This is a genomic window from Pseudoalteromonas sp. CuT4-3 (genome assembly GCF_035666335.1).
Taxonomy (GTDB): domain Bacteria; phylum Pseudomonadota; class Gammaproteobacteria; order Enterobacterales; family Alteromonadaceae; genus Pseudoalteromonas; species Pseudoalteromonas atlantica.
In genome coordinates, this window is the sequence record NZ_CP142030.1 from 1,844,045 (window position 1) to 1,959,387 (window position 115,343).

Below are 115,343 nucleotides of genomic sequence, written 5' to 3' on the forward strand. Positions count from 1 at the left end.
TTGTTATCGGCTAAGCAATGCTCTATTTTTATCTTCTCATAAAGTACTTGGTCTAGGTACTGATATTGAGTAACTAAATCTTTACAAAATATTTCATCCGGTACACTTACAAATAACGCTTTACCCGTTAAACCAATATAGGGTTTTGTGAGCATTTCATAATTAGCGTGGCCAAACATAAAAGGTTGTATTGTTTTGCCCCACTCTTCTCGGTGAGTTATAAATGCAGTTTTCCATTGGTGGTCTGTTAAAAGCGTTTGCCACTTAGTATCACTAATAGCAAGCACCACGCCGCACTCGTCAAATAATGTGAGTGCATTACGATGTTTAGTACGTTGCTTTAAGCCATGTTGCGCTATTTCTTGTACGTGGCGCTGATTAATAAGCGCCTTGGTTTTTGGAAACAAACACCAAATAAAGCCACCAAATAAGTCGTGCCAATTTTTACTACGTGTAGGCACTACGCCAGTTTCAAAAATGACTTGCTCATAATAGCGCTCACCAAAATCAACGTTTGCATCGTCTTCAAACGTTATTGGCAGGTTATTAGCATTAATGGCATTCAAATACACAGTGAACCAATCGGGGCTTGGCCAATCAGTTTGTTTATCAATATTAAACAGTGTTCGTAAGTGCTCAAACGCACCGCTTTTCAAACTACTAACTTGCCATTGCTCGGGCGGAGTAAAGCGCTTCATTTATACCTTTAACAATTTATGCTGTTAATTTGCGGGCAGTTTACCGCAAAAACTGGTTCTAATTAATAGAAGTTAATATACTAATCACATCTTAGAACAAGAATAGAGCTACTATGAAACGATATTTCTCTCTCACACTGATTGCTGGCGCTGTGTTAGCTGGCTGTGCAACAACAAGTATTACACCTACCGATGTAACAAATGGTTACAACAGTATTAAAGCAGATGAACTTGCAGCGCACATTAAAGTGCTTGCCTCTGATGAATTTGGCGGTAGAGCGCCTTCATCTGAAGGTGAAAAACTAACCCTAGATTACTTAACTACACAATTTAAAGCATTAGGGTTTCAACCCGGTAATGGTGATAGCTTTTTACAAGAAGTGCCGCTTGTTTCATTAGAAGCTGATTCAAATATGGTATTAAGTATTGGTGGTAAAGATTATCAATACAAAAAAGATATGGTTATGGGCAGTAGCCGCATTAGCGCACAAGAAGGGATTGAAAATTCAGAGCTTGTCTTCGTAGGTTACGGTGTAAATGCCCCAGAATATAACTGGAACGATTACGAAGGCCTAGACGTAAAAGGCAAAACTGTTGTAATGCTTGTTAACGATCCGGGTTTTGCTACAAAAGATCCTGCGTTATTTACCGGCGATGCAATGACCTACTATGGCCGCTGGACTTATAAATATGAAGAAGCGAGTCGTCAAGGTGCAGCCGGTGCTATTATCATTCACGAAACAGCCCCTGCATCATACCCTTGGTCAGTGGTTGAAAACTCATGGAGCGGTGAGCAGTTTGGTTTTCAAAAAGAGAACAACAATATGGACCGCGTTGCGGTTGAAGGCTGGGTAACCACTGATGTAGCTAAAGAGTTATTTGCTAAAGCGGGTCTTGATTTTGAGACTGCAAAAGCCAATGCAGCTAAAGGTGCGTATAACGTTGACATGGGCGATTTAACTGCATCGGTTAATGTTAAAAATACAATTAAAAAATCGGTGTCGTATAACTTTATTGCCACGTTGCCGGGTAGCGAAAAAGCGGATGAACATGTTATTTATTCAGCGCATTGGGATCACCTAGGTACAGATACAACCCGTAAGGGCGACCAAATTTATAATGGGGCACACGATAACGCCACAGGCACTGCGGGGCTAATTGAGGTTGCAGAGGCATTTACTAAGCTGCCAAAGCACCCTACTCGCTCAATGACATTTTTAGCTGTTACGGCTGAAGAGCAAGGCTTACTTGGGTCTAAATACTACGCTGCTAACCCAGTTATTGCTGCCGATAAAACAGTCGCCAATATAAACATGGATAGCCTAAACTTATTAGGTAAAGTAAAAGACATGAACGTAGTAGGTTTAGGAAAGTCGCAAATGGACGACCTACTAGCCAAAGCAGCAAAAGAGCAAGGTAGAACAATAGCGGGCGACCCTAAACCATCATCAGGTGGTTATTACCGCTCTGATCATTTTGCATTTGCAAACATGGGCATTCCGGCTATGTATGCAGGCGGCGGAACAGTTGCCGCTGATGAGGATACAGCAAATTACCGTAAACGTATGAGCTTAGTGCTACGTGGTTGTTACCATCAACCCTGTGACAGATACCGCGATGAGTGGGATTTATCGGGTGCGGTGCAAGACTTACAATTGTTTTATAAAGTAGGCTTTGATATTTCTGAGCAAGCACAATGGCCAGCATGGTACGAAAACTCAGAGTTTCAACGCAAATAATGTATTTAGCCTGAGCGTAGGTTATTTACCATCGAAAAACTCAAACTGAGCTATCGATTTAAACAGATACAAATGATATTGATTATCATTTGCAAAATGTATACAGTGTGTCCTAGTTAAACTAAAACTGGGGCACACTTATGATTTTACTCTCTCAAATAGGATTTATTACGCCAGCTTCCAAACGGTTTGTTAGCCAAAATAAACGCTTACTCCTACCACTATTTTTATTGGTATGTTTAGCTGTTCCTAATCTTCGCGAAATAACCATTACTGCTCTCAGTGATGCGTTTTTTCAGGTTAGTGTATTTGTAGCGGCTACGTTACTTATTTACTACTACGCAATAGAACATATCCCTCAATTAGAAATGAGCTACTTAAGCGCTAAATCTAAGTCACTTGAAGTGCTGTTTGCATCCGTTCTTGGCGCTTTACCCGGCTGTGGTGGTGCAATTATTGTGGTTACTCAATACACTAAAGGCCAAGCAAGCTTTGGGGCTATTGTTGCTGTACTTACCGCCACAATGGGCGATGCTGCTTTTTTACTGCTTGCTACGCGCCCTACTGAAGGCTTAACAATAATGGCTATAGGTTTAGTGGTAGGCACGCTGTGTGGATTAATAGTTAATGCAATTCACAAACCTGATTTTTTACGTCCCAGCGCACAAGAGCAAAAACACCAAGTTAAAGTTTTGCCCACTAAAATAATAAAAATTAGCAAACCTGTGTGGATGTTTGCCATTATTCCAAGTTTAATCATTGCGTTTTTAATTGCATTTAATGTGGACTTTAATCAATTTGGTCAATATACCAGCACCGGTATTAGCTTATTTGGTGCAGCAATGGCACTGTTTACGGTTGTTATTTGGGCCTACTCTTCTAAAGGTGAAACCTATAAAGAGATTACTTCAGAAGAGGAAGAATGTAATCCGCCTTCTAAGCTTATAAAAGTATTACAAGATACCCATTTTGTAACTGCATGGGTGGTGGCTTCGTTCATGCTGTTTGAAATATTAGTCAGTGTGGTAGGGCTTGATTTAAAAACCTGGTTTATGCACTACGCCTATTTAGCACCGTTAATTGCAGTCGTCATTGGTTTTTTACCTGGCTGTGGGCCACAAATAATTGTAACCACGCTTTATATACAGAGCATTATTCCTTTTAGTGCATTAGCTGCTAATGCGATTTCAAATGATGGCGATGCGTTGTTTCCTGCCATTGCAATGGCGCCAAAAGCGGCTGTAATTGCTACCTTGTATACCTCTATACCTGCTTTAGTTGTTGGTTACGGGCTTTACTTTTTAAGTTAACAGTTTAAAAAATCATAAGTACAAAAAAGCTCAGCAATTGCTGAGCTTTTTTAATGTTAGCGTATTTTATTTATACGGCTGCTGGCTCTGCAGCTAGTTCTTTTGGATTTGGGCCAAAATCGTTTTCGCCTTCATGTGAGTCTTGCGCAAGGAACACAATTAAAACAATCCAGCCAATAATTGGCACTAACCAAAGTAACTGCCACCAGCCAGAGCGGCCTGTATCGTGTAAACGGCGCGCACCAGCGCTCAAACCTGGTATTAATAGCGCTAAACTATAAATAGAGCCAATAAACATAGTACCTAGTGCGCTATCAATCACATTACAGATAATTGAAAAGATAGTATTAAACAATACAAACATCCAATAAGCTTTGCGGCGATTACGTCCTGAAAAATCTGCGTAGCTACGCAGCGCGTTCATATAATGTTCCATTACAATTCCTTAGTGTTAGTTTTTATATTCCCTAGCGGGTTTGATTTATTACCTTTTAGTAACATTTGTATCTTAATTAAAAACACTGCGCTTTAAAACAAAAAACCAGCAAATTGCTGGTTTTTTTATAAATTTAATTATTAACTCATAGCCATCATCATTGCCGATGGACTTTCTAAATACGATTTCCACAAGTTATTAAAGCGCGCAATTGTACCGCCATCAATAACGCGGTGATCGCCTGACCAACTCACTTGCATAATAGCTTTGCTAACAACTTGGCCGCTTTCATCAAAGCGCGGTAAGTGTTGTAACTTCCCTAATGCTACAATAGCAACTTCTGGCTTATTAATAATCGGGGTCGCAATAGTGCCGCCAATTGCCCCAATATTTGAAATGCTAATGGTGCCCCCTTTTAAGTCATCTGGTGCTACGCGCCCCTCGCGTGCTGCATCAGTTAAGCTTGTTAAACTGTTTGCAACTTCAACAATACTCTTAGATTGGCACGATTTAATGTTAGGTACTAGCAAACCCACTTTTGAATCCACTGCTACCCCAATATTATGATCGTCAAAGTAGGTAAGCTCAGTGCAATCATCATTTACTTTAGAATTAAGCACTGGGTACTCTTTCATCGCAAGCGATAACGCTTTGATAAAAAATGGCATCATAGTGAGCTTTACACCTTGCGCTTTATACTGCTCTTTTAAACTCGCTCGCAGGGCAATTAATTGCGTTAAGTCTATCTCGTCACTAAAGGTAAAGTGAGGGATTGTAGAGACCGAGGCCATCATTTGCTTTGCCATAGCCGCTTTAATGCCTTTAATTGGCTCTGCTCGCATACCACCGTTTTGTGTTTGTGGCGATTGTGGCTCTTTATTTTGAGTAACGCTGTTTTTAGTAGTAGCACTACTAAGTGGTGATGTATCTATTGTATTAGGTACCTCACCTTTAATAAATTCTTCTATGTCTTGTTTATAAATGCGGCCATTTTTACCGCTGCCCGGTACGCATGTTAAATCAACATCAAGCTCTCGCGCTTTGCGCCTTACAGCTGGTGAGGCAACCGCTTTTTTATTAACAACTTTATTTGCTGTTGTTTGCTGCGTTGCTATAGATTTATCTGCCGCTTTACTTTGTGCTTTTACAACGGCGTCGTTTACATCTACATTTGGTTTTGCTGTACTGCCGGCTATGCTCATTTGAAATAACGGGCTATGTACCTGAGCAATTTCACCTTTTTGATAGTAAAGCTTTTGCACTGTCCCTGTGTATTTAGCCGGAATTTGTACAAGAGCTTTGTCGGTCATTACATCACAGACAGCCTGATCTTCTTGTATTTCATCGCCTTCGGCCACTAGCCAATCAACAATTTCACACTCAACAATCCCCTCACCAATATCTGGAAGAATAAAATCTTCTAAATGCTCTGACGATGCGTTGTCGCTTTGTGTATTTTGCACTTGCTCTGTGTGTGTTTCATCGCTTTGGCTTTGCTCATCGGCTACATTCATAGCAAACAAGGGTGCATGAACCTGCGCTATCTCCCCTTTTTGATAATATAATTTAGTGATTACGCCATCGTGAACAGCCGGTATTTGCACTAGGGCTTTATCGGTCATCACGTCACAAATGGGTTGATCTTCTTTTACTGTGTCACCCTCTTGTATTAGCCATTCAACCACTTCGCACTCAACAATGCCTTCACCAATATCGGGTAATATAAAATCTTTAGCCATGGTATCCCCTAAAAATCCATTGATTGTTTAATTGCGGCCATTACTTTTAGCGCATCAGGCACATATTCTTTTTCAAGTGCTAATGGGTAAGGTGTATCTAACCCACATACTCGCATAATAGGTGACTCAAGGTGTAAAAAGCACTCTTGCTGAATAGTCGCCGCAATTTCGGCACCAAAGCCATTGGTAATAGGCGCTTCGTGGCTTATCACTAAACGTCCTGTTTTAGTGACCGACTTAGCAATTGTCTCAACATCCCAAGGTAATATGCTTCTAAGGTCAATCACCTCACAACTAATGCCTTGTTCATTGGCTTGTTTTGCTGCGTTTTCAACAATTTCCATTTGCGCGCCCCACGCAAGTACAGTGATATCTTTACCTTCTTGTACTACTTCGGCTTTACCCAGCTCAATGCTGTAATCATTCTCTGGTACTTCGCCGGTAGAAGCGCGGTATAAACGTTTAGGCTCGAAGAAAATAACGGGGTTATCGTCTTTAATACTTGCTCGTAGTAACCCTTTTGCTTGGTACGGGTTACGTGGTACAACTATTTTTAGCCCTGGCGTATGGGCAAAATATGCCTCTGGCGATTGTGAGTGATATAAGCCCCCCGCAATACCGCCACCATACGGTGTTCGTATCGTTAAATTGCCCACGTTAAATTCATTACCACTGCGGTATCTAAACTTGGCAGACTCATTAACTATTTGGTCAAATGCCGGAAAAATATAATCAGCAAATTGTATTTCAGCAAGTGCAGGCGCTCCAAACGCGGCTAAGCCATTGGCAAAACCTAAAATACCTTGCTCTGTAAGCGGTGTGTTAAATACGCGGTGTTCACCGTACTTTTCTTGCAAACCTGAGGTCGCCCTAAAAACACCACCAAAATAGCCAACATCTTCACCAAAAATACACGCCTGAGGGTGCTCATTCATGGTGATATCGAGCGCAGAATTAATTGCGTGTAGCATGTTCATTTTAGCCATTACTTAATTCTCCCTGCTGTGATTGGGTACGCATCTGGGTGCTGCTTTATATGTGCTTTTAAATCGTTATATTGGCGCTCAAGTGAAGGAATTGGCGTATCGTAAACATCTGATATTAGCTCTTCAAGCGCTGGCTTTTGCACTTTTTCAGCACGTTTAAGGGCGGCTAAAATATCTTCACGAATAGTGTCTTTCGCTTTAGCATCGTCCTCTTCGTTTAACCACTCTTGTTTGATCAACCATTTTTTAAATTTATCAATTGGGCAAACTTTATGCGTGGCCTCTTCATCTTTTGAGCGGTAACCACTTGGGTCATCGGAGGTTGAGTGAGCGCCTAATCTGTACGCTATTGACTCAATTAATACCGGCTCGCCCTGCGTTGCTGCAATTTCGCGGGCCTTTTGTGTTGCAGCAAACACGGCTAATGCATCTGAGCCATCAACTCGTATGGTTTTAATGCCATACCCTACGCCTCGCGATGCTATACCATCGCCTTTAAATTGCTCATCTGCAGGTGTTGATATTGCATACCCGTTATTACGTGCAAAAAATATAACAGGGGCTTTGTGTACCGCAGCCATATTTAAACCCGCATGAAAGTCACCTTCAGATGCTGCGCCCTCACCAAAGTAACAAATAGTCACATTATCTATGGTGCTTGCAAGTTCGCCGGTTTTTGCGTCAATGTGTTTTACTTTTTGCCCGTAGGCATACCCTGTAGCTTGAGGAATTTGCGTACCGAGGGGCGATGATATGGTCATATAATTTAATTCTTTTGAACCATAATGAATCGGCATTTGGCGCCCTTTTCCTAAATCTAACTCATTAGAAAACATTTGATTCATAAATTGATCAAGCGTAAATCCGCGGTAATGCAAAGCGGCTTGCTCGCGGTATTGCGCCATAATCATGTCATCTTGATCAAGTGCAGCAGCAGAGGCAGTAACAGCGGCTTCTTCACCTAAACATTGCATATAAAAGCTTACGCGGCCTTGGCGCTGCGCCCCTTGCATCCGCTCATCAAGTAGGCGAATAAAACGCATTGTTTCGTATAGTTTAATCGCTGTGTGTTTAGAAATAGTCGGTGCGGTAGCACTAGGATGAATGTCGCCGTCCTCAGTTAAAATACTAAGGGTTGGAATAGTTAGCGCATGACCGTCTATAAACTCGAGGTCGTGGTTAATATTCAGCGATACGTTATTTGGATTACTCATAACCTACCTTCTCTTGTTGTCTGTGATACAGCGCCCCTTTTAAGTTTTTATTATGGGTGAGGCTTGCGAATAAACTTTGCAGCATCTGTGCTGTATTTAATTAAAGCTGCCACCACCTTACGTTAACGTAAGATGTTATTCAACAAGTGTAAGACGAAACAAAAGTAAAATACGATTAAAAATATGGAAAGTTAACTGTACGCATTTATTAAACTAATAAAAACATACAGTTAAATATTTAAGGCGAGTGGTCTGATGAGTTTTATTAGACGAAATTACTATCTACTTGCATAGGAATAACGGTAAGCAATGCCCTTTGCCCAAGCGCAACGTGCGCATTTGGAAAAATAATAGCTTCCCCTTCCACATCGGCATAATAAGGGGTATCGCCGTCTGTTGCTAGCAACTCACCTTTAGCAAACCCTGTGAAATTTTCTGCATCATCAGAAAACGGAAAGCTAAAGTCCTGCTGCGTTCTATTAATTGTGCGATGTACGGCAAACAGCTCAAAGTCACTTGCATTAAATTGAGGGTATTGGACTTCTTTTTGGCTAATTAATGCAGTTAGCGTTTGCTTGGTTTTTGCAAAGCTAGCCATGTCGTTTTCACCAAACGGTTTAACTTGACCCAGTTCAACGGTAAATGAATCAGCGCCATGAACAAACGAAGAATAGTAACTGAATGTGGTTGCCGGTGATTTCATCATTAATACGGTATTTACACCGCAGCTAAGTAAAAATTGTAACTGTGATTTCTTCCATGGTTTACCATGAAGATAAGGATACACAGCGAATTTTTCATTTTTTGAGCCACGTATAGCAGTATGTAAATCATAATGATAACGTGCACTGCCTTGCTCGCCCCGTGCAAAAAAGTCAGTTACATACTCTTCTAGTTTTGCTGCGCGTTTACGCTCATCATTCATTGGCACACCTTCAACAGTGTGGTGGCCATTAAACAAACGGTTTAGATTTTCTTCTACAAAGCGCAGGCCAATATTTATTGATTTTGGATTACCAAATATAAAGAGCACACGCTGATTTAATGCAAGCTCACCTTTTATTATAGTTTTTATTAGCTCGTCACATATTTCTATAGGTGCGGTTTCGTTACCGTGTACAGCGCTTGAAAGCACAACATCTTTTGTTGTTGTACCCTGAGGTTGAAATTCAATAACACCTGTATCGTGAACGCTTACGCGCGTGCCATTTTCTAAAGCAAATTCACTTGCCTCTAAATGCCATTCATTGTCGCGACTGAGTGTTAAAAAATCGCCGCTATTTATTAGTTCATTTAAATAATCTGGTTTGGCTAACATGATAAGCCCTTTTATAGTGTGAGAGATACAAACAAAAACGGCTGAATAAATCAGCCGTTTTTAAATAGTGTAAGCCGTGTTAGCTGATCACAGAATCAACTAATTGCTTCGCTTCTTTTTCTAGTAGTGCTAAATGCTCTTCACCTTTGAAAGACTCAAGATAAATTTTATAAATATCTTCAGTACCAGAAGGACGTGCTGCAAACCAGCCGTTTTCAGTCACTACTTTTAAGCCGCCAATGGCCGCATCATTGCCAGGTGCATGAGTCAGTTTTTGTAAAATTGGTTCGCCAGCTAATGTATCGGCTTTAACATCGCTTGCACTAAGTGCTTTTAAACGTGATTTTTGCGCACTGCTAGCAGGGGCATCTAAACGCTTGTATAGTGGAGAGCCAAATTCTTGCTCTAGCTCTTTATAAAGCGCTGATGGTGTTTTACCTGTTACTGCGAGTATTTCAGCTGCAAGTAACCCCATAATAAAGCCGTCTTTGTCGGTACACCATACGCTGCCATCAAATCGTAAAAACGCAGCGCCAGCACTTTCTTCGCCACCAAAGGCAAGCTTACCTTTATTTAAGCCATCGACAAACCACTTAAAGCCAACCGGCACTTCTTTAACTTTACGCTCATTACGAGCTACTACGCGGTCAATCATTGAGCTAGAAACCAGCGTTTTGCCAATTTCTACACTGCTGTCCCAGTCGCGGTGTTTTAATAAATAATCAATTGCTACCGCTAAAAAGTGATTAGGATTCATTAACCCATCTGGGGTAACAATGCCATGGCGGTCGTAATCTGGGTCGTTGCCAATAGCAATATCAAAGTCGTCTTTTAATTTAATTAAATTAGCCATTGAGTAAGGTGATGAACAATCCATACGAATTTTGCCATCTTTATCAAGTGGCATAAATGCAAAACGCGGGTCAACACTGTCGTTTACTACGGTTAAATCTAAATTATATTTTTGCGCTATTAATGGCCAAAAGTTAATACCAGAGCCACCTAGCGGGTCAATACCTACTTTAATACCCGCATCGCTAACGGCTTTTAAATTAACGATATTTTCTAAGTCGTTAATGTATGGCGTCATTAGGTCTTCGTATTTAATAAACCCTGAACGCGATGCTTTAGCAAATGGAAACAGCTCAACTTCTACTAAATCTTCTAATAGTAATTGATTTGCTCTGTCTTCAATCCATTTAGTTACGTCGGTATCTGCTGGGCCGCCGTTAGGTGGATTGTATTTAAAGCCACCGTCTTCTGGCGGGTTATGTGAAGGCGTTACCACAATACCGTCGGCTAATTCGTTAGGATTTAATTTGTTATGGCAAACAATAGCATGGCTAATGACAGGGGTTGGCGTGTAATCGTGATTTTGCTGGGTAATTACTTGCACCTCATTAGCCACTAATACTTCTATGGCAGAGTTAAAAGCAGCTTCACTTAATGCATGCGTATCTTTACCTAAAAAAAGCGGACCAAAAATGTCGTTTTGCTTTCTGTAGTCACAAATAGCTTGTGTAATGGCTAAAATATGAGATTCGTTAAACTTAACATCGTAAGAGCAACCACGGTGACCCGACGTACCAAAAGCAACACAATGCTCTGGGTTTTGCTCTAAGTCTGGCTCATTTAAGTAATAAGCCGATACCAGTTTTGGTACGTTAACTAAAGTTGAATGTGGCGCAGTTTTCCCAGCACCTGAATGAATAGCCATGTTTATTTCCTTACAAGTAATCGCGAATTTCTTCTGCTTGCTCTGCTGAATAACCTAAGCACAGCGCAACCTCGTGTAGCATCATTTTTTTACGTGTCGTGTTTGAATTTGTCATTACCCAGTACTCACTGTCGGTAATGTTTTTAGGGTTCATACTACTGCCGCTATTAACTAAGTCTTCTTTGCTGGTTGCAAAGTAAACGCGGTCGCGCCCTTTTATATCAAGCACAGCACTAAACTCTTTTTTATGCGTTCTATAAAAAGCACTTAAAATAAATAAAAACCTGCCTACCACCCCTTTTTGCATTGCTAGTTCTTCTTTATTTAGAATATTAAATACATTAGCGTTTGTTTGCTTCACGGGTGTGACAACCTCTTGCTCTTGGCTGTCGTTAGTAGCTGGCGTGTCGTCAATTGGGGCTTGAGTAGCTGTTTGATTGTTTTGATTGTTCTTAGCAACGGGAGTGTTGTCATCACCGTTTAGATTTAATAAACGACGTAAAATAGTGGATGCGCTTTCGCCAATACTTTGTGTATTGCTAGCAATATACTGATATAACTCGTCGTCTATGTCGATTTGTTTCATGTTGTTCCTGTCATTACGGGCCACATTTTTTCTTTCCCCGTGATTATACCCAAACCAAATATAAATGCGAGTTACAACAAGCACTCGCACAAACATATCCTATAAACACGCTAATAAAGGTGTCTTGATTATTTGCTTATAAACCCAATGTAGTAATTAACAGCTTTTAAAAGTACTACCCATATTTTTATCTCCATTAGGCTGGTAACACCAAATAGCCCACAACTGGCGTAAAAATAAACGGTGTTACCCCATAAAAGGCGCGTGCAGAGCAGTTAACCGTTATATCTTTTGCTTTTTAGGGCAATGCTCGGCAAACTAAGCCAAAATTTTAGGAGGCGGTCATGCTATTAAACTATAAACAATACGGTGAAGGTCCGGATGTTGTGATCATTCATGGTTTATTTGGCTCTTTAGAAAACCTAAATGTTATTGCAAAACCATTGAGCGAGCACTTTAGGGTAACGAATGTAGATTTGCGTAACCATGGCGCTTCACCGCACAGTAATGAAATGAACTACCCTGCAATGGCCGCAGATATTGTTGAGCTAATCAACGCGTTAAATATTAACAATGCGCACCTGATTGGCCATTCAATGGGCGGTAAAGTGGCGATGGAAGTGGCGCTAATGCATAGCCAAAAAGTAAATAAGCTGGTGGTACTTGATATTGCCCCTGTGAGTTACCCTGCCCGCCACACACAAATTATTAATGCACTAAAAAAAGTGGCAACTAGCCAGGTTACTGATAGAAAACAAGCCGATGCTATTATGAGCGAGTACATTAATGAGCTAGGTGTTAGGCAGTTTTTACTAAAAAGCTTAGCTAAAAACGACGATGGACAGTACAAATGGCGATTTAATTTAGATGTACTTGATGAAAAATATTCGACAATCACCGCCAATGTTAATGAAAACAATTCTTGTTTGTGCGATACTTTGTTTATCAAAGGCAACGATTCTGATTACATACTGCCAGAATACCGCGATGAAATAACAAAGCGCTTTAAAAATACACGAGCAAAAATTATACACGGTGCAGGACATTGGCTTCATGCACAAAAACCCGCTGCAGTTAATAAAGCAATAAATGACTTTTTAACAGGGCTTTAATGCAATTTTAATCATGTGTTTTTGGTTATCCGTACTAAATTAATGCATATTTATATGCTATAGTACGCGCCGTTTAATTTAAAGGTTATACGTTGATGGTCAGTCAGTTTATTAACGAATTTGATACCCTAGGGTTGTACTTTGGCTTAGCCGGTATTTTTGTATTCATCGGCCTGGCAATTAAAGACGTACTTAATAGTGGTAACGTACCTAAGTTTGGTCGCTACATTGTGTGGGGCGTCCTCTTTTTAGGGTGTTCTGGCTTTATTGCGAAAGGACTTATACAAGTTTTTTGGCAAGGTGCAGGTGTAGGTTAGGCATGGCGAAGTCAGAAACAGATAGAACAACTCCCGATTTATTTGAATACGAAAAGCGCCCAGGCAGGCCTAAAACGAACCCTTTACCAAGGGATATGCAGTTAAAGGTTAATAAACGTAATCAAATAAAACGAGATAAAGCACGCGGTTTAAAGCGTGTAGAATTTAAAGTTTCATCACAGTTATATCAGGCACTGAGTGATATGGCAGATGCACAAAATATTAGCCGTAGTGCGCTGATTGAAACAATTTTACAAGAAAGATTGGCTATTGATAGATAAAAGGTTTGAAGTCCATGGCAAGTGTAGGCATTTTTTTCGGAAGTGACACAGGTAATACAGAACACGTAGCAAAAATGATCCAAAAAGAATTGGGTAAAAAGCTTGTGGCTGTACACGACATTGCAAAAAGCTCTAAAGAAGAGATTGCAGAGTTCGATTTAATCTTATTCGGTATTCCTACTTGGTACTACGGTGAAGCACAATGTGATTGGGATGACTTTTTCCCTGAGCTTGAAGAAGTAGACTTTGAAGGTAAGCTAGTGGCTATTTTTGGTTGTGGCGACCAAGAAGACTACGCAGAATACTTTTTAGACGCTATGGGTATGATCAACGATATCGTTACCGAGCGCGGTGCTATTGTGGTTGGTCATTGGTCTAGTGAAGGCTACGACTTTGAAGCATCTAAAGGTATGGCTGATGACACGCACTTTGTAGGCTTAGGTATTGATGAAGACCGCCAACCTGAATTAACAGAACAACGTGTTAAAGCATGGTGCGCACAAGTATATGATGAAATGTGCTTAAGCGAACTAGCAGACTAACCTCCCCCCCCTTTTATCGCTAACTGTTTAAATAATTATCAAACAGTTAGCGACTTTAGAATTAATAGCAAAATTGATCAATTGTTCTTTGCACTCAGTGCTTAGGCGCGTTATCCTTGTTATTGCTAATGTGTCGTGTGCATCTGTAAGAGATGTCTAGTATAACCAAACAAATTTGAGACAGATTTAATGACTGATCATAACTTGGAACTTAAAAAAGCCGGTTTAAAAGTAACTTTACCGCGTATTAAAATCTTAGAAATTCTACAATCTCCAGATAACCAACACATCAGCGCTGAAGATGTATACAAAATTCTTTTAGATTTAGGTGAAGAAATTGGTCTTGCGACTGTTTACCGTGTATTAAACCAATTTGATGACGCAGGTATTGTAAGCCGTCACCATTTTGAAGGCGGAAAGTCAGTATTTGAACTTTCTGGCAGCACTCACCACGACCACCTAGTGTGTTTAAAATGTGGTAAAGTTGTTGAATTTGAAGATGACTTAATTGAACGTCGCCAGTTAGAAATAGCCGAAGAAAACGGTATTACACTAACAAATCACTCTTTATACCTATACGGTGAGTGTCAAGACAAAGCAGCGTGTAAAGCATTTAGCGATTCCAATAGCTAATAACGCGCTATAGTAATAAAAAAACCTGCTATTGCAGGTTTTTTTGTGCTTAAAATTAAACATTTAAACTGTGTTTAATACCAATTTGCAATAATGAGATATTATGCAAATTGGTATTATAAAAGCGTTACTGCTTCTCGATTTTAGCCCATGAATCTCTAAGACCAACCGTTTGGTTGAATACTAAATTTTCTGACTTTGTATCACGTGAGAAATAGCCAGTACGCTCAAACTGAAAGCCTTGAGCCGGTTCGGCTTTAGCAAGCGATGCTTCAAGTTTTGCATTTTCTAATACAACTAACGAATCTGGGTTAAGTGTCGATTCGAACTCTTCAGCTGCACCTGGGTTTGGTACATTAAATAAACGGTCATACAATCTAACTTCTGCATTAACCGACTCAGGCGCAGAAACCCAATGAATAACCCCTTTTACTTTACGACCGTCACTTGGGTTTTTACCTAGTGTTTCGTTGTCGTAAGTACAGTAAATAGTGGTAATTTCACCATTTTCATCTTTTTCTACACGCTGGGCTTTAATTACATAAGCACCACGTAAGCGTACTTCTTTATCAAGTACTAAGCGTTTAAATTTATTATTCGCTTCTTCGCGGAAATCTTCACGCTCAATGAAAAGCTCACGAGTAAACGGTACTTCACGACGCCCCATTTCTTCTTTATTAGGGTGGTTAGCTACCGACAATGTTTCTACTTTATCTGTATCAAAGTTTTCTATTACCACTTTAACTGGATCGAGTACTGCCATTGCACGTGGTGCGTTTTCATTTAAGTCTTCACGGATACACGCTTCAAGCATGCCCATTTCAACCATGTTTTCTTGCTTAGTCACACCGATACGTAAACAGAACTCACGTATTGAAGCCGGTGTATAACCACGACGACGTAAACCAGCAATAGTTGGCATACGTGGGTCATCCCACCCTTCTACATAGTTATTTACAACTAAGTCGTTTAGCTTACGCTTAGACATAATTGTGTATTCAAGATTTAAGCGCGAAAACTCAATTTGCTGTGGGTGGCATTCAAGGCTGATGTTATCAAGTACCCAGTCGTATAAACGACGGTTATCTTGAAACTCAAGTGTACACAATGAATGGGTTATGCCCTCAAGCGCATCAGAAATACAATGTGTGAAGTCATACATTGGGTAAATGCACCACTTGTCACCTGTTTGATGGTGATGAGCAAAACGAACGCGATAAATAATTGGATCGCGAAGCACCATAAATGAGCTTGCCATATCAATTTTAGCGCGTAGAACACACTCACCTTCTTTGAATTCACCCGCGCGCATTTTTTCAAACAATGCGAGGTTTTCTTCTACTGAGGTGTCTCTGTATGGGCTGTTTTTACCCGGCTCTTTTAACGTACCGCGATACTCGCGTGCTTGATCGGCCGTTAAAAAACAAACGTACGCTAAGCCTTTTTCAATAAGCTCTACTGCATAGCCGTATAGGGTATCAAAATAGTTTGACGAATATTTTATCTCACCACTCCAGTTGAAGCCTAACCACTGCACGTCTTCTTTGATTGAATTAACGTAGTTAATATCTTCTTTTTCTGGGTTTGTATCATCAAAACGTAGGTTACATAAACCATCGTAATCTTTTGCAATGCCAAAATTCAAACAAATTGATTTTGCATGGCCAATATGTAAAAAGCCATTTGGTTCAGGTGGAAAACGTGTATGCGTAGTTGCATGTTTGCCACTTGCTAAATCTTCATCAATTCGAGTTCTTATAAAGTTACTTGGGCGATTCTCAATTTCCGCCATAGGAGTGCGATCCTCTGAATATTCGTGATAACAAAACTAATGCATTATTACAAAAACAAACACTAACATACAGCACTAGATGCGGGTTTATTCTAGTTATTATGGCAATGGTGCATTAGTTTATTACTTAAATTTGTTTTAGCGCAATATTTGAGTCATGAAAGGCATTTATAGTACCTAAACTTAAGCTCCTTAAAAGGATTCAAAGATGGCCAGTTCTACACAACACAGAGTTTATATACCAACAAATGCGCGAGCTAATCACTATTTACTCGCTGAAATTACACCCACTGATGACTTTTACACTAGTTTTAGCGATATCGATAGTTGCTATACCCGCATTGCCAAGCAACTATTTGCAAGCTGTGATGAATACGAGCTACATAATGTACACCTACTCGCTAACGACAAATTACCCGTTGTCAGATTTCATGATGAGTCGTATCAATTAGAAACAGCTAAGCAAATGTTGTTTTTTTACAACCCGCGTTACCACGAGGCGCACAAACTACACTACACCCCTGCTTTTAAAAGTAAAAAAATTCGCTTGTTATTTTTAGCCACCGGTGATGATTTACGAGCAAGCTCGGCACAATTTCACAGCAGGGTGCAAAAAGTGTTAGATAATTTACAAACACAATTATTTATTGAACAACCCCAGTTTAAGCTTCGCGATCATCAGCATTTAACCTATGACTTATTTGCCAAGAGCAAAGGCTGTAACCAAAGTTACGGCTACAAACTTAGAAGCCTATACCCTCGTTATTTAGCTCGCCAATGTAAAATACCCGCCGAGCATGCAGAAATGACCTATGCAACGTTTTCTATACCGGTTTCGCGCGGCATTAAAACGCAATTTCAAAGCTTAATAAATAAAAATAATTACACTGAGTTTTATAACTACTTCGCCCAATCATTTAAAGGGTGCTGCGAGCGATACGAATTATCTCACGGCGCTATGGTTGCTAATGGTGCAAGGCCCATAGTGCGTAATAGCCAAATAGATAAAAATGATGGGAATGCAGAATTACAAAAAATAAGTTTTGATGTGAATGGCACAGCCACGCAAATACAGATTTTTTTCAATGCTGAAAAATTAGTTGAGTCACTACATTTTGTAATTGTTGCCACCCATAAAGATAAACATGAAATGGGCTACGGCCGCTTTATGAATCAAGTAGAAAAAACAATACACGCTATGTGCTCAGAGCTGGCAGTAAATAAAGAACGACAAGATTTATCAGTACGGTTTTTTCAACACATTAGTTACCCATACTAATATTTAAGCCAAAAACAAAAAGGCTCGCAAATGCGAGCCTTTTTTAAAGATTAAGCAAACTGATTACCAGCCTGTTTTCTCTTTAAGTGCTTTACCGATATCAGCAAGTGAACGTACAGTTTGTACGCCAGCAGCTTCTAGTGCAGCAAATTTCTCATCAGCAGTACCTTTACCGCCTGCGATGATTGCGCCAGCGTGACCCATACGCTTACCTTCTGGTGCAGTTACACCAGCAATGTAAGAAACAACAGGCTTAGTTACGTTAGCTTTAATGTACTCTGCAGCTTCTTCTTCTGCAGTACCACCAATTTCACCAATCATTACGATTGCTTCAGTTTGTGGATCTTTTTCGAACATTTCTAGCACGTCGATAAAGTTAGTACCTGGGATTGGGTCGCCACCAATACCAACACACGTAGACTGACCAAAACCAGCGTCTGTAGTTTGTTTAACCGCTTCGTACGTTAAAGTACCAGAGCGAGAAACAATACCTACTTTACCAGGCTTGTGGATGTGACCAGGCATGATACCAATCTTAGTCTCACCAGGAGTGATAACACCTGGACAGTTAGGACCGATCATACGAACACCAGAGTTATCAAGCTTAACTTTAACGTCAACCATGTCTAGTGTTGGGATACCTTCAGTGATACAAACAATTAGCTCGATGCCCGCATCGATAGCTTCTAAGATTGCATCTTTACAGAAAGGTGCTGGTACGTAGATAACCGACGCTGTTGCGCCAGTTTCTTTAACTGCATCGCGTACTGTGTTGAATACTGGAAGACCAAGGTGCGTTTGACCGCCTTTACCTGGGCTTACACCACCAACCATTTGTGTACCGTACTCAAGCGCTTGCTCAGAGTGGAAAGTACCTTGGCCACCAGTGAAACCTTGACAGATAACTTTTGTATCTTTATTGATTAATACAGACATTATTTGCCCTCCGCAGCAGCTACAACTTTCTCAGCAGCGTCTGTTAGTGATTCAGCAGCGATGATATCTAGGCCAGAGTTCTTAAGAACGTCACGACCTAATTCAGCGTTAGTACCTTCTAAACGTACAACTACAGGCACGTTTACGCCTACTTCTTTAACTGCGCCAATGATACCTTCAGCAATCATGTCACAACGTACGATACCACCAAAGATGTTAACTAAAACAGCTTTTACGTTATCGTCAGAAAGGATGATTTTGAATGCTTCAGAAACACGCTCTTTAGTCGCGCCGCCACCAACATCTAAGAAGTTAGCTGGCTTGCCGCCGTGTAGGTTTACGATGTCCATAGTACCCATCGCTAGGCCTGCACCGTTAACCATACAACCTACGTTACCATCTAGTGCTACGTAGTTAAGCTCGAAGCTTGCTGCGTGAGCTTCACGTGCATCTTCTTGAGATGGATCATGCATTTCACGGATTTTTGGTTGACGGTAAAGTGCATTACCATCGATACCGATTTTGCCGTCAAGACAGTGAAGGTTACCTTCGTCTGTGATTACTAACGGGTTGATTTCAAGAAGAGCGAAATCAAAATCGTTGAACATGTTGCCAAGACCCATAAAGATCTTAACGAACTGCTTCATTTGTGTAGGGTTAAGACCCAATTTAAAACCTAACTCACGTGCTTGGTAAGCTTGAGGACCCACTAATGGATCGATCTCTGCTTTGTGGATAAGCTCTGGAGTTTCTTCAGCAACAGTTTCAATTTCAACACCGCCTTCAGTAGACGCCATGAAAACAACTTTGCGAGAAGCACGGTCAACAACTGCACCTAAGTACAATTCGTTAGCGATATCTGTACAGCTTTCTACTAAAATTTTAGCAACAGGCTGACCATTTTCGTCTGTTTGGTAAGTAACTAAGTTTTTACCTAACCAGTTAGCAGCGAATTCTTTTACTTCTTCGATTGTTTTAACTAGCTTAACACCGCCAGCTTTACCACGGCCACCTGCGTGAACCTGAGTTTTAACAACCCACATATCACCGCCAATTTTTTCGGCAGCTGCTGCAGCTTCTTCAGGTGTATCGCAAGCGAAACCTTGAGAAACTGGTAAACCATATTCGGCAAAAAGTTGTTTTGCCTGATACTCATGCAAATTCATGATGCTTTATCCAATTTTTTATACTAAAAGAGCTGAATATTTATGCAAATAAACAGCTATCCCAAATTGCGCACCTAGTATAGATCCCAAGGCTTAACATGAAAACCCCAGTAACACCAAAGGCGCAAAAAAAAAGCTGTGAATTGTCATTCACAGCTTATATTTCATACTACTCGATTAAACATCCAGTAATAAGCGAGTTGGATCTTCAAGTAACTCTTTAATAGTTACTAAGAAACCAACAGATTCTTTACCATCAATTTGGCGGTGATCGTAAGATAGTGCCAAATACATCATAGGAAGAATTTCAACTTTACCATTTACAGCCATAGGACGCTCTTGGATTTTGTGCATACCCAAGATTGATGACTGTGGTAAGTTAATAATAGGCGTAGAAAGTAACGAACCAAATACACCACCGTTAGTAATGGTAAAGTTACCACCTGTCATATCGTCAAGTGTTAGTTTACCGTCACGGCCTTTAAGGGCTAATTCACGAATACCTTTCTCGATTTCAGCAACAGATAGTTTGTCGCAATCTTTAAGTACTGGTGTAACTAAACCACGTGGTGTAGATACAGCGATGCTGATATCAAAGTAATTGTGGTAAACAATATCGTCACCATCAATTGATGCATTTACGTCAGGGAAACGCTTAAGTGCTTCAGTTACTGCTTTCACGTAGAAAGACATAAAGCCTAAACGAATACCGTGACGCTTCTCGAATACTTCTTGGTATTGCTTACGAAGGTCCATGATAGGTTTCATGTTTACTTCGTTAAACGTAGTTAACATTGCTGTTGAGTTTTTCGCTTCTAATAAACGATTAGCAATGGTTTTACGTAAGCGCGTCATTGGTACACGTTTTTGTGTACGGTCACCCATAGGTGCAGCAGGTGCTGAAGCGGCTTCTTTTTTAGCAGCTGGAGCAGGTGCTTTTAAGAAAGTATCAACGTCTTCTTTAGTTACACGGCCGTTTTTACCTGTGCCTTTAATTTTAGACGCATCAAGCCCTTTTTCAGCGATTAAACGACGTACAGACGGCGTTAACACATCTGAGCTATCGTTAGACTCACTTGCAGCAGGCGCTTCCTCTGCTTTAGCTGCAGGTGCCGCTGGAGAGCCGCCCGCTTTAACGTTACCAATAACTTGTTCGCCAAGTACAGTATCGCCTTCTGCGTTTAGTTGCTCGCCCATGATACCGTCTTCTTGAGCTACTACTTCAAGAACAACTTTATCAGTTTCAATATCTACCAAGTTTTGGTCGCGAGTTACCGCTTCACCTGGTTGTACATGCCATGTAGCAATTGTTGCGTCTGCAACTGATTCTGGAAGTACAGGTACTTTAATGTCCACTTCTTTACCTTCTGATGCTGGAGCTGATTGCGCCGCAGGCGCGTCTTCTGATTTTTCAGGTGCGGCTTCTTCTTTAGCCGGAGCACTGTCACTTGCTGGTGCTGCATCAGCATCACCAAGTAAACCGATAACTTGGTCGCCAAGTACCGTTGCACCTTCTTCTTGTGATATTTCAGTAATTACACCGTCATTTTGTGCAAACACTTCTAAAACCACTTTATCTGTTTCAATGTCTACTAAGTTTTGGTCACGGCTTACTTTGTCGCCTACACTTACATGCCATGTAGCAACGGTAGCATCTGCAACCGACTCAGGAAGAACAGGAACTTTAATTTCTGTGCTCATTGCTTATCCTTTCTTTTGTATAGTAAGCGCGTCTGCAACGAGCGCTTGTTGTTCTTTAGTATGTACTGACATGTAACCACACGCTGGAGATGCCGACGCCTTACGCCCTGCGTAAGTCAATTTAGCACCCTGTGGGATTGCATCAATAAAGTGATGTTGCGAACAGTACCAAGCACCTTGGTTTTGTGGCTCTTCTTGACACCAAACAAAATCAGTAACGTGTTGGTAACGTTCCATAATCGTGTCCATTTCTGCATGCGGGAACGGGTATAACTGCTCCACACGTACAATAGCAATGTTGTCTTGCTCAAGCTTACGACGCTCTTGTAATAGTTCGTAGTAAACTTTACCACTACAAAATACTACGCGTTCTACTTTCTCAGGGTTAATATCATCGATTTCGTCGATCATATTATGGAATACACCTTGTGAAAGTTCTTCAAGTGAAGATACCGCAAGTGGGTGACGAAGTAGTGATTTTGGTGTCATTACAATCAATGGACGACGAAGTGGTCTAACTGATTGACGACGTAGCATAGCGTAAACTTGTGCAGGTGTTGAAGGAACACACACTTGCATGTTGTGATCAGCACAAAGCTGTAAAAAACGCTCTAAACGTGCAGAACTATGCTCTGGACCTTGACCTTCATAACCATGCGGAAGCAAACATGTTAAGCCACATAAACGGCCCCACTTTTGCTCACCAGAGCTTAAGAACTGGTCAAATACGACTTGTGCACCATTTGCGAAGTCACCAAACTGGGCTTCCCAAAGGACTAATGATGTAGGTTCAGCTGTTGCATAACCATATTCAAAAGCAAGTACCGCTTCTTCTGATAAAACAGAGTCAAATACTTCAAAGGTACCTTGGTCTTCACTTAAATTTTGTAGAGGGAGGTAAGTTGAACCATCCGACTGGCTATGTACTACAGCATGGCGGTGGAAGAAAGTACCACGCCCTGAGTCTTGGCCAGTTAAACGTATATCTGTGCCTTCAGAGGCAATTGTTGCATAAGCAAGTGTTTCTGCCATACCCCAATCTAGTGGTTTTTCGCCACTTGCCATAAGCTTACGGTCATCGTAAATCTTTTTAACACGAGACTGTGCTTTATATTGCTCAGGGAACTGCGCAACTTGTTCGCCAAGTGCTTTTAGCTTATCTACCGGTACGCTTGCGTCGTACTCAACATTCCACTCATGGCCAACATATTTTGCCCAATCAGATGAGTGCGAAGTTTCTGGCTGAATTTCTTCAACAACACAGTTACCTTCATCTAAGCCGTTACGGTATTCATCAGCTAATGCTTTAATTTCACTTTCAGTGAATGAGCCTTCAGACATAAGTTGATCAGCGTAAATTAAACGCGGAACCGCATGTTTTTTAATTTTTTGGTACATAAGAGGCTGTGTTGCATTAGGCTCATCAGCTTCGTTATGACCATGGCGGCGATAACATACTAAATCGATTACTACGTCACGTTTAAACTGGTTTCTAAAATCAAGTGCAAGTTGTGTAACAAATGCAACGGCTTCAGGGTCATCAGAGTTAACATGGAAGATTGGTGACTGAACCATTTTAGCAATGTCAGTACAGTAATCTGTAGAACGTACGTCGTCTTGTTTTGAAGTTGTAAAACCAACTTGGTTATTTACAACAATACGGATACTACCACCACATGAGAAGGCGTTTGTTTGCGACAAGTTAAATGTTTCTTGTACAACACCTTGGCCTGTAATCGCTGAGTCACCGTGGATAGTAATAGGTAATGCTTTGCTACCTGAACTGTCACCTAAACGGTCTAAACGCGCTCTTACTGAGCCCATAACCACAGGGTTAACAATTTCTAGGTGAGAAGGGTTAAACGCAAGTGCCATATGAACATTGCCACCTTTGGTCGCAAAGTCAGATGAATAACCCATATGGTATTTTACGTCACCAGAGCTTAACGTGTCTTTGTGTTTACCAGCAAACTCATCGAATAACTCAGATGGGTTTTTACCTAACACATTAACTAGGACGTTTAAGCGACCACGGTGGGCCATACCAATAACTGCTTCTTTTTGCCCGCTTTCGCCAGCACGGTGAATAAGTTCTTTAAGCATAGGAACTAACGCATCACCACCTTCAAGTGAGAAACGCTTAGCACCAGGGAACTTTGCACCTAAATATTTTTCAAGACCATCTGCTGCAGTTAATCCTTTAAGGATACGCAGTTTTTCTTCTTTAGAAAAAGTAGGTCGTGATTGAACAGATTCTAAACGCTGTTGTAACCAACGCTTTTCTTCTGTTGATGTGATGTGCATATACTCAGCACCAATAGAACCACAATAGGTGGTTTTAAGTGCCTGGTATAGTTCACCTAAAGGCATAGTATCGCGGCCTACGGCAAACGATCCTACGTTAAATTCGCGGTCAAAATCAGCTTTAGATAAGTCGTGGTATTCTAGCTCTAAATCTCGAACACGCTCTCGTTGCCAAATGCCTAATGGATCTAGGTTAGCATTTTGGTGTCCTCGAAAGCGGAAAGCATTAATAAGTTGTAGTACTTTAACCTGTTTAAGGTCACCGCCACTACCCTCTGCTACCACTACCTCTCTATGCTTGTTTTTAGCAAGCGCCGCAAACTGTGAACGAACTTCTGAATGCTTTACTTCAACATCCACACCATCTACTTTAGGTAATTGTTCGAACACTTCTCGCCATTCTTCTGGCACAGAAGTCGCATCATCTAAATACGCTTCATAAAGCTCTTCTACATAAGCAACGTTGCCGCCGTTTAAATGTGAAGATTCTAGCCATGCCTTCATCACACCTTCGTGCATTTATAAGCCCTTTTCTTTAGCGCAGAAATTAATAGTTGTCATAACAAGATGGCTAATAAAAATATTAGCCATCTTACGTTACTAAGTGATTAAACCGCGCGGTTTAATAACATAGATTTAATTTGTCCAATTGCTTTGGTCGGGTTAAGACCTTTAGGACAAACGCTAACACAGTTCATGATACTGTGGCAACGGAACACACTGAACGCATCGTCTAAGTCTGCTAAACGTTCTTCAGTTGCCGTATCGCGGCTATCAGCCAAGAAACGGTAAGCATGAAGAAGGCCTGCTGGACCAATGAACTTGTCTGGATTCCACCAGAACGAAGGACACGATGTAGAACAACATGCACATAAAATACACTCGTAAAGTCCATCTAATTTATCACGTTCTTCAATAGATTGAAGACGCTCACCAGCCGCTGGCTGATCGTTAATTAGGTATGGTTTAACTTTTTCGTACTGAGTGTAGAACTGACTCATGTCAATAACAAGGTCACGTACCACAGGTAAGCCAGGTAAAGGACGAATTACAATAGTACCTTTGCCGCCTTTTTGCAGCGTAGATAATGGTGTAATACATGCTAAACCATTTTTACCATTCATGTTAACGCCATCAGAGCCACACACGCCTTCACGACATGAGCGACGGAATGATAATGTTGGATCTTGCTCTTTTAATAATAAAAGTGCATCCAATACCATCATGTCCTGACCTTCCTCTGTTTGCAAAGTATATTCTTGCATACGAGGTGCGTTATCAACATCAGGATTGTAACGATAAACTGAAAATTGTACTTGTGCCATCGTCTCGCTCCTAGTAGGTACGTGCTTTAGGTGGGAACGCTTCACGCGTCTTAGGCGCGTAGTTTACGTCACGCTTGCTCATTTCATCCGTTACCGGATTGAATACTGAGTGACATAACCAGTTTTCGTCATCACGATCTGGGTAGTCAAAGCGAGAGTGTGCACCACGGCTTTCAGTACGGAAGTTTGCAGCTACTGCAGTTGAGTAAGCTGTTTCCATTAAGTTGTCTAGTTCAAGACATTCGATACGCTGCGTGTTGAAGTCTGATGATTTATCATCAAGACGTGCATGCTGCAGACGTTCACGAATTTCTTTAAGCTCTTTTAGACCTGTCGCCATAGACTCACCTTCACGGAATACCGAGAAGTTAAGCTGCATACATTGTTGTAGGTCTTTTTTGATTTGAACTGGGTCTTCACCTTGGCCAGCCGTTGAATTTTCCCAACGGTTAAAGCGTGCAAGAGACGCGTCAATATCAGATGCTGTCGGTGCTTTAGTAATTTCAACTTCGTTTAGGTATTTACCTAGGAAGTTACCCGCAGCACGGCCAAATACAACTAAATCAAGTAATGAGTTACCACCTAGGCGGTTTGCACCATGTACAGATACACAGGCAATTTCACCTACGGCAAATAAGCCTTCTACTACTTTTTCGTTGCCGTTAGCATCGATTTGTAGCGCTTGACCATTTACGTTAGTTGGAACACCACCCATCATGTAGTGACAAGTTGGTATTACTGGAATTGGCTCTTTAGCAGGGTCAACGTGTGCGAAAGTTTTAGCAAGGTCACATACGCCTGGTAGGCGTAAGTTAAGCGTTTCTTCACCTAAGTGGTCAAGTTTCAGCTTAAGGTGTGGACCCCAAGGACCATCACAGCCACGGCCTTCACGGATTTCAGTCATCATTGAACGTGCTACAACGTCACGAGACGCTAAGTCTTTAGCGTTTGGTGCATAACGTTCCATGAAGCGTTCGCCATCTTTATTTAAAAGATAACCACCTTCACCACGACAACCTTCCGTTACAAGTGTACCAGCGCCTGCAATACCGGTTGGGTGGAATTGCCACATTTCCATATCCTGCATAGCAACGCCTGCACGGGCTGCCATACCAACACCATCACCCGTATTAATGTGAGCATTGGTTGTTGATGCGAAAATACGACCAGCACCGCCGGTTGCAAGTACAACAGCTTTTGATTTGAAGAAAGTGATTTCACCTGTTTCAATCTCAATTGCTGTACAGCCTACTACATCGCCATTGTCGTTTTTAACTAAATCTAGTGCATACCACTCAGAGAATACATTAGTTTGGTTTTTAACGTTTTGTTGGTATAGAAGGTGTAATAAAGCATGACCAGTACGGTCAGCAGCTGCTGCGGTACGTGCAGCTTGTTCACCACCAAAGTTTTTCGATTGACCACCGAAAGGACGTTGGTAAACACGGCCATTTTCAAAACGAGAAAATGGTAAACCCATGTTTTCTAATTCAGTAATAGCTTCTGGGCCTGTTTGACACATGTATTCGATAGCGTCTTGGTCACCGATAAAATCGGAACCTTTAACGGTATCGTACATATGCCATTCCCAGTTGTCTTCGTGTGAATTACCTAGCGCTACTGTAATACCACCCTGTGCAGATACAGTGTGTGAGCGTGTTGGGAATACTTTAGATATTAATGCACACGTTTTGCCAGATTCGGTAATGGCAAGAGCGGCGCGCATACCAGCACCACCTGCACCAATTACTACGGCGTCAAATTCACGAACAGAATATTTCACTTAAACACCCCATAAAACGATTAGACCAATAGCTACGTAAGCAACGGCCATCAGGTTTAATACAAAGCCTAAAACAGCGCGTAGTTTAGCGTTTTTAACGTAATCCGTTAAAACTTGCCAAAGGCCAATGCGGGTATGAACCATCATGCATACAAGAGTAATAAGTGTAAAACCCTTCATTGCTAGATTAGAGAATAGGCCTGTCCAGGCTTCGAAAGTGACTTCTGGCGTTGCTAAAAAATAGCCGATAATAAAAATCGCGTATGCGGTGATTACTAGTGCCGTGGTACGTAAAGATACGAAATCTTGTACACCATCACGTTTAAGAGTTGCTTGATTTAAGACCATATCCACACCCCTGCCAGTACGGCAAATACAACGCCAAGTGCCATTGCAATTTTAGCGCTAAGGTTACCTGATCCAAGTTCTTCCCAGTGGCCCATATCCATAATGATGTGACGGATACCACCAATAAGGTGATAACCCAATACAGAAAGTGTGCCCCAAGCTATGAATTTGGCAATGAATCCGCTAAACAGACCCTTGACGAATTCAAAACCTTCAGCTGAAGAAAGAGACTCAGACCAAGCCCAAATGACAAACGTTAAAGCAAAAAATAATGCAACACCGGTGACGCGGTGAAAGATTGATGCTTTAGCCGTTGCCGGCATAGATATAGTTGTTAGATCTAGATTTACAGGTCTTTGCTTTTTCACAGTTACTTGCCCATCTTGCTCACATTGGAGCTCATCTACTTGTTTTTCTAAAACCCACCAAAATTTCTGGTGGAACTATCAAAGTAAACGTGTCAATACAGCAAAAGTTCACAAATCTGCAAAAATTACGCTGTAAAAATATGTTTACCTAAATACAAAGCGGTTTAAAACCTCCGATAGTATATATACCCAAAGGTTGTTTTACAATTCTTGTTTAGTTAGAGACGTTTGCGAATTAGCCGATAGTATAATATTTAATTAATACCGAATATTTATTATACATATATGCATAATGTTTATAAAAATTGACTTTAACCCCCTCTTTCACGTTAAAATGCGAAGATGTGCTTAAAACAAGATTTCAGAACTTTAAAAATCTAAAAATCAGAATAGATATCTTAATAGGAGATACATAGATGGCAGATAAAAAAGCCACAGTCCATATTGATGGACTAGATCCAATCGAACTTCCAATTTATCAAGGCACTGCTGGCCAAGATGTGATCGACGTACGTACGTTAGGTTCACACGGTCACTTTACTTATGACCCAGGTTTCATGTCGACTGGCTCTTGTGAATCTGCAATCACCTACATTGATGGTGGTAAAGGTGTATTACTTCACCGTGGTTACCCAATTGAGCAATTAGCTGAAGACTCTAACTACATCGAGCTTTGTTACTTACTATTAAACGGTGAGTTACCAACTAAAGAGCAATACGATGCATTTGCAAAAGAAATCACGCACAACACAATGCTTGATGAGAAAATTGCTAACTTTTTCCAAGGTTTCCGCTTCGATGCTCACCCAATGGCAATGCTATGTGGTGTAGTAGGCGCATTATCTTCTTTTTACCACGAAGATCTTGATATTACTGATGCAAGCCAACGTAAAACAAGCGCGATTAAACTTGTCGCTAAATTACCGACTATTGCAGCTATGGCGTACAAAACAAACATTGGTCAACCGTTTGTTTACCCACGTAATGATTTAAGCTACGCAGAAAACTTCTTACACATGATGTTCTCTGTACCGGCTGAAGAATACAAAGTTAACCCTGTGACAGCTAAAGCAATGGATAAAATCTTCATGCTTCATGCTGATCATGAGCAAAACGCTTCAACGTCAACAGTACGTTTAGCAGGTTCTTCAGGCGCTAACCCATATGCATGTATTGCAGCGGGTATCGCATCTCTTTGGGGCCCTGCTCACGGCGGTGCTAACGAAGCATGTTTAAACATGTTAGAAGAGATTGGTTCTGTTGATCGTATTGATGAATACGTAGCAAAAGCAAAAGATAAGTCTGATCCGTTCCGTCTCATGGGCTTTGGTCACCGTGTTTACAAAAACTTCGACCCACGCGCTACAGTAATGCGTCAAACGTGTCACGAAGTATTAGAAGAGCTTAACATTCAAGATCCGCTTCTTGATATTGCAATGAAGCTTGAACAAATTGCCCTTGAAGACCCATACTTTGTAGAGAAGAAACTTTACCCTAACGTTGATTTCTACTCAGGTATTATCTTAAAAGCGATTGGTATTCCAACAAGCATGTTCACTGTAATTTTTGCAATGGCACGTACTGTTGGTTGGATCACTCACTGGGATGAGATGCTATCTCAACCTGGTCATAAGATCAGCCGCCCTCGTCAAATGTATACTGGTTACACGCAACGTGACTTCGTATCAACTGACAAGCGCTAAGCTTAGTTAGTTAAAAAAGGCCGCTTTTGCGGCCTTTTTTGTGCGCTTTACTTGTCAATTTTATGAAACCGATTACAATTCCTGCCTAAATTTATAGATGTTGAATAGCCATGCCTTCTCAAGAGTTTGATATAACAAAAATTCGCAACGACTTCCCTACGATAAACCAAACCCTTAGTGGCAACCCTTTAGTTTATTTAGACTCTGGCGCAACCTCACAAAAACCACAAAGCGTTATTGATGCAACCACTCGTTTTTATAATTTAGGCAACGCAAACGTTCACAGAGGACGCCACACCTTAAGCGAGCGCGCTACAGAGCAATATGAGGAAGCAAGATTAAAAACAGCTGATTACTTTAACGTAAATGCTAAAGAGATCGTCTGGACAAAAGGCGCAACAGAGGCACTAAATTTACTTGCTCATGGCCTACAAAGGCAAATTACTCATGAAGATACGGTATTAATTACCCCCCTTGAGCACCACGCTAATATTGTTCCTTGGCAGGTATTAACACAAAATACAGGGGCTACGCTATCTGCACTTCCCCTTGAGCAAAACGCGACATTTAATATAGCGCGCTGTATAGACATGATCACACATACTAAAGCAAAGGTGATGTGTATCAGCCAAGCGTCTAATGCATTAGGTAATATTACCAATTTAGCGCCATTAATAGCTGCAGCGACAGCAGTCGGCACGTTAGTTGTTGTTGATGGCGCACAAGGAGCCATGCATTTACGCCCTAATTTAAAGCAGCTTGGATGCGATTTTTATGTATTCTCAGCGCATAAAATGCTTGGCCCTACGGGTGTAGGAGGCTTATATGGTCGCTATGAATTACTTAATGCGCTTACCCCGTATCAAACGGGTGGTGAGATGATAGATACTGTAACGCTTGAAAAAAGCACCTACAGAGACGCTCCTGCTAAATTTGAGACCGGCACCCCAAATATAGCCGGCGTCATTGGCTTTAGTGCAGCAATTGATTATTTATCAGCCCTAAACATAGAACAGTTACAGTGCCATGAGCAGGCTATTTTTAACTATGCAGCCACACAGTTGAGTGAAATTGACGGAATTACTATTTATAGCGACCTGAACAATAATATTGGCACCCTTAGTTTTAATTATAAAAGTGAACACCCCTACGATTTGGCAACTTTGCTTGACGGATTTGGTATTGCAGTGCGCAGTGGACACCATTGTACGCAACCATTAATGCACCATTTAGGGGTAAAAGGCACGGTTCGAGCAAGCTTTGCATTTTATAATACCCATCAAGATGTTGATAATTTCATCAATGCTTTGAAAGAATCGATTGAATTATTAGACTAATTTAGGATAACTCATGACAAATACGTTTAAAAACGTAGTAAAACCTATACAGCAGGCGCAATCTTGGCAGCAAAAATATCGCGAAATAATGCTTCTGGGCAAAACACTTCCCGCTTTAGCGGATGTACTTAAAACCGATGACGCACTGGTGCCAGGGTGTGAGAGCAAAGTGTGGATGTTTATGGAGTTTGACGATAGCGAGAATCGTTTAGTGGTTATTGGCGACTCAGACACCCGCATTGTAAAAGGCTTATTAGCGATAATTTTAGCGCTTTATAATGGCTTAACACCTGAAGAAGTCGTGAATATTAATGCGTATGACGAATTTGAAAAGTTAGGCTTAATTAAACACCTTAGTGCATCTCGAGGGAACGGAATAAAAGCCATGGTCGAGGCAATTCAAAGCATGGCAACTAACAAGCTCAATTAAACTATTGAGCTTGTTGTAAACGCTGTTTTTTATCTAAATATTTACGTACCGCTTTAGCCGCTACAAAAAAGCCAAAACTTCCGGTGATCATAGTTACCGAGCCAAACCCGTTATTACAATCCATATTCATTGTACCATCAGCATTTTGTTTAGCATGGCATACACTTCCATCACTGCCTGGGTAAACAAGTTGCTCAGTTGAGTACACACAATCAATATTAAATTTGCGTTTAGGGTTGTTACTAAAATTATATTGTTTGCGTAAAATATAACGCACTTTAGCAAGTAGCGGATCTTGCGTGGTTTTAGCCACATCACCAAATGTTATTTGGCTAGGATCAGTTTGCCCACCCGCGCCGCCAGTAGTAATAATAGGCATTTTATTGCGCTTACAATGAGCAATAAGCGCTGCTTTTTCTTTAACTGCATCAATACAGTCAATGACGTAATCAAAACCTTGAATATGCTCACGAATATTTTCAAGAGTAATAAAGTCATCTATCACAGTTACTTTACACTCTGGGTTTATCAGTTCGCAGCGACTTTTCATTGCATCTACTTTGGCTTGGCCAATACTGCCGCTAAGTGCATGAATTTGCCTATTTACGTTCGTCGCGCAAATATCATCTAAGTCAATTAAAGTGATTTTACCCACGCCTGTACGTGCTAAAGCTTCTGCAGCCCAACTTCCTACACCGCCTATCCCCACTACACAAAAATGGGCTTGTTGTAGCCAGTCAAATTGTTGGTTACCGTATAGGCGTTTGATCCCGCCAAAACGAATATCTGTTACTTTTTCGCTCATTTACCAATCCAGTTGCCACGGCGATTGCCATGCTTGAAATTCTTGATGATTAATTAATTGCTGGTACTCATCACCCGTAGTAGGTAGCAAAGAGCAATTAATTTGCTCCCCATGCCATAAAAAACTTAACGCATAGGCATGAAGATACGCCCGCTCAGCTGCGCTGCCACTATAAAGTGTATCGCCTAAAATTGGCGCCCCTAAACTTTTTAATGCCACTCTAAGTTGGTGGGTTTTACCCGAATACGGCTTTAAAATATACGCCCTAAACCCCGGCTTATAACTAAAAGAATAAAAGCGGGTAATGGCCGGGTTTTGCAGGGTAGGTAAAAGCTTAAACATGCCCCTGCGAGACTTAGCCATATCACCTTTTATCCACCCTTGCTTTTTTTTAGGTTTAGCATTGCTTATAGCTAAATAAAACTTGTTTATTGCGTGCTCAGTAAAAAGAGACGTAAATTTAGCAGCGGCTTCTTTATTGCGACTAAGAATAATAAGGCCAGATGTCACTTTATCAAGGCGGTGAACAGCAAATAATTTTTCGCCAGTTTGCTGCTCAGCTAATACCACAAACCCTTTTTCACCTTCTGAGTGAAAATTAAGCCCCGCTGGTTTTTCAAATATGTAAAAATCAGCGTGGCTAAACACTATGGGTAATTCACTTTTAACCATTATTAGGCTTGCTTAGCTTTTAGGTAGGCAATCACTTTTTCTAAATCCTCGGCCGTATCAACCCCTGCATGTGGCGTTACTTTGGCCTGCTCAATTTTAATAGCGTAACCATGGTACAACACCCTAAGTTGCTCTAGCGACTCAAGTATTTCAAGTGGCGATACACTTAGCTCAATATACTGCTTAATGAAGCCCGCGCGATAAGCATATATACCCACATGGCGCTGAAAAGGCGTTATATCTAACACACTGTCGTTATTTAACATTGCGCTTCTGTCAAACGGAATACTGGCACGTGAAAAGTACAACGCATTTTTATTAATATCACTAACAACCTTCACAGCATTAGGATTAAATACTTCGTCTTGCTCTTCAATGGCTACACTTAATGTTGCCATTGGCGCGCTTGAATTATTTAGTAAAGTGGCAACTTGCGATACGTTTTCGCTGGCAAGTAATGGCTCATCGCCTTGTACATTTACCACTAAGGTTTCTGCGTCTAGCTTAAGTAAGTCAACAACTTCTGCTAAACGTTCGGTACCCGATTGATGATCTTCTCGCGTCATCAGTACATCGTTTGTGAACAATTTAACAGCATCAAAAACTTTTTGATGATCGGTTGCAATAACCACTTTACTTGCACCTGACAAACACGCTTTTTCATACACGTGTTGAATCATAGGTTTACCGCATATGTCAGCTAATGGTTTGCCAGGCAAACGGGTAGACGCGTAACGAGCAGGTATAACAACTACGAATTCCACTTATCAACCTCATCTTGAGATAGCTCGCGCGCTTCATTTTCTAAAAGTACCGGTATATCGTCGCGTACTGGGTATGCAAGTTTAGCTGCAGTACTAATAAGTTCTGCATTTTCTTTATCAAAACGAAGCTTTCCTTTACACACAGGACAAGCAATTATTTCAAGTAATTTTGTATCAAAGGCCATTGAGGATCCCTTTTTGTTTTAATAATAAATCTAATTTATGTATTACAGCGTCTGTAGGTTTTGCATTTACGGGTAGGTAGTACCAAGTATCTTTTGCAAAGTCTCTACATTTTACTGCATCTTTTTCTGTCATTAATACGTTATCATCATTAAATTGAGTAAAATCAGCCATGCTATAAGCATAGTGATCTCTATAATGATGAGTCGAAAGCAGCTGAATATTTTGCCCCTTTAATGAATCTTCAAAACGTTGTGGGTTACCAATGGCACTTACCGCATGGCCTTTTTCAATTGTTTTATTCACAGGGGTATTGTTAGCAACGTGTTTAAGTGCACCAGTTTGCAAAACGTAGCTAAGGGATGCACCTCCCCCGTTTTCAATCACTAAATCAACGCTATTTAATCTGTTTGTGGTTTCGCGTAATGGCCCTGCAGGCATAACAAAGCCATTACCAAATCGCCTTTGGCTATCAACAATGCAGCACTCTATATCGCGCGCCATTTTATAATGCTGCATACCATCATCTGAGATTATGACATCCACACAAAATTGCTGCTCTAATAATGTAATGTTGGCTTTTCTATCGGGTCCGACAACAAGTGGACATTTTAAGCGATTAAATAAAAGTATTGGCTCATCACCAGCTTGTGCACTTGTTACGCCGCGCTCTACCACCAGCGGGTAGCTGTTGGCTTTACCGCCGTAACCTCGGCTGATAATGCCCACTTTTAGGCCTTGCTCTGACAAGTATTCGTAAAGCCATAACACAAATGGCGTTTTGCCATTTCCACCTACACTTATATTGCCCACCACAATCACTTTAGATTTAGCTTTAAAAGGCGTGGCAAAGCCAACCTTAAAAAACCATTTCCTAATACTTGAAATTAACCAAAAAAGCGCAGCTAATGGCAGTAAAAGTAGCGTTATAAAACTAAATGGTTTATACCAGCTTTGCTCTATTTTACTCACCCGTGCTCACCAAACTGCATTTTACATAGAGCTGAATAAGTACCATCTTTAGCTAATAAACTCTGATGATCGCCACTTTCAATCACCCGACCACCATCAATAACGTATATTTTGTCGCTGTTCTCAATGGTTGAAAGACGATGGGCAATGACTATAGACGTTTTGTCTTGCATTAAGGTATCGAGAGCTTGCTGAATTAGTTTTTCAGACTCTGTGTCTAAGGCTGAAGTTGCTTCATCTAAAATTAAAATAGGTGCATCTTTTAATATAGCACGAGCAATTGCTATACGTTGACGTTGACCACCAGAGAGCATTACCCCGTTTTCACCGACCATGGTATTGAGTTGCTCAGGTAGGTCTTTAACAAATTCCCACACGTGAGCTTGTTTAACCACCTCTTCTAATTGCTGCGGTGTTATTTCGCGGCTTATGCCATAACAAATATTATTGGCAATTGTGTCGTTAAACAACACAACTTGCTGAGATACTAAGGCAAACTGGCGGCGTAAATCGGCCAGTTTATATTTCTCAAGCGCAACGCCATCTAATAAAATTTCACTTGGTGCTTCTAAATCATAATAACGCGGTAATAAATTAGAAATAGTCGATTTACCCGAGCCTGAACGCCCTACAAGCGCGATGCTTTCACCGGCTTTTATACTTATTGATAGGTTATTTAAAACAGCTTCATCTTTAGTTGGGTATTTAAAGGTAACGTTTTTAACCTCAATTTCGCCCTTCACCTTATCTACGGTGTAAGTACCTTTGTCTTTTTCAATTTCTTCATCTAAAACTAAAAAAATACTTTGCGCTGCCGAAATACCGCGCTGCATATCACTGTTCACGTTTGCTAATTGTTTAAGCGGGCGTAAAAGCATCATCATAGAAGAAATGAGTACCATAAAATCGCCAGAGCTGATCGTATCTATCATTGAAGGCATAGATACAACCCACAAAATAACAGCCATTGCACTTGCTGCAAGCACTTGAATTACCGACACGCTTAACGCTTTAGTGGCATCCATTTTAATACGTTGCTGACGATTATGATTATTGATTTTTGAAAACTGGTCGATTTCTTGTTTTTGCCCACCAAAACCATGAATAACTTTGTGTCCACTTAGCATTTGCTCAGAGCTACGGGTGACCTGCCCCATTGCAGACTGTATATTTTTTGAAATATGGCGAAAGCGTTTAGACACAAACGTTACAATAATTGCCACTAATGGAATGATCACTAAAAAAATCAGCGAAAGCTGCCAGCTGGTATAAAACATAAGGGCAAGTAGAAAAACGACAAAAGCGCCTTCTCTTACAACAATTAACAGTGCTTTGGTGATTGCTTGCTGAACTTGTTCTGTATCAAAAGTAATTTTTGAAATTAAATCACCTGTTGAGTTTTTATCATGAAACGAAACAGGCAAATGTAATATGTGTTCAAATAACTGCTGGCGTAACGAACGAACTACTTGCGAGCCTACATAGCTTAGGCAATACGAAGACATAAAATTAAACAAGCCACGCCCTATTACCAGCGCAATTACAACAAAAGGGGCATAAGCTAGCACTTCGCTATTACGTTGGTTTAGGCCTTCATCAATAAAAGGTTTCATTAATTGAATAAATAAAGCATCCATACCCGAATAGCCGATCATTCCAATAATAGCGACGAAGGCAACGCTTTTATAATCACCAACGTAAGAAATCAACCGTTTATAAATTTGTGTAGTACTTTGACTCATATTACTCTCGTTATACAATTACAGCCTTTATTGTATCCTTCAAACCGTTAAAACTAAACGTCAATCTTCTATAAACCAATAACTTTCGTGTTTGCGCGCCGTTGTCACTTTAAAGCCATCTTGATAAATACTTACCGTAATTTGCCCATCACGTGCCGTAACATATTGTTTAGCATTTATTGCTTTGTAGCGCGAAACCACTTTTTCACTGGGAAATTGCCATTGGCCTTGAAAAGCTGTTGAGTGAATAACCGTATGCGGATTTACATGGTTGATAAATTCCGTGCTTGAAGACGTATCGCTCCCATGATGAGGGCTTAAAATCACATCGGCTTGTAATGAGTGAGTTTTAATAAGGCTCAGCTCACGTGCTTTAGAAATATCACCCGTTAATAACATAGTAAGTTGGTGTGATTTGATTAAAAGCACACACGAATTATCATTTTCGTTATTAAATGTGCTATCAGCAAAGCTGCTAATGCGCAATCCATTAAAGTTATAATCTAAAGAGATACACTGTGTGGTTATGCCATATGGGTGAAAGCGCTTAAAGCTTTCACCAAACCCTGCATTAATAAAATGTGCTGCGCCCCCTGCATGGTCGTTATCTTGATGACTTATTATTGCATCACTGACGGTTAAGTTATGTGTTTTCAAATAAGGAATTAACACACTGTACGTACGGCTAAAACGGTTAAAATAACTCGGGCCAAAATCGTAAACCAGCGCTTGATTGTCTTTTTCGAGTAACGTCATTAATCCGTGCCCAACATCAAACACATGCAGTTGCCAAAGAGGTTTTGGTAAATACAGATAATCTATTAATGTAACGCATAGAGGAATGAGTGCTAAACGTTTAAAGGGGCTAAACCAGGCGATTAATATGCATAGATAAGCTGCAACTAAGTACAATGTACGCGGTTTAGCTATATCTAACCATCTGTAATGCCAAGGGATTGCATCCATATACTTAAACAATGTTATAAGTACACTATCAAATAATAAAATGGCGGGCGTTATATCTACCACAGCACTTATTATCGTAAATAGCAGCAAAAGTGGCATGATTGCCACGCTTAATAATGGAATTGCCAATAAATTAATAACCAACCCAGCAATACTTACCCCACTAAAATAAATAAGGGTAATAGGCAAAAGCCCAATAAATAAAGCAAGCTGAATAATACACAGCGCTATAAACACGCTAAGCCAACTATATTTAGTTTTAGGAAGGTGCTTTATAACAATGAAAATAATTGCAACCGCAATAAAAGAAAAATATAACCCTGGGTTTAAAACATTAAAAGGATTGATGAGTAATACAGCGACTAAAGCATATAAAATGCTTCGCCAGCGCAGTGGCTGTTTGGCAATAAAGTAAAGACCTAATACGCAACTTAACATAATAAATGCGCGAGTCGCTGAGAGTAAAAATTCACTTAAATACACATAGATAAATGCCGCTAACCACCCGATAAAACAATAAACAATAGTTAAATTAATAGACTGCAATACTTTAATTTTAAGGATGTATGCTGTGTACTTACTCAGTAAATAAAAACAGCTGAATATAAGCCCTATGTGCAACCCTGAAATAGCTAATAAATGGCTGAGCCCTAAACTTTGCATTGTTTGTTTATTTTCAAACGACATCAGTGATTTATCACCACTAAGCAATGCATAATAAAGCCAATTAAGCGTTGTTTTTTGATAAGTGTGTTTTAAAAACGACCTGTATTTATAAATTATTGAAGGTGAAGCCGCGCTAGTAATGCGCAATTGTTTATTAAGTACTTTGCCTTTAAATAGTATGCGTTGTTTAAAGGCATGCACATTATTATCAAACACACCGATATTTTTAATTGTTCTGAATTTTTTCAGCGCTATTGTTGCCTCAAAAGTATCGCCCTGCTTAATAAGCTGTGCAGAATCGACACTTAACATGGCTTTAGGTGCTTTAAATTTGTGTATTTCATCCCCATTTAACTTTAATAACGTTGCTTTTATATACTGTGGTTGCTTTGCAGAGATAACGTCATCAACAATAATTGTGGCAGGGTAAGCATAGTTATTTTCATCATTTGGCAATGTATAGCTATAAAACAGGTAAAAGTGCACAACAATGCAGCAAATAGCTAAAATAAACCCTAACAAAACATTCAAAAACGGCTTAAAATAGGCGCTCGCAATAAGGACAGATATTGTGATGACTGTAAATTCATGGGTTTGATAATAAAATACGGTTGAAATACAACCTATTACAAATCCAAGACTAATCCACACTGAAGTAAATGGTTGCTTGAAATGCCTAAGAAAACGATCCAACGATTTTTACCTGATCCTAATAAAATTAGGCATCATAAAACACTTAGAATATTCGGCCGCCTATTACAAGACGCCAACCTATGGCATTTAAACAGACGCTCTGCAAGGGGCGCATTTGCAGTTGGTTTATTTTTTGCGTTCATCCCTGTTCCTTTTCAAATGGTTTTAGCCGCTGCGGCAGCTATTGTATTTAGAGTTAACTTACCTATTTCTGTTGCATTGGTGTGGCTTACCAACCCACTGACTATGCCGCCAATATTTTACGGCTCATACCTTGTAGGTACGCTTGTTTTAAATCAACCAGAGCAGCATTTTGCATTTGAAGCCAGTTGGGCATGGTTCTTAGAAAGCATTTCTACCATCGGTCCTGCATTTTTAATTGGCTCACTGGTGTGCGCTTCTGTTGCCGCTATTATTGCTTATTTAGGTATTGATATTATTTGGCGACGCTCTGTGCGCAAAGCCTGGTTAGCGCGAAATACTAATACGTAATAAAGCCAACTATTCAAGTGCGTAAATAGAATGACTTAATGAAGCAAATTGAGATAACTAATTAACGCCAAGCACTTTATTATAGACGAAAAAAAACCAACTTTTATAAGTTGGTTTTTTTATGAAAAGCGTTAAGCTTAAAATCTAAATACTCTGCGTAAGCCCACTAGCGGCAATAATAACAGTGTGTACCAAGGGAAGCTTGCTGAGCTTCTTTCATAAAGCTCTTCTTCTATGGGTGTACAGTCTTCTACTTCACCATCAATAGGTGTTAGTTTTACTGCAACAGCAACACTTTCGTACTCAATATTACCTTCAATATCGGTTTCTACATTACCAAAGGTATCGCGCTTTTCAACGGTTTTGGTAGCTACACCAAAAATTTCATTGTCTTCATTAATGACTTTCGCTTCAGCCATTGTGTAGGCGTAGTCTGTTTCACCATCTGTTTCGTAACAAGGTAGTAAATCGTTTAAGTTGGTAATTTTATCGTCACCAATTTTATATATAAACGCTTCTTTACGACGGCTGTTTTCAGATGTACCTACCTCGCCTTCACCAACAACATAACCTTGGTTATTAATATCATTACCATAAGCGCTTGAGCTATTAAAGTAACCGGTAGGGAAAACGGTATTGCCAGTACTTATATCATGATAGAAAAACTGATCACGGATCGTGGTTTCAATACGCTTTGATGCATAACCAACAATTACATCGTTGTCATTGACAGCAAGCGCTTTACCAGAAAGCCAATCATCTTCTTGGTCTATAAAATTAAACACGTCACCATTTTTAAAATAAACAGGCATTGTTAAAATAGTGTCGTCATTTTTATAGTAACGAGCATTTGAAGAGCCCACCACTGTGCCATTATTATTTAGTGCAAGAGCGGTACTTGTAAAAGCAAAGTCATCATCTTCTTCTGGCGTTAAGGCAAGGCCTAGTATTTCAGTAGAAGTGATATTAAATGCTTCATCAAGCTCCCATTTTACCGCGCGCTCATCAAATACGCCGGTGGTTACACTTGAATTTAATAATTCCACACAGGTATTGGTTGGCTCGTCTTCGTTATCACAGTTATCTTCAATATTATCAAGCCTGTCTTCAGGAATACCTGTTGAAACATAACCAACGACAGTGTATCCGTCATTTGTTTTAACAATATCGTTAGCTCGGCTAGTACCGCCGTAATCGTCAAAGTCTGGAACTAGCTCAACCTTTTGCGTTCCATCTTCAGAAATAACTATTCCGCGCTCAATAAAGTCATGGGTAAACCATGTTTCTTCTTCATCTTCATCATCTGGCGTAAATAAAACTTTATCATATGGAGCAGCACTCCAACCAACGCTCACGCCATCTTCGCTTACCGCATTATAAAAGTTACTAACCGAACGCGTTAAACCATCGTAATCTACCGACTCTTCATCAAACAGTATTTGCTCAGTCACTATGCCATCGTCAAACTTAATACCAACTACCGAGCTTAACTTTTGGTACTCGTAATCCGTTGGTCTGCCAGCTAAAAAACTAACCATAAATGAATGTGCATCGGCGTTATTAAAAACCGCATCGTTATTTTCTATATCATCAAGTGTAAAAGTAATTTCTTTATCACTTAGCTCAAAGTTGTACTCTTCACTATCGTACGCATTTTCAATAACGCTTTCGGTAAAGTCGATATAGCTAATATCGATTGGTAAATTATACAATCCGTTGGCAGTACCAATAATGTGCCCGCTTTCGCTTACGTCAGTCACGTAAGAATGTTTAGCGCCGTCAAGAGTACCTAGTTCTGTTAATTCATAGGTTGCACTTAATGCAGATGTACTCAATGTCGCTAAAATACTGGCAGCGAGTAATTTATATTTCATTTTAATCCTTACTACTGATTCTGTAATTCTTCAAGTTCTTCCCAGCGCTCAAACGCGGCTTCAAGGTCAGACTCAAGTTTTGCTAAATGGTTCAATGCATTAGTGGTTACGTCGCTATCTTGTTTGAAAAAGTCAGGATCGCTCACTACAGCTTGCTGCGCTTCTACAGCGACTTCAAGTTGTTCCATTTTATTGGGTAGTTGCTCTAATTCAAGTTTTAATTTGTAAGAAAGCTTAGTGCTTTTGTTTTCAGGCTTTACCGCGGCTACAGGCGCAGGTTTAACGTCTTTTTTTGGTGCTTGTTGCTGTTTTTCCTGCTCAGCTAAATAGCTTAAATAAGCTTGGTAATCGGTGTAACCCCCTACCATATCAGTTATTTTTCCATCACCTTCAAACGCCCATACACTACTACACGTATTATCAATAAATTCACGGTCATGGCTTACTATAAGCACAGTACCCTGATACTGATTAATAATTTCTTCGAGTAATTCTAATGTTTCAATATCCAAGTCATTAGTTGGTTCATCGAGTACTAAAATATTTGAGGGTTTCAAAAATAGTTTTGCAAGTAAAAGTCTGTTTTTCTCACCACCAGAGAGTGCTTTTACAGGTGTACGCGCACGTGCAGGTGGAAACAAAAAGTCTTGCAGGTAACCAAGTACATGACGAGAACGCCCGCCCATCATTACCTCTTGTTTACCCTCGGCAACGTTATCTTGAACAGTGGCCTCTTCATCAAGCTTTTGCCTATATTGGTCAAAGTAAGCAAATTCTAAATTAACGCCTTGTTTAACATGGCCGCTATCGGCTTCTAAATCACCAAACAGCAGTTTAAGTAAGGTAGTTTTACCAATACCATTTGGGCCTACTAAGCCAATTCGGTCACCGCGCATAACAAGGGTAGAAAAATCATTAGCAATCACTTTATCTTTAAATGCATGACTAAGGTGTTTTGCCTCAAACACTAGCTTGCCCGATCTATCAGCCGTTTCAATATTAAAATCGGTTTTACCTACTTGCTCTACACGGGCTTTGCGCTCAACACGTAACTGTTTAAGTTCACGTACACGGCCTTCGTTGCGGGTACGACGGGCTTTAACACCTTGGCGTATCCAGGCTTCTTCCTCTGCTAAACGCTTATCAAAAAGTGCATTTTGTGATTCTTCTACTTTTAAGTCATGCGCTTTTTGTTCAAGGTAGGTCGCGTAATCACCAGGGTAAGAGATAAGTTTACCGCGGTCTAAATCTAAAATACGCGTTGCAACAGCACGGATAAACGCACGGTCATGCGATATAAATACAATACCGCCTTTAAATTCTTTTAAAAACTGCTCTAGCCATTTAACACTGTCTACGTCTAAATGGTTTGTTGGCTCATCAAGTAACAATAAGTCAGGCTCACTCACAAGTGCACGTGCTAAGGCAACTTTACGCAACCAACCACCTGAGAGCGATTCTAATTTAGCATCTGGGCTAAGCTCTAAACGCGTGAGTACTAATTGTATACGCGAATCAAAACGCCAACCGTCACACGCTTCTAAATCGTTAGATAAACGCTCAAGCTTATTTAGCAGTTTGTCGGTACAATCGGTTTGTAACTGTGTGCTTACATGATGATAATCAATTAGCAAGTTAGCAATATCAGGCATACCCTGTGCTACATAATCGAATACTGAGCCATTTGCTCCTTTAGGAGGATCTTGCTCTAAGCGAGATATTTTGATCCCGCCAAGCTGGTTAATTTCACCATCATCTAAAATAACTTGGCCATCTAGTACTTTTAAAAGTGTAGATTTACCCGCCCCATTTCGCCCTACAATACAGACGCGCTCACCGCTTTCTATCACTGCATCAGCATCATCAAGTAATGGGTGCGTACCATAAGCTAACTGCGCTTTTTGTATTCTAATTAAATCCATAAATACTGCTCTTTTATTCTTGCGCTAAAAATTCATGCACTGTTTGTGCATCAAACGGCCAATACAAATGGTGGCCGCTTTTGCTCTCAAATACGGGAATACTTAACTGAAAACGCGCTATTAGCTGCTCATCAGTGAGTATATCAATTAATTTAAGCTCACTATTTTTATCCAAAACCGATAATAAAACCTGCTCGGCTTGCTCACATAAATGACAGCCATCGGTGTGGTATAAAACATAATTAGCCATGGGTAATTAACCAACTGTTGTGTATTTTTTTATTACGTTTGAAATCAGGTGATAACGTTTTTTCTGAAATATTTTCAGCTTTTAACCCTAAACCCATCAAACCTACTTCATCCATTACAAAACCACGTTTGTTATTAGAAAAAATTAATGTACCCGACGGACTCAAGATTTTTTTAACCCAAGTAAGTAATTTTATATGATCGGTTTGCACATCAAACGCGTCTTTCATTCGTTTAGAATTAGAAAACGTAGGCGGGTCTAAAAAGATTAAATCGTATTGCCCTTGTGCGTATTCTAGCCATTTTAAACAATCAGCTTGCTCAAAACGGTAGCGGGTATTGCTAATATCATTTAGCGCAAAGTTATCTTGGCCCCACTTAAGGTAGGTTTTTGATAAATCAACGGTGGTAATTGCTTTTGCCCCCCCTAATGCCGCGTGCACAGAGGCTGTACCGGTGTAGGCAAATAAGTTTAAAAAGCGTTTGTCTTTTGCATTTTGCTGAATATAACGACGTGCTAAACGATGATCTAAAAACAGCCCTGTATCGAGGTAATCAAACAAGTTTACTTTAAACTTAGCGCCAAATTCTTCCACCACCATAGTACGGTTTTGTTTAGCCATTGGGGTGTACTGCTCTTCCCCTTTTTGTTTTTTACGCACTTTAACGGCTATGTTTTCAGGCGCTATGTTTAGCTGCTGTGCAGTTAAGCTAATCACATCTTGAAGACGCTTTTCTGATGTTTTTTCGTCAATTTCTTTAGGTGCTGCGTATTCAAAAATAACAGCAGAGTCGCCGTAAATATCAACCGCTACGTTGTATTCAGGAATATCAGCATCGTATACGCGATAAGCTTCTACTTCGTTTTGTTTAAGCCAATTTTTTAGGCCTTGTTTGTTCTTTTTCAAACGATTTGCAAACGACATTGAGCCTTCAAAATTAAGAGCCGGTTTGTCATCGCTTGTCAGGCTTACCTGTTTATCATCTAACTGATATAAATTTAGCTCTACATCTAATGGGCCGTTTTTAAATTTATAACGCTTTTGTTTAACCAGTTTTAACAGCTTAAATAGGCTTTCATCCATGCCTAGTAACGCAAGCTTCCAATGATTAAAGTGCTTTTTAAAACCCACGCCCATGCTGCGGTGTAAATTTACCAGCTCAGCCATAGAGCCAATACGTTCGCCGTACGGTAAGTTAGAAATAACCACCCCGGGTAATTTAGCAACAGAGGTAAGCTTAGTTGCATCACTTTGCTTAAACTTAATAACATTACCCAGCTCTGCACGCTCGGCATTGGCAATGGCTTTATCAAGAACTTGCGCATCGTAATCGTGGCCAATTAACCACAATATAGGATCGGTAATTTGCTCAATTAATTCTTCGCGAAGTTGTTTAAATTTGGCCGCTCTAAAACTAGGTAAACGCTCAAAAGCAAACCCTTCTCTAAATAAACCAGGTGCTTCGTTACGCGCCATGCCCGCCGCTTCTATTAAAATAGTGCCGGCACCACAACATGGGTCAAATAAAGGTTGATTTACATTTTCAAGCCAACCACTGCGTTTAATAATCGCGGCCGCTAAGTGCTCTTTAATAGGCGCTTTACCTTGGCCTTGGCGATAACCGCGCTCAGATAAACGAGGACCTGAGTAATCAATATACAAAGCCACACCATGGCGATTTAAACGCGCCACAACACGCACATTGGCATCTTGCTTATCTACATTTGGGCGTTGTTCGTATAAATCGTTAAAGTAGTCAACAATCGCATCTTTAATTACCAAGCCTGAAAACTGGGTATTTTTTAAAGAGTCGTTGGTACCATTAAAATCAACGGCAAATGTTTGGGTAGGGCCAAACCATTCTTGCCATGGCTGAAAACGAGCAAATTTATACAGGCTATCTTTATCATTCACGCCTTCTTTTTCTTCAATAAGCATCAGCACACGTGTTGCGTAACGAGTTGATAGACAAACCTTTTGCGCCAATGTTGAATCTGCCTCAAAGCGAACAGAACCCACAGTTTGTTTAGACACGACGGCGCCTAATTCTGTTAGTTCATCAACAAGTAAATTTTCGATTCCGATAGAAGTAAGTGCGATAAATTGCAAAGTAATAACCCTTAATAGCTAATTGCGCAGGATTATAACATAGGTTGGCTGACAAACACTTGATAAACGCAGCTCGATTTGTAAATTTGCTAAGCTGATTTAGTGTGATATTGCTCAAGTAATAGCGGGTGAACACGATTGTTTAAAACGCGGATAACTTCAAACTGTTCAAGGGACAAATTATCATCAAGTTTGAATGTTTCGTTAAGGTTTAGGCAAATTGAAGCATCAGGGCAATGTTCAACAATTAAAAACTCACCGGTTTGTGCTTTTGAGGTAAGTTTAACGATGGCTTCTGTACTTGGCTGGGTGCCAGTGTACTCTTCAAAAAACCAACTTTTAGCCAGTACCGGTTTTAAATGAAATTTTACAGCGGTGGCATTGAGCGCAATTTGGCAAATTTGTGCAGGCTTATACAGCTCAAAACCATCTAAGTAGTTATATACCTTTTCATAAAAAGCAGCATCTTCTAAGCTAAAACGCGGGTTTTCAAATACACAGTCGGTGAGTTGTCTTAACTTATACGGTGTGCATAGTTGCATATCGTCATTTAAATCAAGTAGTAAGCGGTTTTTATTTGCACATGCAATCCACTGCCATTGTTTTGTTGCTTGTAACATTTGCCTCCTCCTTGTTTAAAAATTTATTTTTAATTAAGACATTAATATTAGATTATAACGGCTTTTGACCATTTTTAAAACATTTGTTTAGAACATTTATTGAACGATCAAAAGCTTACATAACTGATCCTTATAAGGAATCAACGATCGATTTTACCAATTGTGGCCCTTTGTAGATGAACCCAGTATAAACCTGCACTAAATTTGCGCCTGCATTTAGCTTTTCTTGAGCAGATTGCGCATCATCAATACCACCTACACCAATAATTGGTAATTTACCTTGTGTTAAACGTTTGAGTTCGCTAACAACGTGTGTAGAGCGCTCTCTTACTGGGCTGCCAGATAAACCACCCGCCTCATCGGCGTATTGCTGGCCCATTACTGCACTACGTTCAAGCGTAGTATTTGTTGCAATTACGCCATCAATTTGATTAGTTAATAGTGACTCGCTAACCTGCTCAATTTGGATTTGATCAAGATCTGGCGCTATTTTAACCAGCATAGGTACTTGCTTATTATGCTTGGCAATTAAATCAAGCTGTTCATTCTTTAAACTTTGCAGTAAATCATCTAACGCGGCACCATATTGTAAATCGCGCAGCCCTGGGGTATTTGGAGATGAAATATTGACCGTAATATACGAAGCATGCTCGAACACTTTACGCATACAATGAATGTAGTCGTCTTTACCTTGTTCATTTGGGGTATCTTTATTTTTACCAATATTAATACCTAAAATACCGGTGTACTTGGCATTTTTTACGTTATTAACTAAATTATCGACCCCTTTATTATTAAAGCCCATTCGGTTAATAATGGCATTTGACTGCGGTAATCTAAAAATGCGCGGCTTATCATTACCTGCTTGCGGGCGCGGGGTAACCGTGCCAACTTCTACAAAACCAAAGCCCATTTGGCTAAAGGCATCAATACACTCAGCGTTTTTATCTAAACCTGCAGCCAAACCCACAGGGTTTTTAAACTCAAGGCCTAAAAAATTAACGGGTTTGTTTTGTAGTTGTTGTGACCAAGCTGCGTTTAAAGGGGTGTGTGCAAAACGGCGTAAATTATTAAGCGCAAACTCATGTGCCCATTCAGCATCTCGGGTGAACATAAAACGGCGGGCTAAATCGTAAAACATGAATTGTTCCTCTTTAAATTACAGACAAAAAAATACCTCAGACTAGGCTGAGGTATTGTATAACAATTTTAACAATTAACTGATTATTTACTGAATAAATAACCAATTAAAGCTAAATTATTTTCCTGATGTATCACAGTTATGGCTTAACAACATTAATTCGCGCAGTGCAACTGAGAACTTAGCAAAGTCGTGACTTTGCGAGGTTTTAAATTCAGCTAACATTTGCTTCCAACGCTGTAGCAGCAGATCTTGGCTGGCCATCCACTGATCGATTTGATTATCAACATCGTTTTCGTCACCTTCAAAGCTGTTTAGCACAACATGAGAAAGCGTACGTTGTTGCCAATCAAGCTCTTCACGATACGACGCACGGGCAAGTGCTTGCCAATGGTTAGAAACAGGCTGGTTAGTAATTTGATCTAAGAACCAGTGTAAGCCCATACGCGAGCCAAGTTTAAAGTAGGTATTAGATACCATCGCCACACTGCGGCCTGAATTATGCGCTATTTCAGCAATATCCATTACAGAGAACAGGCTAGAAAGGTCAATAATACGCTTAGCAATTTGCTTAGGTACACCTTTTTCAACTAGCTCATTTGCTTTGCCAGTTAAACATTCGTGTTCTTTGTCTTGCATGTACGTATTTAAGTTTTCGCTTAAATCTTTAAACGTTGGTGCAAAGAACTCGATAGCTTGTTCAATTGTTTGTGACTTATTACGATGACGTAAGAACCAGCGTGTTGCACGACGAACAGTACGACGTAATTGGTACAGCATTTCGGTTTGAACTGCTGCTGGGATTTTATTATCTAGTGCGCTGATTGATGACCAGGTTTCACGCATTTCAAAAATCTCACTCGCAATTGAGTAGCACATTGCGATCTCAGCTTCGTTAGCACCGGTCTCTTCGTTCATGCGTACCATGAAGTTTAAGCCCATGTCATTAACGATATTGTTCGCCAGTTTTGTTGCAATGATTTCTTTTCGCAGTGGGTGGTTATCCATCGCGTCGTTAAATTTTTCACGCAGTGGACGCGGGAAAGACTTAACTAGTAGCTGACGGTAGTAAGGGTTTTCGGTAATTTCATCTGTTACTAAAGACTCTTTAAGCACCATTTTAGCGTACGAAACTAATACTGAAAGCTCTGGACGTGTTAGGTCTTTACCTGCTGCAGCGCGCTCTGCCAACTCTTCATCAGTTGGTAAAAACTCGATTGCACGGTTTAGCTTGCCTTCTTTTTCAAGGGCATGAATAAAGCGGATCTTCTCTTTAAGAGTTGATGCACCTTTAGACTGAGTAATCGACAATGTATGTGTTTGACGGTAACAATCTTTAAGTACAAGCTCAGATACTTCGTCGGTCATAGAGTAAAGTAACTCATCACGTTGTTTACGTGTTAAATCCCCTTCTGAAACTAAGCCGTTAAGTAAAATTTTAATATTTACTTCGTTATCTGAACACGCAACACCGCCTACGTTATCAATAAAGTCGGTATTTACACGCCCGCCTTTGGCAGCAAATTCGATACGCCCTAATTGGGTTGCACCTAAGTTACCCCCCTCACCTAATATTTTAGCGCCTAGGTCTTTACCGTTTATGCGCAGCGCATCGTTTGCACGATCCCCTACATCAGCGTCTGTTTCGTGGCTGTTTTTAATGTAAGTACCAATACCACCGTTCCATAGTAAATCAAATTCCATCATTAATGAGGCTTTGATTAACTCATTCGGTGTCATGCTTGCTTTTTTAGTGCCAAGCATTTTTTTCATTTCTGGGCTTAAAGAAATCGATTTAGCTGCGCGCGAGAAAATCCCACCGCCCGCTGAAATCAGATCTTTATTGTAATCTTCCCATGATGAACGAGGCAGGTTAAACAAGCGCTCACGCTCTGGGTAAGAGGTCGCTGCATCTGGTGTAGGGTCTACAAATATGTGCATATGGTTAAACGCGACTTGTAAGCGAATGTGCTTAGACAATAACATGCCGTTACCAAACACGTCGCCGGCCATATCACCAATAGCAACCACAGTGAAATCGGTAGTTTGACAGTCAATATCCATTTCACGGAAATGACGTTTAACAGACTCCCACGCACCTTTTGCTGTTATGCCCATTTTCTTATGGTCATAACCTACTGAACCACCTGATGCAAACGCATCACCTAGCCAGAAGTTGTATTCGTTAGCAATACCGTTAGCAATATCAGAGAAGGTAGCTGTACCTTTATCGGCTGCAACTACTAGGTATGGGTCGTCTTCATCGTGACGCGTTACATTAGCTGGCGGTACAATTTCACCACGCTCAATATTATCGGTAATGTCTAATAAACCACGAATGAAAATCTTGTAACACTCTTGACCTTCTTTAATAAAGGCTTCGCGTTCACTCGGTAGCTGCTTACATACAAAACCACCTTTAGAACCTACCGGAACAATTACGGTGTTTTTAACTTGTTGCGCTTTTACTAAGCCCAGTACCTCAGTACGGAAATCTTCACGACGGTCTGACCAACGAAGGCCACCACGAGCAACTTTACCACCACGTAAATGCACACCTTCTACACGCGGAGAGTATACAAAAATCTCAAATGCTGGCAGCGGAAGCGGCATATCAGGAATTAAGCTAGGCTGTACTTTAAACGACACGTAAGATTTAAACTGACCTGTTTCATCTTTTTGGAAGTAGTTCGTACGCAGTGTTGCGACAATCATATCTACGTATAAACGTATAATACGGTCATCATCAAGGTTCGCTACGTTTTCAAGCTCTAAGTAAATTTGTGCACTTAATTTTTCAAGTGTTTTAGGGCTTGCAGGGCTTTTTACTGAGAATTTTTTAGCAAATAAGTTAACTATTTGCGCAGCAATATGCGGGTAATTTGCAAACGTGCTCTCAATGTAGGTCTGTGAGAAAGTAACCCCAATTTGGCGCATGTATTTTGCATAGGCACGTAATATAGAGGCTTCACGACCTGTTAAACCACCCATTAATACTAAGCGGTTAAAGCCGTCGTTTTCAAGGCGGTTGCCCCATACATTAGTTAATGCAGCGCGAAAACGAGCAGAAATCTTATCAAAGTCGGCCATTCCTTTGCTGTCAATCAGCATAGAGAAGTCCATGATCCAATTGATACGACCATCACTTGTTTTAACAGAATAAGGCGTTTCACCTACAACGCGTAAACCAAAGTTTTCTAGCATTGGCATAACATCAGATAAGTGAATTGGCTCATCTTTATGGAACAAGCTTAGGCGTACAATATTGCTGTTAGCTTCTTCTTGCGGACGGTAGAACAGCATTTCTAGCTTGTTCTCGTCGTTTAACAATTCTAGTTTTTCAATATCTACAACCGCAGCACTTGGTAGTACTTCATCTTTGTAAGAGCGTGCAAACGCGTTGCAATATTTACGATTTAGCTCATTACCGCGGGCTTCCCCTGCTGACTCTAACAGTGCAGATTGTAATTTATCTTCCCATGTACGAGCAGCTTCTACTAGGTTGTTTTCGATGTCTTTCACGTTATATTCGATATTGTTATCGGTCACACGAACGGTGTAATGTGTACGCGCCAGTGTTGACTCAGAGAAATAGGTAGTAAATTCGACTTTTTCGTCAGAATTAAAGGCGTTAGCTAAAATGTCTTGTGTTTCTCGACGCAGCGCTGTGTTATATCGCTCACGCGGGACGTACACCATACAAGAGAAGAAACGTCCGTAGGCGTCTTTACGCACAAACAAGCGACACATGTCGCGCTCTTGAATTTGTAAAACACCCATTGCTACTTCAAGTAACTCGCTCTCACGAGCTTGAACTAACTCATCACGTGGGTACGTTTCTAAAATATTAAGTACCGCTTTGTATGCATGGGTGCCTTTTGCAAAGTCACACATATCCATAATACGGTTAATTTTAGTTTTTAGAACAGGCACATCTGCTGCGCTGTTGTTGTAAAAGCTTGATGAAAATAGGCCGATAAAACGGTCTTCACCAACCACATTGCCTTCATCATCAAAGCGTTTAATACCAACGTAATCTATGTAGGCTGGGCGATGAACGCGCGATACAGAGTTCGTTTTTGTTAATACTAATAAGTTACTGCTGAGGGCTTCTTGGCGAGCAAATTCTGGTAATTCAGATAATAAACGTGTGTGCTCATCGGTTGAATTTTTCATCAGGCCGAGGCTTGTGTCCATTTTACCTTTTAACTGGTAATCACCTTGTACAGGGGTAAGCTCGTACTCGCGATAACCCATTAAAGTAAAGTTATCTTTAGCCAGCCAATCTAAAAACTCTACGGCTTCAGATACTTCGTTTTTATTTTTATTGTGCTTACGTTTTGGTACTTCTTTAGTAACAGAGACTAATTTTTCGCGAATTGGCTGCCAATCATCTACCGCAATAGAAACATCAACCAATACTGATTCGAGCTCTTTTTTGAAAGAAGCAATAACAGATGCATCGGTTTGGCGGTCAATCTCAATAAAGAACACTGTTTTAGTAGAGGTTGATTCTTGCTCTGCTTTTAAATTTGATAAGCCAGAAATTTTAGCGTTATCGTCACGCTGAATTTTTAGTGGGCAGTGAAGTAATAAGTGAGAAGCTATATTTTCACGGGTCATAGCCATACGAACAGAATCGACTAAAAATGGCATATCTTTAGCAATAATTTCTACAATTGTATGTGATGACTGCCAGCCATCTTTTGCTACTTCAGGGTTGAAAACGCGAATTACTGCGTCGTCCGTGGTGTTTTTTTCTAGTGCATTCCAAAGGCTAAGTGCAGCACCGTATAGGTCACTATCATTGCGATTTGCCAAATCCTCTTTAGACATATTGCTGTACAAGGCTTTGGCGAATTTCTCAACGAGTAACACATTATCAGCGTGAACTTTTTTCTGGATAAGCTTACAGACATTATCTAGGATAACCGAGGCTTGGCCTTCATTTCGTGTCATTGTATGTTCCTTAATCTATTACTGCTTTTAGTTAAGCAGAATATTTGTACAGCCATTTATTAGCGTGGAGTCAGTTAAATTCTAACCCTTTTAGCGCTAATAAACAGCCTTTTCGATGAAAACATTTTAAGCATTTCAGCTATTTGGTCATCTATTCACAAAATATAGATATAAATGACCATTACAGGTCATTTAGGAGCACAATTATTCACTTTATTTTTTCTGGTCGGTCCACAGCAGACTACCAATTGCGGGTAATAGCAGTACCGCACCTAACATATTTACTAAAAACATGAAGGTAAGCAGTATTCCCATATCTACTTGAAACTTAAGATCAGAGAATATCCACGTACTAACACCTATCGCAAGGGTAATACCGGTAAACAATACAGCACTGCCACGCTCAACAAGGGCATTACGGTACGCCACGCTCAGCGGTACGTTTTGCTTAAGTTGGCCCATCATTGAAGAAAGTATATAAATACCGTAATCCACACCAATACCTACACCTAAGGCTATAACAGGTAAAGTAGATACCGTTAAGCCAATTTCTAATTGCACCATAAGTGCTTGTGCAAGAGTTGATACAATATACAGAGGTAATACCACTGCGATTGTCGCCTTCACACTCTTAAAGCTTAACAAACACAAAATAATAACTGCGCCGTAAACGTAAAGCATCATCGGAATTTGCGCCGCAGAAACAGACTCGTTTGTTGCCGCCATCACCCCTACAGGACCAGACGCTAACTTAAAGGCTAACTTGTCTGTGCCTTCTTCTTTTGCAAATTGCTTTACACGTTGAATAACGCTATCGATTGTATTTGCTTTGTGATCATCTAAAAATATAATCACCGGCATGACTGAGCAATCGCCATTAAGTAATCCTGTGCTTGTTTCTACACGGGCTGTTGATTGCACTAAGCTGGCTGAGTTACGCGGTAAGCTTTGCCATTTTAAGTTACCTTCGTTGTAACCTGCGTTAACCGACTGCGCCACAGAGCTTAAACTAACCGCCGATTGTACGCCTGGCACGTTTTCTACCTTGTACTGAAAACGGCTAATACGCGCCATCACATCGTGCTCTGTACACGCCGCTGGGTAAGCCTCAACAATCACTTTTAAAATATCCGACGAAATGGTGTATTTGTCCGATATTAAAAAAGTATCTTGATTGTAGCGAGCATCTTGATGCAGCGAAGGCGCACCTGCATGTAAATCACCAATTCGCATTTTATCTGCTTGCCAGTAACCTAAAGCAAATAACACCAGGGTAAAACCAATAATCATTTTTGCGGTTTTAGGGTCTGTGGCTTTTACTAATAAATCGCGTATCGCATCTAGCATATTTGGCTTTTGCGCATCGCCTGATTGTATATGCACAGTGTTGGCAAAATTCATATACGAGGCCCACACAGGCAATAAAATTAAATTAGTAAATATAATAACCGCAACACCTAAACTTGCTGTGATTGCAAGTTCACGAATAATACCTATATCAATAGTCAGCAGGGTTAAAAAGCCCACCGTGTCTGAAAGCAGCGCAATACCACCAGGTACAAGTAATGCTCTAAAGCTTGATTGACAACAAATGCGGGTACTTTTGCCCTCACCTACTTTTTTACCAATGGCGTTGATCATCTGCACGCCGTGGCTTACACCAATCGCAAATACTAAAAACGGCACCAATATAGACATAGGGTCGAGACCAAAGCCTAAACTCGACAATAAACCCATTTGCCAAATTACGGCAATAATTGAACACGCTATAGGTAAAATAGTGAGCTTTAAACTGCCACAAAATAGCCAAACCATAATAAAGGTAAAACCAATGGCAATAGCAAAAAATAGCACAACGCCTTTTGCCCCTTGAGCAATATCGCCGGCCATTTTGGCAAATCCAATAATATGAATACTGACTTTATCTGTACTTAAAGGCTCTCTTACTTGCGTTTCTAACTTATCTGCAAATGCGAGTGTATCTAGCTTTTGCTGAGTTTGCGGGTCGGTTTCGAGTAGCTGCGCGGTCACCATGGCACATGAGTAATCGCTGGCAATCATTCGCCCCACTACTTTTGCTTTTTCAATGTTTTCTTTAACTACCGCTAAACCTTTTTGGTCAGCTTTAAAGTTTGCAGGAATAATTGGGCCGCCAGCAAAACCATCTTCAACAACTTCGACAAAGCGCGCACTGGGCGCAAAAATAGAGTTAACTAATGGGCGGTTTACACCGGGAATAAAATACAGTTGATCGTGTACTGCTTTTAACTGGGTGAAAAATTCGGGGTTAAAAATGTTGCCACTGTCATCACACACCGAAATTAAAATGCTATTTGCGCCACCAAATTGTTTTTCGTGTTTGGTGTACACTTTCATGTATTCATGATTTAGCGGAATATTTTTGTTAAACGAGGCGTCTAGTTCAATGTGAGTGGCTTTATAGCCTAAAAAACATGTGATTAGCGCAAAAGCGATCAACATGATAGTACGGTGTCTAAACACCGCCTTTTCTAAAAAATCTAAAAACGTATGCATTAAGGGTTTAACTCCTTCACTTTAATGCCATCTTCTGTTGCCATGACTAATTTATTATTAATTATTACGCCATCAAGAATAGCTTTACCATCGGGGCGTTGTTCATGTGTAAGTAAGCCGTCTTTTAAATGAAAGATCACACCACTATTTGCCAGCAGTAACCAATGCTCATTATTATAATTTATAATGTTATTAACCGTGGCCGTTTTAACATTTTCAAAATGCTGCCATTGTTGTTCATTTTTATTTTTAACAAATACATTTCCTCTGAGCCCTGCCACAATCTCTTGCTGCGCATCTGATGCTACCGCAAAAAAAGAACCTGGGTAAATTTCATCAAGGCGTTGCCATGTTTGGCCATTATCACTGCTTTTGGCCATTAACCCCATTTCACCGACTAACATCAAACCACTGTCTGTTTTTTCAATACGGTTAAAATGTGGCAGTATAGATGCTGTTTCAGCCTCGTAGCCTTGAGGGTCATTTTCTTTTAAATCATTCAAATACTCTCTGTCTTCACTAAACAGTAAAGAGTCTAAAAAGCGTTTATGCCAGTGCTTGCCGCCATCACTGGTTTGATAAAACATGCCATAAGCGCCAACAGCAAAACCATTTGAGTCATCTTCAAAGTAAATATCTAAACACGGCTTATCAAGCTCTGGCTTTGCTTGTTGTAATTGCCAATTTAAACCACCATCGGTGGTATTAATTATTGTGGCATCGTGCCCGCACGCCCACCCGTGGGTTTCATTAGAAAAATCGACAGCCGTTAACAATACCTGTGTAGGGACGCTTTGCGCTTGCTGCCATTGCTCAGCGTTTTTGCTTGTTATTACCGTACCGTGCTTACCTACAGCCACTAAACCTGCACCTGTATTGGTAATATCAGTTAGTAGGGTTTTATTTGCGTTGATTGCGCTAATAGCATACTGAGGTGCATCTTGTGCAATACTCGCACCGCTTATGATCAGGCTGGCATATACCAAATACTTCATAAATTTTAATCGCCTTGAACTGAAGAATTGTTTGTCTGTTTGCTGAGGAAAATCCTGCGTGTCGTATAGACAAACGCGATGAGAAAGAAAAAAGCAGCTAACGGGCTGTTAGCTGCATATTACGTTGTTATCTACCTTCACGGCGTAATGCGCTTGAAGTAAATTCGTTATCGTTAAACGACTCTGAAAAGTCGTACATTTTTTCTTGGTTATCTAAACCAATAGCTAAGTAACGGCGCGAATTTAAATCATGATACACTTCTAAGGTACTCCACTGCGTAGGTACTTCGTAGTAGTTTAAGCCATATGCCATTGCTACACGATAAAGCTGGTCGCGATTATCATAAATATCGGTCACTTGTACTTGCCAGCTATCTTCATCAATATAAAACACGCGTTTTTTATAAATATGGCGTGTATCATCTTTTAAGTTAGCTTCAACAACCCATACACGGTGCTTTTCATAACGCGTATGCTCTGGGTTAATGTGGCCTGGTTTTAAAATATCATCGTACTCTAGTTTATCACTGTGTAACTTGTAGCTATTGTACGGAATATATAGCTCTTGCTTACCTTTTAACGTCCAGTTGTAACGGTTAGGTGAGCCATTAAACATATCAAAATCATCGGTAGTACGTAAGCTATCTGCGGCTGTACCTGGAGCGTCATATGCAACATTTGGTGCACGACGAACACGACGCTGACCCGAGTTATATGTCCACGCTTGGCGAGGCGTTAAAATTTGATCCATAGTTTCGTGTACAAGTAGCGCTGTACCGGCAAGGCGTGCTGGCTCTGTTACCTTTTGCTTAAATTTAAACAAAATGTTTGAGTCTTGAAGCTCTGCAGGAGTCGCTTTAGGATCTGAATATTTAACCAATAGTTGTTCATCAAAGCCTACATAATTGTACGAACCCGATGCGGTGGGTGCAGCTTGTCCACCAAAACGCTCTATTGATTGTCCACGATAGCGTAATAAGTGATTCCAAATAGCTTCTAAGCCAGATTTAGGAATAGGAAATGGAATACCAATTGCGGTATTTTTTATTCCGTTGCCACCTTCAATAAGCTCAGCCGTTGCAGCAAACTCTTTTGTTGCATCGTATACAAATTGTGGGTAAGACGCAGAGCGGCGCGTTTCATAAACAGGCATTTTAAACGTATCTGGGTATGCTTCAAATAAAGCAATTTGGCCAGGGCTTAAGTTAGCTTTGTACTTATCAAGGTTTGTTTTATCAATGGTAAACAACACTTTGTCCGCAGAATACGGGTCTAAATGGTGCATGCCTGGCTCATAACCTTCTGGTGCAGATGTAATACCGCCATTCCACGCTGGAATTGACCCATCAGCATTGGCTGCTTTTTCTGCGCCAAATGGCGTTAAGTCTTGTCCTAAACGTGCAACTTCTTCAGCGCTCATTTTTGCCAGTGCCGCTGAACTTAAAAACATGCTACACAAAGCGGTAGCGATGAGGGTAGGTTTTTTAATCATACTAATATTACCCCTAAATTGAATATTTTAAATTGAAAGAAACGTAGTCACGATCTGAGAAAGTATTGATATCGCCACCACCCCAAAATGAGTTGTAGCTCACATCAAGTGACCATGCATTTTGGTAATTAAAGTTCATTGTTACACCCAACGATTTACGGTCTTCAATAAACAAGAACATAGGATCAGGTGTGTTACCGTTTACATCATGAGAAAATACAAATCGTGGAGAGAAGTTAATACCATTATAAAGGTTAAAGTAATCACCTTTAGCAATTAAGCGGTAACCCCAAGATGAGGCCGTTGCAAACGACTTTTCTTCTGGCCCATTAGAAAGGCCTAGTTGTAATGTTGTGTAGTCAGTAGTGCCTGGGCCTGTGATCACACCGCTTCGACCTGTACCCGACACATTTAAACGCATTTCGTCGTAATCAGGCATATCATGAATTTTCACAGCACCTACTTCACCTACTACAGCCCAGCTATCAGCACCTAATGACGGGCCAAATAAATGCGTTGCAGTAAACTGAATTTGTGATGTGTCGCGTTCAATATAACCTTGTGCAACTTCACCTGCCGCTACAGAGCTAATCGCATCACCAAAACTCATTTGCGAAATACCCGCAAAGTCTGGGCGAATACCGGCAAGCGCCAATTGTTCAGGCATGGCGGTATAAAGTAGCTCTACATCGTCTATTTGTAATGGTTCGTCTTTACGAAATGCAAACTCACCAGCAAACGCGGTTTCGCCAATTGTGGTGTTAAAGCTTAAACCGTAAAGTTTAATATCTTCTGGGTAATCATTTTCTGCTTTTGAAAACGCAACTAAATCTGCCACGTTGTCATCTGTAATTTCTGTTGTTGCAATCATCGCTAAATCTTGTGCGATGGCAGCTTGCGAAAAGTTAGATACACGACCAGAAATTAGCGGACGTCGACTATGGTAGTTAACGTGGTATAACGCCACTTCTGTGTCGTTCCACTCTGGTAAAAATACACCTAAACGTAAACCATATTGGCCGCCATCATCTGGCTCTGTTTTACCGTTATCGCCTTTACCTTTAAGCGCAACTTTAGTTGGATGAGCTAAATACATGTTTGCAAGCAGGGCTTGGCCTTCAGCACTTGTTGGGTCAATACCCTGTGCTGCGGCTACCTGAGCAAAATTAGTATAAAGGTTATTAAGGCTGTCGGTTAAAAAGGCCATATCAATGTCAGGGTTAGAAGTAAAACCTAACTGCACATTTTGCTGATAGCCGTTTTCTGCTGCAAAGTCATTGGTAGAAAAATAAGTACCCGCAGCCGGTAGGCGTGTTTCATGCCATTGGTACTGATAAAAACCTTCTAAAGTAATATTTTCAGTGATCCCTAATGACGCCCAAAGCATACCTACAGGAATAAATGCTTCTTTAAGCTCAGCACCTGGCGCTTTTAAGCGGTCAATATCGACCGGGTTTACGTTAATACCATGAGAGATAAGTGTACTCTCACCCCAGTTAACTACTTGTTGACCAAGGCGAATTGACAGCGGGTTATTGCCATCGTTTAAGTCAAAATTTGCCCAAACGTAAGCATCTAATAGACGGATGTCGGCACAGCTTTGCTCTTTTGTGTCGTCATCATCACATGGATCTACGCCTTGTCCTGAGGTTGGGTTAACGTAGGCTCTATCACCATCCATTAACTCAAAATCGTAAAAGTACATAAAACGTGTGAATAAGCCGTAGTTATCTTTGCTAATTGAAAGGTCGTGTGTTCCTTTCAATAATTTTGAAAAAGAATCACCGCTATCAAAATTAAGATTACCTGCATCGCCATTATTAGAGTAAGAGCCTGGTTGAGCCCAAACATCTTGAGAAGAATAAATTGTATTTAATGAAGGATTATACCCAGTCCAATCAAATGCAGGATTATTGCTTTTACCAATAATGTCGAAATCTCTGTCTTCAACACGGACGCTTTGACCATAGGAAAAAGTTGAGTCGAAGGTGACATCAAAGCCCCCTACTTCAAAATTTGCTGCATTCGCTGCTGCAGATAAACCTAAGCTTGCGGCTGCTAAACCTATAGCTATTTTGTTTTTAACAAAAAGCGATCTTCTTATCATTGTGTATCCCCCTGTCGTGGGTAATTATGTGTGATCAAGTTATTGTTTTTAGTGTAATCTTAACGATAGAAGCGATTATAAAAAATTACAAATGGTCGCGTTCAATCAATTTTTATATTTTTTGAGCTGACGTTTACGTATTGGTAAGACGTCATACCAGATAATTTATACACGTAAATTAACAATAGAACAAATTGAAATTAACAAAAAGATAATATTTTTATGTATCTATAACATAAAAACAGCAGGTTAGGCGATACGTTCGAGGCGAATAAATTTATTCTCGGGGGTAAGTAAAAGTCTAAAACGCCCTCTTATTCCAATAGATGAAATGTAAGGGCGTAAGTGCGAGGCGGCAAAACGTATTGTTTTACCGCTATCCTCAACCACTTGTACTGAGCTAAAACGACCATGGTAGTAGTCCATGCATTTGTTATAGCTCAGGTGTAAAGAAAAGTAATACTCAATCATTTAATTAAGCGCTTTTTCAACCTTTTCAAATAAATCAGCACTTAATCCTTCAAGGTTTGCTAAGCGTTGCAACTGTGCTTTCATTGCTTGAGCGCGGGTTGTGTCAAAGCGTTTCCACGACATGAAAGGCGTTAACATTCTAGAGGCATTTTGCGGATTAATCGCGTTTAGCTTAATAAGTAAATCACCTAATAATGCGTAACCTTCACCATCTTTTCGGTGAAATTGTGCGGTATTAAAATGACTAAAGCTGCCCACTAATGCGCGTACACGATTTGGGTTTGAAAAATCAAAGCTAGGATGCACGTACAACGCTTTTATATTCTCAATAGCATCATCACCAGATTGCATAGCCTGCAGCGCAAACCATTTGTCCATAACTAAAACATCATGACGCCACTGGCTATCAAAATGATCTAACAACGTTGTTCTTAACGGGTGTGATGCTTTTACTACCGCACTTAATGAGGCTAAAACATTGGTCATATTCGGTGAATCTGCCGATTCTCTAATAAAGCGGTCAACTTGCTCAGAAGGTATTTTAGCTAAGTAATGTAAACAAACACCTTTAAGCGCTCTTATAGCCACTGCATCTGCATTTATACTGCCATCATCTACTAACGAGCTGTAACAATGTAAAAGCTCATCAGATAATTGCTCGGCAATCTGTTGCTCAAACAACCTTGTGATCGTAATGATTTCGTCAACAGGAATTATGTCAAACTCAGCGGCAAAGGTGTCAAAGCTTGGCAGTTTTATAAGCTCTGCTACCAGTGCTAAATCACCACTTTGTGCGCTTATTAACACACGGAGTGCATTAATAACGTTTTCACTTAATGTTGCGTGTTCAGGTGCGTTGACTGCTTGCTTAACTGCATTAATAAATAATTGCTGCTGCGCATCCCAACGCGAAAAATCGCTGCGCGCAAAACGCATAATATGCAGTAAATCAGGTTCTGAATTTTGCTGGCTTAAAATACAGGGCGCTGAAAAATCTTCAAGTAACACAGCCACTGGGCGAGCAGGTATTTGATCAAAGTAAAACGTTTGCGTTGGCGCAGTTACGTTAAGCACGTGGTCGCGTTTTTCACCTTGATAAGTAAGTGCAATACTTTGCCCTTTTTCATCTAATAATTCGATGGCAAATGGAATGTGAAGGCTCTTATTATCTGGCTGATTTAGCGGAGCTGATTGCTCAATTGTTAAAGTATAAAGTTGCTTATCGTGATCATAGTGCTGTGTTGCATTTAATCGAGGTGTACCTGATTGGCTATACCAACGCTTAAATTGCGTTAAATCTATGCCTGAAGCATCACTCATTGCAGCAACAAAATCATCACAGGTAACCGCTTGACCATCATGGCGTTCAAAGTAAAGCTGCATCCCTTTTTGAAAGTTAACCTCACCTAACAGGGTGTGCATCATTCGGATAACTTCAGCCCCTTTATCGTACACCGTTACGGTATAAAAGTTATTCATTTCGATAACTTTTTCAGGGCGAATTGGGTGCGCCATTGGCCCCGCATCTTCACTAAACTGATGTGTGCGCATTACTTTAACGGCATCAATGCGGTTAAGTGCGCGTGAGCCTAAATCGCTACTAAATTCTTGGTCTCTAAATACTGTGAGCCCTTCTTTTAACGATAGCTGAAACCAATCTCTACAGGTAACACGGTTACCCGTCCAGTTATGAAAATACTCATGACCAACGATCGACTCTATCGTGTGATAATCTTTATCGGTGGCGGTTTCTTGGTTAGCCAATACGCATTTACTATTAAATACATTTAACCCTTTGTTTTCCATTGCTCCCATATTGAAAAAATCCACGGCAACAATCATGTAAATATCTAAGTCATATTCTAGGTTAAAGCGTGTTTCATCCCAATCCATGGCTTTTTTTAATGAGTTAATTGCATGCGGTGTTTTAGATAAATTGCCTTTATCAACAAATAACGCAAGTTCAATTTCGCGCCCACTTTTTGTTGTGTAAGTGTCTTTTAGTACATCAAAATCACCCGCTACTAATGCAAATAAGTAACTTGGCTTTTTAAATGGGTCTTGCCATTTAGCAAAATGGCGGCCATCAGCTGTTTCACCACTGTCAATTTGGTTACCATTTGACAGTAAATGCTTAAAGCTTTTATCAGCAATAATCGTCACATCGTACGTACTTAGCACGTCAGGGCGGTCTAAAAAGTAGGTTATTTTTCTAAAACCTTGCGCTTCACATTGCGTGCAATATGCTCCACCAGATAAATACAAGCCTTCTAAAGAGGTATTTGTATCAGGAGAAATTTCAGTAACAATTTTAAGCTGGCATGTGTGAGGTAAATCATTAATGATTAGGTGCTCACCTTCAATCTTATAATTAGTATAAGCAATATTATCTACTTGCAGCTCCACTAGTTGTAAGTCTACGCCATCTAACACAAGCGCTGAGTTTTGATTTGTTGTTCTTTTAAGCGTTAGTAGCGCCGTCACTTTTGTATTTAGTGGTTGTAAGTCAAAAGTGAGTTCAGTGTGCTCTATAGAAAAATTAGGCGCAGTGTAGTCTTTTAAGTATTGCGCTTTTGGCTTTGCTGAAACAGTCATAGTTACTCCAACTAAAGCTCCTTAAAAAGGAGCTATTTAGATTTAAGCAGGTTGCTTGGGTTCAATGCGTAAAATTTTAATGCCTACGTACGCATAAATAATGGCTAAGAAAGGGTTAATTAAATTAAAGAAAGCATACAAGGCATAGTCAAATGGGTTTATTAATAAAACGCTTTGCATGTACGCACCACAGGTATTCCACGGAATTAGCGGGCTTGTTATTGTGCCGCCATCTTCTAAAGTACGTGATAAATTAACGGGCTTTAAACCACGCTTTTTATATTCTTCTTTAAACATACGACCTGGCACTACAATAGCAATGTATTGATCAGCCGCTATTAAGTTTGTGCCCACACAAGTAGCAATGGTTGATGTAATAAGCGAGCCCGTGCTTTTTGCAATTTTTAAAATGCTCTTAACAAAAATATCTAATAAGCCGGTTTTTTCCATAATGGCACCAAACATAAGAGCCGTCATGATCAGCCATGTTGTGGTTAACATCCCTGCCATACCGCCACCACTGAGCAATGAATCCATTTTGTCATCACCCGTGTCGATGCTAAAACCATCGAAAAAAGTCGTCCAAATAATTTTAAAATAACCAACCAACTCACCCTGAGAAAGGTCAATTTGTGTCGCAATTAAATCAGACTGAAACAACATTGCCCACACAGCACCAATTACAGCGCCAATTGAAATTGCCGGAAACGCTGGCACTTTTTTAATAGCTAAAACTAGCAGCACAATTAATGGAATTAGCATTTCAAAGCCAATATTAAAGTTTTGCTCTAAAATCGCTGTTATTTCGTCAATCCTGCCGGCTTCATTCGAGGCAGTTGCATTAAAGCCCATAAATATAAAAATGATTAATGCAATGACAAAGCTAGGAACAGTAGTCCATAACATGTGGTGAATATGTTCAAATAAATCAGCTCCAACAACAGCCGGTGCTAAGTTAGTAGTTTCAGAAAGCGGACTAAGTTTGTCACCAAAGTAAGCTCCCGAAATAACCGCCCCTGCCGTCACAGTTTGATCAAGCCCTAACCCGGTGGCCACCCCTAAAAGCGCCACACCTATGGTGGCAGCTGTGGTCCAAGAGCTACCTATACTCATTGCAACAATGCCACAAATTAAGCAGCTTGCGGCGTAAAACCAGCTTGGGTTAATAACCTGTAAGCCATAGTAAATGAGCGTTGGCACGGTACCCGACAACAGCCAAGTACCAATTAAGGCACCCACCATTAATAAAATTAAAATAGCCCCCAATGATAAGGTAATACCTTCAATCATGGCTTCTTCAAGCTTTTTCCACGTATAGCCATTTTTTAGCCCTATTAGTGCCGCAGCAAAGGTGGCAAATAATAACGCTATTTGGTTAGGACCTGATGACGAATTATCGCCAAATAAATATACCGCTGCGCCTAAAAGGCAAATTAAAACAGTGATAGGAACAAGTGCATCAAAAAACGAGGCGGGTTTAATCGGTTTTTCTAAAGGCTTCAAAATAGTGACTCCTGCACACCACATATCGTGGCGTGGTTATTTATTATTTTTAGCGTATCAGTGCTTTTTTTAAGCCACAGTAATGTAACTCAATTTAGTAATTCGCGATTATAGCAATTTAGCGAAATTTAGGTAACAAAAAAGGCGCAAAAAGCGCCTTTTAAACGGGGTAAACACGTGTTTATTTTTTAGCGATACGGCCAAAGTTAATGTAATCTTGAGTGATCAGTGCTGCCTCTTCTAAGAAAGGGTCAAGCTCTTCAATTACCTCAGGTACATCATCTAGGTTTTCTATTGGCTCTTTACCTAAACGCTTCAAACGCTCATTAGTGCGCGCTAGAGTACGTGCTTCATTTTCATCTTTTTCTTTAATACGGTCTGCTTCAACTAAAGAAATAGTTTTGCGGTCTTTCTCTTCATTGTAACGGGCAATATCATCAAATACGTAACCAAACTCTGGTTCTGACTTAATACGTACTTCGTGCTGTTTTTCAAGATAAGTGATTACAGGCGTTAAATTACCCTGCCTATTATACTTAGCTCGTACTATGCTATCCCACGGCAATGCATTATCTTGCTTGCTCTCGCCCCATTCTGCTGGGTCTATCGCCGAAGGGAATGAAATATCAGGAATAACCCCTTTATGCTGAGTACTGCCGCCGTTTATACGGTAAAATTTAGCAATAGTGTATTGTACACTACCTAAGTCATTGTCGTATAAATCGTACGCACGGCCTAAGCCTTTGTGTTGCTGAACCGTTCCCTTACCAAAGGTTTGCTCGCCTATAATTACTGCGCGGCCATAGTCTTGCAGTGCGGCGGCAAAAATTTCAGAGGCTGAAGCACTGTAACGGTCAACTAAAACAGTTAATGGGCCATCGTAGTAGGTAATTCCGTCACGGTCTTTTTGCTCTTCAATACGGTTATTTAATGTATGAATCTGTACAACCGGACCTTGGTCAAAAAACAAGCCTGATAGCTGTGTAGCTTCATATAATGATCCACCGCCATTTTGACGCAAATCAATAATAATACCGTCTACGTTTTCTTCTTTAAGTTTAGCTAATTCAACTTTAACGTCTTTTGAAAGATTGTTGTAAAAGCCTGGGATCTCAATAACACCAATCTTTGATGTTAAATTTGAATAACTCGCTTCAAATACTTCAGATTTAGCAGCCCTATCTTCTAAGCGAATTTTATCACGGGTGATTTCAACTACTTTAGGCGTGCCATGTGCATCAGAGCCTTTAAGATACTGTAAACGTACCTTAGTGCCTTTAGGGCCTTTGATTAAATCAACTACATCATCTAAACGCCAGCCTATAACATCAACAAACTCTTTTTGATCTTGGGCAACACCAATAATTTTGTCGTCAGCTTTTAGCTGCTCTGTTTTATCGGCAGGACCACCTGGTACTAAACTACGAATAACGGTGTAATCTTCATCTGGGCTTAATACGGCGCCAATGCCTTCAAGCTCTAGGTCCATATCCATTTTAAATTGTTCTGCGCGGCGCGGCGATAAGTACGACGTATGCGCTTCAATGCTTCGCGCTAGCGAGTTCATTACAATTTGAAATGCATCTTCTGAATTTGTTTGCACTAAACGTTTTTGTGCATTTTTATAACGCTTAGTAAGGACCTCTTTGATCCCTTCCCAATCTTTGCCTGTCATTTTTAAACGCAAGGCATCGTATTTAACACGTTCACGCCAAATTTCATCAAGCTCAGCTTGCGATGCTGGCCATGCTGAATCTTCACGGTCAAAAAAGTATTCATCGTCTTTATCAAACGTCATTTCTTTATCTAGTAGTGATAAAGAGTAATCATAACGTTCAAAACGGCGCTTTAAGCTTAAGTTAAAAATATCAAACGTAAAGCCAAGCTTACCGGTGGTAATAGCATTATCAAAATCGTTGCGGTATTTTTCAAACGCAGCAATGTCGCTTGCTAAAAACACACTTTTATTAAAATCAAGGGATTCGATATAACGATCGTACACTTTGCTAGAAAGCCCATCGTTAAATCGAACCGGTGTATAGTGTGAACGAGCAAATAAGTTAGCCACTCGTTTGCTGGCAGTGCCATGTTGACTTTCTTGTTTAAGTACAGGCAAGTCTTCAAGTTTTGCCGCTTCTACGGAAGCGAATAAAGAACCCGAAAACAGGGCAGCAACTAACGGAATGAGCGTAAACTTTTTACTCATACACAACTCCTTAATTTATTTACAACTTAAATAATGTATAAGCTGTCAGCTTTGGTTTTAACTTGCATGCCTGTTACTAATTCAACATGAACTTCGTCTTTGTTTACTTCAGTAATTACCGCATTTACAAGTGCTTGGCCAAGTTTAACCTTAACCTTGTTATTAACCTTGACCTCACTTGCAGGTAAAGGTTCAACTTTTCCTGAACGTTTAGCAGGGGCTGCTTTAGCTGGTTTGTTAGCTTGTGCATTGTTTTTGCTAGCGTGGGCTGGTTTTTTCTTGAAAGATTTAGAATCTGAATCTTGGCGTGGACGCTGTTGTTTTTTGCGTTTTGCCATTTTAGCACGGCTTTCTTCTAGTGCTTTTTGAGCGTGGTCAATGTGCTCTTGCTCAACTTTTTCACCTTGATTGCCATCAAGATCAATACGAAACTCTGACTTAGTCACAGCTTCTAAATAACGCCAGTTAGACGTGTATTTTCTAAGCGCTTGACGTACTTGAGTTTTACTTACTTTTTCAGACCCTTCTATACGCTCGGCAATATCTTTAAAAATACCGACTTTAAGCGGTTTAATACCGTCTTTTTGTTTAAAACATTGTGGAAATTCTTGATAAAGAAATTCCAGCACTTCATTAATATCTTTTAGCTTGTTTGTGGTTTCCATTTTAGAACCTATTTTTCACATCTTTTCATCAAGGGACGAGTCAACGTAGTGTATTACCCAGTCGATTAACTCTTCGAAGTCGGCTTCAAGTACAGCCAAATCACCTCGAAGGTGTTCCCAAATACCATTTATTATTTCATCGATCGATTCACAATCTAAATCATCTGGAAGTTTATCCCAGGCTATGTGAATCAAATCATTGAGCGTTTCCGCTACATGTTCTTCTTCCCCTTCCCAATCGCCTACATCTTGTACTGCGAATAGGTAGTCTTGAACATTTAGCAAGTCTTTCATTATAAGCTTGCCTCTAAGCATTTAACTAATGCTTCAAGACCTGCTTGGTCATCAGTATCAAATCGACCAATAGTTGGGCTATCGATATCAAGAACAGCAACTATTTTATCATTTTTCATGATAGGTACAACAATCTCAGAGTTAGACGCTGCATCGCAGGCTATGTGGCCATCAAACGCATGTACATCTTCAATTAGTTGAGTTTCTAACGTTGCTGCAGCCGTACCACACACCCCTTTACCAACAGGGATACGAATACACGCTGGATTACCTTGAAAAGGCCCAAGCACTAATTCACTTGGCGAATCCATAAAGTAAAAGCCCGCCCAATTTACATCTTCTAATGAGGTAAATAATAGCGCACTTACGTTAGCCATATTAGCAATGACATTAGATTCACCAGCAATTAGTGATTCAGTTTGCTTAACTAATGACTGGTAAAAATCGTGCTTTTGCATACCAAACTACTTCTTATTAAACAGACAGTAGCTAAAGGTACTCTTTGTCGTGAAAAATTGAAACCTTTTACAGGCAAAAAAACAGAAATAGCGCCGTTTTTCAGCATGCTTGATTAATATTTCTGCAATTATTTTTTTGATGTTTTACGCAGGCCAAATAAAAATAGTCCTGCGGCAAAAGCGGCCATTACACTATTTATTAAAAATATCTCGCCTGTTGTAGCACTGAGTAAATAACTAAATATTGCACCACCAAGCAGCCCAAGCGTTAATACTCCTGAATAATTCACTTTTGCATACTTAAACATAAGCAAATATCCCGGTACGACAAAAGCGGCCATAGTCAGTCCAACAATATGTGCGTTCGCAATTGCACTCATCAGTAGTTGTAAAAAAATGGTAGCCGCATCGCCATTCATAGTGAGCCCATAATAAAGGCCAAGTAAACTACCAACAATCACAGGGGATAATAAAGAAAGCGCGACACTTTTGGCTAGTTGATGTTTCATATAAGTTCCTAAATACACACTACAAACATTATCTTAAGCATGCACCAAGTTCTTAAGGTTAGAAATAGAGACTATGGTCGTAATTTATGATGGGAAAACAAGCACTCTTTAAACTGCTGTAACTAGGCATTTTAATTTTATAAAAATATACCTTAGCGTTTATAGCAAAGGTATTTAACCCCCTTTGAAAGGTGTGATAATTTGAAGGTTTAATTTATGTTGGGCTGTTTAGTGAATGGTTTAATAAATGGTTTTGCTAACAAAAAACAAACACGCATTGTGCTGCCAGCCTACGCTTACTTTGCGCTGCTTAGCCGCCTATAAGACAAAGTTCACTACCTTATAGGCGCTATCGCCAATAAAACCTAACCTTTAGATTTCAATATTAAATACGTTCTTCAATTAATGACTGATTTACGCATAGCCAGCGTCGTAGGTATACAGCACAGCAAAGCTGCAAAAGTGATGATGTATCGTTAATTGTGTCAAAAGGTTGGAATACAAATAAAACAAACAACGTTATCAATGAGAATCATTGCACGATAAACAATAAGTTTTCTTGAAGGTAAATCATCCTTGAGCCACAACATACTATTTTAATGACCATTTTTAAAATCTAAAAAATAAAAGTAGTACATCAATATGTTAATAGCGGCTAATAGCAAACCGAAATGGGCAAATAAGCGAGGAAGCCTAAGGTGCCTGATAATAAAGCGTAAAAACAAAAAAGCCCGCTAAAAGCGGGCTTTAATATAATGGTGGAGAGATAGGGATTTGAACCCTAGATGGGCTACAAACCCATGCCGGTTTTCAAGACCGGTGCATTCGACCACTCTGCCATCTCTCCGAAAGTGCTATAAATTACAAGTAAGAGTGTACTCATAATTATTGTAATAAGGTGGTGGAGAGATAGGGATTTGAACCCTAGATAGGCTACAAACCTATGCCGGTTTTCAAGACCGGTGCATTCGACCACTCTGCCATCTCTCCGCACGGCCTGCATAATAGGGAAACCCATTGCCTTTGTGAAGCTTTTTTTTAAAAAAATTGTTTAAGTGCTTAAAAAACAATTAATTTGTTTAAAGATGAAACAAATAATTTCTTTTTGATGCTTTAATGAACTTTAATTAAAAAATAACACTCTATTGATCTACAAAGGTTTGCCCAAACATATAAGAGTTGGTAATCTAATTTTAGTTAAATTATCGAAACAAACATGTTTCACTTAAAGGAGCTCTATAATGGCATTTAATCATTCGTACAATACCGCTAAACCGGTAATGTCGACCATTGAAACAAACAAGGTACTTAAAAACACCTATTTCTTACTGGCCATGACATTAGCATTTAGTGCTGTTACGGCGGGTATTTCAATGGCATTACAATTACCTTACTTTATGGGAATTGTGTTCACACTGGTTTCGTTTGGTTTATTATTTGTTGTAAACAAAAAAGCAGACTCAGCCTCAGGCGTGTTTTGGGTGTTTGCTTTTACAGGCTGTATGGGCGCAGGCCTTGGCCCACTACTTAACTATTATGCGGCTATGCCTAATGGCCCTATGCTTATTATGCAGGCGCTTGGTTCTACTGCATTAATATTTTTTGGTCTATCGGCTTATGCATTAAACACTAAAAAAGACTTCTCATTTATGGGTGGTTTTTTAACAGTAGGCTTACTAGTGGTTATTGTTGCAAGCATAGTTAACATCTTCATTGGCAGCTCGCTAATGTTTATGGTGCTTAACGCTGCTGTTGTGTTAATTATGTCTGGCTTAATCTTATTTGATACAAGCCGTATTATTAATGGCGGCGAAACTAACTACATTCGCGCGACGGTCGCTCTATACTTAAACGTATATAACCTATTTACTTCTTTACTGCACCTTCTTGGCGCAAGTGATGACTAATTAAATAGTTCTGTTAAAATAGCCCCTTTATTGGGGCTTTTTTATTGGAATTGTTTTGGCGCGATTTGTTCTTTCTTTACATACTCCTCCTTCAGATCATGACTCAACGCAACGTATTATAAAGTTTGCGAATGCATGTTTAGCACAAGGCCACACCATAGATGCGATATTTTTGTATCAAAATGGGATTTATCACGCATCAGCTCACTTTGAGCTAGCCTCTGACGAACTGCAAATTCCTACGCAATGGCAACAACTTGCAGATAAAAACGTTAACTTAATGCTATGTATTACCGCAGCAGAAAAACGCGGCTTAAACACAAGCCAAACAGGTGTTTTTACTGTAGCCGGGCTTGCAGAATTTGCCATGCTAGCGAGTGATGCAGATAAATGGATACAGTTTAAATGAAAAACGTTTTAGTAATGAGCCAATCCAGCCCCTTTGATGAGCTTAATACCCGCGATGCCCTAGACATGGCACTAATATTTGCCGCAGTTGATCAAAATATTAGCTGGCTATTTAGCGGCCCTGCAGTGCTTGCTTTAAAACATAATCAATCAACACCGCAACTTGGTGTAAAAGATTTTTTTAAAAACATCAAAACGCTTGAAATCTATGAAGTAGAAAACATATATGTATGTGAAAAATCGTTACTCGATTATAACTTAAGCAAATCTCAATTAATTATTGATTCAACCAGCCTCAATTACACTGAGCAACAGCAGCTGATCGGCCAGCAAGACTTTGTGGTGAACCTATGAGTACATTACATATTTTTTCAAAGCCACTGGTTTATTACGACTCTACTCAGCTTGAAAACTTAATTAAAGGCACCGATAAAGTACTCCTTGTTGGTGATGCCTGTTATGCCGCTAAGCAGTATTTTCAATTAAACGATTCGCTATTGTTGCTTTTAGAGGATGCGCAGGCACGCGCAGTTAAACTAAGCCCAGCCCAAACACTTATTAATTACGATGAGTTTGTTGCCCTTACTCTATCTACTAACCAATCTATTACCTGGTAATCCATGCTTGAATTTAATAATCAACAAATCGACACTGATAAACAAGGCTACTTGCTAGATTACACCTTGTGGACAAAAGAGTTAGCCCCCATTATCGCCGAGCAAGAAAACATTATCTTGAGCGAACAACACTGGGAAGTGATTAATTTTGTGCGCAATTTTTACTTAGAATATAACACCAGCCCAGCAATAAGAATGCTTGTTAAAGCCATGGCTAAAGCGCTTGGCGAGGACAAAGGCAATAGTATTTATTTGTATAAATTATTTCCCAAGGGGCCTGCAAAACAAGCCACAAAAATTGCCGGCTTACCCAAGCCCGCTAGGTGTATTTAATGGCGAACAAACCAATGCATAATCGCGCAAGTAAAAGTACCACTAAACGAACCACGGGTAGAACTTACTCACGCAGTGCGCTCACTAAAAAAAGTACAACTTCGCGTGAAATTAAACCCGCTATAGCGCCTAAAGATAGAAAAATTGTTTTATTTAACAAGCCTTACGATGTGCTTTGCCAATTTACAGACGATGCCAATAGAAAAACCTTGGCTGAATTTATTCCCATTAAAGATGTATACGCTGCAGGCAGACTCGACCGAGACAGTGAAGGCTTGTTACTTTTAACAAACTGCGGAAAGCTTCAAAATACCCTTACCGCACCGAATAAAAAAACCAATAAAACCTATTGGGTGCAAGTTGAAGGCGAGCCTAGTGAAGAGGCCATTAATGCCCTGTGTAAAGGTGTTGAACTAAAAGATGGGATGACCTTACCTGCAAACGTAAAAATTATTGACGAGCCAAAGCTTTGGCCTCGCGTGCCGCCGGTAAGAGAGCGAAAGTCGATTCCTACAACGTGGTTAAGTATTACAATTAATGAAGGACGTAATAGGCAAGTTCGCCGTATGACCGCCCATGTTGGGCACCCTACATTAAGGCTTATTCGCTACAGTATTGGCAATTACACGCTAGATGGCATAAGCAGCGCACAGTACAGTGTTATAAAAGGTGAGGTAAATGCATAAACCCCATGTAACGGTGGCTGCTGTAGTAAAAAAAGGAGAGCATTTTTTACTGGTAAAAGAGCGAGATAAATTTACTTCTAATATTTGTTATAACCAACCTGCCGGCCATTTAGAACTAAACGAAACACTGGCTCAAGCAGCCAGCAGAGAGCTTTTTGAAGAAACAGGTTTGTCCCTAACGCCCACGGGTTTAATCGGTATTTATAACTTACATGCGGCTAATGGGGTGCATTACTTACGCTTTTGTTTTATGTTTGATGGCACTCAAATCACCAGCGAGCCCTGCCCAAAAGATGCAGATATAATTAGTGCCAACTGGCACAGTTTAGAAGACATAAAAGCACTGCCTCTAAGAAGCCATTTAGTTTTAAAATGTATTGAAGACAGCCTAAACCGCCCTATTCAAGACGTAGACTTTATTTACGACGATAATTAAACATCTGCGCTTTATATAATTCTCAAAGCTATATAAATAGTCCAAGGCTATAAATTAACTTAATGCTAAACAATTTCGTCCTTGCCTTTTTGAATAATAAAGTGCGCTGTCGGCGGCCTTAATAAACTCTTTTTGATCGCAACTATCATCTTTATTAATTGCGTGAATACCCATGCTCAAGGTTAAGTAGCCGGTAAAGCTGTCTTCATGAGGGATGTGCAGCTCTTCAATTGCCTTTTGAATATGCTCAGCAATAAATAAGGCCCCTTGTTTATCGGTTTGAGGCAGCAATACAACAAATTCTTCTCCGCCATAACGCGCCACAAAGTCCTCGGTGCGGCTTACCGTACACGCTATTGCTTGCGCCACGTTATACAAACATAAATCACCTTCAACATGCCCGTAGCGGTCGTTAAATAGTTTAAAGTGATCAATATCGATTAAAATAATTGCCAAATCGTCACCACACTCAACGGCTTTTTCGAACTCTTTACTTAGCTTTTCATCAAAACGACGTCTATTTGCTATTTGTGTTAGCGAATCTAAAAATGCCATGTCGCGTAAAATATTTTGATCTTCTAAACGCTTAGTCGCATCATTAAATACAGCAATATATTCATCGCCCAAATTGATTCCAGATACTTCCATAGTAATTGTATTACCGTTTTTACAAGTAACATGGTAATCATGCGCGGGGATGTCTTGTCCTGTTTCATTGCCAATTTCTAACGCCGATTGCCAGGTTTTTTTCACGGACTCTCGATAGTGAGGATCTGGGTATGCATTAACCCACCACTGCTCTAAGTTAGGTAAGTCATCAACGGTATAACCAAATACATCTATAAAGCGCTGATTAACTCTAATAATATCACCGGTTTTGGCACACACATTAGAGATAGGCATAGGCAAAATAGTAAATAAATGGGCGTAGTGGCTCATCTCGTGGCGCTTCATAGGATGATGCATTTTTTTAGAAAGGAAACTGTATGGCACATCTTCTTTTTCGTGAGAAAGCGAATGCTCCATAGTTAATACAAAGTACCACTCGTTCCACCATTTTTGTGTTGTTTCAATTAACGCCACTTCAGATTGGTTAATTAAATCTAAAGATGCGGTAACTGAATCAAAAATAGCATCAACGGGACTAGTCTGTTGAGAGTCTACGGGTACGCTGTGTTTAAATATTTCATGAAAAAGTTTGTAGGCAGATTGCTTAAACTCACTCGTCGGGTTTTCAAGTAACTGCTTTACATGAAAGCTTGAGTTAGTCGTATAAAACGTAATTAGGGTCGTAAGTTTTTTTACCTGAAAGGCGTAATTCATATATTCATTCCGTTGAAAATATTAAGGCAATAAAATGCAAATTTAATACAAAAATCTTGCCTGTTCCTTAATTGTACAACAAACACAAGGTAATACAGACGCTATTATTATGCGCTCAGTCAATAATGGCACCGAAATATCTTTTTACAATGGCTTATTTAAATTTTTCATCATTTTTTATGTTAAATGCGTTTCAGTCTTATTTGCTATTTATTATATGAATAAAATAACTACAAAATCGTGTATTTGCACCACTCCTCCCTTTAAGCAAAAACAAAATGCGTGCTATAATCGCGGCCTTTCCAAGTTAACAGCAATCTGTATAAGCGAAATTATTCATGAGCGAAAATAGTCACATTAAAGTCATCGTTGGTATGTCCGGCGGTGTTGATTCTTCTGTATCTGCATATTTATTACAACAACAGGGCTACCAAGTAGAAGGCCTGTTTATGAAGAACTGGGAAGAAGACGACAATGACGAATACTGTGCAGCCGCTGAAGATTTAAAAGATGCACAAGCAGTGTGTGACAAATTAGGCATCGAGCTTCATACCGTTAACTTTGCAGCCGAATACTGGGATAACGTTTTTGAGTACTTTTTAGAAGAGTACAAAGCGGGCCGTACGCCAAACCCAGATATTATGTGTAACAAAGAAATTAAATTTAAAGCATTTTTAGAATTTGCAGCACAAGCACTTGGCGCCGATTATATTGCAACAGGCCATTATGTTCGTCGTGAACTACGAGACGACAAATACGTTATGTGCCGAGGCTTAGACGATAACAAAGATCAAAGCTATTTCTTATATACCTTAAGCCATGAACACATAGGCCAAACGCTTTTCCCAGTAGGCGATATAGCTAAACCAGACGTACGCCGTATTGCAGAAGAGCAAGACTTAATCACCCATGACAAAAAAGACAGCACCGGTATTTGTTTTATTGGTGAGCGTAAATTTAAAGACTTTTTACAAAAGTTTTTACCTGCTCAACCAGGTGTGATTGAAGATACTGACGGCAACAACGTTGGTGAGCACGAAGGACTTATGTATCATACACTTGGCCAACGTAAAGGCTTGTTAATTGGTGGCATGAAAGAAGGCTCTGGCGAGCCATGGTACGTGGTAGATAAAGACGTTGAGCGCAATGTGCTCGTTGTAGGACAAGGTAAAGACCACCCTCGCCTATACAGCAATGGCCTAAACGCCAATCAATTACATTGGGTAGACCGTGTTGGTCCTCAAGGTACAACGCGCTGCACCGTTAAAACCCGTTACCGCCAAGAAGATATTAATTGTACTCTTCTCGTTGGAGAAGATGGTATGGCACGCGTATTGTTTGATGAACCACAAAAAGCCGTTACACCGGGTCAATCAGCTGTATTTTATGCCGATGATGTGTGTTTAGGTGGCGGTATTATAGATTCGGTGATTAAGTAATGAATCAACACCAAGTCATGGCGCTTGCCGCCATGTGCCAAGTGGCTAAACAAGTACAAAAAATTGCGCAATACGGCAGCGCAAACGATTCAGACTTAGACGTGCTATTTACAAGTATTGTACAAACATCACCCGCATCGCCGGTTGATGTTTATCAAGGTACGCATAACTTGCGCGACGGCTATAAAACATTAATGGCGCAGCTTACTGCTGGCGCTCAAAAAGATGTTGAAATAGTTAAGTACGTAGGTGGTTTAATGCAGCTTGAACGTATTTTAAATAACGAGCCAAAAAGCTTAGCTGAACTTGGCCGTCGTATCGACGACATTCATCGTCGCTTAGATCACTTTGCCATAACCGATGACACCGTAGTTGCCGGTTTAGCAGATATATACTCGTCGGTGCTGAGCCCCCTTGGGCACCGAATTCAGGTTTATGGTAAACCCGAGTTATTAAAACAGCAGCAAACGCAAAATAAAATTCGTGCCCTTTTATTAGCAGGAATTCGCAGTGCTGTATTATGGCGACAAATGGGCGGTAAACGCCGTCACTTTTTCTTTGCAAAAAGAAAAATTCTCGCTATTGCAAAAACAAACATTTAATTATCGTTCAAAACTAAAATTTAGGAGTTATTATGGAGCTTTCAGCGTTAACCGCTATCTCTCCAGTGGATGGTCGCTACGGCAGCAAAACCACTGAACTACGCAGTATTTTCAGCGAATTTGGCTTAATCAAATACCGCGTAACCGTTGAAGTGCGTTGGTTGCAAGCCTTAGCTGCAGCAAGCGATATTAAAGAAGTACCTGCATTTAGCGAACAAGCCAATGCACTTTTAAATGCCATAGTTGATAATTTCAGCGAAGCAGACGCACAGCGTGTTAAAGACATTGAACGCACCACAAACCACGATGTTAAAGCGGTAGAATATTTACTAAAAGAAAAAGTAGCCGATAACAGCGAAATTAACGCTATTAACGAGTTCATCCATTTTGCCTGTACATCAGAAGATATTAATAACCTATCTCATGGTTTAATGCTAAGCGAAGCTCGTGATAATGTGCTCCTTCCATACTGCGACCAACTACTTAACGCTATAAAAGAAAAAGCCATTGAGTACAAAGCAGTACCTATGATGACGCGTACCCACGGCCAACCAGCTACGCCTTCAACAATGGGTAAAGAGTTTGCTAACGTATACATGCGTTTAAAACGCCAGCGCGACCAAATCGCACAGGTAGAAATGCTAGGTAAAATTAACGGTGCTGTAGGTAACTACAATGCTCACCTGAGTGCTTACCCAGATTACGATTGGCATACCCACGCAAGCAACTTTGTAACTAGCCTTGGTTTAACCTTTAACCCGTTCACTACACAAATAGAGCCGCATGACTACATTGCCGAGCTATTTGATGCTATTGCTCGCTTTAACACTATTTTACTTGATTTTGATCGTGACGTTTGGGGTTACATTGCCCTTAACCACTTTAAGCAAAAAACCATTGCTGGCGAAATCGGCTCTTCAACAATGCCGCATAAAGTAAACCCTATCGACTTTGAAAACTCAGAAGGTAACCTAGGTTTAGCAAATGCTATATTTGCTCACCTTGCACAAAAACTGCCTGTTTCTCGTTGGCAGCGTGACCTTACCGACTCAACCGTTTTACGTAACTTAGGTGTGGGTATGGGCTACACGCTTATTGCGTATCAATCTACACTTAAAGGCGTAAGCAAACTTGAAGTAAATGAGCAACGTTTACTTGATGAGCTTGATCAAAACTGGGAATTACTTGCTGAGCCAATTCAAACAGTTATGCGTAAATACGGTATTGAAAAACCATACGAAAAACTTAAAGATTTAACGCGTGGCAAACGTGTAAATCAAGAGATTATGGCCGACTTTATCGATGGTTTAGACCTGCCAGAGCACGCTAAAGTAGAAATGAAAACACTAACACCTGCCAACTACATTGGCCGCGCTGTTGAGTTTATTGACGATTTAGTTTAAATACTAAATTGCGCATATAAAAAGCGAAAGGATAATCCCTTTCGCTTTTTTTGTACTAAAAATTATAGGCCAACTCTATGTACCAATTAAAAATAAACGACCTCTGTGAGCAAGAATTTTTAAACCAATACTGGCAAAAAAAACCGCTATTAATTAAACAAGGCTTTACAGACTTTCAAGACCCAATAGAGGCAGAAGAGCTTGCCGGTCTTGCTATGGAAGAAAGTATAGAGTCGCGAATTGTTACCAACCACAATAACGATTGGCAAGCATACCAAGGCCCATTTGAAGACTTTGAAAAATTAACTGAGCAACACGCTACTTTATTGGTACAAGCGGTTGATCATTGGCATAGCGATGCAGCACAACTGCTTCACCCATTTAGGTTTATACCTAACTGGCGAATAGATGATTTAATGATCAGCTACTCAACCCCTAAAGGCGGCGTAGGTCCGCACCTAGATCAGTACGATGTATTTATTATTCAAGGCCAGGGTAAGCGTCATTGGCGTGTTGGCCTGCCTGATCCCACACTTAAACAATTTGCGCAAAATAAAAAACTACTGCAAGTTGAGCAATTTGAAGCCGTTATAGATTGTATTTTAGAGCCCGGCGATATTTTATACATACCACCTGGGTGCCCTCACGAAGGCTATGCAATAGAAAACGCCCTTAACTACTCGGTTGGATTTAGAGCGCCTAATCAACAAGACTTATTTTCTAGCTTTGCCGATCATGTTATTGATACCGACAGCGGCCAAAAACGCTATACCGATCATACTTTAGCCCTTAGGGACTCTAAAGGTGAGCTTTTACAGAGCGAAACCGATAAAGTTAAAACCCTTATGCAAGCGCTACTTAATAACGATGAGCTATTTAAGCATTGGCTTGGTAATACCTTAAGCCAAGCCAAGCACGAAATGGACTTAGCACCACTTGAAGAGCCTATAACCTGCGAGCAAATGAGTGATTTAATAACAAATAATGCAGAAGAGTTTGAGCGTTTAGGCGGCGTACGTGCTATCTATCAGCAGCTAGAAGACGCCCTATTATTAAGTATTAATGGCGAAAACTACCCTTTACCACTTTGCGACTTAAATGCCGTTACACTATTAACAGATCATGATTATGTTAATACCGACGATTTAAATGCAGCGCAGCCCAGCCTAGTTTTTATTCAAACCTTTACTACACTAGTTAATGAGGGGATGTGGTTTAATTAGAGGTGCGCTATGGGCTATCAAATTAATAAGGTCGAGTGGGATAGGCAAAAAGACCAGCTACAACAAATACGTGAAAAAGTATTTGTGTATGAGCTACACATACCCAAACGAATAGAATTTGATAGCCAAGACAAACTAGCACACCATGTGCTAGTTACTCACAATAGTAACTCACCCGTAGCCACAGGTAGGCTGTGTACAGATGGCTTAATAGGCCGAATAGCCGTTTTACCCGCACACCGTAATCGCCACGTTTATACTTCATTACTTACTTTTATTGTTAATCTTGCCGCTAACGATGGGCACCAAGTTATTAGTATTAATTGTATTTTAAACGAAGTTGAGCGCTTTAAACGAAACGGCTTTATACAACAAGGCGGTGTTTTTATGGAAGCAGGTATACCTAGGCAGCGAATGCAATGCCAAGTGTCTGAGTTTGTTACTAAACCATTTACATTAGTACATTAAAAAAGGGCCGTTAATAGCCCTTTTTTACGTTTATACAAGCGATACCTTATTTTGGTTCATTAGCCCAAAGTTGCTCGTTTTCATGCATTTCGTATAAGCCGTGAGCACGGTTTATAAGTAAGTTAGCAAAGTCGACTTGGGTTTTATCGCGTGCGCCAACACTCATTATTTGATCTGCTTTTAACTGCCATTGTAATGAAAAATAACGCATAGCATCGCGCGCATCTTTTGCTGCACTTACTTCTGCATGATCAGTAGGTAAGCGCCCTGTTATTACCCAGTAGCTCTTACCGTTTTGCGCTTTAAATTTCCACATAGCACACAATGGCGCTAAAAAGCGGCTGTCTTTGTCTATTACTGATTTAGGCATAATGCCTTTTTCTGCTAAGTATTTTTGGGCGTTTTGAAAACACTCGCGTTGCCAAGCAACCCGTTGTTGCTCTATTTGTGCTTGCTCTTGCGCTGTTAATGGTTTTTTTTCTTCTTGCTGCATTTTATTAACCTTTACTGCTTTTTTTCTACACTCTAAGTGCATAACAAATAAGGTGCAAGCATAAAACACCTGCTTTGCACCTTAAATACACCATTTGATTTGTTTTTAATCACAATTGCGCTTAAGCAATAATAAATCGCTGTTATTTTATATTGTGATCAAACGAGCCTACATCACCTGGGAACACCACAGGCGATTCAATCCCGTCTTTGCTTATCGCTGCAACACCGAAATAGTAATTATCTATAACAACGTTTTTAAGTGTAGCTTTACTTACATTGCCCACATCTTGGCTAAATTGCCATTGCGGCTCACTGGTATAGCGCCAATAAATACGATAACCGGCTATATTATCATCATCTGAACTTTGCCACGAAAGCGTAGTGTCAGCCTTAACCGCGCCTTCAATTTTTACCTGCTTAGGAGGAGCTGGCGCCCAAGCCATTGAAGCCATTGTTACTGCGTTCAGTGACGTAAGCTTAGCTGTGTAGTCAAAATCAACGCCATCTATGGTATCGCCATAAACCACACCATTTTCTGTACGTAAATCTTGATGTTGTCGGTCGTAATGCTCATTAGTTTCCATAATTCTGACTGCTGCAAAACCTGCATCGTTAAACGGTCTATGGTGCCCGCCCCGGCCAAACCTATCTAACCTGTAAACTAACATCGTATCTAAATTTGGAATGTACCTATCGGCAATTGTATCTATATAGCGCGCTAAATTACGGCTCGCCGAATCGACTTCACCACCTGTAAAACGGCGCGTTCTTGCTTGTTGTTTCGTTTCTACTACACGCGTGCCTTCTGAGAAAATACGCGCCGTTGTATTGTCGGTAACGCCATTAATACCAGTAATATTGCCAATCATGTCGTTATTTAAAACGCCATGTACTTGCCAATTGTGCTCTTGCGCATACGCTGTGAGTATTTTACCGCCAAATAAACCTTGCTCTTCGCCCGACAACGCTGCATACACAACTGAGCCATTAAATTTATGCTTGCTTAGTACACGTGCAGCTTCAATAACCCCTGCCACGCCTGAAGCGTTATCATTAGCACCCGGTGAATCACTGGTAAAGTCCATTACATCACTCACCCGCGAATCAATATCGCCCGACATAATAACCATTCGGTTTGGCTCAGTACTACCACGCTGAATGGCCACTATATTCACCACTTCAACAGGATTAGGAATTCGTTTTTCACCTGATATTGTGTCTTTAACTTCAATAACTTCTAGGCAACCACCACATTGCGATGATATTTTTTCAAACTCTTTTTTGATCCAACGCCGTGCAGCACCTATGCCCCGTGTATCTGACTTAGTTTCAGAAAGCGTATGGCGGGTACCAAAATCCACCAGCGTTTGTATGTCGCTCCCAATACGCTTAGCTGATACCTGCGCTGCAATATCATGTAGCTTTTGTTGTTCTTCATATTTTATGCTGGCATGAGCCTGTGCTGATAATCCTGCTGTACAAGCAAAGGCTAACGTACTCAATTTAATAAGTTTAGTTGTAATAGAAAAAGGGGTTTTGCGCATTATAAGCTCCTTATTTTTTACCTTACCATTACTCAACAACCTATTTAGTGCAACTATTTTGAGTTAAAGCTTTATACAAGTAAGCTCAACTGTAAAAATTAACCACCCTTAAGTACTCCCCTCTTTTAAGCAACCGAGCGTATTACAAACCTTGTTACATAAATACGCTATATACATAGCGTGTTTTCGTGGCAAACTAATGGGGTGTTTTATTTGTATTTGTAACCTATGCGCCAGCTTAAAGCCGACACTGTCTCTGCCAATTTAATAGCCTCTAGTAACAATCAATATGGGCCTATTTGTGTTTATCAAAATGCTGCCTATCGCTGGTTAACACTTGCCCAAAATGCACAAAGCAATATCACTATTCAAGGGGTGATGAGCCTTAATAAGAATGAGCAATTACTGATTGCGGTTAATCAATGTATGCTGTTATTTTTACTTAAAACAGCTGAGCCACTACGGGTTTTAAATTTAGGTTTAGGTACTGCGGGCATTGAGCGAGCCATTCATTATTTACATAACAAAACGGCTTATATAAATAACTTAGCTGTGTTTGACAGTGTAGAAATAAACCCCGCGATGATAAGCGTTGCTAAGCACCATTTTAACTTGCCCGCTAATCATACGGTGCACTTACAAAATGCAGAGCTGTTTGTTGCAACGTGCACGCGGACATACAATGTCATTACAATTGATATTTTTAGTGGCGATGTACATCAAGACTTTTTATCTAACAGCGTATTTTGGCAAAACATACGTCGCTGCAGCGGGCTAAATGCGCAAATTATTATAAATTTAAACCCTAAAACAGGAAAAGAGCTCCAAGCTTTACTCGTCCTGTTTAGGCTACACTTTAGCTGTATTGCCCTTATAGAGTTTAACGAATACAAAAATATTGTCGTGATGCTTTCTCAGCAAAGCTTAGTACACATTAATAAAGAAGAAATAGCCCATTCGCCATTATTTAAAACGTGGGCGCCCTCCCTTCACAGCGACATAAACAGCATTTATCACATAGAGTAATTTAGCGCCCTGGTTCGTGTTTTTGATAGCACGGCAAATGGGTTTCTAATTGCTCCCAATTGGCTTTAGAGGTAACAAAATTATGAGACATTACCTGTTCAGTAATATCGTCATCTATCAGCCCTAGACGTATTCGCAAGCGAGATTTATCCTCTGCATTAGCACTGTAAATAGGTGAGCCACATGTTTTACAAAAAAAGCGCGCACGCCCAGGTTTGAAATTAAATTCAGTTAAATTATCTTCTCCTTTGGTAAGTGTAAATTCGTGAGTGTTTACAAAACCATTAGTAGCAAAAGCAGTTCCGCTGTTTTTTCTGCATAGTGAGCAGTGACAATGAATAATTTGAGAAATAGCCCCTTTAATTTCAACACTTACCGCTTTACATAGGCACGTTCCAGTATACATATAATCCCTTTTATTATTTTTAATTGCGTGTAGTTAGGTATTTTACGCGTTTAAAATATAAACGTCAGTAGAATAGATAAAATACAATATTGGTTGACTAATTTAAACTAAATTGGTTATATAGATTTTAAGTTTTAAAAATTAAAATCCATATATTGGTTCACCAATTTATATACCTATACTTAGATTAGTAAAAGAGGGATTATGCGCGTTAAATACAGCTTACTGTTAGTGGCCTGCTCAGGATTATTAGCCTGTAGCCAAAACAATCAAAACGCCCCCTCTGCAAAGTGGCTATTAGTAGATAACTTTGAACAACCGCTAAAAGGCTGGACAAAGGCTGACACAGACAACCAAACTCAACCTTATGTCGCTAACCCACAAGTAACTAAAATAGAAGTTGAGGACACAGCCAAAGGGATTAACCATTTTTTAATTAAAAAGCCTGCCGAAAATGGTATTGTCGGCAACCGCAAAGCCCTCAGCTATAAAAAGCTTCCAAAAACAGTGCCCGTTGGCGAAACCTACACTTTTTTTACCCGCATTAACGTTGCCTCTTTTCCAAATAACCATGCTTTTGGATTAAGTAACTTAGAGCCAGAGCAAATAAACGTTCATGGCTACGACGCCTTTGAAGCCACTCTACGAGTTACCGATAAAACCGAATCAAATGGGTTAGTCAATACCGGGGCGCTAATGGTCAAAACTGATAAAGGCTATAGTAATATCCAAAACTATGCACAAGGGCAATCGGCTAAACCACTTGATACAAACAGTTGGTACAACATTTGGTACGTTGTTAATAATGCATCGGTAAAAATGCAAGGCCAGCAATACAATGTATATGTTCAAGGCGGAGAATTTAAAAACCAAACCTTAGTGTATAAAAATGCCACCTTTAGAATGAAACGCGAGCGCCCACTTAGCTATTTTTTAGCTAACTGTAATACGGGCCCACATAAAAAACCTTACGGAAATGGCGGTTTACGCTATGACGACATTTACATGATTAAAGGCGTAAACCTCACAAACCCTATTCGATAAAAGTAGCAGTGTAAATTAGTCGCTAAAGATCTACAGCGCGCCACTTAAATGGTATGATCCTTTTCTATTATTTGTCATTTAAGTTTATAAAATGTATCGATTATTCGAAAAAATGACCAACGCATTTCCTGAGCAAAAGCCAACGCAGCCGCCCTCTACCTTATTTGCGTTTTGTCGTCATTACACTAAAGGTATGGAGCTGTCGTTAGTTTTAATGTCTGTTAGTGCTGCCCTGCTTGCCATTTTAGAAGTATCGTTATTTAGCTATATGGGCCAATTGGTTGATTGGTTGAGTACCTACACACCGCAAACCCTGTTTGAAGAGCAAAAAGCCGAACTTATAAAAATGGCGGTAGTGCTTTTAGTGATATTACCTATTGTGGTGTTTTTTCACTCGGCTATTTTACACCAAGCATTACTGGGTAATTACCCTATGTCGATTCGTTGGTCGGCGCATAGATACTTATTACGCCAAAGTGTTAGCTTTTATCAAAACGAGTTTGCAGGGCGTATTGCCACAAAAGTAATGCAAACATCACTGGCCGTACGAGAAGCCGTAATGAAACTGCTCGATGTACTAATGTATATTGTGGTTTATTTTGGCGCTATGGTGTTTTTAGTTGCAGAAGCTGACTGGCGTTTAATGCTACCGCTTTTAGTGTGGGTAATTATTTATGCCGCCATTCAAATGTACTTTGTGCCAAAACTTAAAAAAATTGCCAGCTCGCAGGCCGATGCGCGCTCTGAAATGACCGGCCGTATAGTCGATAGCTATACAAATATATCGACCATTAAGCTTTTTTCGTACACACAACGTGAAGAACAATACGCTAAACAAAGTATGGATGTATTTTTACAGCCTGTTTATAAGCAAATGCGTTTAGTAACCAGCCTTAACTTTGCCATTAATAGCCTAAATTACTTATTAGTATTTAGTGTGGCCGCACTATCCCTTTATTTATGGTCGTTAAGTGCAATTAGCGCAGGCGCCATTGCAGTTGCGGTTAGTTTATCGCTTAGATTAAATGGCATGGCGCAGTGGATCATGTGGGAAATAAGCAGCTTGTTTGAAAACATTGGTACCGCCACCGATGGCATGAAAACCTTATCTACGCCAATTAAAGTAGATGACAAACCCGATGCAAAAACGCTTGCCGTTTCTAAGGGCGATATCGCTTTTTCAAATGTTCACTTTAACTACGGCAAAGCCGCTAACGAAACCAATCGCGGCCCGGTAATGAACGGCCTAAACCTACATATCAAACCCGGTGAAAAAATTGGCTTAGTGGGTCGCTCTGGCGCTGGTAAATCAACATTAGTTAATTTACTCCTGCGCTTTTACGATACCGATTCGGGGACAATTAAAATTGATGGCCAAAACATTACCGATGTAAGCCAAGAAAGCCTTCGCCGCTATATAGCCATGGTTACGCAAGACACATCCCTGCTTCACCGCTCTGTAAAAGATAATATTTTATACGGCCGACCCGATGCCTCAGAAGCCGAAATGCTCAGCGCTGCCAAGCAAGCTAAAGCACTCGAGTTTATAAGCGATTTAGAAGATAGCAAAGGCAATAAAGGGTTTGATGCTCAAGTAGGCGAGCGCGGTGTAACCCTCTCCGGTGGGCAACGCCAGCGTATCGCTATAGCGCGGGTATTACTTAAAAATGCACCTATTTTAATACTCGATGAAGCCACCAGCGCGCTCGACTCAGAAGTAGAAGCCGCAATACAAGCAAGCCTAGATGATTTAATGACAGGTAAAACTGTGATTGCCATTGCTCACAGGCTATCGACCATTGCGCAAATGGACAGACTTATTGTACTTGATGAAGGACGCGTTGTAGAGCAAGGCAGCCACGAAGCGCTCATTGCGCAAAATGGTATTTATGCTGGGCTTTGGGCGCATCAAACCGGTGGGTCTATTGGTGTAGATTAGGGCGTGTTGATCTTTGCGAATTGAAATTTGTTCAATCTAGGGGCGATCAAATCGCGGCGCGAGGTTTGCAACCTAGTGGGCTAAGTAAAAACCGAGCAACAAAGAGTTTATCGCCCCTAGGCAGAACCCAAAGGGCAGCGTATGTTTGGCATTTATGCTGCGTTATCGCCTATTTATGGGGAATAACCACACTTCATAGGCTCTGCCTTGCCTAAAAACCAAACATACTGCTGCAAATTCAAACGCCAAAGGTCAACACGCCCTAATCTCAGCTAAAAACTAAAAAGCGAAAGGGCTAATTACAGCCCTTTTCGTTTTTATACTAGCGGCTTAATAGCCTTTAATCACGTGATATTAAGCCATTAATCTTAAGCCAATTAAAATTAGCATAACAATATTGGCTATAAAACTGATTAAAAAGAAGTACGTGCGTGGGCTTGGGTTTTTCTCTGTGGCTATAGCGTAATACAGCGCCATATGAATTAATCGCGCTATTACATACACCCAAACACACATGGCAAATATAGGGCTTTGGTAATTTATAACAAATGCAAACAACACAGTACCAATAAACAGCGCGCTGTTTTCTAGTGTGTTATGAAAAGTACGATGGGCTCTAAATATAAAACTGTCGTGCGATAAATCATCGCTAATTTTACCCGGTACAGCATTAGGCTGTTTAGCTTTGCTAAAGGTAGCTACCGACCACTGTACCACTAACATTATTAAGTAAACGTAAAACGCCATATAGGCAGAAAGCGCAACTTCAGTCATTTTTATGTCCTTAAAATTGTTTTAACTCAGTAGTTACAGCAAGTTTTAAGCCTAAAATAAGTTCATTATAATTAATAACTTGTAATTTATAGGTTCAATAATAATGTAAAAGCTGCAAAGCTATTTATAAATGTTACCCACGTATTAACTCCTTAACGTTAGCGTAATTGATACCACTGCGTGATCGGTTGTTAAATCGTCTCGTTCGTATTCTGGGTTTATTAAATGCCTGTCGTATGTATGATAATCACTCACTTCATAAAAGCTATCATCGTAACTTTGGTCAAATTCACACGAGAGTAAAATATAATCAAGTACCGTACTACTCGTTCCATAGTAATGGGTAGGGCTGCGATTTAATAACGGCGCAGCGGGGGCATTACTTTGTTGAGCATCTGCATGGCTGCCAGTGCTTTGCTGTGTATTGTGCGCCGTAAATTGGCTCATTTTTAGTGTTTTAAATAGCTGCCACGCGTCATTTAAACAATATTTAGCAAGGTATGTTTTAACATCAAACGCTGGGGCAAATCGCAATGTATTCGTTAATAAATGGCTTAACACGCCATCGGCTAGGTCGTTATTAAAATCGCCCATTAACACCATAGGCTGTTGTGTAGCTTCGCGTCGGGCAATCATTTCTATCATTAGTAGTGTGGCTTCACTGCCGCGCTGAATGGTTGAGCCCCACGAGCCGGCCACATTTGCTTTTAGAGTGTCTATTATGTTTTTTTCGCTTGAGGGTGGCTCGGTTTTGGCTGAGCTAGTAGTACTTTCATCACTCTCAATCATGGATCGTTTTGACTTAAAATGCACTACATAACAGTCGGTATTACCTACATGGGGTAATCTAATGGTGGCTCTTAACACCTTACGGCTAAACGTAAAATTACTATTAAGGCCAAGCATTTCAACAACCTCGGTATTGTGCTTAACCGCAGCAACATCAACAATCTCAAATTTAGACGCTATAGCCACGACCGGGCGCTTAAAAATAAAATCATCAATCACCTCTGGCGTATCAACCACAGCAAAATATGTATAGCCTTGCTGCGCCATTAACGCTTTTAGCGATTCAATACTAAATACTTCTTGAAAACCTATTACATCAGGCGCGTACTCATTTAAATAATCTACAATCCAGCGCTGTTTGCGTGCCCATTGCTCTGCGGTATAAATTTTTTCAAAATCGTAATATGCATTAGGCGGCTCAAGGTAGTTAAATAAATTAAACGTGGCTATTTTAAATTTCGTGTTTTTGACTACAGGCTCGTTTAAATCAGCGGCAGATTCAGCCTCAAGCGTAGTGTGATGTAATGTCGATTCAAAATTACTGATAACAATACCCTAGCGAATAAAAGTGCTTTAATTATACCCTAAAGGGTTTAAAGTCCTAAACCGTGAATTATTCTCAACATGCAAATAAAGCCCTTTATTTACGCTATACTGCCCTCCTCGTTATTAGCGCACACATAGGTATTATGAACTACTCAAATTTTGGTACTAAATTTACACAACCCAACGGAATAACGCAGCTTATGGAAGATTTAGGCAGCGCTAACGCAAGCAATAATCCAAATATTGTTATGCTAGGTGGCGGTAACCCCGCACACGTACCACAGGTTAATGCTGTATTTTTAGATGAATTACAAAAGCTAGTAGCCAGTAATAAAGTATCGCAAGTATTTGGTTTGTACGACGGGCCAACTGGCAATGACGAATTTAGAGCAGCCCTTGCTAAACAGCTCAATAGCGAGTTTGACTGGGGCTTAACACCACAAAACATAGCATTGGGTAACGGCAGCCAAGCTAACTTTTTTGTATTGTTTAATATGCTTGCGGGCAAAATGAGCGATGGCACTAATAAGCGTATTTTGTTTCCGCTTGCGCCTGAATACGTAGGTTACGCCGACCAAGGTTTATCTGATGATATGTTTGTGGCAATCAAGCCTGACATCGAAATTTTAAATACACCCAGTGGCTCTAAGCAGTTTAAATATGTCATTGATTTTGACGCGGTAGAAAACGTATTAGCCAACGATACCAGTATTAGTGCACTGTGCGTATCGCGCCCTACCAACCCAACTGGTAATGTCATTACCGATGAGGAAGTACGCCACCTAAATGCCCTTGCACACAAGTACAATATTCCCCTAATTATTGATAACGCCTACGGCGACCCTTTCCCAGGTTGTATTTACACCGATGCAAACCTTACGTGGAACTCAAACATTATATTGTGTATGTCGCTTTCAAAACTGGGCTTGCCAGGCCTGCGCACTGGTATTGTGGTTGCCAATAACGAAATAATTACAGCCATTGGCCGTGTTAACGGCTCTATGGTGTTATCGCCTAACGCTATTGGCCCAAGCTTAGTAACCCGCTTAATTAACGAAGGCGAATTACTGCCTTTGTGTAAAAATACGGTATTGCCTTTTTATAAAAATAAAGCAGAGATAGCCATAAACCTGTTTGATGAAATTTTTGCAGACTTGCCTGTCTATTTACATAAACTCGAAGGCGCGTTTTTTATGTGGCTATGGTTTAAAGACTCAAAAATAACCAGCGAAATGCTTTATCAAAAACTCAAAGAGCAAGATGTATATATAATTCCTGGGCATAACTTTTTTATTGGCATTGAAGATAGCTGGGAGCACAAACACCAGTGCGTACGCATTAACTACGCCAACGATGAAGCCACACTCAGAAAAGGCTTAGAGGCTATTAAGGCGCTTATTATGTAGCGCTTTAATTAATGGTTTACATCGTATTTTAACGTGGTGGTTAACGTTTAGCGTTAGCCACTGTGTTTTTTATTTAACGTACTGTTTAGGGGCTAACGCCTTGGTTAACAGGGCAAACAGCAAGCCACCTAAAGCACCTGCTAGTAACTGCAAATAAAACCCCCATCCACGTGCGCCCGCTATAATATGAATATTCATAATCGACTCAATCGCCACTAACACCACGGCAAAAGCAGTGATACCCGATGCCACAAATAACACCATGCTGTATTTTTCAAACTTTTTAACAAGTAACACAACAGCAAAAAAAGCGATAGCTAAAGCAATGGCAATAATAGCGCCATAGGTAGGTAATAGCCCTAACCAATCATCTAGCGTTAAATTAATACGGTCGCTTAAGCTGACCACAACGCCCACATCAACTAATTGATTGACAACGTATTGGCTATGAAACAAGCTAGCAAGCGTAAAGGTAAATAACCAAGAAACTAAAAATATAGGGAGTAAACGTGTTAAAAATGGCATGGTTATCTCAACTTAAAATAAAGCTTTTTTCTTACAGTAGCAAAGGCTTGCAATGTAAACAACGACTCTCTCAATTAGCGCTATGGCTGTTTGTAGGGCTATTTGCATCTACAGCCAGTGCTGCTGAATTACCTAAAGAGCAGTACAGTACCCACACAGTTGCTACAAAATTAAATTCGCCTTGGAGCATGGTTAAACTGCCAAATGATACATGGCTAATTACAGAGCGCGACGGCCACGTGGTTATTGTAAAAAACAATCAGCAAACTAGAGTAAATTTAAACCTTGAGAGTTTATACGTTGCAGGCCAAGGCGGCTTACTTGATATAGTGCTCTCGCCTAATTTTAACACCAGCAAAGAAGTTATATTTACCTACGCACAAGGCACAGCTGAGGCTAATCGCCTAGTAATTGCAAAAGCCACCTTTAATGGCACCGGCTTTTCGACGCCTGTTATTATTTACACAGTAGCGACTGATAAAAATACCCCACAACACTACGCTGGCCGCGCCCTCTTTTTACCCGACAACACTCTACTGTTTTCAACTGGTGATGGCTTTGATTTTAGAGAGCAAGCACAAGTAATAACCAGCCAACTTGGCAAACTATTACGCATAAACCTAGATGGCACTATTCCAAAAGATAACCCATTTATTAATCACAAAAACCCCAATGCACACGCTGTTTACTCGCTCGGTCACCGAAACCCACAGGGCTTAGTGTATGATTACGATACCGAGCAAATTGTTAGCCACGAGCACGGCCCCGCAGGTGGCGATGAGCTAAATTACTTAACGCCAGCTACCAACTACGGCTGGCCGGTGATCACCTACGGTGACGATTATTCACAAGCGCGCATATCTCCTTTTAGAGATTACCCCGGCATGCAAAAGCCAAGCGTAGATTGGACACCCTCAATCGCTCCATCCGGCATGGCGTATTATGGCTCTAAATACGCCGCATTCCCTTCACTTCAAAAGCATGTGCTCATTACCACCCTCGTTGATAAAAAGCTCTACAGCGTTAATCTGGCTAATGGAAAATTCACACAATCACACGTATTCCCAGAAACAACAGGACGATTAAGGGATGTGTATGTAACCACTGAGGGTAATGTAGCGATATTAATGGATGGGAAATATGCTGAGCTGATGTTGTTTAAATCTAATTAATTCACAAGATGGTAAGAATAACTGCTCTTTTTGAGAAAAACAGCGGCTTTTAGTAAGCCGCTTTAATACGTTTAAGTTATGTTGCCCGAAGTATAATAATACGGATTTGAGCTCTTAGTTTCCCCATAAACAGTCTGACATGTAACAGAAACTTTATACTACATTATATACATGTTGAGATATTGCCTTTCCGCGCTCTAAAACTTTTTCTTTGTCCCAGTCCTGCCCATGAATGAAGTTCGCCTCTAATGGATAGCCAGTTTTACTAAGGATGGAAATCTTCTCTGTTGGCAGATTATCTTTTAATTTATGACCATTTGTACTCGCATCAGTAAGTAACAAATTTCCTACATTACCTATTATAAAAGGGTCTGAACCAGATTTGATCATAGCTTCTGGAATAATGTGTTCAATCTTTAAGTTAGAATGGTTAATATCAAGCCCATTAGATTGAGTGCCTAAAAGCTTACACAAAGAGTACTTTATAACATTTTTAGACTTTGTTTTATTTGATAGGTAGTCCAAGTCTAAGAACTTAACCTCAAACTCACCATATGAAGGTAGCTTTTCATTTAACTTACGTTTTAAACCAGTTAATACTCTTTGTACTGCATCATTATCCTGAGCTTCCGTCAATCTAATTGAGTTTTGCGAATACATTGTCGCAATGCTACCTGAGGATCTTTGCTGCGTAACAGCATTAAACGCAAAGTGAAAATGCTCAATCTGTTTAAGCGTCGATTTGAGTTGCTTCAGTGTTATCTTTTTAGAGTCGTATGCAACAAGAAGCGCCAATACAAATGATGATTGCTGTTTTACTTTAAAACTATTTAGAGCTATTAAGGATGTTTTAACTTCAAATAGCTCTTTAGTCCACTCGGAACTTTCTGGGCTCAACATTCTGCTATAGCAAACTGCATACTCCCCAAGGTCATGTAACAAAACTTTAGCGTTGTTCGAGTCTATCTTTATATATTCTTTTATTAGGGCAAATAACTTCTTGTCAGTCGTATAAGCATGCTTTGATATCCAGAAATGTAAAAGAAAAGCATCGATAACACTGGAATCGGAGATATCATCAAAGCGCTTTACAAGGCTGCTCCATGCTTCTTTTGGGCTATCAAGTGAATGATGTGAATTTTTTATTGTTTTTAGAATCAAGTTTTTAACAAGATCTGAAGTCTTTAGATCACGACCACGAGCATTTAGTGTTTCGAAGATTAAATAAGCATCATCTTCGTTATCTAGTTGAATAAAAACGAGTTTTAAAGATAAAAATTTATCCCTTAGTTCTTTTAACTTTAATACAGGGTCTTCATGAGCGAAGATTTCCATTTGTGGATCTTCTGCTTCAGTAAAAGGTATGTATTGCTCTAATTTATCTGAAAGCAGCTCATAGGCTGCTTTTAAATTGGATTCTTCGGCACCGACCTCACAATTAATTTTAATACTAGAATTATTATCATTAAAAGCTTGGATATGGTTTTGAAGATATGGAAATTTTGTCTGATTTTAGGCATTTGTATGTGTAACAGGACAAATGCTAGCACTTATGGACCAAATGCAAACCAAGCTTGCATTTGAAAAGCCCAAAAGTAAATGAACCAACCTTGGGAAATAACTAAACCAATGAGTTTTAAACAGCGCGAGAAGAGCATTAGGTCTTCCATTGCAGCTAAAGCTAACCCAAAGCCTAGTACACCCAAGCCATAGAGCTATAGATTAAAACTTACAGATGAATGAATAACTTCAGAATCTATGGCAATGCCAAATATAAATGGAATTAATACCAGCATCATAATGCTTAAGAGAAAACGCTCATTACTTTGATGTTTCGGATGATCTTTCTTTTTCTTTGAAAGTTTCTCTAATGTGTCCATGGCATTTAACAACTTAGTATCAGGCATTTGTCGCTTTCCAAATTGACAAATGTCCAAATATTACGAACCATACAATTTAACCAGCGAATAGACACATGTAAACAACTACTTAGCTATCATCTAAATTTACTGGATGCGAGAAAACACCAGAATGGTAGAAAACAGTAATATTGGACAAAAGAGTAATACACTAATAAATAACAAAACTTAGACTTTTTTCTTTCGCCTTGAACCTTTTACCTTTAAGTTTTTACCCATAAAAAAACCGCTGTTCGTTAAAACAGCGGCTTTCTTTCTAAAGCTTACAGCTAAAAAATGACAGCTAGTACTTTAAACTTTCCCAATCACTTCAAGTCCACCCATGTATGGGCGTAATACTTCTGGTACTACTACTGAACCATCGGCTTGTTGGTAGTTTTCTAGTATGGCTACGAGTGTACGGCCAACGGCTAAACCTGAGCCATTTAGTGTATGTAGTAACTCTGGCTTTTTAGCACCTTCACGGCGAAAACGTGCTTGCATACGGCGCGCTTGGAAATCGACCATATTTGAACAAGACGAAATTTCGCGGTAGGTATCTTGGGCCGGTAACCATACTTCTAAGTCGTATGTTTTAGCTGCGCCAAAGCCCATATCGCCCATACATAAAATTACTTTACGGTATGGTAGTTCTAGCGCTTGTAAAATTTGCTCTGCGTGGCCTGTTAGCTCTTCAAGCGCTTGCATTGAATCTTCTGGTTTTACTAGTTGTACTAGTTCAACTTTATCAAACTGGTGCTGGCGAATTAAGCCGCGTGTATCGCGACCGTAGCTGCCCGCTTCACTTCTAAAACACGGTGTGTGCGCAGTTAAGCGAATCGGTAAATCGCTTTCTTCGTAAATCTCATCGCGTGCGCTATTAGTAAGCGGTACTTCTGCTGTTGGGATTAAGCTAAAGCCAGCTTGTTGTTCACCGTCGTCGTTTACTAGGCCTAATGTATGGAATAAATCGCCTGCAAACTTAGGTAATTGGCTTGTGCCGTAAAGGCTTGCGCTATTTACTAAGTACGGTACATACATTTCTGTATAGCCGTTTTTATCTGTGTGGGTATCTAGCATGTATTGCGTAAGTGCACGGTGCATACGCGCTACTTGGCCGCGCATTACTGTAAAACGTGCGCCACTAATTTTAACACCCATTTCAAAGTCTAGGCCGTTTAGGTCTTGGCCTACGTCTACGTGATCTTTTACTTCAAAGTCGTACTTTTTAGGCGTGCCCCAGGTAAGTATTTCAACGTTGTCGTCTTCATCAGCGCCTTCTGGTACTGATTCGTCTGGCAAGTTTGGAATTGCTAAAGCAATTTCGTTAATGGCGTTGAGTACTTCGTCTTGCGCTTTTTTAGTTGCGTCTAATTCGCTACCTAAATTTGCCACTGCGTCTAGTAGTGGTTGTGCGTCTTCGCCTTTTGCTTTTGCTTGGCCAATGGCTTTAGCACTGGCGTTACGTTGACTTTGAAGCTCTTGCGTTTTTACTTGTAATGTTTTGCGTTGTTCTTCAAGTTCTGTCACTTTTGCAACATCAAGCTCGTAGCCACGAGCCGCTAAGCGTGCTGCAGTTTGCCCAACGTCTTGTCGTAAATATTTAGAATCTAACATGTTAGTTTTTTAACCTTTTTGCATTACCAGCTGAAGGCCCAGCCAAGCCATAAAAATACAGATCATCACATTTAAGATGATATTGAGGGCCATTTTAATAAAGTGACCTTGTTGTAATAACAACAACGAGTCCATTGAGAATGTTGAAAAGGTGGTTAACGCACCTAAAAAGCCAATACCAATAAGGGTTTTAGCGGGGCTTGTGGCGATAATTTCTTTCTCTATCAAACCGTACAAAATGCCCATTAACAATGAACCCAGAATATTAACCGTCAACGTGCCAAAAGGGAATCCCCTACCAAGGAGTTTTAGCATGGTTTCGCTAATAAAAAATCGTAAACAGGCTCCTGAGGCGCCACCAAGGGCGATCATCATATAAAGTTTAATCATTTTCGTATCGTTTAAGTGGGCTTTGCGCGTCGCGTTCTTTTAAGTAATCAAGCTTTTGCTTAATTTTTTGCTCAAGGCCGCGATCGCTCGGTAAATAATAGTGTTTGTCTTGAATTTCTGGCGGTAAATATTTTTCACCGGCGGCAAAGGCGCCCTCTTCGTTATGTGCGTAGCGATACTCGGCGCCATAGCCTAAATCTTTCATTAGGTTTGTGGGCGCGTTTCGTAAGTGCTCTGGAACTGGGTAGCTTGGCTCGTTTTTGGCATCAGCTTTTGCTTGGTTAAATGCCATATAAACCGCATTACTTTTGGGTGCGCTGGCTAAGTATAAAGTGGCTTGTGCAATGGCGCGTTCGCCCTCGCTTGGGCCTACACGCTGAAATATATCCCATGCGTTTAACGCCACTTCCATTGCCCGTGGGTCGGCATTACCTATGTCCTCTGTGGCAATGGCAAGTAAACGCCTTGCTACATAAAGTGGGTCGCCGCCGCCGGCTAAAATACGGCAATACCAATACAGCGCGCCATCGGGTGAGCTGCCTCGTACTGACTTATGAAAAGCCGATATTAAATCGTAAAATTCATCGCCGCCTTTATCGTATTTAGCTAAATGGGTAGGCAGTACTTGGCTTAATACGTGCTCATCTACGTTGTATGTGCCGTTTTGCTCACTCGTTAAATCAACCGCTTGCTCAAGCAGGTTTAGCACTTTACGGGCATCGCCGCCGCTTGCTTGGCAAAGCGCTTGTTTGGCGTTATCGGCAATAACAATGTTTTTTTGGTTTAGTTGCTCATCTTGCTTAAGTGCGCGCTCTATCACTGTGTATAGGTCGGTATCGGCTAGCGACTTTAAAACATACACACGCGCCCGCGACAAAATCGCATTATTAAGTGCAAATGAGGGGTTTTCGGTTGTCGCGCCTACAAATATAAAAGTGCCGTCTTCTATGTGAGGTAAAAATGCATCTTGCTGCGATTTATTAAAACGGTGTACTTCATCCACAAACATTAAGGTGCGCTGCCCGCGGCTTTGTAGGTTATCGTGCGCTTGCGTTACGCTGTCGCGAATATCTTTTACGCCTGCGGTCACAGCCGACATTTGTATAAGTTCGGCATCGGCGTGATTTGCAATAATTTGCGCAAGGGTGGTTTTACCTACCCCAGGCGGCCCCCACAAAATTAAGCTGTGGCAACGCCCTGCAACAATGGCTTGGTGCAAGGGTTTATCATCACTTAATAAATGCTGCTGACCTATGTATTCGTCAAGCGTTGTTGGGCGCATGCGCGCAGCAAGTGGGCGTACATCGGGCCCAAAATTAAAGCCTAAATTATTCACCGTTACTCTGATCGTCTATTTCTACACCCTCTGGTGGGGTAAATTCAAAGGTGCTTGTATCAAGCGCGGTATTTACTTGTGCATTGTTAAAACTAAACGATGAAAGCTGACCAGAATTATCAGTCACAACTAACTTAGCAAGGCCTTGCTCGTTACCTGCAAAGGTAATATCAAGTTGCTCTACTTGGCTCTCTACGCCTTTATTTGGCGTTACACTAAAGCCAGAGTCTGTGGCTTGTACGCTGTATTTTTCCCATTGTGCGGGATCTTTTGAAGTAAGAAGTACAAACGGTGTTGAATCTATAAGGCTATGGGTATCCATAATAGTTACTTGCTCAGCAAAGCTGTCGAAGTAATAGGTTTTGTCACCATTGGATACAAATAAGGTATCGTCTGGGTTTGTTTGCTGCCAGCGGATCATCATAGGTTGTTTAAGGGCAATTGTGCCCTCGCCTTGCATAACCGCTTGGCCTTGCGGATCGGTTACGTTTTGAGAAAACTGCGCTTTAAAACTTTTAAGGGTTGCGAGTTTGTCTTGCAGTGCTTGGCTGTCATCAGCAAAGCTAGGCGTGGCAATTAAACTGCCAAGCACTAATAATAAACTGTTTAATTTTTTCATTAATTTGCTCCATTAGGTACTAATACATCGCGAGCGCCGTTATGGCCTGGTGAACTCACGATACCCGATGTTTCCATTTGTTCTACTAGTCGTGCTGCGCGGTTATAGCCAACACGTAATTTACGTTGTACTGATGATACCGATACTTTGCCGGTTTCGATTACAAACGCAACGGCTTCGTCGTATAGCGGATCTGACTCTTCATCTGCATTTTCACTGGTTTCACCTGGTAATAAAACATCTTCTGTTGCATCACCATTTAAAATTTCATCAATGTAATTAGGTTTACCGCGTGCTTTCCAATCGTTTACTACCGCATGTACTTCATGGTCGTCTACAAATGCGCCATGCACACGCTCTGGTACGCTTGTGCCTGGCGGTAAGTAAAGCATATCACCCATACCGAGTAAGTTTTCTGCGCCTTGTTGATCCAATATGGTACGCGAGTCTATTTTACTCGACACCTGAAACGCCATACGCGTAGGTATATTGGCTTTAATTAAGCCGGTAATTACATCTACCGATGGGCGCTGTGTTGCAAGTACTAAATGTATACCTGCGGCACGTGCTTTTTGCGCAATACGGGCAATTAGCTCTTCAACTTTTTTACCTACAATCATCATCATGTCGGCAAATTCGTCTATTACTACCACTATGCTCGGTAGTTTATCTAACTCGTCTGGGCCTTCTTTCATGCCGTCGGTGTCTTTAAATAATGGGTCAAGAATTGGGTAACCCGCTTCTTTGGCCTCAAGTACTTTTTGGTTGTAACCTTTTAAGTTACGTACACCCAACGCCGACATTAATTTATAACGGCGTTCCATTTCGCCTACACACCAACGTAGTGCGTTAGCGGCTTCTTTCATGTCGGTAACTACTTCACACAATAGGTGCGGAATACCTTCGTAAACCGAAAGCTCAAGCATTTTCGGGTCAATCATGATCATACGAACATCATCAGGGCCCGATTTATACAGTAAGCTTAATATCATTACATTAACGCCCACTGACTTACCCGAACCCGTGGTACCCGCTACCAGTAAATGGGGCATTTTACCTAAATCGGCACACACAGGTTGCCCTGCAATATCTTTACCTAACACCATGGTTAGTGGCGATGGATTTTGCTCAAATTTAGGGGCGTTAATTACCTCAGATAAACGTACAATTTCACGGTACTTATTAGGCAGCTCTATCCCTATGTAAGTTTTACCTGGGATCACCTCAACCACACGTACACTAATTGCCGATAACGAACGGGCTAAATCTTTTGATAAACCAGTAATTTTAGACACCTTTATACCCGGTGCTAAATCAAGCTCAAAACGTGTTACAACTGGGCCTGGGTATACGCCAACCACTTTTGCTTGTACGTTAAAGTCGAGTAATTTTGTTTCAACAAGACGCGATACACCGTCAAGCTCTTCTTCCGAGATCGGGTTTTTGGCTTTATCCGGTCTGTCGAGTAAATCAAGCGACGGTAATGGCCCTGGCGGTGGCTCTTTATCAAGTAACTCTTCAAACTTTTCTTTTGCTGTTGGCGGAGGCTGATATGCAGGTTTTGGCTTAGGCATAGGCCTTGCTGGCGATACCACCGTGGTAATCGGTTTTTCAGGCTCAACAACTTGGCTTTGATCAAGCGCGTTAAGTGCAGCCGCTGTATCCATTGGCTCATCGTCTATGGCGCTAAAGCCAATTTCTTGGTCGAGTATATCGTCTAGCTCATCAAATGGGCTGTAGTCATCACTAATTTGCGGCTCGCTAAAGGTAGGCTGCTCTTTCGTAATGGCTTTTTGTTTAGCTGGCTTTTTACTTTTAGCAGGTTCTTGTTCAAATTCTGATGATTGCTCGAGTGTGGTATCGCTTTTTTCATAATCGTCAGGGTCATCATTAAATTGCGCATCGGCTTGCACCGGATTTGCCGCAATACGCTCTCGTTGCATCCAACCTTGGGCGTAATTAGCAATGTAACGGTATCCTCTAACCACTAAATCGCCGAGGTAGTCTACAAATTCAACCCACGACACACCGGTTAATAAAGTAAGCCCAGCAAAAAAGAAGCACAATAATAGTATAGAGGTACCGGTAAAGTTAAATGCCGGCATCATGGCCGATGCAATCACATCGCCCACTACCCCACCGGATGAAAAGTTATAAATATCATCAAAGTTAATGCTGCTGATTGCCGTTGCTGAGGTAATAAATAAAGCAAAGCCAATAACACGCAAGGCAAGTGTGGTGTAGTCGAGCTGTAAAATACGATGAGGTTGTTTAAATAATAAATAGCCAAACAGCTGAATAGCGGCCGGCACTAAATAAGCAAGCCAACCAAATGACAGTAATAATATATCGGCTACCCAAGCACCGGCAGTGCCTGTAATATTTTTAACGTTTCTAAATTCACCCGTTTGCGACCACGCAGGGTCAGCGGGATCAAAGCTGATTAAAGCACATAAAATGAATATTGCCGCAAAGGTACTGATGATCAGCCCTGTTTCTAATAGTCTTTGCACACCGTTTAGGCGCATAACTTCCTATCCCTCTTTATTGTTCTATTGGCACTTGCTTGCAATCAAATACCTTAGCAGGAAATGCAATTTGATGCACTTTATCTTAATGTGTATGGCCTGATTATGAACAAGTTTTTATAAATTAGAGTGTGTTTATCTTTTGCGGTTAAATTTACGCAATGTAAGGCCGAATTATTACGCCGTCTTCACCTTTTACTTCTTCCATTACTACATAGGTGCGGCTTTCACTCACGTTTGGCAGCTTTAAAAGAATGTCGCCTAGTACACCTCGGTATTCTGACATATCGTTTACGCGTGTTTTTAATAAAAAATCAAAATTACCCGATACCAAGTGACACTCTATTATCTCTTCGTGCTGTTTAACCGCCGCACTAAACTCATCAAATACGTCGGGCGATGTTTTGGTAATGGTTACCTCAACATACACAGATAAGCCTTGGCCAAGCTTTGCTGGATCAACCACAGCTTTGTAGCCAAGTATATAACCTTCACGTTCTAACTTTTTTACGCGTTCCAGACAGGGCGTGGCGCTCAGGCCAACTCGTCGGGCCAGTTCTACATTAGAAAGACGTCCATCGTGCTGTAATTCCATTAAAATTTTACGGTCAATTCTATCTAATAACTGATGCATACACCCAACTAGTTTAATATTCTGTTTATTTTTATTATTTAGATGATAACACTGCCTAGCCTTTTAAAAAAGGTGAGACACACTGCCTTATGATGAATATAATAGTGAAAAATGTTAATCCGTTCTTAATAAGGCAAATTTTATGATTATTGGTGTACCTAAAGAAATTAAAAACCATGAATACCGTGTAGGTATGGTTCCTGCGAGTGTTCGTGAATTAGTAAATCACGGCCACCAAGTGATTGTTGAAACAGATGCAGGTATGGGCATTGGTTTTACTAACGAAGATTACACACAAGCTGGCGCTGAAATTTTAGCAACTGCAGCTGATGTTTTTGCAAAAGCAGACATGATCGTAAAAGTAAAAGAGCCACAAGCTGTTGAGCGTGCAATGCTACGCGAAGATCAAATTTTATTTACTTACCTTCACCTTGCACCTGATCTTCCACAAACTGAAGACCTTGTTAAAAGCAAAGCGATTTGTATTGCTTACGAAACAGTGACTGATGCACGTGGCGGCTTACCGCTTCTTGCACCAATGAGTGAAGTAGCAGGTCGTATGTCTATTCAGGCCGGTGCACAAGCGCTTGAAAAATCTAACCACGGCCGTGGCATGTTACTTGGTGGCGTACCAGGCGTTGAAGCAGCTAAAGTAGTTGTTATTGGCGGCGGCATGGTGGGTCGTAGTGCAGCGCAAATGGCTGTTGGCATGGGCGCAGACGTTGTAGTACTTGACCGCAACATCGATGTACTTCGTGCACTAGACGCGCAATTTGGTAACAAAGTTAAAGCGATTTACTCAACAGCTGACGCACTTGAAAAACACGTACTAGAAGCTGACTTAGTAATTGGTGGCGTACTAATTCCAGGTGCTGCAGCACCTAAACTAGTAACAGCCGATCACATTAAAGCAATGAAGCCAGGCTCTGCAATTGTTGATGTTGCTATTGACCAAGGTGGTTGTATTGCAACTTCTAAAGCAACAACACACGCTGATCCTACATACATTGTTGATGAAGTTGTTCACTACTGTGTTGCTAACATGCCAGGTGCAGTACCGCGTACTTCTACCTTTGCACTTAACAATGCAACATTGCCGTTTATTATTAACCTTGCAAACAAAGGTTACAAAAAGGCACTACTAGATGACGCGCACTTCTTAAAAGGCTTAAACGTAATTAAAGGCCAAGTAACTTACAAAGAAGTAGCTGAAGCGTTCAACATGGAATATGTTGACCCTCGTACTGCAGTAGAAAACGCGTAATTTTGCGTTTAGTCGTTAGGTGTTATTGAACAAAATAGTTACCTAACTACAAACAATAAAAAAGCAGCTAATTAGCTGCTTTTTTTGTATCTAAATTTTGACTATATAAATTAATTTATATAAAACGCTTAATTATAAAATCAACTTTTACGCGTTTAGCCTGACCAAGTAGCTTTTTAACCGGTTGCGGGTAATTTTCTACTGTTTCTAAATCATTTGGCCCAGTTAGACGGCGGCAGTGTTTTAAAATTTCCTGCTTTTCGTTATCTATGGCTTGCATAATACTTTGCTGTGGGTCTTCAATTAAAATACCGTTTTCGATATCAAGGCCCCACGCTCGTGGATTAAGGTTATGGCCGCTTAATAAGTGGCGTTGTCGGTCGGCGCAAATACCTTTTAAGTGAAACGAGTTACTCTCGTGCTTCCATAAATACACGTTTAAATTGCCGTTATCTATATGGCGCTTTTGCGATTTTACAAATTTATGCAAAATAGTTTCGTATAAATACGGGAGTGCACCAATTTTACTAAATGGCTCACTTGGCGGCAGATAAAAATCGTTTGCGGTTTTATCACCTACTACAATGGTTACTTGCTTACCTTGTTTTAATAATCGACGTAGTGAGCGCATAAGCGGCGCCGGAAAATTAAAATACGGTGTGTAAAGTACAAGCTCTTGCTCTGTGGTATCAAACAAGTTTTTAATTAATCGGTTAAGGCTATTATTACGACGCCCTAAACCTAAAAACAAACGCACACCGAGTGGGTCGGTATTGGGCGTAGTTGGGTTTGCATAACTGGCCGACTTTAGCTCGCGCATTAATTGCTTTTGTTCAAATTTAAAGTCTATTAAGCGCTTAAGCGGGCGTGTATCAATACGTGGCACGGCTTGCGAGCCTATTAGCTTAGACTCGATAAAATCAACCACAGAGTCGCACAGTGCTGCTTGGTCAACTAAAAAGTAACGGTCGAGCCTGTAGCGTTCGTTGTATTGTAAGTACACGTTATTTAAGCTTGCGCCGCTGTATAATAAAGTATCATCTACAACAAAGCCTTTAAGGTGTAACACACCAAACAACTCTTTGGCTTTAACCGGTACACCGTAAACTTGTACGTTTGATTTAAATTTTTCTAAATAGTCACAATATAAACTTGCGTTACCGTCTGACTTTTCCGCACCAATAAGACCACGTTGAGCACGATGAAAATCAACCAACACTTTTATTTCAAGGTTGGGGTTTGCCAACGACACACGATGCAGCGCTTCAAGTATTTCGCGCCCTGCTTCGTCATCTTGTAAATAAAGTGCCGTAATGTAGATTCTTTTTTTTGCATTGCTAATTAAACGTAGCAATTGCGTACGGTACTCTTGTGCGTTGGTTAAGACGTTAACGTCTTTTGAAGTCAACCCAAATGCGGGTTTTTCCTGCCAAAATAACATAGTTGCCTATTCACTAAGGTCACATAATCTATCAGTGACAAATAAAATTAGGTAAAACATATCAAAAAAATACTAACGGGTCATGAATTAACGAAGCTTTGTTGCTCATCTGTTTGTTTTTTAGCCTTTACGCGGGCTTTTTTATCATTCAAGGCAATCTCAGTACATAATATTGCACAGCTTTTAATTTTGTCAGAAAAAAATATTCACATAATTTGTTTACTTGTGCCTTGTTTTTCTTAGAATCGAAGCCATTAAGTTCAGTATTAAACGTTTAGGAAAAGATCATGACTGAAGCAAAACACTCTAAGTTACTAATTTTAGGCTCTGGCCCTGCGGGTTACACTGCCGCAGTATACGCAGCACGTGCAAATTTAAACCCTGTTTTAATTACCGGCATTCAACAAGGTGGCCAATTAACGACCACAACTGAAGTTGAAAACTGGCCAGGCGATGCGCACGGTTTAACAGGCCCTGCATTAATGGACCGTATGAAAGAGCACGCTGAGCGCTTTGAAACGGAAATTGTGTTTGACCACATTAATAAAGTAGATGTGTCTAAGCGCCCGTTCACGCTTACTGGCGACCAAGGTACTTACACGTGTGATGCATTAATTATTGCCACTGGTGCATCGGCTAAATACTTAGGCTTAGAGTCTGAAACTAATTTTCAAGGTAGTGGTGTATCTGCATGTGCTACGTGTGATGGTTTTTTCTATAAAGGGCGTAAAGTTGCCGTTGTAGGTGGTGGTAACACTGCTGTAGAAGAAGCGCTTTACTTATCTAACATTGCGGATGAAGTACACGTTATTCACCGTCGTGATAGCTTCCGCAGTGAGAAAATCCTTGCTGATCGTCTTAACGAAAAAGCGCAAAATGGTAACGTAGTAATGCACTACAACCGTACGCTAGACGAAGTACTTGGCGATGACATGGGTGTAACTGGTGTACGCATTAAAGATACACAATCTGATGCTACCGAAGAGCTTGATTTAGCGGGTGTGTTTATTGCTATCGGCCATAAGCCAAACACCGACATGTTTGAAGGCCAACTAGAAATGAAAGACGGCTATTTAGTGGTTGAGTCTGGTCTTAACGGTAACGCTACACAAACAAGCGTACCTGGCGTATTTGCCGCAGGTGATGTGTCTGATCATATTTACCGTCAAGCAATTACATCTGCAGGTACAGGCTGTATGGCAGCCCTAGATGCAGAGCGTTTCTTAGATAACCTATAAACGCTACAAAATTAATAAAGGCTGTTAGTTCAGCCTTTTTTTATGCCTAAAATATAGTTACACTTTTATGATAATTAATAAGTTAAGCCCTCTATGAGAAACCAGCTATACCAACTAAGTGAAACCGATATAGCATTCCCAAATCCCGAATATGCACTTACCTCCCCCGATGGACTGCTTGCCATAGGCGGCGATTTATCTGTAAAGCGCTTAAGTAATGCCTATAAAATGGGTATTTTCCCATGGTTTAGCGAAGGTGAGCCCATTATGTGGTGGTCGCCAAGTGAACGCGGCATTGTAGAGCTAAATGACTTTCATATAAGTAAAAGCTTGCGTAAACATTTAAAAAAACACCCTGTTAAAGTAACTGTTAACAATGCCTTTGCTGAGGTGATAGAAGCGTGCTGTGAGCAACGTATAGACACCGAAGGCACATGGATAACAAATGACATGTTAAGCGCTTATATTGCTGCACATGACGCTAATATTGCGCATAGTGTTGAGGTATGGCAAGACGGCGAACTTGCCGGTGGGCTGTATGGCATTATGCAAAATGGCGTTTTTTGTGGCGAGTCGATGTTTCATCATCAAACTAATTGCTCAAAACTGGCCATGTGGGCGTTAGTTAATTGGTTAAAACGCCATAACGCACATTTTATTGACTGCCAACTAGAAAACCCATATTTAACCTCTTTAGGCGCAAAAGTGATCCCTCGCTCAGAATTTTTGACTAAACTTAAACGAGCAAATGCTTACACCCTCAACTCAACCATGTGGCAACCACAGGAGTTAACAGCAATTTATGAGTGAACACATTCCTGCACGCGTTGGCCTTAGCCAAGAGTTTGCTTGTAGCTATTTACCTGACAGGCAAGAGCAATTATTGGTAATACTTGACCCAACCTGTTACAGCACGCATAAATTTGAGATGCTTTTATCGCTCGGTTTTAGGCGCAGTGGTAATCAAATTTATCGACCGCACTGCCCTTCGTGTAGCGCTTGTAACTCGGTGCGCGTGTTAGCCCAAGAGTTTACCCCTTCAAAGTCACAAAAAAGAAAACTAAATAAAGTAAAAGCAAACTTTGAAGTTAAATACACACAAGCTAAGCGCGAAGAATATTACCCACTTTATAGTAAATACATTTCAATGCGCCACAGTGATGGCACTATGTTTCCGCCTAACTTAGAACAGTTTCAAAGTTTTTTATTTTGTAGCTGGTTAGAAATAACGTTTATTGAGCTTTGGCACCAAGACACTTTAGTTGCAGTGGCCGTAACAGATTGCATGGATAACGCTGTTTCGGCTATTTATACGTTTTTCGATCCCGACTTTGAGCACTACAGTTTAGGGACTGTGATGATTTTACAGCAGCTCGAATTTGCCAAACGGCAAAATAAAGAATTTGTGTATTTGGGCTACCAAATCGATGAATGCACCAAAATGAAATACAAAACTCAGTTTTTACCCGCGCAAAAACACGTTAATGACCAGTGGTTGGCTATTTAATTTGCAAAAATGCCCGCTGCGCCTTTACTTATTGGCGTATTTTGGGCAAAATCTGCAGCGTTTAACTATTAAAGAGGTGTTACGCTAAACATGGCGAAAGAAGACGTAATCGAAATGCAAGGGACAGTCCTTGATACTTTACCAAATACAATGTTCCGAGTTGAGCTAGAAAATGGTCACGTAGTTGTGGCTCATATTTCAGGTAAAATGCGCAAAAACTATATCCGTATTTTAACCGGCGATAAAGTAACGGTAGAAATGACTCCTTACGATTTATCGAAAGGACGTATCGTATTCCGTGCTCGCTAAGTGCGTAAACGAGATTTAGTTTTTGGCTAGTGAATAACTAGCTTAAAGCGTTTATTAAATGTAATTGATGGTACTGACTAGCAATTACATTTAATAAACAAAAAACCCAGCTTTTGCTGGGTTTTTTGTTGCCTATAAAAAAGCACAAAAAAGCCCACGCGTATCGCGCAGGCTAGTTTATATACCCATTCGCATAATTAAGTTATTTATTTTGCGGATGGGTACTATAAGTGAATACACTTATTTAAGCGGGTGTTAAATTACTTTCATAGTCAAAGTTAATTTTCTTATCTTTAACTGATACTTTAACTGTACCGCCATCAACCAGTTCACCAAAGAGTATTTCGTTAGCCAATGGCTTTTTAAGCTCATCTTGAATAACACGTGCCATTGGACGTGCACCCATTGCTTTATCGTAGCCTTTATCTGCTAACCACTCTCGAGCCTTGGAGGTCAGCTCAAGGTTAACTGACTTCTTATCTAATTGTGCTTGCAGCTCAACTACAAATTTATCGACCACTTGCAAGATAACGTCTTTTTCAAGGTGGTTAAACCAAATAATATTATCTAAGCGGTTTCTAAACTCAGGTGAAAATACCTTGTTAATTTCACTCATTGCATCGTGCGTATGATCTTGCTCGGTAAAGCCAATCGATTTACGTGTAGTTTCTTGCACGCCGGCATTGGTTGTCATAACCACCACTACGTTTCTAAAGTCAGCTTTACGACCATTGTTATCGGTTAACGTACCGTGATCCATTACTTGCAGTAATATGTTGTAAATATCTGGATGGGCTTTTTCAATTTCATCCAATAATACAACTGCATGCGGGTTTTTAATAACGGCTTCGGTAAGTAAGCCGCCTTGTTCAAAACCAACATACCCCGGAGGCGCACCAATTAAACGGCTTACTGCATGGCGCTCAACGTACTCTGACATATCAAAGCGGATAAACTCAACACCCATACATTTAGCGAGCTGTTTAGTAACCTCGGTTTTACCTACACCCGTTGGCCCCGCAAATAAGAACGAGCCCACTGGCTTATCTTCGTTTGCAAGCCCAGAGCGAGATAAACGAATCGCAGATGTTAACGCATCGATAGACTGATCTTGCCCAAACACCAACATTTTAAGATTACGATCAAGATTTTTAAGCGTTTCTTTATCGGTCGATGACACGCTTTGAGCTGGGATACGTGCCATTTTAGCAATAATCGATTCAATATCTGATACACCAATGGTTTTTTTGCGCTTAGAGCTTGGCTGCAAACGCTGGTTGGCACCGGCTTCATCTATCACATCAATGGCTTTATCAGGTAAATGACGCTCATTAATGTATTTAGCACTTAGCTCTGCAGCTGCTTTTAATGCTTTTTGCGTGTAACGAATACCATGGTGTTCTTCATAACGCTCTTTTAAACCATTTAAAATTTTAGTGGTATCGGCCACACTTGGTTCAAGTACATCAATTTTTTGGAAACGACGCACTAACGCACGGTCTTTTTCAAATATATTTTTGTATTCATTGTAAGTGGTTGAGCCCATACAACGTAACTGCCCGCTTGAAAGCAGCGGTTTAAGTAAGTTAGAGGCATCCATAACACCCCCCGATGCAGCACCTGCACCAATAATAGTGTGTATTTCATCAATAAATAAAATTGAGTTAGGTTTTGCTTGTAACTCTTTTAATAAGCTCTTAAAGCGTTTTTCAAAGTCGCCGCGGTACTTAGTACCGGCAAGCAATGCGCCCATATCAAGCGAGTAAACAACAGCATCGGCAATTACTTCAGGCACTTGTTCATTAACAATGCGATACGCAAGGCCCTCTGCAATGGCTGTTTTACCTACCCCTGCTTCACCAACAAGCAGTGGGTTATTCTTTTTACGGCGACATAAAACCTGCACGGTGCGCTCTACTTCGCTGTCGCGCCCTACTAATGGATCAATGTTACCGTCTTTGGCTTGGGCATTTAAATTAGTGGTAAAGCTATCTAACTTACTTGCCTCTTCGTTTTGAACCTCTTGTACTTCTTCATGAATATCGTCAGTGTCATCTCCTAACTCATCATCCGTTTTAGAAATACCATGAGAAATAAAATTCACTATATCTAAGCGAGAAATATCGCTTTTCTTAAGTAAATAAACCGCTTGGCTTTCTTGTTCAGAAAAAATAGCAACGAGCACGTTAACGCCTGTAACTTCGTTTTTACCAGATGATTGAACATGAAAAACCGCACGTTGAAGCACGCGCTGAAAGCCCAGTGTTGGTTGGGTTTCGCGTTCTTCTTCTAAATCGGGAATAACCGGTGTGGTTTCGTCTATGAATTCTAATAGTTCGGTTTTTAAACCAGAAATATCAACACCGCAGGCGTTTAGCGCTTCGCCTGCTGAAGGGTTATCTAAAAGCGCAAGTAAAAGGTGTTCTACCGTCATAAACTCATGGCGGCGTGTACGAGCTTCACGAAACGCGGCATTTAACGTTAGTTCTAAGTCTTTGTTTAGCATTGGCAACCCCTTACTGAGATAATTATTTTATACCACAACAATGAGATGATTGATCACCTAATTGGTATTTATTCCTGCTCACAACTACAAAGCAGTGGATGCTCGTTATCCCGTGCATAACGGTTAACTTGTTCCGCTTTGGTATGGGCTACATCGGCGCTAAATACACCGCATATCCCTTTACCTTTTTCGTGAACTTGTAGCATCACATCAGTTGCTCTATCGCTATCCATATTGAAAAACGTCATTAGAACTTCTATTACAAAGTCCATTGGCGTGTAGTCGTCGTTATTTAAAACAACTTTGTATTTTCGCGGTGGCTGCAGCTTTTGCTTTTCACTATCGCGAACTGTGTCGATGACACCTGAATCTTTCATACCACTCATAATTAAATATAGTCTTGTCTTTAGAACTCAAGCAAACTTGAATAAAAAATAAATTAAATGTTAAAAAAATACCACAAAACACTTGACTGACTGGCCAAATAAACTACAGTCAGAAGTAGATTGATTAATCCTTAGTCAGTCTAGCAAATTATACGGTTTAGAATAACTAAATTAGTCAACTTATAGAAGGATGTAGAAGTATGGCTTGTGGTAAAGTCAAATGGTTCAACAACGCCAAAGGTTTTGGTTTCATCGTAGAAGACGGCTGCGAGAATGATATTTTCGCTCATTACTCAACGATTGTAATGGACGGTTATAAGACACTTAAAGCTGGTCAGGATGTAACATTCGAGCTAGAACAAGGCCCTAAGGGCTTACACGCTAAAAACATTGCGCCTAACGGCGACATTTTAGAGTGATAAAAAATTTGTTCGACTAAAGCGAGCGACCTAATTTAGATCCTCGCTTAATTCCCCACTTACCATTCAACTCTCTTCTTATTACTAAATTGCTCCTGCACACGCTAAATTCAACCCTTTTCCTTGATTTTATTTTATATACCCCAATGTTCTAACAGTTACCTGCTAATTAAGGCTGTTCAAAAGCGCAAGCGCTAGCCCTTTTTAAACAAGCTTGTTACACTCTTGTTGCTAAATTACGCGGTTACATTTTAGCTTATGCTTTTACGCGGCTAAAATACGTGTACTTTGCAACCTATAAAAATCAGTTAGTCAGGTGTGACTATTCTGCCTTTTGGCATATTAAGAGTACCGACACCTAACAAACTGCTTGTTAACGCAACCATGCGCTAATGAGTTTCTTTGCATTGTTGAATACGGCCACTGCGGCCTACTATCTAGGAATGATGATGACATCAAAAATTATCTACACTAAAACGGACGAAGCTCCGGCGCTAGCAACCTACTCGTTGCTACCAATTATCCAAGCCTATACAAATGCGGCAGGTGTTGAAGTTGAAACTCGCGATATCTCATTAGCAGGTCGTGTAATTGCAAACTTCGCTGATTACCTTACTGAAGAGCAACGCATCGGCGATGCGCTTGCAGAGCTTGGCGAACTTGCAAAAACACCAGAAGCAAACATCATCAAATTACCAAACATCAGTGCGTCTGTACCGCAATTACGCGCTGTCATTAAAGAGCTTCAAGAAAAAGGCTACGCACTCCCAGAGTACCCAGCTGAGCCTAAAAATGATGAAGAAGCTAAAATTAAAGCCACTTACGACAAAATTAAAGGCAGTGCTGTAAACCCAGTATTGCGTGAAGGTAATTCAGATCGTCGTGCACCAGGTTCTGTTAAAGAATATGCACGCAATAACCCTCATTCAATGGGTGCGTGGAGCAAAGACTCACAATCATACGTTGCAAGCATGAGCGAAGGTGACTTCTTTGGTTCTGAGCAATCTGTAACTGTTGATGCAGCAACTGATGTACGTATTGAGCACGTAGCGACTAATGGCGATGTGACTGTACTTAAACAAAGCACGCCGCTAATTGCTGGCGAAGTAATTGATGCATCGCGCATTAGCGCAGCTAAACTACAAGCGTTTTTAGCAGCAGAAATTGATGCAGCTAAAGAAAAAGGCGTATTATTTTCGCTTCACATGAAAGCGACAATGATGAAAGTATCTGACCCTATTATTTTTGGTCATGCGGTAAAAGTTTTCTACAAAGACGTATTTGCTAAACACGGCGAGCTTTTTGAAGAGCTAGGTGTTGATGTAAATAACGGTTTAGGCGACGTTTATTCTAAAATTCAAACATTAGATGATGCTAAGCGCGAAGAAATTGAAGCAGACATTCAAGCGGTTTACGCTGAGCGTCCTGCTATTGCAATGGTTGATTCTGACCGTGGCATTACTAACTTACACGTTCCAAGCGATGTGATCATTGATGCGTCTATGCCTGCTGCCATTCGTTCAAGCGGTCAAATGTGGAACAACGACGGTAAACTACAAGACACTAGCTTTGTGATCCCAGATCGTAGCTACTCAAGCGTTTACCAAGCTACAATTGATTTTTGTAAAGAAAACGGCGCGTTCGATCCTACCACTATGGGTAGCGTACCAAACGTAGGCCTAATGGCTCAAAAAGCAGAAGAATACGGTTCTCACGATAAAACGTTTGAAGCAAAAGCGGATGGTTCTATTCGTGTTGTTGATGCTAATGGCACAACATTACTTGAGCACACTGTTGAGCAAGGCGATATTTGGAGAATGTGTCAGGTTAAAGACGCACCAATCCAAGATTGGGTTAAGCTTGCTGTAAACCGCGCACGTGCTACGGGCGTACCTGCCATTTTCTGGTTAGATGAAAATCGTGCTCACGATGCAGAGCTTATTAAAAAGGTAAACAAATACTTACCAGATCACGATACTAATGGCCTAGACATTCAAATTTTAGCACCGCTTGAAGCAACTTTATTCTCATTAGCGCGTATTAAAGAAGGTAAAGACACTATCTCTGTAACGGGTAACGTATTACGTGACTACCTAACAGATTTATTCCCAATTTTAGAGCTGGGTACCAGTGCTAAAATGCTTTCTATTGTGCCACTAATGAACGGTGGTGGCTTGTTTGAAACTGGCGCAGGTGGTTCAGCACCTAAGCATGTTCAACAGTTCGAAAAAGAAAACCACTTACGTTGGGATTCGTTAGGCGAGTTTTTAGCACTAGCGGCTTCGCTTGAGCACCTAAGCGTGAATACAGGCAACAAAAAAGCACAAGTACTTGCTGACACACTAGATAAAGCAACAGGTACGTTCTTAGCTGAAAACAAGTCGCCTTCACGTAAAGTAAAAGAAATTGATAACCGTGGTTCTCACTTCTTCTTATCTTTATTCTGGGCACAAGAGCTGGCTAAGCAAGACGAAGACAGCGAGCTTAAAGCGCAATTTACACAAATTGCGAGCGATTTAGAAACGCAAAAAGAGCAAATCGTAAGCGAGCTTAACGATGCGCAAGGTCCTTCAATGGATATTGGTGGTTACTTCCAACCAAACGATGATGCAGCGTTTAAAGCAATGCGCCCAAGTGCAACGTTTAACGAAATTTTATCTAAATTAGTATAATTTTAGATTAAATTAAAAAACCGCTTACGTTTAAAGTAAGCGGTTTTTTTGTGTCTTTATTTTATATAAAAAGGCCGCTACTTTAACTTTAAAGTAGCGGCCTTTAATAATTAACCTGAATTTTGGATAATTAAAGCTATATTAATTATTTTGTATATGCACGCGGCATAGATGATTCAGTGGTATAGCGCTCACGCAGTTTATCTTGGCGCGACTGCGTAGATACTTCTTCACCGTTAATAATCATTTTACTAACGTGCGAGCTTAGCTCAAACGGGTCGTTGCTCCACATTACTACATCAGCGGCTTTACCAACTTCAATACTGCCGGCGTTAATATTAAACACGCTCGCCACATTAGATGTAACGGCCTCTAATGCACCTTGCTGGCTCATGCCGTACGAAACTGCATTACCGGCATCAAAACGAAGCTGGTAAATATTATGGCTGGCATCGCCGCCCACAGTTAAAATAACTTTTACCCCAGCTTTTTCAAGCGCGGCTGCGTTATCTAAACTGGCATGTAAAGAGTCAAAGCTTGAAGGTAAGCTATCCATAGCACTCATAATTACTGGTACTTGCGCTTTAGCAATCTGCTCTTTAACAACAACAGCATCTTGTGCACCATTGAGCACTAAATTAATACCAAATTGCTCTTTAACTTTAAGTAGCTCAATAATATCAGCCGCACGAGATACACCCACTACAAGTGGCATATTGCCGCTAAGTACTTTAACCATTACTTTATCTTCAATACTTGGGGTGCTGTCGTCGTCTTTTTTAGGCTTTTTAGCTGCTTTTGTTTGGTGCTCTTCAAGCTTATTAATTAGCGTTTGCAATGTAAATGCGCGCGAGCCCTTACTGCGCTCACCTAAATAAACCACTAATGCAGCTTGTTTTTGTATGTCGCCTTGTAAATCACCGCTTAAATCAACCACACTTGCTAAGCCCGAAAAAATACTATCGCCACCGTGCGGGGTAATTACATCGCGGGTTACACCACCTTTACGTGCATACGGGATAAGGCTTGAGTGAGCGTTATAAGCAAGGCTTACATCAAAATCAATACCTGCTTTTTCTTCGCCTGCATCGCGTGAGCCTGCAACTGCACTTACTTCCACTAAGCCAAGTTGATTAATGCTAGCAATAAAACCTGGGGTTACAATTTGCCCATTTGCATCAATAACTTTATCTGCTTGTACTTGCTGTGGATTAATAGCGGTAATTTTACCGTTATCCATAACAATGCTGGCGTTTTCTAAAACGCCTTGCTCGGTTGCCGTATGCAGCGTGGCATTAATAATAGCAAGCGATTGTGCATTGGCTGCACCTGAGGCTAACAGTCCGGCAGCAACCAGAGATAGCGAAAACGAACGTGATAAATTTTTCATTCTGGGCTCCTTATTGTTGACCTAACATAAAATCACTTTGTGCTTGAAATGCGCTATCGTTTCTATCGTAAACTTTTGCGCCATCAATAAATACTTGTTCAGCTTTTGCGTAAACGCTAAATGGGTTTTGGTTCCAAATAACCACATCACCTTGCTTACCTGCTTCAAGCGAACCAGTTTTATCTTCAATACCTAATGATTTAGCCGCGTTTGAGGTGATCCACTTAATCGCGTGCTGCTCCGAAATATCAAAGCCATTTTCGTTTGCACGGTACATTACTTTACCCGCTTCTTGGTTTAAGCGCTGGATAGTGGTGTCTGAGTCAGAATGCACAATGGCGCACGAATTTTTTACCGCATCAACAATAGCTACGTTTTCTTGAACCATGTCGTAGGCTTCCATTTTAAAGCCCCACCAATCTGGCCAAAGTGCAGCACACGAACCATTTTCAGCTAATAAATCTGCAATTTTATAAGCTTCTACACCGTGATGGAACGTACCTGCGTGATAGCCAAATTCTTTTGAAAGGTCGATCATCATCGCCATTTCTTCAGCTTTATAACAGTGATTATGAATTAACACTTCACCTTCAATGACCGCGCGAAGAGTATCGTGCTTAATGTCGCGAACTGGTGCTTCTGGGTTTAAACCTGCTTCATAATCGGCGTCGTACTTATCCCATGCACGCTTATACTCTTGTGCTTCTGCCCATGCCATACGGTAACCGGCCATGTTACCCATACGGGTGGAAGGCAAAGTACCTTGGCGACCATATACGCGTTTTGGGTTTTCACCACAGGCCATTTTTAAGCCATTAGGCGCATCAGGGAATTTCATTGCTTGCATGGTATGCGCAGGAATGTTTTTAAGTGTTACGCCACGGCCACCAAATAAGTTAGCTGAGCCTGGTAAAATTTGTAGTGAAGTAATACCGCCTTCGCGCGCGCGGTTAAAACCAGGATCTTGAGGCCATACCGAATGCTCTACCCACACCTCAGCAGTATTTGGGCTGGTCATTTCGTTTCCGTCTTGATGAGACTCAACCGATGGGCTTGGATAAGCACCTAAGTGAGAGTGTACGTCAATAATACCTGGGGTAACCCATTTTCCCTGTGCATCAATGGTTGCATCTGCATTGGCCGATAAGTCTTTACCTACTTGTTGTACTTTACCATCAACAAGTAACACATCGGCGTCATCTAAGCGCTCGCCAGTGCCAGTTAGTACTGTTGCATTGGTAATTAGTGTGCTTTTACTTGCAAGCGGTGTGTAGGTGCTTGGGTATGGGTTTTTATTAATGGTGATTTTTGCATCTTGTGGGCCGTTTTCTTGGCAGCCAACAAGGGCAGCAGCTAAACCAACTGCTAACAATGAGGGAGCAAATTTTTGCATGTTGTTAGGTTCTCCTGTTTTTTTGCTACTTTAGCTAAAGCGGCGTAATAAAGCTAAAAAAACAGGTAAAAAAGCGATTAAATGAGTTAAACGGCTGTAATTATTTTTTTATATAATTGTTATACAGCTTTTCAAGTGCGCCTTCGGTTGTAAGCGATGGGTCTTTGTTTATAAAGTGTTTTACGGTGCGAGTTACAAAGTCTGAGTTTTGCTTATGTTGCTTAGCAAAATCCTTAATTAATGTATTGCCATCGCTTGCTGCTGTTACTTTATCATGGCGATGACGATACTGGCTAAGTGCCCTATTAAAGTCGCCGTTATAATCCTCTACCAATATTTTATAAAAGTCACTTTTGTGAACTTTAAGTACGTTAATACAGTAATTTAATGCCTCTTTAAAGTCGGTAAAAACGGTGCCTTCTACATCAAACTCTTTGGTTTTTTCGCGTACGGTCACGCGGGCTTCTTCGGTGGCATATGTAAAGCCTGTAAACGCTAAACGCTCAGATGCCTCTTTACCTAATTTCATACCCGCTTGAATGCTGTGCGCAAATTCGTCACTCATTTCGCTTAATTCGTTTTCTTCCCACATGTTATAAACACGCAGCGCCTTAGCGTACTTATTAGAGAGCTTTTTTTTAAGTTTTGTAAAACGCTCATCTATCGTCATTAGCCTTTCATTATGTAATAAGGCATGGCACTCATAACACGCGGCAATAGAGACAAAGTCGGCCTCTTCGCCTAAATCAATAATGCTCTGTAGCATATGTAACGGCGGGCAATGATCGCGCTCTGTGGCTTCGCATCCACAATAAAAACATTGGTTAAAATGCTTGTGTTCGCAGGCATACGCTTGCTGGTAATAGCTGGCTAACGTTTTGCTCACTGGTTCTCCTAAAAATTAAGCGCGTAAATAATGGGGGCGATAATAGCAGGCTGAGAAAATATGTCAGTAGCTATAAAATAATTTTGCCTAAGTGTGTCAAAAAACACATTTATTAGGGCTTAAATTCAGTCACCTAGCTTAAGTGTGTATTTTTAAACATACCTGCTTACACCTTGTTGCGTTTGGTTAACAGCTTTTTAGTTTGAATCGCTCAATAATAAAGCTGAACCACAAACAATGAGGACTAATTATGAACACGTTAAAGCTACTTTATGCACAACTATGGTACTAGGCGCTACTTTACTAATTGCAAAACCAGCATTAGCCACCCAATTTGTCGCGGCCGATTCATCGCCAGGTACACAGGCTTGTATGGCTGTTGCAGCTAATAAATCGTACGTAGTACGTAAAGCGTCACGCGATTTAAATATAAGCAAAGCGGTAATGAGCAAAAAGCTGCACTGTAATAACTTATCAATGGGCGACTTTGTTACTTTGTATAACCTTGATAAAAGCGCAAATTATTTAAATATTGATACCAGTACTCGCACATCAATTAAAGATTTAGCTAAATCGTACAACCCAGAAAAAGTAATCATCACAGGGCCAAAATAGTATGGCGTTAACACAAAATTAAG

Annotated in this window: 101 protein-coding genes and 2 tRNA genes (1 of these 103 cut by a window edge); 37 read left to right on the top strand and 66 right to left on the bottom strand. The window is 40.5% G+C overall.

The features are described from left to right. A protein-coding gene (locus tag VOI46_RS08345) for a DUF3025 domain-containing protein (RefSeq protein ID WP_004586661.1) crosses the window boundary here: on the bottom strand, window positions 1-698 show its 5' portion. Its footprint begins 115 nt before the window's first position; the window shows 698 of its 813 coding nt (coding positions 1-698); its start codon is at window positions 696-698; its stop codon lies off the left edge, out of view. A gap of 113 nt (window positions 699-811) precedes the next feature. Between VOI46_RS08345 and VOI46_RS08350 the strand changes: the two genes are divergently transcribed. After that, on the top strand, window positions 812-2,437 hold the full coding sequence (locus VOI46_RS08350) for a M28 family metallopeptidase (protein ID WP_004586662.1): 1,626 nt from the start codon (window positions 812-814) through the stop codon (window positions 2,435-2,437). Between the two features lie 140 nt (window positions 2,438-2,577). Beyond that, complete coding sequence (locus VOI46_RS08355) at window positions 2,578-3,747, top strand: putative manganese transporter (protein WP_324737969.1); 1,170 nt, start codon at window positions 2,578-2,580, stop codon at window positions 3,745-3,747. Between the two features lie 70 nt (window positions 3,748-3,817). Here the strand turns inward: VOI46_RS08355 and VOI46_RS08360 are convergent, their stop codons facing one another. From VOI46_RS08360 to seqA, 7 genes are all read right to left on the bottom strand, one after another. Next, window positions 3,818-4,183 carry a DUF805 domain-containing protein gene (locus VOI46_RS08360; RefSeq protein WP_004586664.1) on the bottom strand — a complete coding sequence of 122 codons (366 nt, stop codon included), beginning with the start codon at window positions 4,181-4,183 and terminating at the stop codon, window positions 3,818-3,820. Window positions 4,184-4,323: 140 nt separating this feature from the next. Then, entirely contained in the window at window positions 4,324-5,922 is a 1,599-nt protein-coding gene (locus VOI46_RS08365) for a dihydrolipoyllysine-residue acetyltransferase (RefSeq protein WP_282337592.1), read from the bottom strand. A gap of 8 nt (window positions 5,923-5,930) precedes the next feature. Beyond that, complete coding sequence (locus VOI46_RS08370; RefSeq protein ID WP_004586666.1) at window positions 5,931-6,908, bottom strand: transketolase C-terminal domain-containing protein; 978 nt, start codon at window positions 6,906-6,908, stop codon at window positions 5,931-5,933. Continuing rightward, on the bottom strand, window positions 6,908-8,122 hold the full coding sequence (locus VOI46_RS08375) for a thiamine pyrophosphate-dependent dehydrogenase E1 component subunit alpha (RefSeq protein ID WP_004586667.1): 1,215 nt from the start codon (window positions 8,120-8,122) through the stop codon (window positions 6,908-6,910). The genes VOI46_RS08370 and VOI46_RS08375 overlap by 1 nt, the downstream gene beginning before the upstream one ends. A 265-nt stretch (window positions 8,123-8,387) precedes the next feature. Then, window positions 8,388-9,440 carry a succinylglutamate desuccinylase gene (gene astE / locus VOI46_RS08380; protein ID WP_004586668.1) on the bottom strand — a complete coding sequence of 351 codons (1,053 nt, stop codon included), beginning with the start codon at window positions 9,438-9,440 and terminating at the stop codon, window positions 8,388-8,390. Between the two features lie 79 nt (window positions 9,441-9,519). Then, on the bottom strand, window positions 9,520-11,157 hold the full coding sequence (pgm, locus tag VOI46_RS08385) for a phosphoglucomutase (alpha-D-glucose-1,6-bisphosphate-dependent) (RefSeq protein WP_004586669.1): 1,638 nt from the start codon (window positions 11,155-11,157) through the stop codon (window positions 9,520-9,522). Between the two features lie 10 nt (window positions 11,158-11,167). After that, window positions 11,168-11,743 (bottom strand): replication initiation negative regulator SeqA, encoded by a 576-nt coding sequence (gene seqA, locus VOI46_RS08390; RefSeq protein WP_004586670.1) that lies wholly within the window; start codon window positions 11,741-11,743, stop codon window positions 11,168-11,170. 344 nt (window positions 11,744-12,087) lie between these two features. Between seqA and VOI46_RS08395 the strand changes: the two genes are divergently transcribed. The 5 genes from VOI46_RS08395 to fur all read left to right on the top strand — a co-directional run bounded on the left by VOI46_RS08395 (window position 12,088) and on the right by fur (window position 14,628). Continuing rightward, window positions 12,088-12,855 carry an alpha/beta fold hydrolase gene (locus VOI46_RS08395; protein WP_004586671.1) on the top strand — a complete coding sequence of 256 codons (768 nt, stop codon included), beginning with the start codon at window positions 12,088-12,090 and terminating at the stop codon, window positions 12,853-12,855. Window positions 12,856-12,950: 95 nt separating this feature from the next. Beyond that, window positions 12,951-13,172 (top strand): DUF2788 domain-containing protein, encoded by a 222-nt coding sequence (locus tag VOI46_RS08400; RefSeq protein WP_004586672.1) that lies wholly within the window; start codon window positions 12,951-12,953, stop codon window positions 13,170-13,172. Between the two features lie 2 nt (window positions 13,173-13,174). After that, window positions 13,175-13,453: a LexA regulated protein gene (gene ybfE / locus VOI46_RS08405; RefSeq protein WP_004586673.1), complete on the top strand. Its 279-nt coding sequence runs from the start codon at window positions 13,175-13,177 to the stop codon at window positions 13,451-13,453. Between the two features lie 14 nt (window positions 13,454-13,467). After that, complete coding sequence (gene fldA / locus VOI46_RS08410; RefSeq protein WP_004586674.1) at window positions 13,468-13,995, top strand: flavodoxin FldA; 528 nt, start codon at window positions 13,468-13,470, stop codon at window positions 13,993-13,995. 189 nt (window positions 13,996-14,184) lie between these two features. Then, on the top strand, window positions 14,185-14,628 hold the full coding sequence (gene fur, locus VOI46_RS08415) for a ferric iron uptake transcriptional regulator (RefSeq protein WP_004586675.1): 444 nt from the start codon (window positions 14,185-14,187) through the stop codon (window positions 14,626-14,628). 127 nt (window positions 14,629-14,755) lie between these two features. On the opposite strand, the gene glnS is transcribed toward fur, so the two are convergent. Further along, window positions 14,756-16,420 (bottom strand): glutamine--tRNA ligase, encoded by a 1,665-nt coding sequence (gene glnS, locus VOI46_RS08420; protein WP_004586676.1) that lies wholly within the window; start codon window positions 16,418-16,420, stop codon window positions 14,756-14,758. Window positions 16,421-16,628: 208 nt separating this feature from the next. Between glnS and VOI46_RS08425 the strand changes: the two genes are divergently transcribed. After that, complete coding sequence (locus tag VOI46_RS08425) at window positions 16,629-17,699, top strand: DUF3083 family protein (RefSeq protein WP_324737970.1); 1,071 nt, start codon at window positions 16,629-16,631, stop codon at window positions 17,697-17,699. A 63-nt stretch (window positions 17,700-17,762) separates the two neighbouring features. Here VOI46_RS08425 and sucD read toward each other — a convergent pair whose 3' ends face one another. The 8 genes from sucD to sdhC form a co-directional block, all read right to left on the bottom strand. Next, window positions 17,763-18,635, bottom strand: coding sequence for a succinate--CoA ligase subunit alpha (gene sucD / locus VOI46_RS08430; RefSeq protein WP_004586678.1), 873 nt, complete (start codon window positions 18,633-18,635; stop codon window positions 17,763-17,765). After that, the gene (gene sucC, locus VOI46_RS08435; protein ID WP_004586679.1) at window positions 18,635-19,801 is read right to left on the bottom strand and encodes an ADP-forming succinate--CoA ligase subunit beta; all 1,167 of its coding nucleotides are present in this window, start codon (window positions 19,799-19,801) and stop codon (window positions 18,635-18,637) included. The genes sucD and sucC overlap by 1 nt, the downstream gene beginning before the upstream one ends. Before the next feature lie 177 nt (window positions 19,802-19,978). Continuing rightward, window positions 19,979-21,502, bottom strand: coding sequence for a 2-oxoglutarate dehydrogenase complex dihydrolipoyllysine-residue succinyltransferase (gene odhB, locus VOI46_RS08440; protein WP_004586680.1), 1,524 nt, complete (start codon window positions 21,500-21,502; stop codon window positions 19,979-19,981). 3 nt (window positions 21,503-21,505) lie between these two features. Beyond that, on the bottom strand, window positions 21,506-24,325 hold the full coding sequence (locus tag VOI46_RS08445; RefSeq protein ID WP_004586681.1) for a 2-oxoglutarate dehydrogenase E1 component: 2,820 nt from the start codon (window positions 24,323-24,325) through the stop codon (window positions 21,506-21,508). 89 nt (window positions 24,326-24,414) lie between these two features. Next, on the bottom strand, window positions 24,415-25,131 hold the full coding sequence (locus VOI46_RS08450) for a succinate dehydrogenase iron-sulfur subunit (RefSeq protein WP_004586682.1): 717 nt from the start codon (window positions 25,129-25,131) through the stop codon (window positions 24,415-24,417). Window positions 25,132-25,141: 10 nt separating this feature from the next. Next, on the bottom strand, window positions 25,142-26,914 hold the full coding sequence (gene sdhA / locus VOI46_RS08455; protein ID WP_004586683.1) for a succinate dehydrogenase flavoprotein subunit: 1,773 nt from the start codon (window positions 26,912-26,914) through the stop codon (window positions 25,142-25,144). After that, entirely contained in the window at window positions 26,915-27,262 is a 348-nt protein-coding gene (gene sdhD, locus VOI46_RS08460) for a succinate dehydrogenase, hydrophobic membrane anchor protein (protein WP_004586684.1), read from the bottom strand. Next, window positions 27,253-27,630, bottom strand: coding sequence for a succinate dehydrogenase, cytochrome b556 subunit (gene sdhC, locus VOI46_RS08465; RefSeq protein WP_004586685.1), 378 nt, complete (start codon window positions 27,628-27,630; stop codon window positions 27,253-27,255). Before sdhC ends, sdhD begins: the two co-directional genes overlap by 10 nt. 416 nt (window positions 27,631-28,046) lie before the next feature. Between sdhC and VOI46_RS08470 the strand changes: the two genes are divergently transcribed. The 3 genes from VOI46_RS08470 to VOI46_RS08480 all read left to right on the top strand — a co-directional run bounded on the left by VOI46_RS08470 (window position 28,047) and on the right by VOI46_RS08480 (window position 31,100). Then, window positions 28,047-29,333 (top strand): citrate synthase, encoded by a 1,287-nt coding sequence (locus tag VOI46_RS08470; RefSeq protein WP_004586686.1) that lies wholly within the window; start codon window positions 28,047-28,049, stop codon window positions 29,331-29,333. 110 nt (window positions 29,334-29,443) lie between these two features. Then, complete coding sequence (locus VOI46_RS08475; protein ID WP_004586687.1) at window positions 29,444-30,670, top strand: SufS family cysteine desulfurase; 1,227 nt, start codon at window positions 29,444-29,446, stop codon at window positions 30,668-30,670. A gap of 13 nt (window positions 30,671-30,683) precedes the next feature. Next, entirely contained in the window at window positions 30,684-31,100 is a 417-nt protein-coding gene (locus VOI46_RS08480) for a SufE family protein (RefSeq protein WP_004586688.1), read from the top strand. A gap of 1 nt (window position 31,101) precedes the next feature. Here the strand turns inward: VOI46_RS08480 and tcdA are convergent, their stop codons facing one another. From tcdA to VOI46_RS08515, 7 genes are read right to left on the bottom strand one after another with little or no spacing between them, the layout of a single operon-like run. Beyond that, window positions 31,102-31,905: a tRNA cyclic N6-threonylcarbamoyladenosine(37) synthase TcdA gene (gene tcdA, locus VOI46_RS08485; protein WP_004586689.1), complete on the bottom strand. Its 804-nt coding sequence runs from the start codon at window positions 31,903-31,905 to the stop codon at window positions 31,102-31,104. Then, window positions 31,906-32,577 (bottom strand): TIGR01621 family pseudouridine synthase, encoded by a 672-nt coding sequence (locus tag VOI46_RS08490; protein WP_004586690.1) that lies wholly within the window; start codon window positions 32,575-32,577, stop codon window positions 31,906-31,908. Between the two features lie 2 nt (window positions 32,578-32,579). Continuing rightward, a complete protein-coding gene (gene kdsB, locus VOI46_RS08495; protein ID WP_004586691.1) occupies window positions 32,580-33,341 on the bottom strand; it encodes a 3-deoxy-manno-octulosonate cytidylyltransferase in 762 nt (253 codons plus the stop codon). Further along, window positions 33,329-33,526 carry a Trm112 family protein gene (locus tag VOI46_RS08500; RefSeq protein ID WP_004586692.1) on the bottom strand — a complete coding sequence of 66 codons (198 nt, stop codon included), beginning with the start codon at window positions 33,524-33,526 and terminating at the stop codon, window positions 33,329-33,331. Before VOI46_RS08500 ends, kdsB begins: the two co-directional genes overlap by 13 nt. After that, complete coding sequence (gene lpxK / locus VOI46_RS08505) at window positions 33,516-34,496, bottom strand: tetraacyldisaccharide 4'-kinase (RefSeq protein ID WP_004586693.1); 981 nt, start codon at window positions 34,494-34,496, stop codon at window positions 33,516-33,518. Before lpxK ends, VOI46_RS08500 begins: the two co-directional genes overlap by 11 nt. Next, complete coding sequence (gene msbA / locus VOI46_RS08510) at window positions 34,493-36,238, bottom strand: lipid A export permease/ATP-binding protein MsbA (protein WP_004586694.1); 1,746 nt, start codon at window positions 36,236-36,238, stop codon at window positions 34,493-34,495. Before msbA ends, lpxK begins: the two co-directional genes overlap by 4 nt. A gap of 60 nt (window positions 36,239-36,298) precedes the next feature. After that, window positions 36,299-38,563, bottom strand: coding sequence for a DNA internalization-related competence protein ComEC/Rec2 (locus tag VOI46_RS08515; protein ID WP_039972168.1), 2,265 nt, complete (start codon window positions 38,561-38,563; stop codon window positions 36,299-36,301). Between VOI46_RS08515 and VOI46_RS08520 the strand changes: the two genes are divergently transcribed. Further along, window positions 38,543-39,055, top strand: a complete 513-nt coding sequence (locus VOI46_RS08520; protein WP_004586696.1) for a DUF2062 domain-containing protein — start codon at window positions 38,543-38,545, stop codon at window positions 39,053-39,055. The genes VOI46_RS08515 and VOI46_RS08520 overlap by 21 nt on opposite strands. 137 nt (window positions 39,056-39,192) lie before the next feature. Here the strand turns inward: VOI46_RS08520 and VOI46_RS08525 are convergent, their stop codons facing one another. The 21 genes from VOI46_RS08525 to VOI46_RS08625 all read right to left on the bottom strand — a co-directional run bounded on the left by VOI46_RS08525 (window position 39,193) and on the right by VOI46_RS08625 (window position 68,751). Further along, window positions 39,193-40,929: a DUF3466 family protein gene (locus VOI46_RS08525; protein ID WP_004586697.1), complete on the bottom strand. Its 1,737-nt coding sequence runs from the start codon at window positions 40,927-40,929 to the stop codon at window positions 39,193-39,195. Window positions 40,930-40,940: 11 nt separating this feature from the next. Further along, entirely contained in the window at window positions 40,941-42,851 is a 1,911-nt protein-coding gene (locus VOI46_RS08530; RefSeq protein ID WP_004586698.1) for an ABC transporter ATP-binding protein, read from the bottom strand. A 13-nt stretch (window positions 42,852-42,864) separates the two neighbouring features. After that, a complete protein-coding gene (locus VOI46_RS08535; RefSeq protein ID WP_004586699.1) occupies window positions 42,865-43,101 on the bottom strand; it encodes a glutaredoxin family protein in 237 nt (78 codons plus the stop codon). After that, on the bottom strand, window positions 43,094-45,211 hold the full coding sequence (gene rlmKL / locus VOI46_RS08540) for a bifunctional 23S rRNA (guanine(2069)-N(7))-methyltransferase RlmK/23S rRNA (guanine(2445)-N(2))-methyltransferase RlmL (protein ID WP_004586700.1): 2,118 nt from the start codon (window positions 45,209-45,211) through the stop codon (window positions 43,094-43,096). The genes VOI46_RS08535 and rlmKL overlap by 8 nt, the downstream gene beginning before the upstream one ends. 89 nt (window positions 45,212-45,300) lie before the next feature. Next, the gene (locus VOI46_RS08545) at window positions 45,301-45,831 is read right to left on the bottom strand and encodes a cell division protein ZapC (RefSeq protein ID WP_004586701.1); all 531 of its coding nucleotides are present in this window, start codon (window positions 45,829-45,831) and stop codon (window positions 45,301-45,303) included. Window positions 45,832-45,961: 130 nt separating this feature from the next. After that, window positions 45,962-46,972: a quinone-dependent dihydroorotate dehydrogenase gene (gene pyrD / locus VOI46_RS08550; RefSeq protein ID WP_004586702.1), complete on the bottom strand. Its 1,011-nt coding sequence runs from the start codon at window positions 46,970-46,972 to the stop codon at window positions 45,962-45,964. Window positions 46,973-47,089: 117 nt separating this feature from the next. Beyond that, window positions 47,090-51,931, bottom strand: a complete 4,842-nt coding sequence (locus VOI46_RS08555) for an NAD-glutamate dehydrogenase (RefSeq protein ID WP_004586703.1) — start codon at window positions 51,929-51,931, stop codon at window positions 47,090-47,092. Window positions 51,932-52,144: 213 nt separating this feature from the next. Beyond that, window positions 52,145-54,466: an MMPL family transporter gene (locus tag VOI46_RS08560; protein WP_004586704.1), complete on the bottom strand. Its 2,322-nt coding sequence runs from the start codon at window positions 54,464-54,466 to the stop codon at window positions 52,145-52,147. After that, on the bottom strand, window positions 54,466-55,461 hold the full coding sequence (locus VOI46_RS08565; RefSeq protein ID WP_004586705.1) for a YCF48-related protein: 996 nt from the start codon (window positions 55,459-55,461) through the stop codon (window positions 54,466-54,468). Before VOI46_RS08565 ends, VOI46_RS08560 begins: the two co-directional genes overlap by 1 nt. A gap of 127 nt (window positions 55,462-55,588) precedes the next feature. After that, window positions 55,589-56,953 (bottom strand): DUF1329 domain-containing protein, encoded by a 1,365-nt coding sequence (locus tag VOI46_RS08570; RefSeq protein WP_004586706.1) that lies wholly within the window; start codon window positions 56,951-56,953, stop codon window positions 55,589-55,591. Window positions 56,954-56,966: 13 nt separating this feature from the next. After that, window positions 56,967-59,060 (bottom strand): DUF1302 domain-containing protein, encoded by a 2,094-nt coding sequence (locus VOI46_RS08575; RefSeq protein WP_004586707.1) that lies wholly within the window; start codon window positions 59,058-59,060, stop codon window positions 56,967-56,969. 249 nt (window positions 59,061-59,309) lie between these two features. After that, window positions 59,310-59,531, bottom strand: a complete 222-nt coding sequence (locus VOI46_RS08580; RefSeq protein ID WP_004586708.1) for a DUF2835 domain-containing protein — start codon at window positions 59,529-59,531, stop codon at window positions 59,310-59,312. Continuing rightward, the gene (pepN, locus tag VOI46_RS08585) at window positions 59,532-62,126 is read right to left on the bottom strand and encodes an aminopeptidase N (protein ID WP_004586709.1); all 2,595 of its coding nucleotides are present in this window, start codon (window positions 62,124-62,126) and stop codon (window positions 59,532-59,534) included. It lies immediately after the preceding gene. A gap of 42 nt (window positions 62,127-62,168) precedes the next feature. Further along, on the bottom strand, window positions 62,169-63,629 hold the full coding sequence (gene nhaC / locus VOI46_RS08590) for a Na+/H+ antiporter NhaC (RefSeq protein ID WP_004586710.1): 1,461 nt from the start codon (window positions 63,627-63,629) through the stop codon (window positions 62,169-62,171). Between the two features lie 181 nt (window positions 63,630-63,810). Continuing rightward, a complete protein-coding gene (gene prc / locus VOI46_RS08595) occupies window positions 63,811-65,835 on the bottom strand; it encodes a carboxy terminal-processing peptidase (RefSeq protein WP_004586711.1) in 2,025 nt (674 codons plus the stop codon). 26 nt (window positions 65,836-65,861) lie between these two features. Further along, window positions 65,862-66,500, bottom strand: coding sequence for an RNA chaperone ProQ (proQ, locus tag VOI46_RS08600; protein WP_004586712.1), 639 nt, complete (start codon window positions 66,498-66,500; stop codon window positions 65,862-65,864). Window positions 66,501-66,515: 15 nt separating this feature from the next. Next, window positions 66,516-66,794, bottom strand: a complete 279-nt coding sequence (locus VOI46_RS08605) for a hypothetical protein (protein WP_004586713.1) — start codon at window positions 66,792-66,794, stop codon at window positions 66,516-66,518. Continuing rightward, complete coding sequence (locus VOI46_RS08610) at window positions 66,794-67,252, bottom strand: GAF domain-containing protein (protein WP_004586714.1); 459 nt, start codon at window positions 67,250-67,252, stop codon at window positions 66,794-66,796. The genes VOI46_RS08605 and VOI46_RS08610 overlap by 1 nt, the downstream gene beginning before the upstream one ends. Before the next feature lie 128 nt (window positions 67,253-67,380). Continuing rightward, on the bottom strand, window positions 67,381-67,761 hold the full coding sequence (locus VOI46_RS08615; protein WP_004586715.1) for a hypothetical protein: 381 nt from the start codon (window positions 67,759-67,761) through the stop codon (window positions 67,381-67,383). Between the two features lie 756 nt (window positions 67,762-68,517). Further along, a tRNA-Ser gene (locus VOI46_RS08620) sits at window positions 68,518-68,608 on the bottom strand. A 52-nt stretch (window positions 68,609-68,660) separates the two neighbouring features. Next, window positions 68,661-68,751: transfer RNA gene (locus VOI46_RS08625), tRNA-Ser, on the bottom strand. Between the two features lie 251 nt (window positions 68,752-69,002). Here VOI46_RS08625 and VOI46_RS08630 point away from each other — a divergent pair. From VOI46_RS08630 to VOI46_RS08660, 7 genes are read left to right on the top strand one after another with little or no spacing between them, the layout of a single operon-like run. Continuing rightward, the gene (locus tag VOI46_RS08630; RefSeq protein ID WP_004586716.1) at window positions 69,003-69,668 is read left to right on the top strand and encodes a Bax inhibitor-1/YccA family protein; all 666 of its coding nucleotides are present in this window, start codon (window positions 69,003-69,005) and stop codon (window positions 69,666-69,668) included. 55 nt (window positions 69,669-69,723) lie between these two features. Next, complete coding sequence (tusD, locus tag VOI46_RS08635) at window positions 69,724-70,077, top strand: sulfurtransferase complex subunit TusD (protein WP_004586717.1); 354 nt, start codon at window positions 69,724-69,726, stop codon at window positions 70,075-70,077. Further along, on the top strand, window positions 70,074-70,430 hold the full coding sequence (gene tusC / locus VOI46_RS08640) for a sulfurtransferase complex subunit TusC (RefSeq protein WP_004586718.1): 357 nt from the start codon (window positions 70,074-70,076) through the stop codon (window positions 70,428-70,430). The genes tusD and tusC overlap by 4 nt, the downstream gene beginning before the upstream one ends. Continuing rightward, window positions 70,427-70,693, top strand: coding sequence for a DsrH/TusB family sulfur metabolism protein (locus VOI46_RS08645; protein ID WP_004586719.1), 267 nt, complete (start codon window positions 70,427-70,429; stop codon window positions 70,691-70,693). The genes tusC and VOI46_RS08645 overlap by 4 nt, the downstream gene beginning before the upstream one ends. A 3-nt stretch (window positions 70,694-70,696) precedes the next feature. Then, window positions 70,697-71,026 carry a TusE/DsrC/DsvC family sulfur relay protein gene (locus VOI46_RS08650; RefSeq protein WP_004586720.1) on the top strand — a complete coding sequence of 110 codons (330 nt, stop codon included), beginning with the start codon at window positions 70,697-70,699 and terminating at the stop codon, window positions 71,024-71,026. Next, entirely contained in the window at window positions 71,026-71,712 is a 687-nt protein-coding gene (locus VOI46_RS08655) for a pseudouridine synthase (RefSeq protein WP_004586721.1), read from the top strand. Before VOI46_RS08650 ends, VOI46_RS08655 begins: the two co-directional genes overlap by 1 nt. Beyond that, window positions 71,705-72,148 carry an NUDIX domain-containing protein gene (locus VOI46_RS08660; RefSeq protein WP_004586722.1) on the top strand — a complete coding sequence of 148 codons (444 nt, stop codon included), beginning with the start codon at window positions 71,705-71,707 and terminating at the stop codon, window positions 72,146-72,148. Before VOI46_RS08655 ends, VOI46_RS08660 begins: the two co-directional genes overlap by 8 nt. Before the next feature lie 54 nt (window positions 72,149-72,202). Here the strand turns inward: VOI46_RS08660 and VOI46_RS08665 are convergent, their stop codons facing one another. Next, complete coding sequence (locus VOI46_RS08665; RefSeq protein WP_004586723.1) at window positions 72,203-73,471, bottom strand: sensor domain-containing diguanylate cyclase; 1,269 nt, start codon at window positions 73,469-73,471, stop codon at window positions 72,203-72,205. A 338-nt stretch (window positions 73,472-73,809) separates the two neighbouring features. Between VOI46_RS08665 and mnmA the strand changes: the two genes are divergently transcribed. The 5 genes from mnmA to VOI46_RS08690 all read left to right on the top strand — a co-directional run bounded on the left by mnmA (window position 73,810) and on the right by VOI46_RS08690 (window position 78,606). Then, on the top strand, window positions 73,810-74,910 hold the full coding sequence (gene mnmA, locus VOI46_RS08670) for a tRNA 2-thiouridine(34) synthase MnmA (RefSeq protein ID WP_004586724.1): 1,101 nt from the start codon (window positions 73,810-73,812) through the stop codon (window positions 74,908-74,910). Beyond that, window positions 74,910-75,512, top strand: coding sequence for a high frequency lysogenization protein HflD (hflD, locus tag VOI46_RS08675; protein WP_004586725.1), 603 nt, complete (start codon window positions 74,910-74,912; stop codon window positions 75,510-75,512). The genes mnmA and hflD overlap by 1 nt, the downstream gene beginning before the upstream one ends. A 32-nt stretch (window positions 75,513-75,544) precedes the next feature. Further along, entirely contained in the window at window positions 75,545-76,915 is a 1,371-nt protein-coding gene (gene purB, locus VOI46_RS08680; protein ID WP_004586726.1) for an adenylosuccinate lyase, read from the top strand. Between the two features lie 77 nt (window positions 76,916-76,992). Next, complete coding sequence (locus VOI46_RS08685) at window positions 76,993-78,138, top strand: cupin domain-containing protein (protein WP_004586727.1); 1,146 nt, start codon at window positions 76,993-76,995, stop codon at window positions 78,136-78,138. A 9-nt stretch (window positions 78,139-78,147) separates the two neighbouring features. Next, window positions 78,148-78,606 carry a GNAT family N-acetyltransferase gene (locus VOI46_RS08690; RefSeq protein ID WP_004586728.1) on the top strand — a complete coding sequence of 153 codons (459 nt, stop codon included), beginning with the start codon at window positions 78,148-78,150 and terminating at the stop codon, window positions 78,604-78,606. Between the two features lie 46 nt (window positions 78,607-78,652). On the opposite strand, the gene VOI46_RS08695 is transcribed toward VOI46_RS08690, so the two are convergent. Continuing rightward, entirely contained in the window at window positions 78,653-79,099 is a 447-nt protein-coding gene (locus tag VOI46_RS08695) for a DUF4826 family protein (RefSeq protein ID WP_029772653.1), read from the bottom strand. 142 nt (window positions 79,100-79,241) lie between these two features. After that, the gene (locus VOI46_RS08700; protein ID WP_004586730.1) at window positions 79,242-80,645 is read right to left on the bottom strand and encodes a M28 family metallopeptidase; all 1,404 of its coding nucleotides are present in this window, start codon (window positions 80,643-80,645) and stop codon (window positions 79,242-79,244) included. 228 nt (window positions 80,646-80,873) lie between these two features. Here VOI46_RS08700 and VOI46_RS08705 point away from each other — a divergent pair, with 228 nt between their 5' ends. Further along, a complete protein-coding gene (locus tag VOI46_RS08705) occupies window positions 80,874-81,671 on the top strand; it encodes a hypothetical protein (RefSeq protein ID WP_004586731.1) in 798 nt (265 codons plus the stop codon). Between the two features lies 1 nt (window position 81,672). On the opposite strand, the gene VOI46_RS08710 is transcribed toward VOI46_RS08705, so the two are convergent. Further along, window positions 81,673-82,077: a GFA family protein gene (locus VOI46_RS08710; protein ID WP_004586732.1), complete on the bottom strand. Its 405-nt coding sequence runs from the start codon at window positions 82,075-82,077 to the stop codon at window positions 81,673-81,675. 204 nt (window positions 82,078-82,281) lie between these two features. Between VOI46_RS08710 and VOI46_RS08715 the strand changes: the two genes are divergently transcribed. Both VOI46_RS08715 and VOI46_RS08720 read left to right on the top strand, forming a co-directional pair. Then, on the top strand, window positions 82,282-83,121 hold the full coding sequence (locus VOI46_RS08715; RefSeq protein ID WP_004586733.1) for a hypothetical protein: 840 nt from the start codon (window positions 82,282-82,284) through the stop codon (window positions 83,119-83,121). A 91-nt stretch (window positions 83,122-83,212) separates the two neighbouring features. Further along, window positions 83,213-85,060, top strand: coding sequence for an ABC transporter ATP-binding protein (locus VOI46_RS08720; RefSeq protein ID WP_004586734.1), 1,848 nt, complete (start codon window positions 83,213-83,215; stop codon window positions 85,058-85,060). 354 nt (window positions 85,061-85,414) lie between these two features. Here the strand turns inward: VOI46_RS08720 and VOI46_RS08725 are convergent, their stop codons facing one another. Then, a complete protein-coding gene (locus VOI46_RS08725; RefSeq protein ID WP_004586735.1) occupies window positions 85,415-85,834 on the bottom strand; it encodes an MAPEG family protein in 420 nt (139 codons plus the stop codon). Window positions 85,835-85,978: 144 nt separating this feature from the next. Next, window positions 85,979-87,073, bottom strand: coding sequence for an endonuclease/exonuclease/phosphatase family protein (locus VOI46_RS08730; RefSeq protein WP_039972170.1), 1,095 nt, complete (start codon window positions 87,071-87,073; stop codon window positions 85,979-85,981). 239 nt (window positions 87,074-87,312) lie between these two features. Between VOI46_RS08730 and VOI46_RS08735 the strand changes: the two genes are divergently transcribed. After that, window positions 87,313-88,575: a valine--pyruvate transaminase gene (locus VOI46_RS08735; RefSeq protein ID WP_004586737.1), complete on the top strand. Its 1,263-nt coding sequence runs from the start codon at window positions 87,313-87,315 to the stop codon at window positions 88,573-88,575. Window positions 88,576-88,644: 69 nt separating this feature from the next. Here VOI46_RS08735 and VOI46_RS08740 read toward each other — a convergent pair whose 3' ends face one another. Continuing rightward, entirely contained in the window at window positions 88,645-89,100 is a 456-nt protein-coding gene (locus VOI46_RS08740; protein WP_004586738.1) for a hypothetical protein, read from the bottom strand. Here VOI46_RS08740 and VOI46_RS08745 point away from each other — a divergent pair. Continuing rightward, on the top strand, window positions 89,085-90,272 hold the full coding sequence (locus VOI46_RS08745) for a PQQ-dependent sugar dehydrogenase (RefSeq protein ID WP_004586739.1): 1,188 nt from the start codon (window positions 89,085-89,087) through the stop codon (window positions 90,270-90,272). The genes VOI46_RS08740 and VOI46_RS08745 overlap by 16 nt on opposite strands. Before the next feature lie 153 nt (window positions 90,273-90,425). Here VOI46_RS08745 and VOI46_RS08750 read toward each other — a convergent pair whose 3' ends face one another. From VOI46_RS08750 to lrp, 8 genes are all read right to left on the bottom strand, one after another. Beyond that, entirely contained in the window at window positions 90,426-91,751 is a 1,326-nt protein-coding gene (locus VOI46_RS08750; RefSeq protein WP_324738250.1) for a DUF1524 domain-containing protein, read from the bottom strand. Window positions 91,752-91,987: 236 nt separating this feature from the next. Continuing rightward, window positions 91,988-92,179: a hypothetical protein gene (locus VOI46_RS08755; RefSeq protein ID WP_004586741.1), complete on the bottom strand. Its 192-nt coding sequence runs from the start codon at window positions 92,177-92,179 to the stop codon at window positions 91,988-91,990. A 303-nt stretch (window positions 92,180-92,482) separates the two neighbouring features. Continuing rightward, the gene (gene serS / locus VOI46_RS08760; RefSeq protein WP_004586742.1) at window positions 92,483-93,787 is read right to left on the bottom strand and encodes a serine--tRNA ligase; all 1,305 of its coding nucleotides are present in this window, start codon (window positions 93,785-93,787) and stop codon (window positions 92,483-92,485) included. A 9-nt stretch (window positions 93,788-93,796) separates the two neighbouring features. Then, window positions 93,797-94,177 carry a fluoride efflux transporter CrcB gene (gene crcB, locus VOI46_RS08765; protein ID WP_004586743.1) on the bottom strand — a complete coding sequence of 127 codons (381 nt, stop codon included), beginning with the start codon at window positions 94,175-94,177 and terminating at the stop codon, window positions 93,797-93,799. Beyond that, window positions 94,170-95,513: a replication-associated recombination protein A gene (locus tag VOI46_RS08770; protein ID WP_004586744.1), complete on the bottom strand. Its 1,344-nt coding sequence runs from the start codon at window positions 95,511-95,513 to the stop codon at window positions 94,170-94,172. Before VOI46_RS08770 ends, crcB begins: the two co-directional genes overlap by 8 nt. Beyond that, on the bottom strand, window positions 95,506-96,132 hold the full coding sequence (lolA, locus tag VOI46_RS08775; RefSeq protein ID WP_004586745.1) for an outer membrane lipoprotein chaperone LolA: 627 nt from the start codon (window positions 96,130-96,132) through the stop codon (window positions 95,506-95,508). The genes VOI46_RS08770 and lolA overlap by 8 nt, the downstream gene beginning before the upstream one ends. Then, on the bottom strand, window positions 96,132-98,660 hold the full coding sequence (locus VOI46_RS08780; RefSeq protein ID WP_282337594.1) for a DNA translocase FtsK 4TM domain-containing protein: 2,529 nt from the start codon (window positions 98,658-98,660) through the stop codon (window positions 96,132-96,134). The genes lolA and VOI46_RS08780 overlap by 1 nt, the downstream gene beginning before the upstream one ends. Before the next feature lie 154 nt (window positions 98,661-98,814). Beyond that, window positions 98,815-99,294, bottom strand: coding sequence for a leucine-responsive transcriptional regulator Lrp (gene lrp, locus VOI46_RS08785; protein WP_004586747.1), 480 nt, complete (start codon window positions 99,292-99,294; stop codon window positions 98,815-98,817). A 142-nt stretch (window positions 99,295-99,436) separates the two neighbouring features. Between lrp and ald the strand changes: the two genes are divergently transcribed. Continuing rightward, entirely contained in the window at window positions 99,437-100,558 is a 1,122-nt protein-coding gene (gene ald / locus VOI46_RS08790) for an alanine dehydrogenase (RefSeq protein ID WP_004586748.1), read from the top strand. 115 nt (window positions 100,559-100,673) lie between these two features. Here the strand turns inward: ald and pssA are convergent, their stop codons facing one another. Next, window positions 100,674-101,999, bottom strand: coding sequence for a CDP-diacylglycerol--serine O-phosphatidyltransferase (gene pssA / locus VOI46_RS08795; RefSeq protein WP_004586749.1), 1,326 nt, complete (start codon window positions 101,997-101,999; stop codon window positions 100,674-100,676). Between the two features lie 287 nt (window positions 102,000-102,286). On the opposite strand from pssA, the gene trxB reads away from it, so the two are divergent. The 4 genes from trxB (at window position 102,287) to infA (ending at window position 105,053) form a co-directional block, all read left to right on the top strand. Beyond that, entirely contained in the window at window positions 102,287-103,237 is a 951-nt protein-coding gene (gene trxB, locus VOI46_RS08800) for a thioredoxin-disulfide reductase (protein ID WP_004586750.1), read from the top strand. A gap of 93 nt (window positions 103,238-103,330) precedes the next feature. After that, window positions 103,331-104,047 carry a leucyl/phenylalanyl-tRNA--protein transferase gene (gene aat, locus VOI46_RS08805; RefSeq protein WP_004586751.1) on the top strand — a complete coding sequence of 239 codons (717 nt, stop codon included), beginning with the start codon at window positions 103,331-103,333 and terminating at the stop codon, window positions 104,045-104,047. Next, complete coding sequence (locus VOI46_RS08810; RefSeq protein WP_004586752.1) at window positions 104,040-104,744, top strand: arginyltransferase; 705 nt, start codon at window positions 104,040-104,042, stop codon at window positions 104,742-104,744. The genes aat and VOI46_RS08810 overlap by 8 nt, the downstream gene beginning before the upstream one ends. Window positions 104,745-104,834: 90 nt before the next feature. Then, the gene (gene infA, locus VOI46_RS08815; protein WP_002962494.1) at window positions 104,835-105,053 is read left to right on the top strand and encodes a translation initiation factor IF-1; all 219 of its coding nucleotides are present in this window, start codon (window positions 104,835-104,837) and stop codon (window positions 105,051-105,053) included. Window positions 105,054-105,297: 244 nt separating this feature from the next. On the opposite strand, the gene clpA is transcribed toward infA, so the two are convergent. Beyond that, window positions 105,298-107,559 (bottom strand): ATP-dependent Clp protease ATP-binding subunit ClpA, encoded by a 2,262-nt coding sequence (clpA, locus tag VOI46_RS08820; protein WP_004586753.1) that lies wholly within the window; start codon window positions 107,557-107,559, stop codon window positions 105,298-105,300. Window positions 107,560-107,627: 68 nt separating this feature from the next. Continuing rightward, window positions 107,628-107,936 (bottom strand): ATP-dependent Clp protease adapter ClpS, encoded by a 309-nt coding sequence (gene clpS, locus VOI46_RS08825; protein ID WP_004586754.1) that lies wholly within the window; start codon window positions 107,934-107,936, stop codon window positions 107,628-107,630. A gap of 209 nt (window positions 107,937-108,145) precedes the next feature. Between clpS and cspD the strand changes: the two genes are divergently transcribed. Then, window positions 108,146-108,364, top strand: a complete 219-nt coding sequence (cspD, locus tag VOI46_RS08830) for a cold shock domain-containing protein CspD (RefSeq protein WP_004586755.1) — start codon at window positions 108,146-108,148, stop codon at window positions 108,362-108,364. 449 nt (window positions 108,365-108,813) lie between these two features. Then, complete coding sequence (locus VOI46_RS08835) at window positions 108,814-111,036, top strand: NADP-dependent isocitrate dehydrogenase (RefSeq protein ID WP_004586756.1); 2,223 nt, start codon at window positions 108,814-108,816, stop codon at window positions 111,034-111,036. 145 nt (window positions 111,037-111,181) lie between these two features. Here the strand turns inward: VOI46_RS08835 and VOI46_RS08840 are convergent, their stop codons facing one another. The 3 genes from VOI46_RS08840 to VOI46_RS08850 all read right to left on the bottom strand — a co-directional run bounded on the left by VOI46_RS08840 (window position 111,182) and on the right by VOI46_RS08850 (window position 114,705). Further along, window positions 111,182-112,426, bottom strand: a complete 1,245-nt coding sequence (locus VOI46_RS08840) for an amidohydrolase family protein (RefSeq protein ID WP_004586757.1) — start codon at window positions 112,424-112,426, stop codon at window positions 111,182-111,184. Window positions 112,427-112,436: 10 nt separating this feature from the next. After that, a complete protein-coding gene (locus tag VOI46_RS08845) occupies window positions 112,437-113,819 on the bottom strand; it encodes an amidohydrolase (RefSeq protein WP_004586758.1) in 1,383 nt (460 codons plus the stop codon). 100 nt (window positions 113,820-113,919) lie between these two features. Next, entirely contained in the window at window positions 113,920-114,705 is a 786-nt protein-coding gene (locus VOI46_RS08850; protein ID WP_004586759.1) for a hypothetical protein, read from the bottom strand. 237 nt (window positions 114,706-114,942) lie between these two features. On the opposite strand from VOI46_RS08850, the gene VOI46_RS08855 reads away from it, so the two are divergent. Then, a complete protein-coding gene (locus VOI46_RS08855) occupies window positions 114,943-115,320 on the top strand; it encodes a DUF3718 domain-containing protein (protein ID WP_039972171.1) in 378 nt (125 codons plus the stop codon). Window positions 115,321-115,343: the final 23 nt, after the last annotated feature.

What these genes read in the sequence shown, in the direction of transcription:
- VOI46_RS08350 (WP_004586662.1), top strand. Translation starts at nt 812, where the DNA reads ATGAAACGATATTTCTCTCTCACACTGATTGCTGGCGCTGTGTTAGCT.
- VOI46_RS08355 (WP_324737969.1), top strand. Translation starts at nt 2,578, where the DNA reads ATGATTTTACTCTCTCAAATAGGATTTATTACGCCAGCTTCCAAACGG.
- VOI46_RS08360 (WP_004586664.1), bottom strand. Translation starts at nt 4,183, where the DNA reads ATGGAACATTATATGAACGCGCTGCGTAGCTACGCAGATTTTTCAGGA.
- VOI46_RS08365 (WP_282337592.1), bottom strand. Translation starts at nt 5,922, where the DNA reads ATGGCTAAAGATTTTATATTACCCGATATTGGTGAAGGCATTGTTGAG.
- VOI46_RS08370 (WP_004586666.1), bottom strand. Translation starts at nt 6,908, where the DNA reads ATGGCTAAAATGAACATGCTACACGCAATTAATTCTGCGCTCGATATC.
- VOI46_RS08375 (WP_004586667.1), bottom strand. Translation starts at nt 8,122, where the DNA reads ATGAGTAATCCAAATAACGTATCGCTGAATATTAACCACGACCTCGAG.
- astE (WP_004586668.1), bottom strand. Translation starts at nt 9,440, where the DNA reads ATGTTAGCCAAACCAGATTATTTAAATGAACTAATAAATAGCGGCGAT.
- pgm (WP_004586669.1), bottom strand. Translation starts at nt 11,157, where the DNA reads ATGGCTATTCATTCAGGTGCTGGGAAAACTGCGCCACATTCAACTTTA.
- seqA (WP_004586670.1), bottom strand. Translation starts at nt 11,743, where the DNA reads ATGAAACAAATCGACATAGACGACGAGTTATATCAGTATATTGCTAGC.
- VOI46_RS08395 (WP_004586671.1), top strand. Translation starts at nt 12,088, where the DNA reads ATGCTATTAAACTATAAACAATACGGTGAAGGTCCGGATGTTGTGATC.
- VOI46_RS08400 (WP_004586672.1), top strand. Translation starts at nt 12,951, where the DNA reads ATGGTCAGTCAGTTTATTAACGAATTTGATACCCTAGGGTTGTACTTT.
- ybfE (WP_004586673.1), top strand. Translation starts at nt 13,175, where the DNA reads ATGGCGAAGTCAGAAACAGATAGAACAACTCCCGATTTATTTGAATAC.
- fldA (WP_004586674.1), top strand. Translation starts at nt 13,468, where the DNA reads ATGGCAAGTGTAGGCATTTTTTTCGGAAGTGACACAGGTAATACAGAA.
- fur (WP_004586675.1), top strand. Translation starts at nt 14,185, where the DNA reads ATGACTGATCATAACTTGGAACTTAAAAAAGCCGGTTTAAAAGTAACT.
- glnS (WP_004586676.1), bottom strand. Translation starts at nt 16,420, where the DNA reads ATGGCGGAAATTGAGAATCGCCCAAGTAACTTTATAAGAACTCGAATT.
- VOI46_RS08425 (WP_324737970.1), top strand. Translation starts at nt 16,629, where the DNA reads ATGGCCAGTTCTACACAACACAGAGTTTATATACCAACAAATGCGCGA.
- sucD (WP_004586678.1), bottom strand. Translation starts at nt 18,635, where the DNA reads ATGTCTGTATTAATCAATAAAGATACAAAAGTTATCTGTCAAGGTTTC.
- sucC (WP_004586679.1), bottom strand. Translation starts at nt 19,801, where the DNA reads ATGAATTTGCATGAGTATCAGGCAAAACAACTTTTTGCCGAATATGGT.
- odhB (WP_004586680.1), bottom strand. Translation starts at nt 21,502, where the DNA reads ATGAGCACAGAAATTAAAGTTCCTGTTCTTCCTGAGTCGGTTGCAGAT.
- VOI46_RS08445 (WP_004586681.1), bottom strand. Translation starts at nt 24,325, where the DNA reads ATGCACGAAGGTGTGATGAAGGCATGGCTAGAATCTTCACATTTAAAC.
- VOI46_RS08450 (WP_004586682.1), bottom strand. Translation starts at nt 25,131, where the DNA reads ATGGCACAAGTACAATTTTCAGTTTATCGTTACAATCCTGATGTTGAT.
- sdhD (WP_004586684.1), bottom strand. Translation starts at nt 27,262, where the DNA reads ATGGTCTTAAATCAAGCAACTCTTAAACGTGATGGTGTACAAGATTTC.
- VOI46_RS08470 (WP_004586686.1), top strand. Translation starts at nt 28,047, where the DNA reads ATGGCAGATAAAAAAGCCACAGTCCATATTGATGGACTAGATCCAATC.
- VOI46_RS08475 (WP_004586687.1), top strand. Translation starts at nt 29,444, where the DNA reads ATGCCTTCTCAAGAGTTTGATATAACAAAAATTCGCAACGACTTCCCT.
- VOI46_RS08480 (WP_004586688.1), top strand. Translation starts at nt 30,684, where the DNA reads ATGACAAATACGTTTAAAAACGTAGTAAAACCTATACAGCAGGCGCAA.
- tcdA (WP_004586689.1), bottom strand. Translation starts at nt 31,905, where the DNA reads ATGAGCGAAAAAGTAACAGATATTCGTTTTGGCGGGATCAAACGCCTA.
- VOI46_RS08490 (WP_004586690.1), bottom strand. Translation starts at nt 32,577, where the DNA reads ATGGTTAAAAGTGAATTACCCATAGTGTTTAGCCACGCTGATTTTTAC.
- VOI46_RS08500 (WP_004586692.1), bottom strand. Translation starts at nt 33,526, where the DNA reads ATGGCCTTTGATACAAAATTACTTGAAATAATTGCTTGTCCTGTGTGT.
- msbA (WP_004586694.1), bottom strand. Translation starts at nt 36,238, where the DNA reads ATGAGTCAAAGTACTACACAAATTTATAAACGGTTGATTTCTTACGTT.
- VOI46_RS08520 (WP_004586696.1), top strand. Translation starts at nt 38,543, where the DNA reads ATGCCTAAGAAAACGATCCAACGATTTTTACCTGATCCTAATAAAATT.
- VOI46_RS08525 (WP_004586697.1), bottom strand. Translation starts at nt 40,929, where the DNA reads ATGAAATATAAATTACTCGCTGCCAGTATTTTAGCGACATTGAGTACA.
- VOI46_RS08530 (WP_004586698.1), bottom strand. Translation starts at nt 42,851, where the DNA reads ATGGATTTAATTAGAATACAAAAAGCGCAGTTAGCTTATGGTACGCAC.
- VOI46_RS08535 (WP_004586699.1), bottom strand. Translation starts at nt 43,101, where the DNA reads ATGGCTAATTATGTTTTATACCACACCGATGGCTGTCATTTATGTGAG.
- VOI46_RS08545 (WP_004586701.1), bottom strand. Translation starts at nt 45,831, where the DNA reads ATGTTACAAGCAACAAAACAATGGCAGTGGATTGCATGTGCAAATAAA.
- pyrD (WP_004586702.1), bottom strand. Translation starts at nt 46,972, where the DNA reads ATGTTTTACGATTTAGCCCGCCGTTTTATGTTCACCCGAGATGCTGAA.
- VOI46_RS08555 (WP_004586703.1), bottom strand. Translation starts at nt 51,931, where the DNA reads ATGACACGAAATGAAGGCCAAGCCTCGGTTATCCTAGATAATGTCTGT.
- VOI46_RS08560 (WP_004586704.1), bottom strand. Translation starts at nt 54,466, where the DNA reads ATGCATACGTTTTTAGATTTTTTAGAAAAGGCGGTGTTTAGACACCGT.
- VOI46_RS08565 (WP_004586705.1), bottom strand. Translation starts at nt 55,461, where the DNA reads ATGAAGTATTTGGTATATGCCAGCCTGATCATAAGCGGTGCGAGTATT.
- VOI46_RS08570 (WP_004586706.1), bottom strand. Translation starts at nt 56,953, where the DNA reads ATGATTAAAAAACCTACCCTCATCGCTACCGCTTTGTGTAGCATGTTT.
- VOI46_RS08575 (WP_004586707.1), bottom strand. Translation starts at nt 59,060, where the DNA reads ATGATAAGAAGATCGCTTTTTGTTAAAAACAAAATAGCTATAGGTTTA.
- VOI46_RS08580 (WP_004586708.1), bottom strand. Translation starts at nt 59,531, where the DNA reads ATGATTGAGTATTACTTTTCTTTACACCTGAGCTATAACAAATGCATG.
- pepN (WP_004586709.1), bottom strand. Translation starts at nt 62,126, where the DNA reads ATGACTGTTTCAGCAAAGCCAAAAGCGCAATACTTAAAAGACTACACT.
- prc (WP_004586711.1), bottom strand. Translation starts at nt 65,835, where the DNA reads ATGAGTAAAAAGTTTACGCTCATTCCGTTAGTTGCTGCCCTGTTTTCG.
- proQ (WP_004586712.1), bottom strand. Translation starts at nt 66,500, where the DNA reads ATGGAAACCACAAACAAGCTAAAAGATATTAATGAAGTGCTGGAATTT.
- VOI46_RS08605 (WP_004586713.1), bottom strand. Translation starts at nt 66,794, where the DNA reads ATGAAAGACTTGCTAAATGTTCAAGACTACCTATTCGCAGTACAAGAT.
- VOI46_RS08610 (WP_004586714.1), bottom strand. Translation starts at nt 67,252, where the DNA reads ATGCAAAAGCACGATTTTTACCAGTCATTAGTTAAGCAAACTGAATCA.
- VOI46_RS08615 (WP_004586715.1), bottom strand. Translation starts at nt 67,761, where the DNA reads ATGAAACATCAACTAGCCAAAAGTGTCGCGCTTTCTTTATTATCCCCT.
- VOI46_RS08630 (WP_004586716.1), top strand. Translation starts at nt 69,003, where the DNA reads ATGGCATTTAATCATTCGTACAATACCGCTAAACCGGTAATGTCGACC.
- tusC (WP_004586718.1), top strand. Translation starts at nt 70,074, where the DNA reads ATGAAAAACGTTTTAGTAATGAGCCAATCCAGCCCCTTTGATGAGCTT.
- VOI46_RS08645 (WP_004586719.1), top strand. Translation starts at nt 70,427, where the DNA reads ATGAGTACATTACATATTTTTTCAAAGCCACTGGTTTATTACGACTCT.
- VOI46_RS08650 (WP_004586720.1), top strand. Translation starts at nt 70,697, where the DNA reads ATGCTTGAATTTAATAATCAACAAATCGACACTGATAAACAAGGCTAC.
- VOI46_RS08655 (WP_004586721.1), top strand. Translation starts at nt 71,026, where the DNA reads ATGGCGAACAAACCAATGCATAATCGCGCAAGTAAAAGTACCACTAAA.
- VOI46_RS08660 (WP_004586722.1), top strand. Translation starts at nt 71,705, where the DNA reads ATGCATAAACCCCATGTAACGGTGGCTGCTGTAGTAAAAAAAGGAGAG.
- VOI46_RS08665 (WP_004586723.1), bottom strand. Translation starts at nt 73,471, where the DNA reads ATGAATTACGCCTTTCAGGTAAAAAAACTTACGACCCTAATTACGTTT.
- mnmA (WP_004586724.1), top strand. Translation starts at nt 73,810, where the DNA reads ATGAGCGAAAATAGTCACATTAAAGTCATCGTTGGTATGTCCGGCGGT.
- hflD (WP_004586725.1), top strand. Translation starts at nt 74,910, where the DNA reads ATGAATCAACACCAAGTCATGGCGCTTGCCGCCATGTGCCAAGTGGCT.
- purB (WP_004586726.1), top strand. Translation starts at nt 75,545, where the DNA reads ATGGAGCTTTCAGCGTTAACCGCTATCTCTCCAGTGGATGGTCGCTAC.
- VOI46_RS08685 (WP_004586727.1), top strand. Translation starts at nt 76,993, where the DNA reads ATGTACCAATTAAAAATAAACGACCTCTGTGAGCAAGAATTTTTAAAC.
- VOI46_RS08690 (WP_004586728.1), top strand. Translation starts at nt 78,148, where the DNA reads ATGGGCTATCAAATTAATAAGGTCGAGTGGGATAGGCAAAAAGACCAG.
- VOI46_RS08695 (WP_029772653.1), bottom strand. Translation starts at nt 79,099, where the DNA reads ATGCAGCAAGAAGAAAAAAAACCATTAACAGCGCAAGAGCAAGCACAA.
- VOI46_RS08700 (WP_004586730.1), bottom strand. Translation starts at nt 80,645, where the DNA reads ATGCGCAAAACCCCTTTTTCTATTACAACTAAACTTATTAAATTGAGT.
- VOI46_RS08705 (WP_004586731.1), top strand. Translation starts at nt 80,874, where the DNA reads ATGCGCCAGCTTAAAGCCGACACTGTCTCTGCCAATTTAATAGCCTCT.
- VOI46_RS08710 (WP_004586732.1), bottom strand. Translation starts at nt 82,077, where the DNA reads ATGTATACTGGAACGTGCCTATGTAAAGCGGTAAGTGTTGAAATTAAA.
- VOI46_RS08715 (WP_004586733.1), top strand. Translation starts at nt 82,282, where the DNA reads ATGCGCGTTAAATACAGCTTACTGTTAGTGGCCTGCTCAGGATTATTA.
- VOI46_RS08720 (WP_004586734.1), top strand. Translation starts at nt 83,213, where the DNA reads ATGTATCGATTATTCGAAAAAATGACCAACGCATTTCCTGAGCAAAAG.
- VOI46_RS08725 (WP_004586735.1), bottom strand. Translation starts at nt 85,834, where the DNA reads ATGACTGAAGTTGCGCTTTCTGCCTATATGGCGTTTTACGTTTACTTA.
- VOI46_RS08735 (WP_004586737.1), top strand. Translation starts at nt 87,313, where the DNA reads ATGAACTACTCAAATTTTGGTACTAAATTTACACAACCCAACGGAATA.
- VOI46_RS08740 (WP_004586738.1), bottom strand. Translation starts at nt 89,100, where the DNA reads ATGCCATTTTTAACACGTTTACTCCCTATATTTTTAGTTTCTTGGTTA.
- VOI46_RS08755 (WP_004586741.1), bottom strand. Translation starts at nt 92,179, where the DNA reads ATGCCTGATACTAAGTTGTTAAATGCCATGGACACATTAGAGAAACTT.
- serS (WP_004586742.1), bottom strand. Translation starts at nt 93,787, where the DNA reads ATGTTAGATTCTAAATATTTACGACAAGACGTTGGGCAAACTGCAGCA.
- crcB (WP_004586743.1), bottom strand. Translation starts at nt 94,177, where the DNA reads ATGATTAAACTTTATATGATGATCGCCCTTGGTGGCGCCTCAGGAGCC.
- lolA (WP_004586745.1), bottom strand. Translation starts at nt 96,132, where the DNA reads ATGAAAAAATTAAACAGTTTATTATTAGTGCTTGGCAGTTTAATTGCC.
- VOI46_RS08780 (WP_282337594.1), bottom strand. Translation starts at nt 98,660, where the DNA reads ATGCGCCTAAACGGTGTGCAAAGACTATTAGAAACAGGGCTGATCATC.
- lrp (WP_004586747.1), bottom strand. Translation starts at nt 99,294, where the DNA reads ATGCATCAGTTATTAGATAGAATTGACCGTAAAATTTTAATGGAATTA.
- ald (WP_004586748.1), top strand. Translation starts at nt 99,437, where the DNA reads ATGATTATTGGTGTACCTAAAGAAATTAAAAACCATGAATACCGTGTA.
- pssA (WP_004586749.1), bottom strand. Translation starts at nt 101,999, where the DNA reads ATGTTATTTTGGCAGGAAAAACCCGCATTTGGGTTGACTTCAAAAGAC.
- trxB (WP_004586750.1), top strand. Translation starts at nt 102,287, where the DNA reads ATGACTGAAGCAAAACACTCTAAGTTACTAATTTTAGGCTCTGGCCCT.
- aat (WP_004586751.1), top strand. Translation starts at nt 103,331, where the DNA reads ATGAGAAACCAGCTATACCAACTAAGTGAAACCGATATAGCATTCCCA.
- VOI46_RS08810 (WP_004586752.1), top strand. Translation starts at nt 104,040, where the DNA reads ATGAGTGAACACATTCCTGCACGCGTTGGCCTTAGCCAAGAGTTTGCT.
- infA (WP_002962494.1), top strand. Translation starts at nt 104,835, where the DNA reads ATGGCGAAAGAAGACGTAATCGAAATGCAAGGGACAGTCCTTGATACT.
- clpA (WP_004586753.1), bottom strand. Translation starts at nt 107,559, where the DNA reads ATGCTAAACAAAGACTTAGAACTAACGTTAAATGCCGCGTTTCGTGAA.
- clpS (WP_004586754.1), bottom strand. Translation starts at nt 107,936, where the DNA reads ATGAAAGATTCAGGTGTCATCGACACAGTTCGCGATAGTGAAAAGCAA.
- cspD (WP_004586755.1), top strand. Translation starts at nt 108,146, where the DNA reads ATGGCTTGTGGTAAAGTCAAATGGTTCAACAACGCCAAAGGTTTTGGT.
- VOI46_RS08835 (WP_004586756.1), top strand. Translation starts at nt 108,814, where the DNA reads ATGACATCAAAAATTATCTACACTAAAACGGACGAAGCTCCGGCGCTA.
- VOI46_RS08840 (WP_004586757.1), bottom strand. Translation starts at nt 112,426, where the DNA reads ATGAAAAATTTATCACGTTCGTTTTCGCTATCTCTGGTTGCTGCCGGA.
- VOI46_RS08845 (WP_004586758.1), bottom strand. Translation starts at nt 113,819, where the DNA reads ATGCAAAAATTTGCTCCCTCATTGTTAGCAGTTGGTTTAGCTGCTGCC.
- VOI46_RS08855 (WP_039972171.1), top strand. Translation starts at nt 114,943, where the DNA reads ATGAGGACTAATTATGAACACGTTAAAGCTACTTTATGCACAACTATG.